This is a genomic window from Marinifilum fragile, assembly GCF_963677365.1.
Classification (GTDB): domain Bacteria; phylum Bacteroidota; class Bacteroidia; order Bacteroidales; family Marinifilaceae; genus Marinifilum; species Marinifilum fragile.
Genome location: NZ_OY781962.1, coordinates 865,073 through 980,415, shown reverse-complemented (window position 1 = coordinate 980,415; position 115,343 = coordinate 865,073). Strand labels below are relative to the sequence as shown.

Here is a 115,343-nt window from a genome sequence, read left to right as displayed (position 1 = left end):
AAACGATTGGGAATTGTTATTCCAATTGTATTGGTAATCATCTTCTTGATTTTGTATTTCCAGTTTAGAAGTATTGCTCCCACATTAATGGTATTTAGTGGTATTGCAGTTGCATTTGCAGGTGGTTTTATCATGATCTGGTTTTACGGACAAGATTGGTTTCTGAACTTTTCTGTACTTGGCATCAATTTACAGGAACTGTTCCAGATACATCCCGTCTATTTGTCGGTTGCAGTGTGGGTTGGATTTATAGCCCTTTTTGGTATAGCTACCGATGATGGTGTTATTATGGCTTCCTATCTTGAACAGGTATTTGAAAAGAACAAGCCAAAAACAAAGGAAGAAATCAGGCAATCGGTAATCGAAGCAGGTTCAAAACGTATACGTCCCTGCTTGATGACAACTGCCACTACCCTCTTGGCTTTACTTCCAATATTAACTTCTACCGGTAGAGGATCGGATGTAATGATACCTATGGCAATACCTGCTTTTGGAGGTATGACAATTGAATTGATAACACTATTTGTTGTTCCTACACTATATGCCATGTACAAAGAATTCCAACTGAAGAAAGGGGGTTTGGTATGAGATTTTTATTAATAACCGTAGTGGTACTGCTGACTGGTACCAAGTTATTTGCACAAGAAAGTAAGTCAGACTTGCAATACCATATTGAATATGCAATTGCAAACAACCCTGATTTAAAAGCCATGGATCTGAAATACCAACAAGCATTGGAACAGATTCCACAAGTAAAAGCTTTGCCTGATCCAACTTTCTCTGCGGGTGTTTTTATTCAACCTATAGAGACACGTGTAGGAGCTCAGAAGGCTAAGCTGTCAATTTCGCAAATGTTTCCATGGTTTGGAACACTTGGTGCAAAAGAGCAGCAAGCAAGTCTGCAGGCCCATGCTATCTATTTGCAATATTTGGATGCTCGATCAAAATTAGAATTGAGTGTTACCAACTCTTGGTTGGATTTAATCCTAACTGATCAGAAGATACACTTCACGCAAAAAAGAGTTGAGGTGTTGGATTTATTGGAAAAGCAAGGCTTAAAACGTTATGAAAGTGATCAAACTGACATGGTAAATGTATTGTATATCCAAATGCTAAAAGAAGAATTGATTTCAAAAGTGGAACTGTTCAAAGACAAGCGTTTTACACAACAGACTGCATTTAACAAACTTCTTAATCGGGATCTTGACATGCAAGTAGATACTCCAGGAGACAATTCTTTCTTGTTATCGACCACATTGCCTAATGAGGATTTGCAATTTGCCAATCACAATAGAATTAACAGTTGGGAGCAAATGATACAGGCTTCTCAATTTGGTGAGAAAGCATCGAAGCTCAATGCTATGCCCAAATTTGGTTTAGGATTGGATTATGCAATTCTATCCAAACGAAATGATATGGATGTAGCACACAATGGTCAGGATGCAATAATGCCTATGCTTACTGTAAGCATTCCAATCTTTCGAAAGAAATACAAAGCTGCCATCAAAGTCAACCAATTGAAACAACAGGAGTTTCAGGAAAAGAAAACTTCCGAACTCAATCAATTAAGATTTGAGAAACAGCAAGCATTGGAACAGTATAGAACTGGAAGCAGAGATGTTGCTTTATATGAAAATCTGCTTACCAAAGCAAAGCAATCTTTTGAGATCCTGTCAAGTAGCTACGAGAGTTCTGTGAAGCGCTATGAAGAAGTTCTGAATATGCAGCAAAAAATCTGGATTTATGAACAGAAGCAAATTGAAGCACAGATTCAAGTACAGAAAAGCTTGGCACAGTTTAAATATTTAGATGCAAACTAAAGTCTTGAGAATTCGAATAGTTCTGTCTTATGACTAAAAATAAAGCACAATGAAAAATATACTAGAATACATATCAACCAACTGGCAACAAAAATTAATTGTCCTGCTTGTCGGATTGCTATTGGGATGGTTGATTTTTGGAGGAAAAACCGAAAGTAATCATTCACATGAGAGACATCAACATGCAGAGGAAAGTAGTGATGCTGAAGCTACAGTTTGGACCTGCTCCATGCACCCACAAATTCAACAGCCCAATGAAGGTGATTGTCCAATTTGTGGAATGGATTTAATTCCATTAGACAAATCAGCTGGAAACTCCTCTCCTGCAGTAATCGAAATGAATCCTGATGCTATAAAACTTGCTAATGTACAAACCACAAGAGTGGAACGCGGTCAAAGCAGCAAAGAAATTCACTTGAATGGAAAAGTTAGCATTGATGAGAGAAGAATCAGCTCGCAGGCAATTCACTTTGATGGAAGAATAGAAAAACTATTCGTGAACTTCGAAGGCGAAAAGGTGAGAAAAGGTCAAACACTTGCAAAGGTATATGCACCTAAATTAATTAGTGCCCAGGAAGAACTGATTCAAGCTTTAAAAACAAAGGATACTTATCCTGAATTGGTGAAAGCTGCAGAGCAAAAGCTAAAATTCTGGAAGCTTACTACGAAAGAGGTTGAACAAATCAAAAGTAGTGGTAAAATTCAGGAGTACTTTGAGATCAAAGCGGATGTAACAGGCTATGTTATCAAGCGAAATGTAGCAGAAGGTTCATATGCAAAAGCTGGAAGTAAACTTTTTGAAATTGCTGATTTGCAAAAAGTATGGATCGTTTTTGATGCCTATGAAAAAGATTTGCCATTCATTCAAAAAGGCAATGAAATAGAATTCAACGTTTCAGCTTTTCCTTCAAAGACCTTCAATTCAACAATTACCTATATCGATCCGGTCATCGATGCAAAGAAGAGAATTCTAAAAGTTAGAACTGAAGTTAACAACCTAGATCTTCTTTTAAAACCAGAAATGTTTGCTAATGGAATTATTTATGCAGACATGAAACATAAAGGAAGCGAATTGATTGTTCCAAAATCGGCAGTAATGTGGACGGGTAAACGATCTGTTGTCTATGTTAAAGTTGACGGGGGTTTTGAAATGCGCGATGTTGAGCTTGGCGAATCATTGGGAGAATCCTATATCCTTAAGGAAGGACTTGAAGAAGGTGAAGAGGTAGTTAGCAAAGGTACCTTTACCATTGACGCTGCAGCACAACTGAACAACAAATATAGCATGATGAATCGCCCAGAAAGTGAGCCTGGAACTCCAAATCTTCAGCAATATGCAACAGAGACATTCAATTTGAAGTTGAAAGATTTACTACAATCATATCTGACAATGAAAAATGCCATGGTAGAAACTAAGGCTAAAGAAAGCAATAAGGCAGCTAAAGCTGTGATGAAAGCCTTAATGCAAATGAAGCCTTCCAATCTTGACCTAAAAGGAAAAGCCATGAAGTTTTGGACAGAAAAATATGAATTGCTTCATGTTCATTTAGCTGATATTCTCAAAAATGAAAACATGGAAGAGCAACGAAAAGCATTCAAACCATTTAATGTAGCATTAATTGCAAGCTTGAAATCACTGGGAACCGGAGCAGAGAAGTTATACATACAATATTGTCCGATGGCCGACAATGATACAGGAGCTTATTGGCTAAGTATTGAGGAGGAAATCATGAATCCATATTTTGGAGATATGATGCTCAATTGCGGTGAAGTAACCGATACTTTAATCAAAGAAGAACCAAAATCAATACACCAGGGACATCAACATTAAAAATAAATAAACAAGTCAAATTTAAATTAGAACAAAATGAAGAAGAAATTTTTATTATTAGTAGGCATCGTTGCAATGCTAAGTCTTTCCTACTCGGCACAGGCTGAAAACAAAAATGTTACATTTAAAGTTTTTGGAAACTGTGGAATGTGTGAAAAGACAATTGAAACTGCAGCAAAATCGGTTGAGGGAGTTACAATGGCTGATTGGGACAAGAAAACCAAAATGATAAAAGTAAGTTTTGATACTGAAAAAACCAGCTTGGATGCAATTCACAAAGCCATTGCTAAAGTGGGATATGACACCGAAAAGGTAAAGGCTAAAGATGAAGCGTACAATAAGCTTCATTCTTGCTGCAAATACGAAAGAAAATAAAGTAATATGGGGTATTCTTTATGATTTATTTACTACATACATTACTTACAACTGAATCATAGGTTAAAGAATACCCCAAAATTTGTAGAAAAAATGGACAATTTTGGGAAGTTTTCCCCAATTTCTACATTCCTTAAACAAAAGGATTAATTTTTAATCGTAACACAGTGAACTGATAATCCATCAATTGTATGTTTATGGCTTAAAACTGGCATATATATTGGCATTTCTGCTTATACAACGATGAAACAAATTCATGTTTTCATCGTTTGTATTTCCTATATTATTAACAAATAAATACACATACTTATGAAAGTTTTAAAACCGTTAAGTTTTCTATCACTGCTAATTGTTGCCATGATTTTCGTGCAATGCTCAGATGATGATACGAAATCAACAACCCCGGTTAAAATTAGACTAACAGATGCCCCTGCTCAATTCGATAAAGTAAATATTGATATTCAAGCAATACAAATCCATTCTTCTTCAGATGAAAGTGAAGAAAATGGATGGCAAGAAATGACCTTACTAAAGCCTGGGGTTTATGATTTACTTGAATTCAATAATGGTATTGATACACTTTTGGTTGATCAGGATATGCCTAGTGGTAAAGTTTCTCAAATGAGATTGATTCTTGGTGAAAATAACACAATTATTGTAGATGGTGTAGAACACGATTTAGATACTCCTTCTGCTCAAACTTCCGGATTGAAATTTCAGATTCACGATGATTTTATTGCTGGTATCGAATATAAACTTTGGATAGATTTTGATGCGGCTCGTTCAATTGTTAAAACCGGTAATGGCACTTATAAATTAAAACCAGTAATCAGAACTTTTAACGAAGCAACTACAGGAGCTATTAGTGGAACCATCTCTCCTGCTGTAGCACTTCCAACAATTCATGCAGTAATCGGGTTGGATACCATATCAACTATAGCTGAGGAAAATGGGGAATTCCTAATCAAAGGCCTGGAAGCTGGAACATATAAGTTAGCAGTTGAACCTATTGAAGGCTACAATAAAAAAGAAGTAGAAAATATTGCAGTAACTATAGGTAACATTACGGATGCTGGAAGCATTGAGATTGATGCTGTAGTACAAAATAATTAGTAATAACTTACTATAGAACGATTAATAAAAAGTTACTTCACATCGAAGTAGCTTTTTTTATGCAAAAAATTAAGGTTTTCATTACTTAAATGTTAATCATTATTCCCAATTTTAAGTAGTAAAATCACTAACAATCTATTCTATGGAATTGAAGAAAGAAATTGTTCCTACTTCTTGGTCCGAACTGCAAGAGGTTCTCTTTACCGATTCTTATAATCACAAGATAAACAGAATAAGATCCCCTTATATATACAGAGGGCTATCAAATTTTGACTATCAACTGAAAACTTCATTGATTCGTTTGAAAGGTCCCGTTAAAGAATTGGAGTTTCATCTTTTAAGGAATTTTAAAAAGTATTCTTTTCGCCCTGATATCAATAACAAATTAGATTGGGAATGGTTGGCCCTGGCTCAGCATCATGGTTTACCAACTCGATTATTAGATTGGACCTACTCTCCTTATGTAGCTTTGCATTTTGCAACCGCCGAAATAGAAAAATACAATCACGACGGTGTAATTTGGGCGCTGAACTATGAAAACCTTAAGAATTACTTGCCGGAACAATTACAAAACAAGCTCAATCAAATTGGTTCCAACAGTTTTACCATTGAAATGTTGCACGAACTTTATCAGGATTTAAGGGAATTATCGAATGAAAAAAGTGATTTTGTAGTAGCATTTGAACCTCCCTCATTGGATGATCGAATTGTAAATCAATATGGCATATTTACCTTCATGTCACATTCAAATTCAATACTAGATTCATGGTTATTGGATAAACCTGAATTGTATTTCAGAATAAGAATTCCAGCTGATATGAAATGGGAAATTCGTGACAAATTAGACCAGGTAAACATTAACGAACGAGTTCTTTTTCCTGGAATGGATGGATTGAGCAAATGGCTCACCAGACATTATTCTCCAACAGATCCGAAAAAACAGAAAAATATAAGTTTGGAAACCAACCATCAGTAAATCTTTTTTGCTCGGAAAGATTGATCTTTCTATCTTTAATTAAAAGCTAAGGTATGAAGTTCAAATACGAAATATTTCCTGATTTAAAGCTCATCAAAGAATACTACTATGGTTATTTCAAATGGAATGACTTAATTCAACATACCTTGAGCACGCGAAAGGATGAATTATTTAATGAATCCTACAATGTGATTTCTGATTTTACCCGGGCCAAAGTTCTTTTGAATATTAAAGATTTAGACGACTATATTGACGAGTATGAAAAGTACAGTCCAATCCTAAATAAATGTGCTATTCTGGTTAGCCACAGTTACGACACTCCTATGGCTATGCTTTTCGAAATTCAGGTACGAATTCAAAATGCCAAAGTATTTTATACTGAAGAAGAAGCATTGAACTGGCTGGATATAGACCAAGTTCATGTAAAAAAATAGTATTTAAGAACACTTGCCTTTAATTAAAACTTATTTAAAATTAAGTAATTACACCTACCTAACTATTGACATCCATATGTCAATGAACTAACTTTAATATACTTCAGCAGATCATTACCTTAATCTGTATTCCCTGATGTTTCGAATCATGAGACGCATTGTTTTCTCTTGGAGAAAAACATATTCAAAATCAACTCAAACCAATAAACATCAAAAGCTTACGATATGAATGAACACTCAGAACTTAAAACTGTTAACATGCCAAGAATTGGAGATAAAGCACCTGAATTTAGAGCTGTTACAACTCAAGGCGACATACACTTTCCTGATGATTACAGAGGTAGATGGGTAATTCTATTTAGTCATCCAGCAGATTTTACTCCGGTTTGCACTTCTGAATTCATGACCTTTGGAAAAATGGAAAACCAATTCAATCAAGCCAACTGTGATTTGGTCGGACTATCGGTAGATGGATTGTATAGCCACATTGCCTGGCTGAGAACCATTAAGGAAAAAATTGAATACAAAGGAATGAAGGACATAGAGGTACAGTTCCCGCTAATTGAAGATATCAAAATGGAGGTGGCCAATAAGTATGGAATGATCCAACCAGGTGAAGACAACACCAAGGCTGTTAGAGCTGTTTTTTTTATTGATCCTCATGGCATTATCCGAACCATAATTTATTACCCACTAAGCCTTGGCCGTAATTTTGATGAAATTTACAGAGTGCTCATAGCATTGCAAACTGCGGATAAGTTTTCTGTTGCCACTCCTGCTGATTGGAAACCAGGAGATGAAGTCATAGTGCCACCTGCAGGATCATGTGGTGTGGCTAAAGACAGAATGGAAAATACTGACGAAGATGTAAAATGCTACGATTGGTTTTTCTGTACCAAAAAACTGAAAGAAGAAGATATTTGGGATAAAATCCTAAAAAAAGAAACAATTGCTCACTAGTTTTAACGCTCGGTAATAAATTTAAGCCTGTCAGAGTTTTCTGGCAGGTTTTCCTTTTTAAAGTCTGGATCAGTCAAATGGTAATAAGGTCTAAACTACAATTAAATTAAACTTACCAACACAATCACCTAACATTTCTTTTAAGATCTCGTTAAACTTTTAAGTCAATAAAAACATCCATTCACTTGAAAAAGTTTTGTAATTTTCGCTGACTTTATAATTATCAATAGATATTTACAAATGAAAAACATATTCAATTCTCTTTGTGTACTGATTTTCTGCACATTTATAGCCACTAATTTAAATGCTCAGAAATACGATATCTCAGTACAATTACTAAACTGTAATGATTCCACAGCATACCTGGCCCATTATTTCGATGGTAGAATTTTTGCCGATGACACAACACAATTGGTTAATGGTAAGGGTAAATTCTCCAAAAACAAGGTTCTAGATCAAGGTATCTATGTAATTTATTTGCCAAGTCAAAAATACTTTGATTTGTTGATCGGTGAAGATCAGGAATTCTCAATTTCGGCCGATCCAAAAGATTTTATTGGAAGTATATCGGTTGAGGGATCCAAAGAAACTGATGGATTTCACAACTTTCAGAAGTTTATGAAGTCCCAGAATGAAAAGTCGAAAGCGATACAAGAAGCATACGCAAAAGCATCCAACGATGCTGAAAAGGAGAACTTCAGAAAGCAGTTTAAAAATACTGATATTGAAGTAAGAGCTTACATCGAAAAGTTAAAGTCTGAATTCCCAGAAAATTCATTTGTCCAGAAATTTGCTCAGTTTACTTTGTCTCCTAAAATTCCTGATTTCAAGAGTGAAGTTCCGGAAAATACACCTGATCGTGACAAAGTAATTCAACGCAAATCCTATTTATACAATAAAGATCATTACTTTGATCATGTAAACCTTACTGATAACAGGTACCTAAGAACGCCAATATTAAAAAAGAAACTGGATTTCTTTTACGAAAAAATACTCGTTCAAAGTCCTGATTCAATTGTAAAGGAATCGGTAAAACTGATTGAAAATGCACGTCCAGACACAACTTTTTTCCAGTATTTAACTCAATATGCCTTAAACTACGCAGTAAAGAGTAAGGTAATGGGTATGGATGCTGCTTTTGTAAACCTGGCAAAGAAATACTATTTAAGTGGACAAGCCACATGGGCTGATTCTACCCTAATGGCAAATATTAGAGAAAGGGTAATCAAAACTCAGTTCAATCTAATTGGAATGAAATCGCAGGATTTGCTAATGCAAACTCCTGAAGGCGAATTTGTACGACTACACGAGGTTGAGGCCCCACTAACAGTACTTTATTTTTGGGAACCTGATTGCGGACACTGCAAGAAGGTTACTCCTAAATTGAAAACAGAAATCTTAGACAAATACCAAGACAAAGGCCTAAAAGTATTTGCAGTTTGTACTCAAGATCAGAAGGAATTGTGGGAAAATGCCATTCACGATTACGACATTTATGATTTTATCAATTGTTATGATCCTGAATTTCAAACCAACTTCAGAATTTTCTATGATGTATATAGTACGCCAACCATGTACTTGCTCGATAAAGACAAAAAAATTATAGCAAAGAGACTCGATATTGATAATCTGAAATTATTTTTGGATAACGAATTGAAAAAGAATTAAGCGCCCAGGACACTGTAAAAAGTGTCCTTTTTTTTACATTCAAACCAATTTAAAAAACTACATTTTCCCACCCTCACACCCTCTCAATAAGGGCATGCTAGTAGGTTTTACCCATTCGCAAACGATAACGCATAAATTTTACAAGGTATTCTAATAATAAAGTTGTATTTTCAAATAGTATATCAAAATTAACCAGTCGCCAAATCCCCATTTGGCGACTTTTAAGTAACTATTAAACTAAATTTTTATGTGTGGATTCGTAGCAGTATTCGACTTGAAGGTGGATGCACAGGAATTGCGCCCCCAGGTACTGGAAATGTCCAAAAAAATTCGTCACAGAGGTCCCGATTGGTCAGGTATATTTTGTGATGAAAAAGCGATTTTATCGCACGAGAGACTATCGATTGTAGATCCTCAATCAGGAGGACAACCCCTTTACAGCAAAGATGGTAATTTGATCCTAGCTGTTAATGGTGAAATCTATAATCACATGGACATTCGAAATCAGATGAACGGATCCTATGAGTTCTTGACCAAGTCTGATTGCGAAGTGATTTTGGCATTGTACAAGCAAAAAGGGATTGATTTTATTGATGATTTGAATGGAATATTCGCATTTGCCTTGTACGATAAAGAGAAGGATTGTTATTTGATTGGTCGCGATCATATGGGAATTATTCCATTGTACCAGGGTTGGGATCAGCATGGCAATTACTATGTAGCTTCAGAATTGAAAGCTTTGGAAGGATATTGTAACAAGATTGAAGAATTCTTGCCAGGTAAATTCTTGTACAGCAAGGACGGTGAGGTCAAAGAGTGGTACCAGCGAGACTGGATGGACTATGAGAAAGTGAAAGACAATGAAACTGATATGGCAGCCCTTCGCAAAGGACTGGAAGATGCAGTTCACCGTCAGTTGATGTCTGATGTACCTTATGGTGTACTTCTTTCCGGTGGTTTGGATTCATCGGTCATCTCGGCCATTGCCAAGAAATATGCTTCCAAGCGTGTAGAATCAGGTGATCAGCAAGATGCATGGTATCCACAGTTGCACTCTTTTGCTATTGGATTAGAAGGATCGCCGGATTTGGCTGCCTCACGTAAGGTGGCAGACCATATCGGAACGGTTCATCACGAAATTACATTTACCGTTCAGGAAGGTTTGGATGCGGTTCGTGATGTAATCTATCATTTGGAGACCTATGACGTAACCACCGTTCGTGCCTCAACTCCTATGTATATGATGGCTCGTGTGATTAAATCGATGGGAATTAAAATGGTGCTTTCGGGCGAAGGTGCTGATGAGATGTTTGGTGGATACCTGTATTTCCACAAAGCACCTAATGCAAAGGAATTCCATACCGAAACACTTCGTAAACTAAGCAAACTTCACTTGTACGATTGTTTGCGTTCCAACAAGTCGATGGCTTCGTGGGGTGTAGAAAGTCGCGTTCCTTTCCTTGATAAAGAGTTCCTTGACATTGCCATGAGAATTAATCCTGAGGATAAAATGGCCAAGGATGGAAAAATGGAGAAATGGATAATCCGTAAAACATTTGAAGATTACTTGCCAGAAGAAGTGGCTTGGAGACAGAAGGAACAATTTTCTGATGGTGTTGGATACAACTGGATTGATACCTTACGTGATATTGCAGAGAATGAAATTAGCGATGAGCAATTGAAGAATGCAGCTTATCGATTCCCTATTAATCCACCAATGTCGAAGGAAGAGTATTACTACAGAGTGATTTTTGCAGAGCATTTCCCTTCGGATACAGCAGCAGCTTGTGTTCCTTCGGTACCATCGATAGCCTGCAGCACTGCCGAAGCATTGGCTTGGGACGAATCTTTCCAGAACAATGCCGACCCATCAGGACGTGCCGTAAATGCGGTTCACAATGATGCATACAAGGAAAAGAAATAAAGGAATTAATTTTCGTTTATACATTCAGCAGGGCTCTCCATTTTGGGGAGCCTTTTTTTTGTATTCCTATAAAACTCCCCAATTGGATGGTACAAGCTGAAAAATCATAAATATTAGAATAAGATTCATGTGTAAAAGCTTATACAACATAGCTTATGGCACAAAATCCAAAGTTCAAAGCATTAAAACCATAAATAGATGCTTGAAAACCATGAGTCGAAGTATGAATTTCATGGCTCGAGACACCTTTACCGTAGGTAAAAGCACGATGTAGCTTAAAAATTTTAATCTTCTGATTAAAAAAAGCACACCAAATCGTGGTTAAAAACACACCTGCTATTAAAACTTTTAAGAAATTACCTAAAAAATACACACTACATCGTGGTTCGAACCACGATTAATCCTAAACTTTTTAACTCTTGACCTAAAAAATTATTGTTAATATATAACAATACTTACACAGAACATCTTATAAAATAAAATCATACCAACCACTCTAAATTCAAATATTATAAGCACCAAACCTATTGACTTTATCTGTCTTTTGAGTCTATTTATATATTGCACTAATTAAGTGTTACAACTCTTCTTTTACAATAGAAATTTTAAATGTATATTGTAACAGAAATCAAACCTACTAACACTCTAAACCTATGTACGCAAGCTCAAAACAAACGGTATTCTTTAAATACTATTTTCCATTTCTATTCATTTTAGGATTTGGGACATCCTTCCTGGCTTCTGGATTTGTTGATACAGCACCAGATGGTTTTAAAATAGCCTTTGCAATTATGTCGGTGTGGCTCTCTATTTTCTTTATACAAGTACCATTCAGGTTAAAGAAAATTACCACCTTAGAAAAAGGAATACTGGTTAAGGGCAGAGAAAGAAAGCTAATTCCCTATTCTGATGTTGAAAGTGTTGCCAAATTTGATTTGGCTGGTCCCTGGTTCATGACTATTAAGTATTTTGACCAAAAGTCGGGAGATACAAAAAAGATTTGCTTTATGCCTTCCCACACTCAAAAAAGAACCATGGCTGACGATGCAATTACTGCTTTTATTAAAGAAAGAATGAAAGAGGAAAATCCACAATACAATGAAGAAGATCAACCTTCAACAATGAAAAACTTCATGATTCTGATGTTGCTTAGTATGCCTTTTACATTAACTGCAATTTACTTTTTTCTTTTGGGGTAAAGATTAACAATATTGAATAAAAAAGGATGAAACCAAATGGTATCATCCTTTTTTTTGCTAAATCTAATCTAACTATAATGAATTCTTCTTCAAGAAATCAATAATCTCATCAACATATCCAAAAGCCATACCTACAACCGTGTCAGCAGCTCCGTAATACACCGCAACTTTGTTATCTTCCATTAGGGCAGCGCATGGGAATACCACATTTGGTACATCACCAACCAATTCGTATGGTGCTGCAGGAGCCAATAAATAAGGCTTAGAACGATACAATACTTTATCAGGATTTTCCAAATCCAACAAAGCCGCCCCCATTGAATAACGGAAACCATTACAGGTATTGATTACCCCGTGATAGAACATCAACCAACCTTCTTCGGTACGGATGGGTACTGAACCTGCTCCAATTTTTGTACACTGCCATGCGCTATCGGTAAAATCAGCTACTTTCATTACGCAACGGTGCTCGCCCCAATACTTCATGTCTGGACTGTAGGAAACGTAAATATCACCAAAAGGAGTATGGCCATTATCGCTCGGACGGCTCAACATGGCATATTTGCCATCAATTTTTTCAGGAAACAACACACCATTTCTGTTGAATGGAAGAAATGCATTCTCGCATTGATGGAAAGTCTTAAAATCGAAGGTATATGCAATACCGATGGTTGGTCCGTGATATCCATTACACCAGGTAATCCAATATCGGTCTTCAATCCAACAAACACGCGGATCGTATTTGTAATCCGATTCAATCATTTCGGTATTTCCTGCTACCATTTCTATAGGCTCGTGATTGATCTCCCAATTGATACCATCTTTACTAAAGCCTGCAAAAATATTCATTTGTACCGCCTTGTTATCGCAACGGAATACACCTGCAAAACCATCCTCAAAGGGAACAACAGCACTATTAAAAATACTGTTAGAACTAGGTATATCGTACCTGCCAATTACAGGATTTTGAGAATATCTCCACATCACATCCGAACATCCTTCAGGACGTTCCTCCCACGGCATATTAATTTTATTAGTCATTTTGATTTTAGTATTAAACCAATTCTGTTTCTTTAACTTCTTCTTTTTTTACTTCACACTTGTAATCATCTGGATAGTCTTTCAATCTCTTGTACCAAGTAAAGTATAGCACAACACTCGAAACGACAAACAGCAAAATAACCCAAGTTAGTGACATGAATTCACCAATCACCAAATAGATTGGAATCAGAACCAACATCATTTGCCAACCTGTACCAATAGTGCAATTCATCATATCTCTCCAAAAATCATTATTTGGCTTGGCTTCCGGCTTTTGCTCTTTCAGTTTCAGGTAAACTGGCTTCCAAAATCCCCAAGGGCGAACACTATCGTAGAATTTAATCAGCACTTCATCCGGTTCTGGTTTGGTAACCAAACTACCAATAATCGAGGCTGCCAACGAAAACAAGAAAATAAAAGGGAATGCATAAATAGGCGAAACCTCAGGGAAAGCCAATGGTGCAATTAATGAAGCCAACAAACCAGCTAACATTCCTGTAAAGTAGCCATATCCATTGAATCTCCACCAAATCCATTTTAACAGGTTGGAAGCAGTATAACCTCCAAACAATGCTCCTACCAACCATTTCATTACTGTATCGATACTTTCGGCAAAGAAACCAAAGAAAATACCAACTGCCACTACTGCGAACGATGCCAAATACGACATTCTAATGTATTTCTTTTGCGAAGCATTCGGGTTGATAAATTTCTTGTAGATATCGTTTACAATGTAAGCTGGACCTGCATTTACATTTGCAGCAAAGGTAGACATGAATGCTGCCACCAAACCAGCCAACAACAAACCTTTCGCTCCCACTGGAATGAAATTATTCAAAGCATAAGGCAATACCATTTCAAAGTCGATATTGTCGCCCATTTTATTGAATTCAGGTGCGAGATACACCAAGGCCAGTACTGCAAGACCAGTAATCATCAAATATCTTGGAACAAAAAGTACCAAGGAAACAATACCACTCATTTTTGCAGCATCCTTAGGTGTTTCTGTCGACAAAATTCTTTGCATATCGTAACTCGGAACAGGACCAGCAATACTTACCAACATTCCTTTGAATATCATCATCATCATCAATACCGAAAACAATGAATAGCCATCAGTCTCAATTTTGTTGTTTACAGCAGGTATCAAATGGTCCCAATTCAAATCCAGATTCCAACCAAAGAATATATCCTTCCATCCTTCAGGAATCGAAGCCGCGATTTGCTCAGGACTTACCAGAGATATGGCAATTACACCTACCATGATACAGGCAATAGTCATAATTACAAACTGTAAAACTTCGGTAAATACCACCGAGTACATCCCCCCTTTTATCACGTATAGTGTGGTTACTCCCATTATGATAATGGCATACATATTTTCCGAGCTAATGGTAATTCCCATCACATAGGTTTGCAGATTCCAAGGAAAAAATGTTTGTGCAAACTTTCCTACTCCAACAAATCCGTAAGTGATAAAACCAACAACACTAACAATGGCGAATAGTACCACAATTAGGTGTGATAATTGTGAACCTTTGTCATCTCCAAACCTGGTTTTTAACCACTCGGCACCAGTCATTACATTGGATCGGCGCAACCAAATTGCCAAAAACATCATCAAAAAAATCTGGTTCCAAACCGGCCATAGCCAGGGAATCCAAACCGATTTTAAACCATATACAAACAGTATGGTTACCGTCCACATGGTTCCTGTAATATCAAACATTCCCGATGCATTGGAAACCCCAAGCATGTACCAAGGAATTTTATTTCCTCCCAAAAAGTAGTTCGATAAGTTTTTTGATGCCTTTGCCGACAACAAGTAACCAATTACAATGGTTAGAACAATGTATCCGATAATAATGGATATGTCGAGTACTGATAGATTCATTATATTCTATTTAGTTTTTTTACTTGCTTGATTTTAATTCAAATTCAATTGTTCCACCTTTTACCAAATCGGAATGATTGATAAAGTAGCGGAAATGATTCGAACCATTTCGTTTAATGCTTTTGATGTAGATATCATCAGGATTGCCCTTCTTCGAAAGGATTTCCAGTTTCTTTCCTGGATAAAACTCCTGATTCAGTTCAATGGTAATTTTATCAAAAACTGGTGAGCTTAGTGCGTAATCTGTATTACCCGGACAAACCGGATACATTCCCATCATGCTGTAAACGATCCAGGCCGAAAGCGTTCCGCAATCATCATTCCCTGGAATTCCATCAGGTGCATTTTTATAGTATTTATTAATCAAACGGCGAACTTCTTTCTGAGTTCTCCACTCTTCACCTTTAAAATAGTTGAATAGGAATGGGTAATGAATGTCTGGTTCGTTTGCCATATCGTAAAGATTCTCATCGAATACTTTTTGAAGCTTGTTTACGAACTTCTTTTTGCCTCCCATTAACTTCGTTAAACCTTTAATATCGTGCGGCACACAAAAAGTATATTGCCATGATGTTCCCTCATGAAATCCTGGACATGGCTCAAAGTTTTCTCCTTGTTTTGGATCAAAATTCTTCAGGAAAGTACCATCGGCAAGTTTTGGTCTCAATACTCCAAATTCTTTCGAATAGTAGTTTTTATATCCTAAGGATTGTTGTAAAAATTTCTGATAATCCGCTTTCTTTCCCAATGTCTTTGCAAATTGAGCCAGGTTCCAATCGGCAATGTAATATTCCAATGCATGCGATACTGAATTATCAAATTCCTCTTCAATTGGCACATATCCTTCTGCCAGGTAATGATCGATATCGGGACGCAACTTGTTTTTGGCACCTTCCATGGTAGCCGACTTATACATTGCTTCGTATGCTGCTTCCACATCGAAATCGGTTAACCCGCGCAAGTAAGAATCAACAATTACCGGAATTGATGGATCACCCTCCATTACGTGGGTCTCTTTTGAGTTTAACTCCCACTTAGGCAACCATCCACTTTCCTTGTACATGTCTACCATCGAGCGTACCATTTCCAACTGTTCCTGTGGATAAAGCAGTGCCATTAAAGGGTGAAGGTTTCGGTAAGTATCCCATAAGGAAAAAACCGTATATCGATTGCAATCCTTTGTTTCCTTAATCTCGAAAGATTCCATTGCTGGATATTGCCCATTTACATCATTAATGATATTCGGATGAATTTGAGTATGATACAAAGCCGTATAGAAAATGGTTTTCTGATCTTTTGTTCCACCTTCAACCTTAACTCTACCCAAAATATCGTTCCACTCTTTTTCAGCTTGTACTCTTGTTTTCTTAAAATCAAAATTATTCGATTCAGCTTTAAGGTTTAATCGAGCATTTTCAATGCTAACATAGGAAACTCCAACTTCTACAATAATTTGTTCGTTTTCTTCCGTATCAAATGTGAAATAAGCTCCAATTTCGTTACCAAACATTTCGCGGGTAAATCCATTATAGTATTTATATTCCCCTGAAGTTTTACTCCAGGCTGCTTCTGCCTGCAGTTCAGGCATATTTTTCCATACACCGAATTTCTTTGCAGGTTTGCTGAATCGGGCAACAAAATAAACCGGACGTTCCGACCCATCATTGTAGCAGAAAGTACCTGTCATTCTTGAACCTTCAATTTCTTTGTCATTGACGATTCTTATCTTGGCACCTACCTCATTGGTCAATCCTAAACCAAGATTTAAAAGAATATTGGCTTCTCCTTTCGGAAAAGTATAGCGGCTGATTCCTGTTCGTTTTGTAGAACTCAATTCTGCCTTTATATTATACTTTTCAAGTTCTGTAGCATAATAACCAGGTGTTGCTTCCTGATTTTTCATGACGGAACCATATTGCTTGTGATCTGCATTAACCTTTCCTGTTGTAGGCATCAATAAAATAACACCAAGTTCCGGACAACCTACTCCACTCAAATTTACATGAGAAAATCCGGTAAGGTAAGAGTTATCCCAAGAGTATGGTGTAGACCACCAGCGTGCATCCTTATCGTATTTATTGATAACCGATCCAGAAACATTAAATGGTGTTACTGATACCATTCCTCGTGGCACAATGGCACCTGGATTTGTAGTTCCGAAATTCGTGGTTCCAATAAAGGGATTTACATACTCGGTATATTGGCCAAAGCCATTAAAACAAAAAAACAGTAGAATTGAAATTCCTATAAAGCGCTTCATTATTTAGGTTTTATTGTAATCGTGAGTTTAAAAATAATACCGAACGGGATTATGGCTAGCCAAGCACTTCCCGATCGGTTCACTAATTTCTAATCTTTGGTTCAAATTAAGCTTTTCCAGATTAAATGATGATTAATATATAGATTAATCGTACAGATGAATCATTAATCAAATCAAAAGGTAAATTAATCCACAATTGGGACAATTGCAACAGCCTGACCTCCACTCTCTATCATTTTTACAGGCAGAACACTTTTCGAATCAACCTGTACTTTTCGAATCTTAATATCTGTGGGATTATTTTCGAGATTTGCATTGTCTCCATCCTCAAAGATGTTTGCCATATACTTCTTGCCATCCTCTAAAAAGGATAAATCAAGCTCAACATTTCGCCTGTTCTCATCGGTAATGGTCCCAATATACCAGCTTTTGTCTTTGCGGCGTGCAACTGAATATACGTCTCCAATTTCGGCCAATAGGACCTTTGATTCATCAAAATTGGCAGGAAGCATTTCAAAGAATTTAAATGCCGGATGACCTTCATAATTGCTCACCAAGTCTGATGCCATTTGCAAAGGACTGTACAAACAAACCCAAAGAGCCAATTGTTTGGAAATTGTTGTGTTTACCCTGCTGTTTCCTTTATCATTGCTGTTCCATTTGGTGTATTCTTTCCTGTTTTTGTAGAGTATATCAAATGTACCAGGCGTATAATCAATTGGCCCACCCAAACATCTTGTAAATGGCAGAATTACATGATGTTCAGGAGGATTTCCCTCGCTCCAGGCATTCCACTCCATTCCCCTTGCACCTTCACGTGTCATCATATTTGGATAGGTACGACTAATTCCTGTCGCTTTGATTGGTTCATGTGCATCAAGCATTAATTGATATTTTGCAGCCGTTTCAACCACTTTTCTGTAATGCTGAACCATTTTTTGTCCGTGATGAAAGTGACCATTAGGAATCGGACCAGCATAACCTGTTTTTAAAGTTCTAATGCCATTATCATTCAGTTTGGCAAAGGCATCCTCCATGCACTCTTCATAAAAAATGTAATCTCCACCTGTTTCGTGATGCCCTACAAGTTCAATATTCTTTGCTTTTGCATATCGTACAATTTCATCAAAATCGTAATCGGCATAAGGTGTTTGCTGGTCAAAAGCTCGTGGTTTCCCCCAATTTTCCCATCCAGTATTCCAACCTTCAGCCAAAACTGCATGTACACCGTTCTCTGCAGCAAAATCAATATACCTCTTCATGTTTTCGGTAGTAGCACCATGTTGGGGTCCCATAGTCCAAGTCTCAACTCCCAAATGCATTCCCCACCATACACCAATATATTTCATTGGCTCAATCCAAGATGTATCATCCAATGCACATGGATCATTTAAATTTTGAATCAAATTAGATTCAACCAAACCCGCTGCCGATTTGCTTATGGTAATGGTTCTCCAAGGCGATTTTACACTTCCTTTGGCTTTTACTTTCACACCATCAGGCCATGGCACCAGTTCTGCCTGGAAATTTGTACCTCCTGTATTTTTCAAGGTCATACCTGCATAATCCGTCAGGTTTGCCTCATGAATACTGAAATAATTGCCATTGTCTGTTTTAAAAGTGGCAGGTGTGTTGGCATCCTTCACCTGGTCTATTTTGGTGGTTCTGTACAGCATCTCATAACTTTCGTAATTGGCAGGTATGGTCCAAGCTGTTCCATTGTTCACAAAATTGAATTCAGTCAGCTCCTTCACGATGAAGATGCTATCAATTCCTGGCTGCTTTGGAATCTCATATCTAAAGCCCAAGCCATCGTCAAACAGACGTACATAAAGATTCAACTTCTTGTCTGCATGATTTCGCATTGAAACCATCAATTCATTGTAATGTTCATTGATGCTTTCGTTAGGTCCCCAAACAGGCTTCCAATCTTCATTTTTACTTTCTCTTTTAACATCTATGATTTGCAATCCATTACTAAAAGACGAATCATTTTTCAAGCTCATTCCTAAGCTTGATGATGATATCACCTTTTTATCTTCTAATTGCAATGAATAATACATTTGACCTACTTCGTTTACTTTCAGCTCAAAAGCAATATTTCCGGAAGGTGATTGTAAACCAACCTGATTGATACTGGTACATGCACAAATAAATAATGAAATTGCCAGTGCAAATAATACTCTTTTCATAACGTTCTATTTAACCTCAAATATTTTAAAATCAGGACCGACGCCTTTAATTGTTAATCTTTTCCATTGCTTCGGCAAGCATGGATTTTTTTGCTCTATTCCTTTGTCTGTTAGGTGTAATCCTCCAAATCCAAAGATCACGGCCTGTAGCATTCCCCCAGCTCCTGTTGCAAAGTAGGGATTGTTGCTATATGCCGATTCTGATAAAGCCCCAAATGGTTTTCTTTTATTGGGTACATAAGCTCTCTTGAACAATTCATAAGCCTTTTCTGCTTCTCCCATTCGTGAATAAAGTACAGATAGTATTGAATGAGACATTGCCGGTCCTTCAGGGGCCATTTTGTGCTCATAATATTCCAAATCTTTTCGAATGGCTTTAAGATCTGTTACAATTTCCAACGGATAAGCCAATAGATTAACATCAGCCTGTTTAATGATTTCGCCTTTGTATTCTCGGTTCTCCTTTGTCACCCCATCTTTGGTATAATAAAACATCAACCCATCAGCCACTTCACTCCACATGGAATTTGGTATTATTCCCAAACGGCCTGCAGCTTTTTCTGCAAAAGTCAAAACAGTTTTTACAGAGCCATTGGTAAAAGCGTTATCATTGGCATGATGATAGAATTCATTCGCACCAACCACATTATTGATTGAATAGGATCCATCATTATTTTTCACTGCTCGGCTCACCCAGAAATCCGCCACCTCTTTCAACAAAGGATATCCTTTGGAAGCCAGCCATTGTTTATCTCCAGTTATGCGATAGTAATTCCAAAAAGCAATCCCAATATCTGCAGTAATATGATGTTCGAAAGTTCCTGTTAAAGCCCAGGTTGGAGTAGCTTCCTCACCTGTATCATCGGATTCCCATGGAAACATTGCACCATCAAAACCATAATTTTGAGCCTTTATTTTTGCTGGTTCCAATCGATCAAATCGATAGTTCAACAATGATTTTGCTATGGCTTGATTGAAAACAAGAATGGGTGGATACATCCAAAGTTCAGTATCCCAAAAGACATGTCCATTATATCCTTGAGAAGATAACCCCATAGGTGCAATGCTTAAATTAGAATCATCCCTGGCAAAAGAATACAAATGATACAGTGCCAAACGAACATCCTGTTGAGATTCCAAATCTCCTTCTATTACAATATCGCCTTGCCATAAATCATTCCAAAGCTTCTTGTGACGATCAATCACTACTTGTTTATTACCCAATAGCTGATAAATCACCAATCGCTCCGATTCACTCTTTGGATCTGAAAAATCCTGGGAAGTACAAACTGCACCCGTCCATGCAAACTGGTAATTCTCACCTCTATTCAAGTTCTTGTCAAAAACCAATTCGTGATGGAGCGAATCACAAACTTGGTGCCTTAAATCTGGTGTTTTATCTTGAAAAATAAAGGAAGCAGTTGTAGCTAATTGGTGTTTTCCGAAAGGACTATCTGCAATAGTTTGTAATACAGGCATCCTGGCGTCCAAATCTTTCATAACCCTGTAGGCGGAATCAACATTTTTATACTCTGCAGGACAAATAATCTGTCCTGCTACCTGCATCTTTATATTGTCCTTTAAAGGGGTAACTTTCACATCTATCATTCCACTGTAAGGCATGCCTCGTAAGGCATAATATGTAAAAGTAAAGTCCACGTCTTCTCTATACCTGCAAGAAGTAATAAAAGCGGCCTCTTTCATATTCAAAACCTGCTTCCATCTGCTACAGTTTTTGGTGCTTAGCGTGTCTCCATGAATCACAATTTCCAAATTGGCAAAATTAATTCCCAATAATACTTTGCTCACACCATTTTCTGATTCCTTATCGAAAACATGATTTAGAATGATGGATTTTGTTTTACCCGGCTGCTCCGATGGCACAATTCCAATACGCCCATTAGCTACAGAGATCCCAGCATAACTAGAGTAATCCTTGGTTACAATATTCCATTCATCTCCTTCTTGTTTTTGAGCCATCGAACTGAATACAAAAAGTACACAGCCAAATAGCAGACTAATTTTGTTGAAATAGGAAATCATACTACACCTGCTTTAATAAATGTGGTCTCTCATTGTAGATTTTCAATATCAACTCACCAAACAAAGTATTGGCCCATGCAAACCACGATCGTGTAAAATTCATAGGATCATCTTTGTGAAAAGTTTCATGCATAAATCCTGTATCCGCATGCGTTCTCAATAAAGTTTTCACGCAATTTATTATCTCCATGTCCTTATCGGAAGTCATAGCTCGCATAATGATACTCATTGGCCAAATCATATTTACTCCAACATGAGGGCCTCCAATTCCTTCGCCATATTCTCCTTTGAAAAACCAAGGATTATTGTCACTTAAAATAAACTTTCTTGTATTCTGGTAAAGGGATGATTTGGCATCCAATGCACCCAAATATGGAAGAGATAGCAAACTAGGGATATTTGCATCATCCATATACATCTGGTTTCCGAATCCGTCCACTTCAAATGCTAATGTTTCCCCTTTATTTAAATGATTCGAACTTGCATAGTTTTCAAGTGCCAATTCCACTTCCTTCGCCATCTCCAATGCCGAATCTGCTAGCTCTTTTTCTATATTCAGGTGGTTCAAAATCTCATTCAACTGTTTTAATGATACCACTGCAAAATAGTTTGAAGGAATTAAAAATGGCAGAATGGTAGCGTCGTCCGATGGTCGGAACGAAGAAACAATCAATCCAACCGGTTTGATAGGATTTCCATAACCATTGCCTGGTAATGTATCGGTTGGTTTGCTCGTACTTCTTGCAAATCTGTATGGTCCTTGATTTTCTTTTCTCTGCTGCTCTTTAAAAGTTCTCACCACCAACTTCATGGCATTCACCCAATCTGAATCGAAGCATGATGTATCACCCGTTTTCTTCCAATAATGATAGGCCAGTCTGATAGCATAGCAGAGTGAATCGATTTCCCACTTTCGTTCATGCAGCTCGGGCTTCATATCCGTTAAATCACTCTCCCAATGTGAACCTTCTGCCCCTTTGTTAAACGCATTGGCATACGGATCGATATTGATACAATTGCTTTGTCGATTAATCAGTCCCTGGAATAATTTCTGGAGTTGATCATCATCATTTACTAAAGGCAAATATGGCCACACTTGAGCTGTAGAATCTCTTAACCACATTGCATGAATATCCCCAGTAATTACGAAAGAATCTGGTTTGCCATTCTCTTCAGAATAAGTTACGGTAGTATCCAAAGTATTTGGAAAGCAATTCTCAAACATCCAGGCCAATTCCTCATTGGCAATGGCTTTTTTCACTTCCCTTATCTTGTTATCTACAGCCTTACTCACAAAATTTCTTTTGTTCGCTTCAGGCCTATTCGATATGTATTTTAAATCCTTACTAATGGCAAATCCTTTGGTACCTACCAGGCTTAAACCTCCTGTAAATAGTAGTGAGTTTCTTAAAAAGGTTCTTCTTTTCATTTGGGTTGAGTTATGTTGGCTATAAAAGTTCAAAATGTTCAAAAAAAAGCTCAAAGAATAATCAATGAGCTTTTTAAACTAACTATATCAGAATACTATTCTAATACTACATTCTTATTTAGTACTCATTGAGTATGGATAACTTTCTTGAAGTACTCCTCGCTCTTTATTAGGTTGAGCAGACATATCAAATCTAAGCTCTCCTCCTTTTTGAATGTCTGAGTGCTTGATATAGTTCAAATTGTGCTGTTTTCCATTTAAACTAATATCATTAATAAATACATTTTCTTTTGAATTGTTTGAACTCGAAATAGTAAAGGTATTTCCATTCTCCAATGTCAAGGTCACTTTATCAAATAGTGGCGATCCAAAAACATATTCGTCAGTTCCCGGACATACCGGATAGAATCCCATGGAACTAAACACGTACCATGCAGAAGTTTGCCCATTATCTTCATCGCCGCAATAACCGTCAGCTTGAGGAGTATACAATTTGTCCATCACTTCTCGAACTCTTGCCTGGGATTTCCATGGTTGCCCCACAAAATTGTACAGGTAGATCATATGCTGAATTGGTTGATTCCCATGAGCATAATTTCCCATATTTACAATTTGCATTTCGCGAATTTCGTGGATGGTAAATCCATAATATGAATCATCAAATTTTGGAGGCATTTCAAATACTCCGTCCAGAGTAGAAATAAATGGTTCTTTTCCACCCATCAAATCAACCAAACCATTAATATCCTGAAAAACTGACCATGTATAATGTAAGCTGTTTCCTTCGGTAAATGCATCTCCCCATTTTAAAGGATTAAATGGTGTCTGGAAGGTTCCATCTTCATTTTTACCTCGCATCAGTCCAGATTCCTTGTCAAATACATTCTTAAAATTCTGAGCTCTTTTGGCAAAAAGATCGATTTCTTCCTGCGGACGACCTAGTTCCTGTGCCAGTTTCCAAACACAAAAATCAGCATAAGCATATTCTAATGTTCTTGCAGTATTTTCATGAATACCAACATTGTAAGGCACATACCCCAATTTATTGTAGTATTCTGCACCATATCTACCCACAGAGGTAATCTCTTTGTTATATCCATTTGTATTCTTGACAATTGCCTCATACAAAGTCTCAATATCATATCCACGAATCCCTTTTAAATAAGCATCCGAAATAAGGGATGCGGAATTGGAACCAATCATACAACCTCGGTGTCCAGGACTTGCCCATTCTGGTAACCATCCACTCTCTTTGTAAGTATTAACCAATCCTTCCATAATTTGAGCGTTCAGGTCTGGATACATTACTGTAAAAAATGGAAATACTGCCCGGAATGTATCCCAAAAGCCATTATCTGTAAACATATAGCCAGGCAGTATTTCACCATTATAAGGACTGTAATGAACTATTTCATTTTTTTCGTTGTATTCATAAAATTTTCTTGGGAACAATAACACTCTATACAGACAGGAATAGAATGTTTTCAGTTGATCATCTGTTCCTCCTTCTACTTTAATTCTGGCAAATTCCTTTTCCCAAGCATGTTTTGCTTCTTCTTTAACCTGATTAAAGTTTTTATTCCCAATTTCTCTTGATAAATTTAATTGAGCTTGTTCTTTACTAATGAACGAAGATGCCACTTTTACGTGGACCTCTTCACCCTTTTTAGTTTTAAAACCAATAACCGCACCAACATGATCGCCAGAAGCAGCTTTCGATCCTGATTTTAATTTGTCTCCATTCCAGGTATGAACAATTTCAAAATCCTTATCGAATTCAGCGACAAAATAGTTATGAAAATTATCTGGCACACCGCCACTATTGTTACGACAATATCCTACAATCTTTCTTTCTTCAGGAATAATTTTCACCTCCGAACCTTCATTGTATGCATCTAGCAAAATGTATGAGTTATCATTTTCTGGAAATGTAAATCGAAAGATAGCAGCGCGTTCCGTTGGGCTTACTTCAGCTTTTACATCATAGTCCGCCAAATAAACTTCGTAAGCATATGGTTTAGCATCCTCAGCTTTATGCGAAAACCAAGAAGCACGCTCATCTTCCTTAAACTTTAACTCTCCTGTAACAGCCATGAATGAAAAAGCTGCATAATCATTAATCCATGGACTAGGTTGATGTGTCTGTTTAATACCTCTAATTTTCTTTGCATCGTAAGCATAAGTCCAACCATCTCCCATTTTACCGGTCTGCGGCGTCCAAAAATTCATTCCCCAAGGTACTGCAATGGCAGGATAAGTATTTCCATTGGAAAGTGCATGCTCAGAATCTGTTCCCATTAAGGGATTCACCAAGTCTACACTAGAAATTTCATTGGATTTTATCGCCTCTTTTTCACCCACACACGATGCCAAAAATGCTATCAGAATTAATAGAATATTTGCTCTCTTCATTTTTATCTTTTAGTAGTTAAATCAACAAGTGATACAACTGTTTTCTTCAATTAAAATCAATTCAATAATTTTCTTGATTCCTTAGTATACAACTGATTTCGGTCTATCTTTCATTTTAGAACCAAATTCTTTATTTGGTTTTGGCCCCATTTCAAACACCAACTCACCACCATTCATGATGTCTTTATGAGTAATGAATGACTTGGTATAATCCTGGCCATTTAATTTCACCGACTGGATATACATATTCTCCTTACTATTGTTATTGACAAGAATGGTAAATGATTTGTCTGCACTTAGATTAATGCTTACTTTATCAAATAAAGGTCTACCGAATACATAAGCACCATTAGAAGGATTTACTGGATAAAAACCCATCGACGACATTACGTACCAAGCTGACATTTGACCACAGTCTTCATTACCACATAATCCATCAGGCTTATCAGTATACAATTCGTTAAGGATATAATCTACTTTATCAGCAGTTTTATACTGTTCTCCTGCAAATGCATACAAATAGGTTATGTGATGGCTTGGTTCATTCCCGTGAGCATATTGTCCAATTAATCCAGTAATATCAGCAGAAGCTCCTTCTTCCAAGTCTGAAGAAATAGAGAATAAGCTGTCTAGTTTTGTTAGAAATGGTTTATCCCCACCAAACAATTGAATTAGTCCTTCCGGATCTTGAGGAACTAACCAAAGGTATTGCCATGCATTTCCTTCACAGTAATCATTTACTCTGTGCTGAGCTGATACAGGATCGAATGGAGTTCTCCAGCTACCATCTTTCATTCTACCTTTCATGAATTTGTCATTTGGATCGAAATATTTTTGGTAAGCTTTAGCTCGTTCTGTAAAATACTTAGCATCTTCATGCTTACCTAATTTTTTCGCCAACTGAGCAATTCCCCAATCGCTAATCGCATATTCCATGGCTCTTGCAACAGATTCGTGCATCATATCGCAAGGAATGTATCCATACTTCTGTAATTCTTTAACTCCTGGCTCAAAATCACCCATTGCTGTAGTTTTTACAGCTTCATATGCCAAATTGATATCAAAACCAGTAAAACCTTTAAGGCAGGCATCCACAACCACAGGCACCGCACTATATCCAACCATTGTATTGGTTTCGTTTCCTCTCAAATGCCAAATTGGGAGCTTACCCTGATGCTTGTAAATTTCAAGCATAGAATTGATCATATCGGGTACCCTTTCCTGTTGTGTAATTGTATACAATGGATGAGCAGTTCTATAAGTATCCCATAATGAGAATAAAGTGTAATTGGTACTGTTGGTATTGTTGTAAACCTTTTTATCGGTTCCTCTGTAATCACCATTCACATCATCGAAAATGTTAGGAGCAATTAGTGTATGATACATAGCAGTATAGAATACTCTTTTATCCTTCTCACTTTGAGTCTCAATATGAATTTTTTCAAGTTCTTTGTTCCATTTGGCTTTGTTCGCGGCAAGAATCTCATTGAAATTCCAATTTGGCATTTCTGTTTTGATATTTAGCAAAGCATTTTCCATACTAACTGGAGACATTCCAAACTTCACCTGAAGTTTCTCAAAAGACTCTGTGGAAAAATTAAGAAAGGCTTTGATAGCTTTCCCTTTTCCTGCATCTCCCTTTAATTTTTCATCTGCATCATAAACCACGATATCTTTTATTGGCTTTGACAAAACCATTGCAAAATACTCACGTTGATCTGCAGCCCAACCTTTTGAAAAGCGATAGCCTGCCACAATTGTATCATTTACCTTATGAAAGAAAGTTTCTGTTGCCTGATCTCCATTACCTTCTTTTAAATCAATAATCAATCTGGATTGTTCTGATTTTGGATAGGTAATTTGATGCATGGCAACCCTTTCGGTAGTTGTCATTTCAACACCTACATTATAGGTATCCAAAAACACTTTATAATAACCAGCTTCGGCTTTTTCAGTATCATGACTGTAATAAGAAGCATAACCTTCTTCTGGATTTTCTTGAGAACCTGGATTTATTTTCAATTCACCAACAGCAGGCATAATTAAAAACTCACCCAAGTCGGTACAACCTGTTCCGCTCAAATGCAGATGTGAAAATCCCTTAATAATACTATCTGAATAGTGATAAGATGAACACCAATCCCATCCTTTATGAAAATTGCTAGGTCCAGCCTGAATTGCCCCAAAAGGTACACTGGCTCCAACAAACACATGACCATGTCCACCTGATCCAATATATGGGTCGACATATTGAGTTAAACTATCATCATTTGTCTTACCATCAGTTAGCTGGCAGGATGCAAATGCACCCAACAACAATGACAATCCTAGTGTTTTGATTGATTTAAATTTTTGCATTTGGTTTTACTATAAGGTTCTGTAATAAGGTTGATATATAATAAGCTTATCGCTCTAATATTTGTCTAATTTAATACACCTTTTGATAAAAGGCTACAAAACAATCCTTCTTTTTATATTAGGTAGAAGCAAACCTATCATTCTGATTTTTACCCCTAGGCTATATTGATAATGGGAGCTACCGGAAGGCAGCTCCCAAATAAATTGTAAGTAATTATTATTCAACAACATTCCATGAGATTCCTCTCATATGTGCTTTGTAATTTCCAGTTTCATCAGTAAACTTCACACCTTTAACTCTATTAAGTGGTAAGTAAACATTCAAACCTGTTTCAGTACCAGTAATTTCTGAATCAAGATCAGCTGCATCGCGAGCAACATCCCATAAACGGAAGTCTTTGATGTAGCCATCCATTTTACCCCAGCCATTACCTAGCCACATTTCACCCCATCCAGATACATTAGGAGCACCTATATCTTCAAATACAGCTTTTTCTATACCATCAACAAAGATTTTGGTAGTACGAGCAGCATCATCATGAACAAGAGCAACATGTTGCCACTCTCCTGTTTTCATAACCAAAGGATCTGTCTTAGGACCTTGCCATCCGTTTCCAGCATTTGTGAAGTTCCACAAACCACCTGATTTAAGGACATTCTCTTCAGTCAATTCGTCATATCCATATACCCAAACTCCATATTCTCCATTGTTGAAGAATTCGCCTGTTCCATAACCAAACAATGATTTTACTTTAACATTAAACTCAACAGTATAATCACCTTGTGGGGTATAATTTGGTGTAATTCTTAATCCAATAGCAGAAGGTACGTCTCTATCAACTAGAATACCATCAGTATCAGCTACCAACATAGAATTTATCAGCTTAATTGCACTTTGTAAACCTTCAGCCTTTTCATCCAATGCAGTTTGACGACCTTCTTTAGCAAGTGCTTCATTAGCATCTGCAATTAACTCATCAATGTAAGCAATAGTTCCAACAGGATAATCATCATCCTGATCACCTTCTACCACTTCAGCTTTAAATTCTGTAATTTCAACAATGGCAGCTTCAAGTTTTGTTTTGTCTAAAACAATCACTGGTGGTTCCGCAACCCATTCTATTTTTCCCTGAAATTTTGCAGTATAATTACCAGTAACATCTTTAAATTCAGAACCTAAATCAGCGCTTAATGGTAAAAACATTTCAAGATTAGCTTCGGTTCCAGTTAAAGTAGCTGTTTTATTATCAGCAATTTCTGAATCAGTACGAGCACCTTTCCAAACTCTAACATCTTTAACTACAGCATTTACAACACGGTCTGTCCAGGTTGGTCCATTACCAATAACAAAGCTCTTGTCAGCACCTGGCAAATAAGTTTGTGTTTGTGACAACACTTCAACCCCATTTACATATAGTTTTTGACTTGTAATTTCGTTAACAAATGCAATTTGCATCCATTCACCTGATTTCATTACACCAGGATCAGTCTTAACATCTCTCCAACCATCAGCTGTACCTACGTTAAGATGAATAACTCCGTCATTAAAGTATCTGATTACAAAACCACTATCAGGGCCATCTTGCTCAGTTGCGAAAATATTATTTGAATAACCTTTTTGGTTCAAGTCAACAACATAAATTTGAGTTTCAATGGTAAAACTTTCCTTAAATATCGGTTTGATATTATCCGAAATTTGTATCCATGTTTCATTTTCTTGCTGAATCCATGGCATTGCAACAGCAACAATATTTGCTTTAAATATATCGATATAGCGCTGTAATTTCACAGCTGCATCAGAAATATCATCCTGACTGTCTGCATTTTCCATCTTCCAGCGCACCCAGTCAATTACAGATTGTAACTCAGCCTTTGAACCTGGTTTTTGATCACCTGCATTAATTCCTTCCTCTGTAGTCTCGATTAGAGTTTCAGCTTCGGTAATTAATGTCTCTATAGAAGCAGTATTGAAGTTGCCTCCTTTATTATCGTCATCATCACAAGCTGCGAAGGTAAATACCATCAAAAAGGCAGCTAGGAAAGACCACGATTTTATATTTAATTTTATTGCTTTCATATTTTTAAACAGACTTAGATTTAAAAATTACTACTCATTACACCACTTGTTTTAGTTTTTGTATCAGCAGTATCCCACCAAACACGAATATCCATTCTGTCTTTTTCAACAGAATTCAATGATTCAGGCATACTGGCCTGGTCCATTTGGTGCGCATTGCTTGAGTAACGAATTCTTTTCACCCAGGTATCAGCAGCAACAGAAGCACTACTACTTACACCACCTTCAGGAAGTAAAATATCAGGATAATCTGTTCTACGGAAATCAGCCCATGCTTCAACACCATTCGGGAAATTTGCCACCCATTTCTGAACCATCAACTGCTTTAAAGATGCTTCGTTTGCACCTGATAGTGTAGGTAAGCCATCAATATATGTACTTGCAGCATCAGCATCAACACCCACATAATCCATAGATGCCTGAACACCTGCCATGTATAATGAATTAGCATCTCCCGGAATCCATCCTCTCATGGCTGCTTCGGCTTGCAGGAAAAGTACCTCTGAGTAGAACATTACAGGACAGTACATTGCATCCATACTGCCATCTCCTACGAAGTCGATGTATCCGCCTTCAAGATTGATGGTAGCAGCATTGTCCACTTCATCCGGATTGATTAGATTCTTTCCGTTTCTTAATCCATAGTAACGATCCGCTCCAAAGTCTTCCTTACTTGTTGCATTTCCTTCAACATTGTAAGTAAACCATATTGGCGTTCTTGGATCCTCGCCAGCTTTTGACTGAGTATATAAATAATCTGACATTGTTTGAGACATTCTGACATTGCCCCAGTTCCATGCCATTTGATGAAGGTAATCATACCATCCCTGGCTCCACATTGGTACTTTTGCCACATCGTTGTTGCTTGCCATTAATCCGTCAGGTCCATTAACAGCTGCTTTGGCCTCTGCTTCTGCTTTTGCTGGATCAGCATTGGAAATACGCATTGCCAGACGCAGTCTTAAAGAGTTCCCAAATTTTCTCCATTTAGAAAGTTCTCCTTCATAAATTAAATCGTAGCCTTCATTATATTCATACTGCTCTTCTCCATCTGTAATTGCATTTACAGCTGCATCTAATTTTGCAAACAAATCAGTATAAATTTCCTGCTGGGAAGTATAAGGAACAGCTTCTCCTGTACCTGCACCAAAATAAGGGATATCACCATAAGTATCCGTCATTCTGGACCAGCAATAAACCATCCAAATGTTCTTAATTGCTATGGCATTTGTATAATTTGAATCGTCACCAACCATATTGTCCATGGCCAGACTTCGTTGCAAATTTCTTGTATAAAATTCTTGCCACTGGTTCCCAATCCAACCATCAACATATTCGTAACGACCAGATTCAAATCCGGAAACGGTATTCGCCCAATATTGAGAATATAAGTCAGGATACAAATTCACATTACGTTGGTAATTTGCAAATACCTCCTGCTGCATTGCGTTCAGGAAATACCTTGGCTCGATATTGGTAACAGCATCAGATTTAGTGTTCATATCACCAAAGTCATCTGAGCAGCTACTGCTTAGAACAATTAGTCCCAGAGCAAATAGTATTATATTTATTTTCTTCATAATAATTTCCTTTTTCAATTAAAATCCAACATTTAGGGAAACTCCGTAAGTTCTTGTAGAAGGAACCGGAGAGAAGTCATAAGCCTGTGCTGCATAACTTGTACTGTATGCACTAGCATCAGGAGCTGTTCCCGGAGTATCCTTGTAGAAGTAGAAAAGGTTTCTACCTACAAATGAAATACGAGCTGATTTCACAGGATTGTTTGGAATCTTAGCAAGAATAGACTTTGGAAAGTTATAACCAATGGCCAATTCTTTTAATTTCATGTGAGAAGCATCATAAATAAATTCTTCGCCGATGCTTGCATATTGTCTCCAGTATTCTTCGGCTGTAACAATTACGTGGTTTGGAGTTCCATCAACAGTAACACCGTCAACAAAAAATGCCATACGATCGTTTGCTGCTGTTCTTGCTGCTGTACCTGCTGAAACAGCTCCCTGCTCAGAAGAAGAGAAAATATCACCTCCTTGTTGTATTGATACAAGAGCTGATAAATACAATCCTTTGTATTCAGCATTTAAGTTAATGGAACCAGTCCAGTCTGGCTGAAGGTTACCTAGAACTAAATCATCTTCTGAATTTCTTACCATCAAACCGTCATTACCAATAATAATCTGGCCATCTTCGCTTCTTACGTATTGTGATCCAATAATATCACCCATTTTTCTATTTTCGTAAGAATATACGCCCATTCCGTGTGGGTATCTATTAACTAGATCTGTCAATTCCTCAAGAACACCTTTATTTTTAGCAAAGTTAAAATCGATACCAATGCGTAAATCATTTGTTTTAACTGGTACAGTGGTCAACATTACCTCATAACCTTTGTTCACGATCAAACCAATGTTTGTCAGATTTTCTTTAGCACCAGTTGATTGAATCCCTTCAACAAAACCAATTTGGTTTTTAGATCTTTCATTATAGTACGTGAAATCTAATCCTAAACGGTTATTGAACAATCTGAAATCACCACCAAACTCGATAGAAGTTGATAATTCAGGCTCAAGTGTTGGATTTACCGTATGGTTTGGTACATTACCAATGGTCAAGTCATAATTCCAGTTGTCAAAAGAATAGGTTAAGCTGGATAAATAAGGATCGGTAGCCTTACCAACTTTTGCCCAAGCACCTCTTAGTTTCACGAATGAAATCCATTCTGGCAATTCAACAAATTCAGACACAATACCACTCAAACTTACAGATGGATAAGCATAATCATTTTTAAAATCAATGTCTCTTGATGTTAAAGTAGATGACCAGTCTTTTCTGTAGGTTAAATCAAGGAATATTCCGTTTTTATAAGCAATTTGTCCAAATGCATAAATAGAGCGAACTTCTGATTCTACCAACTCTTCCTTTGCATTGATATTTGAACCTGCTGTTAAGAAATTATCGCCTTCTGCAGTTAGTTTTCCAGAAGTTGCAGATAAAGTTTCGCGTTTGCTGTATCTGTTATTAGCTCCCACATTCATTCCAATCGAAAAATCGTCGTTCAGATCCTTGTTATAGGTTAACAAGAACTCATAATTCTCTTCCTTAAAATTCGATTGAGCAGGATTATAATCTGGTCTATTAGAATTTATATTATCAGCAAATAAGTATCCTTCTTTTGTACTTAACTGATAAAAATCCATACCATACTTTAACTTCGCTTTTAGATTGGAAGTTAATTTCACATTTGCCGCCACATAACCAAATGTTCTGTTTTTCTCATCTGAGTTTGTGGTTTGCGCCTGTAAGAAATATGGGTTTCTTAGGTTGGCACTTGGATCTTCATATAGTTTCTCAACATGCTTACCTCCAATAATATCATAACCTGGGGCTAAATCCTGATTGCGAATATTCATTGGCATTGTGTTGAAGTATGATACATAGCTATAATTCCCCACCTCTGGACGTTCTTTTCCTTTTGTATTAAAGAAAGACACTTTTGTATCAATATTTAACCAGTTGTTAATATCGTAGTCAGCACGTAAATCAAAAGTAATTTTTTCAACTTTATGATCTTCATAGATACCATTCAGGATGTCCTTACCTAAAGAAACACGATATGCTCCTTCATCATTTCCACCAGTAAATGCCAAATTGTGCTTTTGACTAGTTCCTGTTCTGGTAAAATCTTTTAACCGATCTCTTTGTGCTTCAAATGGGATGGTTTCTCCAGTCCAGGACTCCAACATTTGGCCTGTCATTTCTGGGCCCCATGAAGATGTTGCTTTCTTACTATACTCTCCTTCTGATCCCTGCCCATACTTATCCTGAAGATCTAACATATAAGCAGCTTCAGACATGGTAAAGCTTCCTGAGTAAGAAACACCTAATCCTTTACCTCTGGTACCTTTTTTAGTAGTAACCAATACAACACCATTACCACCACGTTCTCCATAAAGAGCCGCAGCATTTGGTCCTTTCAAAACAGAAATCGACTCAATGTCTTCAGGGTTTAAATCAAAAGCACCACCAGAACGTGATGTCCCCCCCCAAACTGAACCATCGCGTTCTCCTCCATTATCGAAAGGAACACCATCTACAACCCACAGAGGCTCATCGTTCCCGATTAATGAACTAGATCCACGAATATCAATTCTTGAAGTTCCACCTATACCAGCTCCTGATTGGTTAATTTGAACCCCAGCAATCTTACCCTGCAAAGAAGACAACAAATCAGAGTTCCCTGTTTGTGTTAACTCTTCTGCCTTTACATCCTGTACTGCATAACCAAGAGCTTTCTTTTCTCTTTTAATACCTAAAGCAGTTACTACAACTTCGTCAACCTGCAAAGCATCAGCTGCCATAACAACGTCAATTACAGATTGAGAACCTACTGTAATTTCCTGTGTTGTCATTCCAACAAAACTAAATACCAATACACTTGATTCATCGACAGCAATTTGAAATTTACCATCAACATCTGTTACAGTTCCAACTGTTGTACCTTTTACAACAACAGACACCCCAGGTAGTGACATTCCAGACTCTTCAATAACTGTACCTGTCACAGTTTTCTGCACAGCTACGGTTGAATTGTCTTCAAATAAACTGTTAACGTTTGCATTTGCGGCAAAAGGCGAACCTAAAACTGCAACTAGCAAAGCTAAACTGCTAATCTTCCTTCCAAAGCTTAATGGGTTAGTTAAGATGGAATGAAGATTACTTAAATAGCATTTCTTCATAGTTAGTAAATATTAATTATACAATGAAAACAAAATCATGTGATTTTTTCTGGAGCCAATATTAGCGCAAACGTATTAATTCACGATTAATATTGAATTAATCACTAAATCAAATACATTAACCACCGCACTACAAGTTAGTTTTCAGCAGATTAGATTCATTAACTCAGATTTATTTTTTGAAAATCTGAAGAATTGAAATGCTTTTATAATTATTTAAATTGGAGGATGAACATTGGATGTGAATTTAAGAGGCAGGATTTCCTTAAACAACCATATAAATTGCGCCTTCTACAAGTTTTTTATAGCATCTTTCTTTATTCTGTAATAAGATTTGAATATCTTTGATTTTCACAAAGGATATTTAATTATTAACCAACTCTCTCTTTTTTAATCATGCGATTAATTAATTTCTTAATTCTTCTGTTAGTATTTATTCCAGATTTGTTCGCAGATCATGGAGTTTATTTTAAATCTAATGAAGTAAGCAAAGAAAATAGAACTGGCATTGATATTACACACAATGGCAATATTTCCTATACCAATAACTTTACCATTCATTTTAATTTATCCTTTCGGGAATCTGAAACTCATTATGGTGAAATACTTTCTCTTAAGGAAACTCATAATAAAAATCTAATTCAGGTTACTTATCGAATGCCAGACTTATTTGTGATATACAATAAGCGAGAAACCAAATTTCATATAGACCTGAAGGAAGAAGAAATACAGAATAACAGATGGGTTGATTTTGAGCTAAATATAGATGCGATTAATAATAAAATTAATTTGCAATTTGCTGACAAAAAACTGCAATCAGATCTTAATTTTCCTCAGAATTCTGATTTTGCATTATCATTGGGTGTCATCAATAAATACGGATTCTTTATTGATGAAGTACCTTCTATTTCGATAAAAGATTTAAGCATTAGAATAGATGGAGCACCTAAACATCTATGGCCATTCAAGAAAACAGATAATTTCTTGGTTAAAGACATTCTTTCCAGTAAAACAGCTAAAGTTTACAATCCTGATTGGGTAATTGATTATCACAACAAGTGGAAAAAAATACAAAGTTTAAATTTTTCTTCATTGCCTTCGTTGTTGTACGACAAGAAAAATGAACAAATCAATTTCATTTTCATGAATGGTACAATACAGAGCTTTGATCCATTAAGCAAAAGCCTAACAAAAGTAAATGAAAAGGTAAATGGTTTTCCTTGTTTTGAAAAAGCTCAGCAAATTATTTATAACAATAGTGGAGATATAACAACATACAGTTTCAACCATAACTTGATTTCCACTTATGATTCAGTTAATAACTCGTGGAACAACAAGATTGAGTCTACAGAGCATGACACTCCAAAACTGTGGCATCATAACAAATTGCTGCACCCTCAAACTAAAAATATTACAACTATATGTGGATATGGGTATTATTCTTATTTCAATGATATCCTATCTTTTAATCCTGAAACTAACAATTGGGATAAATTACAGTTTGCTGGAGATACAATTAAACCAAGGTATCTTGCTTCGTTAGGACAGTCTGGAAAAAACCCAAACTGTTACTACCTTTTTGGCGGTCTGGGAAATTCTATGGGCAAGCAAATCTTAGGAAAGGAATTTTATTACGATTTGCATAAAATCGATTTTAAAAATCAAGAGATAACATATTTATGGGACTACAAATGTGACGAACAATTTCAGTATCTGCCAATTAACAGCCTGAAGGTTACTGAAACAGATAGTAGTTTCTACACTTTAATGTTTCCATCAACAAAACAAAATACCTATTTAAGGGCCATTAAAGGTTTTATCAACGAGCCAGGCATTGCATTTATTGGAGATAGTATCCCATATAATTTTCTTGATATTGAATCTTTTGCGGATCTTTACTACTGGAATAGTGAGAATAAACTTATTGCCGTTACCTCTCACCGAAAAAAAGATATGACCTATGAAGTTAATATCTATACCATAAGTTACGAACCTGGAAATAAAGACAATTTTGATATTAACGGAGTAGGCTTGCCTCTTTCGGTTAAGATTTTTTACTCAATTCTTGTTATTTGTATCATCCTTCTTGGATTATTTATTTTCAGGAAAGTTAGAATGGATCGTAAAAAGAATGAATTCAAAACAAATTATACTTCTACCGAAATATTTGAAGACCCAATATCTGATTATCAAGCACCCAAACACAATGCCATTATTTTATTCGGAGGCTTTCAGGTTTTTGATAATAGAGGGAAAGATATTACTTATAGATTTAGTCCAACTCTGAAAGAACTATTTCTATTGATACTTTTAAATACAATTAATGAAGGGAAAGGAATATCTTCCAAAAGAATTCAGGAATATTTATGGCCTGACAAATCAGAAAGCAATGCAAAAAATAACAGAGGTGTTAATATCAAAAAGCTGAGAAGTATTCTTGAAGATTTACCAGGTACAGAAGTTGTTTTTGATAATAATTATTGGAAAATAATTCTTCCTGAAAATATATTCTGCGATTTAGAATATGTGCGAAATACGATAAAATTAATACGGGAACAAGGTAATATTGAAAATTTAGCTGAAATCATTATCATTCTTCAGCGAGGTTCAATGCTACAAGATATCTTCCCCGAGTGGTTAGATTCATTCAAGGACTTTAATACAGGATTAATAGTTAGTACTTTGGAAGAAATTCTTAAAGATGAAAATCTTGACAAAGCGATTAGTCTTGCTATATCAAACGTAATATTTCAATTTGATCAAATGAATGAAACTGCCCTAAAAACAAAATGTCATTTGTTGGCATCGCAAGGAAAACACAGTTTGGCAATTGAAACATTTGAGCACTACAGGAAACTATATCTGAAATTCTACAACGAGGAATACCAATTTACATTTAAGGATATTGTATCGAAAGACAATTAATCAAATAAAAAGCCTGACACATAACGAGTCAGGCTACTTTTAACTAATCTTCAATACTAATGTATGAAAAATCCGGAAAGAGTTGACAATGCTCCTCAATCCGGATATCACACTACTACTACAAATTTTTCAATGCAAATGCATAAGCTCCAATTCCAATGGCTTTGCTTGCTCCTAGTTTACTAGAGCATACAGCCAAACGTGGATTTGGATCGTATTTTATCGTTTTATCAGTACCAGGAATTTTTATTTCTCTTGAATGATCTGCTGCAAACTCAGAAAATTCACTCTCATTATCAATATTATAAACTTTCTGAACCAGTCTTGGTAATGCATCTCCACTTGAAGTATAACATTTGCCATTCATTTCTTCCAATGCAGCTGGCATATATAAATCGTGAGCGCCTGTTAGACCTCCTCCAATAACAGCTATTCCATCTGTGATTGTCAATAAATTCGCTAAGCTATCGCCCAAACATTTTCCAAAAATTTTAAATGATTCCAATGCTGCATCACTATCTGGATTACTCTGATCCATTGCCACATCGTAAACATCTTTTGGCATTAAATCTTTAGGATATTCGCTTTTTGCACGAGAAAGAAACTCTCTTTGTATAGCTCTTGTGCTAATTCCCTCTTCAGCAAAACGCTCTGGATAAATACGACTACTTGTTAACCAAACCTCAGTAGCAATTGAGTTATCCCCAATTAGTAATTCATCGTTGTGGACCAAACCACCACCAAATCCAGTTCCTAAAGTAACTCCTATCAGATTTTTATATCGTTTTGGACTTCCAGCCTGTACCAACTTACTATTAATTTCAGGTAAGACACCACCTAATGCTTCACCATATGCAAATAAGTCACCATCATTATTAATAAATACAGGAATGTCAAATTTTTCCTGTAGCATTGCCCCTAATGCAACACCTCCCCTAAATGCAGGTAAATTAGGTAAATCTCCAATAATACCATTTTTATAATCCGCAGGTCCAGGAAAAGCAAAACTAATTGCAACCGGTTTCTCATTCAATTTATTGGACACTTCTTGAAACCCGTCAACAATATTTTGCAAACACAAATCTAAATTGTCTGCATTAGATGGTTTTCTTATGGGCTCAACTACTTCTTCCCCACTTTTCATCGCCGAGAAAACAAAATTCGTTCCTCCAGCATCAAGAGTCATTACAACTCTCTCATCTCTCCAAATGTTCATTCTATTCTTCTTTAAGAATTTATTTTTTATCTGATTTTGCAAAAAGATTACCCAAATACAAGAAGTAAAGTAAGCATACCAACAGTACAATTACACCACCTATTTGACTTCCAACTGCATCGGAAACAACACCTAAAAATAAAGCAATTGCTCCACCTGAAACACCCATGATCATTAAACCAGAAACCTCGTTTGCTCTTTCAGGTTGTCTCTTAAGAGCATAAGAGAAAATAATTGAGAACAGGTTAGCACAAGCAAATCCAACAATAAAAATAAATACCGAAAGCAATACAAGATTACTAACCACCAACATTCCAACAAATCCAAGAATACCAAGAATCACACTGTAAATGAAAATTTTACCCGGTGCATATTTCGCCAGAATAATAGCTCCTAAGAAAGTACCCACAGTACGTGCAACAAAATAAAGACTAATTCCTAAAGCAGCTTGATCCAAAGGAATACTACATCTTTCCATTAAATATTTTGGAATGGTTACATTTAAACCAACATCAATACCAACCACCAAAAGGATACCAATAAAAAAGGCAAGAATGTATTTGTCTTTTAACAGACTAAAACATCCAATCACGGACACATTCTTCTCTTCCTGTTCTTCCTTATCAATTGAAGTCATCCACAACCATAAAGTTGAAATCAAAGTGATCCCTGCATAAAGTGGAAAAATCAATTTCCAATTACCAAGACTTCCTGCCGCAAACCCAGCAATAATAGGTCCTAAAAAAGCAGCAATTGCTTTTACAAACTGACCTAAAGTTAAACTACTTGCCAATTTTTCTCCTGACACCACATTGGTTAACAAAGGATTCAACGCAACTTGGATAATGGTATTCCCAATACCTAAAAATGCAAAAGCAACCAGTATAACTGTAAAGTTGTACGAAATCAATGGTACAAGCATTGCAAGAAAAGTAATTGCCATACTTAATAAAACCGTATTTTTTCTACCAATTTTATTCATAAGTAGCCCCGTTGGTACAGAAAATACCAGGAACCATGCAAATACCATAACCGGCAAAATATTCGCCAATGTGTCGCTTAACTGAAAATCTGATTTTACGTAATTCGTTGCAATACCAACAACATCTACAAATCCCATAATAAAAAACCCAAACATCACAGGAAGGATTTTCGCAATTGAAGACTTTTCTTTCATAAATAGTTAATTATAAACGTTCTATTAATTTTGGTTCTAAAACAATTCTTTTGCTTATGCGTTCTTTTTCATTCATCACTTCTTCAAGAATACCCACGGTATAGTTGGCAATCTTTTCGATAGGTTGAGCAACAGAACAAACTATTGGTTTGGAATAATCGAACAAATCCAAATTATCAAAGCTCACAAACTTTACATTCTCAATTTTCTCTTTGTGAAATATATTCATTGCCCAAATTGCTTGAGCAGTGATCTGGTTATTGGTGAATACAACAGCATCCACTTGCTCTTCCATCAAATACTGTAATTGAGCTTTAGTACTTTCTTTTAGATTATTATTATCAACAATTCTAATCAAACGATCATCAATGTGTATATTATTATCGCTTAAAGCTTCACGATAACCATCAATCCTTAGTTTTAAGGAATAAACATTTGGTGTAATGGAAAGTAATCCTATTTTTTCTGCTCCTTGGTGAATCACTTTTTGGACTGCATTCTTCATCGCTTTTTTATTCTCAACAAGAATATAGTTTCCCAAAAAATCTGGATGTTCCCTATCGAAAAACACCATTGGGAAACGTTGAGAGGTTAATGTATTTAGCATTCCTAAATTTTCGAAAGATGAAGCCAGAATAAGTCCATCAACCTGTCGGTTCACAAACATATTTAACAGCAAATCTTCTTTTTCCTGAGTTTCATCAGTACTTCCAATGATCAAATGATATCCTTTATCTGCCAGTAAATCTTCAATCAGGCGTCCAATTTTGGCATAAAACGGGTTGGATATATCAGGTACTAAATAGCCAATTGTATTGGTTTTACCTTTTTTTAAACTTTTAGCTATCTGGTTGGGCTGATAATTTACTTCGCGAACATATGCAAGTATTTTTTCTTGTGTTTTCTTGCTGATATTCTTTTCGTCTCCTTTGTTATTTAAAACAAAAGAAACCGTTGTTTTTGAATAACCTAGCTCCTGAGCTATATCTTTTATAGATTTCTTTTTCAAGATATTTATTTTTACTAAACCGTTTTACTAAATCGATTTATCAAAAGTATAACATTTTTTGAAAGAATGAAAATTTTTGCCCAAAACTCATATCATTTAATTGATAATTAAGTAAGGCTTTTTTAAATAAATTGTATTTTTATCTAATTATCAAGCGTATTTTCACACCTTTTACCTGATTATATAAAATAAATTATAACAGATGAAAAACCAAAAAATTTGTATCATTGGATGTGGTAATCTTGGAAAATCAATAGCCAAAGGATTATTGGAACATCAGGATTTTAATTCTGAAAACGTTATTGCAACTAGAAGAAAACTCAAATTTATAGAAGATTTAAAACCTTCTGGTGCTGAAATTACAACTGATAATCTATATGCCGTTAAAAACTCTAATATCATTTTAATAGCCGTTAAACCTTATAATGTTGATAAAATCATTCGTGAAATTAAACCTGAAATAAAAGAAGGGAAACACATATTGATTTCGCTGGCTACAGGTTTAGGTACTCATGAAATTTCTGAAATGCTAGATCATAAAATTCCGGTTTTTAGGGCTATGCCAAACATTGCTGCCGATATTAGAGAATCAATTACCTGCATTTGTAGCAAGAACTCATCCGCCGAACATACTCAAAAAGTAAAATCTATATTTGATGCAATAGGTGAAAGTTTAATCATCAATGAAGAATTAATGGAAGCTGCAACAATACTGGGAGCTTGCGGGATTGCTTTTGTTTTTCGATTCATTCGGGCAATGATTCAGGGAGGCATACAGATTGGTTTTGACGCAAACACAGCAAATCAAATTGTTTCTCAAACAGTAAAAGGTGCAGCCAAAATGTTACAAGAAAACAATAATCATCCTGAATCTGAAATAGATAAAGTTACAACACCTAAAGGTTGTACCATTGTTGGTTTAAACGAAATGGAGCATCAAGGTTTCTCTTCATCATTGATCAGAGGAATTGTAACTTCTTTTGAAAAAATTGAAAAGTAGTATATTTTTTTTACGCACCATAAATGATGAGTTATTCCCAAACAGAATGACTCATCGTTTATTTCACAAGAAGTAATTTTCGCTTTAATATCTCACCATCCACATTCATCTTCAGAATATAGACTCCAGCCGAAAGACCTTTTAGGTTAAATACCAAAGTATTACTAAAACTAGGTATGATTCCATTTCTCACTTCCATACCAGTACTTGAATATACACTCCAACTTATTTCGCTATATAAAATTTTACTTAGATCAATTGTAAATTTATCGACAGATGGATTTGGATAAATGGTCAAAAGCCTGTCATAATTCATTTCAATCTGTTTTGAGATACTTGTACTTCCACAATCGTTTGTACCTGTCAAACTCACTGTATATTCTCCAACATTAAGATATTCATGACTTGGACTAACTTCATCTGAGGTATTTCCATCTCCTAGATTCCAAGTAAAAGAATCAAAATCTATTGATTGGTTAATTAAGCTAAGCTGTCTTTTTTGTATTGTATAATCAAAAACAAGTTTTGTCATATCAATAACTTTTACTTCTCTACTGATTTCAATATCCGTACCATTTGAGGTATAGCTAAACAGAATTGATTTATTCCCCACAGAACTGTAGGATACATTATGAGGTCCAGATCCAACAGCTTGTGTTGGTGTAGCATCATCACCAAAATCCCAAAGCATATTTTCCGCTCCTTCATTAACGATAGCTTCCACCGTAAAATCATTACCAACGCATCTACTAGTTACATCAATCTTAAAAGACGGATCATATCCGTCCAAAGTTTCCACTCCCAAATTCAATGGGTCCAACCAATGTTTTAATTGTTCATTGATATTAGAATAGTTTGCCCAACTTTCTGAAAATTTTGAATAGTAATCATTAACAGAATTACCACAGAAAGCATCACCTCCCGTTAAATCACCAATTATTCTATGTTGCTCATCAAAAAGAGGCGATCCCGATGAACCTCCCTCAGTTGTTCCAACTTCCCAATCTAATATTTGCCAACTTGTATTCTCATCAAAAGTGTAACGAGCATCCGAATAAGTAGCAGTAACAGGAGCATCATTATCAATGGAAATCTTTTTTGCATCACCACTCGGATGATGAATACATACTGTATTCGCCGGAACTCTTCCTGATCTATCCCATCCCGCATAATATGGAGTATAAGATACAGGCGGAGTATCTGAAAGTTCCAGTAGTGTAAAATCTATATTTTCAGTTGTTGCCTTTAACACTGCTCCCGAAATGGACTGACTCTTAATTCCATCATTAGTATTACAATCAGAATTCTCATAGTTAAAATAAAAGATTGCACCATCAGCAACCTCTTGTTCATGCATAACATGATAGGCAGTTAATAAATATGGTGTTCCATCTTGATTCGTATTATTTACTAATGCTCCCGAAGCAATATACCCACTGCCATTTACAACGTAAGAAATGTGACAAACCGATTTTTTCATTACTTGCCAGGCACCTCCTTCCTCACAATTAATATCAACATTACAACCACCAGAGTCTCCCAACATTTTTGTTGTTGATTCAGTCCCTTTTAGCAAATTAAAAATGTTTTTATAATCATGTAGGATTGATCCAATTTCAATTTCAGCATTAAAATCAACTATCGCTGGTTCTATATACTCCATGGTAAGCTGATCTCCTTTTAAGGCTTCAATTGCAAATCTTCCTGATAATTTATTATTCTTATGAGTGTATGCACCCAAAATGCGGTTGGATTGAGCGTTGTAAACAAACAATTTAGATCCTGGTGGTATCCTAAACTTTGAAAGCATAAGTCCTAACGAGAAAGCACCTTCCGACTTAATGGAAAATCTCCAGACTCTTCTTCCATCACTTAGTTCTTCCCAAACACCATCTTCATCTATGCTGTAATCTACATTATAAGAATATGCATATTGCGCATATTTGAGCCTAACTCCAATATTATTATCATTCTCAACTACCGATTTCGATAATAATTTAAATTTAGGAAGTTCGACAAGCTTAAGGTTGGAATTAGCACCGCCATTTTTAAACAAAGGGCTACCACCATGTGAAATTTGTGCTTTTACAGCAAATGAGAGAATGAAAAGACTCAATACAAGTCCTGTTCTGATTAGTTTATATATCATGAGATTTTTTCTAGAGATTCTCAAAAATAACAATAAAGCTGATAAAGTCAATCTGTAAAAGTATATAGTCAGCCTAATTAATGCCAATATTCAATAATTAAGCTTAAAGAATATTTTCATGCATGAAAGAAGACGTTCTTTTTCCAAAAAAAATAATTAAATTTGATAACCGAATATTGAAAACCTAATTACACCCAATGAGCACCGAGACTTTTAACTGGTCTGAAAAAACTATTCTAATAGCTGAAGATGTTGCATCAAATTATCTGTTTTTGGAGGAGGTAATTGGAAGAACTGGAGCTAAAATCCTGTGGGCTAAAAATGGTCAAAATGCCATTGAAATGTTTACGCAAAACAATATTGATTTAATTCTTATGGACATACAAATGCCATTACTAAATGGATTTGATGCCACTCGAGCGATCAAAAAAATCAATCCTAAAGTTCCGGTTATTTCACAAACGGCTTATGCTATGGCTGAAGACAGAGGAAAAAGTATCGCTGCTGGCTGCGACGATTATATTTCTAAACCAATTTCAAGTCAGAAACTATTACATCTTATAAATAAGTACTTCTAAATAAAAGTTAAGCTTACATCCTTTAAAAACTTTTCTTCCAGTAAACCTACAATCTTCTTTACCACGGTTCTTCTAATTTCAAGTTCTACAGGCAAGCTTGGATCCTGATGAGCAAAATTTATACGAGTACCGGATATGATTGAAATCTTATCACTCTGTAACAAATAATGCACAATTTGATCAGCAGGTCCATCTCCCAAATCATAATCAATAGTATATTCGTCCAAGATTCGAGCTACTTTTCCTATGGTAAGAATTCCCTCTGTAACCAAGTTGATACCTTCCATATATGATGCTGGTGGTAATTCAGGATCAGTAATTTTCATACCTGCCGCAAATTTTAAATTCAACTCTCGAGCAAGTATTTCAGCAGTGGTACCTCCACAGATAATTTTCTTTCCCTTAAAGTGATAAACACGCATTGCGTATTCAGAATCTTTGTCCTTTTCAAAAGGTGGTCCGGTACAAATTAAAAGCTTTCTTGGCTCTCTATAGTATATTACCCCTGCACTGGTATCATCTTTAGGTTCATCATTGTCATTTCTGGATGCCTTCTTCACCAATTGCAAACCTAAATTTCTTGCAGATATAAATGGTGTTGTTCGTACAATATTCTTTACGTAATTCAATGCATTCTCGTGCCCCCAACCAAATGGCAACTCTCTACTTCCCATTCCCGATTGCATAATGCCATCGGACCAAAACAAAATTCTATCCTCTTTTCTTGCCGTAAACGAACAAGTTCTTAACTGTTTTCCTTGATTCTCTTCACTATCAAGAGTTATTGTTCTCCATCCTGGATCATAAACTTCAGCTCCACGCATAACTACACAACAAGGATTATCAAACTCTATAATTCTGGTTGTTCCATCATATTCAATATCTATAATGGTGAATGTAGAGTAGCTAACCTTTCGAACACTACAAACAGGTAGCGTGTTCATGATAATTTCGGCAATTGATATTACATCCTTATGCTCCGCCGTAAAATTCATTGCCATAGAAGCCGTAAGTGTTGCCAAAACATTTGCTTTTACACCACTCCCCATTCCATCACTTAAAACTGCAATTGTTCTGTTTTCCTCTTTTATTCTTCTAGAAAGAAAAACATCACCACAAATCATATCCCCATGATGGTATAACTGCTGACAATCAATATCAATGTGAAATTTATCTTCCATTTTTATGAATTTTCTTTATCACCCGGAGTGTGAGATTTGATAATTGAATTCAATAATTTCTCTGTCTTGGAGGCACTTTCTCCTAGTAAAAATGCAATTTGTTGAACGGTTTGAAGGTTTTCCTTAATTACAGCTCTTGCTCTTCCTATCACCTCTTCTTTTCTCACTTCAGGAGCATATAAATCACGGATAATTCCACCTACAATTTTGTTTTTCTTAATTGTAAATACCGATACATTAAATAAAGAATTACCATAGTGAACATCTTTATTCAAAATATCTTCACCATTAAGAATAACTGTTGAAAACAGCTTGTGAAATGGAATCAATTTCTTTAAGTCCGCGTCCACTAAACCAGGTATAATTTCACTTAACATTTTTGCTTCATCTCCCAATAAATCAATAAAGCTAGTGTTAGATTCGATAACTTTTAAGTTTTCATCTACAATTACAACTCCAGAAGGCAATTTTTGCAACATGGCAGATACCGTTTCCGAAGCTTCTTGAGCTATGGCTCTTTCTTCATTGGCTATCCTCTCCGATTCTTTTAAAGCTGTTTTGGTTTGAGAAAGTTTAGAATTTGTCGTATTGAGTTCTTTGATCACAGAATTCATATTCTTAATTGTGTAGGAAGAACACATCTCGAAATTTGCCAAGCCTTGACATTTCGCAATGGCAAACTCACGGCATGACTCATAACCGCAAGAACCACAACCTAACTGATCTTCAATCTTCTCTTTTCCCATTTCAACAAGAACCTGATTCACTTCCTCTTCCGATGGAGTTGGAAGGCTTTGTCCTCTCGATTTGAAACCTCGGTTAAGATCTAAATTCTTGTATTCATCTATTTCCCTTTGCCATTGTTCCTCATCAAAGGTCTTCAACCTCTTTCGAACATATCTTATAACCTGTGACCTTCTTGAAAACTTACGCCCCCCAACAGAAGTTCCAGGCCCCATGATACATCCTTCACAATAAAATAAATCCAAATGTTGATTTAAATTATGCTGAGTTTTAAATTCATTAATGGAACGCAAAAAGTTATTTCTTCCTTCAGTACTGATTATGTCACCGTTTAACATGCTAACATCAATGTCTGCAGCCTGAAACAAACCATGACTTATTGGAAACAAACCACCTAAACGAGCAAAGGGAGGATCAAATTCTGAAAACTCTACTGAATTCTCTGTAATTTCATATTCTTTAAATAATTTTCGGAGTTCAACGAAACTAAGTACCGCATGAATATCTCCATCCGTACTATTAAAAATCTTTAAATCATTTTTACTTGCAACACATGGTGATAAAGAAACCACCTTTACATTTTTCCCATATTTTTTACGTACAACCTTTGCCATGGCAACATTTGGAGGTACAATTGGAGCAAGATTTTCAACCAAATCAGGATGAAAATTCTCTACCTGATTTACCACTGCAGGACACTTGGTTGATATGTAGTATTTACCATGGAAATTATCGAAAAGATTCTTGTACTTATAGGCAACCAAGTCGGCACCAAATGCAGCTTCAACCACATAGTCGAATCCTAAAGCACGAATCATTCCCACAAAATTTCTATAATCCAAAATATCATCAAACTCACCAGAAATACTTGGATCGCAAATCGCAACAACTGGATCGTTACCACTCAATAAGATTTTAACCCGATCTTCGGAATTCCTATACTCGATTGCATTTTGAGCACAAACGGTTACACAATTTCCACATCCAATACATCTATTTCCAATGATATGGGCATAGTCATTCTCTATTTTTATCGCTTTGGCCGGACAAACACGAATGCAAGTATAACTAAGATTACACTTGTCCTTATTGGTTAGGATTAAAGGCATAATACGGGGATTTTAGGATTGGAAACTAAAGCATAAATTAAACAAGGCCAAAAACCCCATTCAATATTTCAATTACACCTTCAGGATCAATTTCCTCGTATAATTCATCATCAATTTTAAGAATTGGTCCTTTGGCGCAATTGCCCGTACAAAGTTCTCCGTGAAAGAAAACCTTATCTTTTAATTTATTTTCTTCTAAGTAAGTATTAATTGCTTTAAGAGCTTTACCATTACCTCTTGAAAAACATGAGCTTCCCAAGCAAATGGTGATTTCAATTTTCTCAGCCATCTAGTTTATTGTTTTGTTATCTAGTACAGTTTAAATATAGCTAAGATCTACTTCTTTTAAAAACTTTTCCTCTAACAAGGCAACGATATTCTTTACAACGGTTCGTCTAATTTCCAATTCAACAGGAAGTTTGGGATCCTGATGTGCAACATTGATCTTGGTTCCATTAATGATAAATATCTTGTCGCTTTCGAGTAGAAGTTTAACAATTCTATCAGCAGGACCATTTCTTAAAACCGTATTTTGATTGTAATTGCTTAAGATTCTATTCACCTTACCCAATGTCAATATTCCCTCAGTCACCAAATCAACACCATCAATAAAGGAAACTGGAGGCAATTCGCTATCGCAAATATTTAAATCAACTTTTATAGGTTTTTGCAACTCTCTCGAAACAATTCCAGCGGTTGTTCCACCACACACAATTTTTGTTCCCTCAAACTCACTCATTTGCTTTACCAGCTGTACATCTTTCGATTTTTCGTAAGGAGGCCCTGTACAAATCATCAAATTACGAGGTTCGCGGTAATATAAAACTGCGCACGAAGTATCATCCTTAGGCTGATTACTATTGTTTGCACAAGCTCTTTCTACAATATAATTTCCCAAACGGCGAGCAGAAACATAAGGTTGCTTTCTAATCAAAGCTTTTGCAAACTGATCCACATTTTCCATCCCCCAACCAAATGGCAAACGTCTGGTTCCCATTCCTGAATTGGTTACACCATCAGAACAGAATATAATTCGATCTTCCTTTTGTGCTTTAAATCGATATGAATAAAGTATTTTACCCTTATTGGCCTCTCCTTCTGGATGCAATTCTTCACATTCAGGCTTATAAGATTCCAATCCCCTTAATATCAAACAATCAGGATTATCATAACTAATAATCCGGGTATCACCATCACACTCAATTTCTACAATGGTAAAGGTAGAGTATCCAGCTTTTCGCTTGCTACAAACAGGCAGAGTTTTCATGATAATTTCAGCAGCTTTTCGGATATCCTTGTTCACCTTCATGTAATTCAAAATCATCGAAGCGGTTAGTGTTGCCAACACATTGGCTTTTACACCACTGCCTAAACCATCGGAAAGTACCAGTATCGTTCGGCCTTCATCTTTCAGCTTTCGCGACATAAAAACATCACCGCAAATCGATTGGCCTACCTGATTTCTTTGCTGACATTCAACCTCTATGTAAAAATCATCTTGCATATCCGTTCAACTTTAGCTTTGGTTTTTATTCTGCTGGCTTATAAAATTCTACAATCGAATTCAGCATTTCTTCTGTTTCCGATGCATTTTCTCCAAGTAGGTATGCAATCTTCTGAACTGTTTCCAAATTTTTCCTGTTCACAGTTTTTGCCCTGTTCACAACCTCTTCCCTTTGTATGTAAGGTTGCGACATGTCCCGAACAATTGCCCCAACAATTTTATGTTTGTGGATACTAAAAATACTTACATGTAGTATTTTATTTTCATGTTTTATATCTCGCTCTAAATTATCAACTCCTGTTGTTAAAGCTGATGCAAACAGCTTATGGAATGGGATTATCTTTTTCAAATCCGCATCTACCAAACCAGGTATGGTTTGATACACCTCTTCAATCTCTTCCCCTAATATTCCGGCAAAACTTTGATTGGCCTCTATAATTTTCAACTCATCGTTTACAATTACAACCCCGGAAGGAATTTTACGCAGCAAAGCAGAAGATTTATCCTGTGCGATTTTCCTCATATATGACACGCACATATTCGGTTCTGAACGATCCTCCAGGTAAGCCTTTGCAAATTCTCTACATGAATTGTATCCACATCCTCCACAATTGATTTCATCTTTGTCAGAATACTTCCCAATCATGGTTAAGGCCTCTTTGATACTATTTTCGGAATGTTCATATTTTGGAATTGGCAAAATAGATTCGAAGTTGCGCTGAATAGAAAAATCGGCATTTAAAACAGCTACCTCATCAGAGTCTAACTTATTAATTACCTCTAAACGTTTAATGGCCGTAGAGTACTCCTTTTCAGTACCAGGACCATTCACACATCCGCCTTCGCAGGCCAACAACTCTAAAAACAGTTTGTTGGTTTTACCATATTTATTTAAATCGCTTAAAACATTTTTAATGTTTCCAATGCCAGAAAAGGTCATGTAAACTGCATCGGTAGCGCTAACATTTTCTTTTATCCCCATGATCATACCTCCATCAATTGGATATAAAATACCACGTCCGGCTTTGCCTGGAATAAATTTATTATTGACTTTATCCTCAGGAAACAGATAGGGATCCAAATTTTCCTCGTCGAACCAATTTTTCAAATCAGTAAATGTTAAGGATGCATCCAATAATTCAGGAAATTCATCACTTTCCACTTTCTTAGCTATACAGGGTCCGATAAAAACAACTTTTGAATCAAGCGATTTTTCTTTTAAGTACTTCGCATGAGTTAACAAGGGAGATAAAAACGGGGTAATATTCTGCTTATATTCCGGATAGTGCTTACAAATCATTTCTACTACCGAAGGACAAGCCGATGAAATGTAAACGCCATTCTCTCCACTATCTACATAGCTAGCTACATGTTTTGAAACCTCTTGAGCCCCAAGCGCTGTTTCTGAAACTTCAGCAAAACCCAATTCTTTCAATGCTGAAATAAACTGATCATCCTTTAGGTTAGGAAACTCGGTTACGAATGAGGGCGCTATGGAAACAATGATACGATCACCTCGATTAATCATCATCTTTACTCGTTTCACATCGTCACGTACTTTTTTTGCATTTACAGGGCATATTTGCGTACAAGTACCACAATAAATACAATCGTTGTGAAGAATTTGAGCTGAATTGTTCACTACCTTAATTGCCTTTAAAGTACATTCACGTATGCACTTGTAGCAATCCTGACAATCATTCTGTTCTGTATAAACTGGCTTTAAAACATCCATAAGATATAATTGTAATCACGTATCTCATTTAGCTTCTGCAAAGTTGAATATTTATGTTACTGATAAACCTAAATATTATCTGTTTGGGAACACATCTAATCTATTCATATCAGTTTTAAATAAGGGAACTACCAAACTTTCGACCTTCATAGAAAGGACACCGAAATCTTATTCTAAATAGAGCTAAAATTTAAGTTGAAAATTGATTCATTTACGGACATGAATTGTTCATTACCGAACAACTTTATGTCACTTCTAAAAGCTGCCATTTTATTAATTGGCTTATAACTTGTCACTTCTATTCTTAGGCTTGGTATTTGATATATCAATGTGTTGATAAATATGATTTTCAATTCTTTATTGTATTTTAATCTAAACCTAAAAGACTAATATCAAACAATAATAATCAAATGAAAAAGACCAATCTATTTTTTACCATTTGCGCAATACTGTTTTCTGCGCTATTAAATCATGCACATTCTCAAGAAGTTCCAAGCCAGGAATGGAATCAATTTAGAGGCGCAAACCGAAGTGGTTCTGCCGACAATGTTGATCTTACGAGTTTCACTAACAATGAACCAAAACTGGTTTGGAAAAAAAAGCTTGGCGATGCCTTCTCTGAACTTACAATTGCCGGAGGTAATATTTACACCATGACCAGCGAAAGAAAAGATAGCATTACCGGTGATGAGTTTATTGCGGCCTTCGACGAAAAAACCGGGGATGAAATATGGAGAACTAGAGTTGATAACATGTTCTTCGATACCTTTGGCGATGGACCTAGATCTACTCCCGCAATTGGAGAAAAGAATGTTTACAGCCTTAGCAGCTACGGAAAACTAAGTGCCAATTCGAAAGAAGATGGAAAAACACTTTGGCAAGTAGATTTTATGAAACAATATGGAAGTAAAATTCCGCGTTGGGGTTTTAGCTCTTCGCCAGTAATTGTAGGAAATAATATAATTGTTGAAGTAGGTGGTACCGATTCAAGAGCATTTATGGCCTTCGACAAAAGTACAGGTAAGGAAGTATGGCAAAAAGGAGAAGGCATAGCCACCTACAACTCACCTGTGCATGGTAAAATTAACGATAAGGAATGCATCATTTTTGCCAACGGCAGAAAAGTATACTCATTAACTACTGCAGGCGATACACTCTGGACATACAACTCTCCCATTAGTAACCCTACAGGAATGCCAATTGTTTTTGATGGCAACAAGATATTTATTTCGGCCGTTAGAAATCCTGGGTTTATTGTTCTTGAGGTAAACAACAATAAAGCAAAAGAAATATCACGTGGTACCAGTATGAAAAACGACTACAGTTCATCAATTTATTACAATGGCTATGTATATGGTTTCCATGTAGCAGCCCTACAATGTATTTCGGTTAAAACCGGTGAGAAAAAATGGACCAAAAGAGGTTATGGCAAAGGAAGTTTAATTCGCATTGGCGATCAGCTTTTGGTACTTTCAGATAAAGGAAAATTAATTCAGGTAAAAGCTACTCCTGATGCATATACCGAGCTGGGCAACATTCAGGCTATTGATGGTAAATCATGGACTGCACCTTCGTTTGCAAATGGAAAAATCTACTTAAGAAATCTAACTGAAATGGCTTGCTACGAATTAAAATAATTCGGAAATTGAGTCTGTAAAATCAAAAAATAATCAATAAAATATACCCAAATGAAACTGAAAAAACTACAAGTATTCTTTCTGTTTTTCTTGTTTTTAACGCCTGGTATTCTTGTAGCTCAAACCGCTGAAGAAATTATTGCCAAGCACATTGAAGCACACGGAGGAGCAGAAAAATGGGATAAGGTAGAAGCCCTGAAAATAACTGGTCGTTTTACCGCTTTTAGCCTTGAAAAGAACTTTACAAGCTACAAAACAAAATGCGGAGCCTATTACTCAGATTTGTTTTTAGGCGAGAAACATGTTTTCGAAGGATTTAATGGAAAGTGTGGTTGGACCATCGATCCTTGGCAAGAGATTGAATATGCAAGAAACATCAATTCAAGCGAAACCAATGTTTTCAAACAAAAAGCTGAATTCTTCACTCCTTTTTTAAACTACAAAAAGAAAGGTCATCAGGTTGAGTATATCGGAAAAGAAAATGTAGATGGCGACGAAATGTACGTGCTAAAACTTACACGTGAGGATGGTAAATCGGAAAAATGGTACCTGAACACCAAAACCTATTTAGAGTACAAATGTGAAGCGCCTTGGGTGGATTTTGCTCAACCGGTGCCAGCCGAAATGTATTTTGATGACTTTAGAGAAGTTGACGGAATTATTGTTCCTTTCTTTATTGAACGCACTTTTTGGCAACGCGATCGCATCACCCAAATCGAAAGTGTAGAACTTAACCCTAAAATCGATAAATCTTTGTTTGTGATGCCTAAACGCAAAGAGATCTCGAAATTGGCTTTTATGAAAGGTGACTGGGATGTAAAACTTGAGTTTATGGGACGTCGTGGTACCTATCAGGAACGAGGAAGTACGGAATCTTGTATCAAATTTGCTTCTACCAACTTGCTACAAGAACAGATTAGCTACGAAAATGGTTTCCCAAACAAGCTAAGCATTAACTTTACTTACGATGCTGAAACCCAAAAATACCGAATTGCTGCATTCAACGATTTTACATCAACATTCGACATGTTTCAGGGTGAATTAAAAGACAATGTATTGGTAATGGAAGATACACAGGTAAGCTACTCCGACAAAGCAAATCCTACGAGAATGTGTCGCCAATTTACCTATACAAAAATTGACAGCAACCAATTTACCGTAGAAAACAAAGTATCAACCGACGAAGGTAAAATCTGGAAACCACAAGCCAGATTAACCTATACCAGAAAAACTGAAAATACTTTGAGTAAAAAATAACTACGGCTGAACCTTTATGTAATCCTCATTCTCTTCGGAGTTTGAGGATTTTTTTTTACAAAAGAAAAACCCCGAGTTACCAAGTCGGGGTTTGGATTCAACACTCAATCAACCATGTCAAAAATGCTGAACCTCAGAGCTTCATTCTTAAGCTATTCATTATTTTGTTCGTCTGTAACCACTTCTTCGGTAGTTTCTTCCTTTTTACCATTAGCTGTAACCGGAAATTTAAACCACTTTAGCATCTCATCATTACCTTCGTAAATATATTTTGCCGCTTTTACATACTTCGCCAAACTTTCATACAAAACATTTAAAGTCGTTACACGTTGTTCCGTTGCTCTACCACGTTCAACCATGCTTTTGGTCTGAGCATTCATTAAGGCCTTTAAATTATTCTTTCGCTCATCAATTTTGGCAAACATATCTTCAGTCCAGGCAATTTTCATTAACTCCTCTTTATGTAAGTTTACCATGAATTGGAAGTCTGAATAAAACATATACATGTTTTTCGCAGATTTACGCGCATCCAAGTAATCATTAAAGCCAAACTGATTCCATATGTTCTTATCATTCGGAAATACCAATTCAATATCAAATTTGCAGCGCTGATACAACTTTGCACATTCATCAACCTCTTTATTAATATTATCGGTAGATTTTGCCTGAATATCGATGTGCACCTTATCGGAAGGGATACTGCTTGCAGCATTATACTGATCTTTTATTAGCTGTAAGGATTCCGGCTTAAAGTAAGTCGAGAAAGATTCAAATTTTGAATGTTCTTGTTCAAGTATACTTATGATTTGACTTGAAAAACTAACAAAAACTGCATCGGAACAGTTGTAAAGTCTTGTAGTACTAGTCATGTTATAATATTATTTAAGTAAGTTTTATTTGCAGTATGAATTTAAACACTGAAATTATTATGTCCAAATAATTTTTTAATTATTTTTTAACATCAGTACTTTTTTCAAAATCTATTAAAATCTACTTATAGCTTATTTACTAATATTTTACAATCATCAACTTGTAAATACAGGCATTTTACCATTGCACAACAAAAACAAAATAAACCTATATTATAATTACTATTCACATGATATCTCTATTGTTTTTTACACCCACAGTTAAACTTTAAAGAAAATTCAAAATGATTTACATTATATATCTCATGATTTTCAAGCTGCTTAAATATTTTCTATACCATAACTAAACTATTACCTCGAACCTTTTATACTTCACTGCCATGATATTGCTTCGCGTGGTTCTCTTATAAATACCACTTAACCAATGATTGAAACATTCTCCTGATAGTTTAATACGATCCACCTTCTAGTAGATCTTTTGTAATATCGTGTTATGATATCCCACTACTCGGTTGTTCTCAAGCTTCTACATATTATCATCTTCCACCAATCGGTTGCGATTCTTTAGTTACATGTTGCCTTATTCCACCAGCGTGTTGCAGTGTTCCAGTATCAGGTTACAGTTTTTCACCACTCCGTTATAATCTTCCGCTGCTCGGTTATAATGTTCCACTACTCGGTTGAGGCTTTCCAGTGCTCGGTTATAATCTTCCACTGCTCGGTTGAAGTTTTCCATCGGGGCTACTTAGTTTTTATTTTGATTAACTTCACAAGATACTGACATTGATTTACAACACATTAGTCGCAATCAACAAAAGCATTTCCATATATTAAATTATAAAGTGCAAATATGTCAACACAACAATGCTAATAAATAAGCTACGATACAAACATCTTATTATCACAAAGAGAAAAAATTTTACTAAATAATATTTCTTTAACCATGAGGTATCTATCTTAATTTAGTAGATTTGAATATTGTTTAACCCAATTCTCAAATATTAACCATAACCCCTCTAACCAACAATGAAATTAAAAGGCTTTGGAATTAGTAATTACAGAAGTTTCGATGAAGAAGGAATTATATTAGAAGATCTTAAAAAGATTAACATTATCATTGGAAAAAACAACTGTGGAAAGTCTAATATTCTTCGATTTCTGCACACGTTAAACTCTAACATTAAAGACCTAAGAAATTTTCCAAACGACATTCAAAATCAGCATAGAAGAAACGGTAATCTAGCTCAGTTTAAAATTAAATTCAGTGGAAACGATCTTGTTTTTAGAAATCAAGATTTACATAGAGACCGAAATTGGGACCCCTCTATTATTCTAAAAAAAAATTGGATTCTATCATTTGGTTTCCAATCTCAAAAGATAAGCTTACCTAAAGATTTTGAAAACTTAAAAAGTTACCACCTTCTAGCATTTCAAAATAAATATTCTAATGCCTCTGAGGGTCAATTAAAAGATGCCATAATAGATACCTGGTCCAATAAAATTAAATCCATTATCAAGGTTGAATTTAGCGACCTAATATACATACCTCACTTAAGAGTTATACAAGAAGGACATTCATTTGGGGATTCCAATTCGTCCATTAATGGATCAAATATCATTAGCAAAATGTTTGCAATGCAGAATCCTGAGATTGGTCAAGAGAAATCTAGAGAAAAGTTTAACCTTATACAAAATTTCGTAAGAGAACTAATTAACAACCCCGAATTAAAAATAGAAATTCCACATACACAAAAAGAAATTGTTCTCACCATAGATGGTGTAAGACAGCCATTAGATGCATTTGGAACAGGAATACATCAATTAGTTATCTTATGTAGTGCTTTAGTTATTCACGAAAACTCTATTGTATGCATAGAAGAACCAGAAATACATCTACATCCTGAGTTACAACGGAAATTTTTAAATTTCCTTCATAAAACAAAGAACACCTATTTTATAACAACCCATTCAAATACATTTTTAAATTCAAATAATAACACATCCATTTACCATGTTAAAAATGATGGGCTAAAATCTACAATACAATTAGCTACTAGAAACGACACCACATTTTCAATATTAAATGACTTAGGCTACAAATCAAGCGACATTCTGCAAACTAATGGTGTTATTTGGGTTGAAGGTCCTAGCGATAGAACATATCTCCTTCAATGGATAAAAATCCTTAAACCTGAACTAATAGAAGGAATCCATTTTTCAATAATGTTTTATGGAGGCAGGCTTCTATCCCACCTTTCTTTCGAGAAAGAAAAAGTTATTTCAGATTTAATCCCTCTGCTAAAATTAAATCAAAATGCATTCGTATTAATGGATAGGGATGGATTCACAAGTAATGCAAAATTAACCCTTACCAAACAAAGAGTTAAGGCAGAAATAGGAGAAAGAAATTATTGGGTAACTAAAGGTAGAGAAATTGAAAATTACCTAACAGAAAAATCACTACAATGTTGGTTAAAGCTAGACAGTGTAACGATTGATGAAAATATAAAACTTGAAGATCTTATACCTAAAAGTGCAAAAATCAAATACAACACATCTAAAAGCACCTATGCCAAACAAATTGTACAACACATTACTAAAGATGATCTAGAAATTCTTGATCCAAAAATCAAACTTAATCAATTAATCAAAACTATCAAATCTTGGAATTAAACGACATAAAAAAAAGCTTCAAAAAACCTAAAGGAAAATCTCATCTTGACAAAGATTTCCTCGAAGAACTAAAGCATAAAATATGGTCGACTAGAGGAAGTCGTTTTCAAGCGGCAGATCGGCTAAATGCAAAAAACAAGTATTCACTGCTTAGTACTAGTTTCCTATCAGCTTATTTAATCATATTTGGTTTGCTTTCTGTATATGATCTCTATAATATCTCCAAGGTTTCAGATAACATTATTCCATTTACTATCACCTCGCTTTCAATCTTTTTATTAATATTCACACTATTTGAAAATTCTAAGAACTACACCAAAAGGGCTATAGATTATCACAATTGTGCTCTTGAGTTAGCCAGATTATATAACGAACTTCAATGTTTTAAGTCGTATAATGCAGAATGCGAAAAAGAAGATAAAAAGTCATTCTCAATGAACATTCAAAATCGGTATCAAAGTATACTTGAACAATATGACAATCACCTTCAAATAGACAATAAGATTTTCAAATTACAACACCTAGATTATTACGATCACATAAAATGGCACAATGTTGTCTACATTAAAATATCATATTTTATTCAAACATATTTTTGGTATATAGTTTCAATATTTACTCCTGCAATCTTTCTTGTTTATATTCTGCTAAAATTAAACTAAGCATCCTAAAGCTATGAGCGTTATATACACAATTCTAATTGGCATTCTTCACATTTTTGCCCTGATAGATGCCATTAAAAATGTAAGTGAGAGAAATGGTGCCTTCAGGTTATTATTGGCTTTCTTTCCGCCTCTTTTGGGGCCTGTAATTTATTATCTGACCAAAAAAAAGAGCAAAAGAGAATTCATGAAAGGCAAAAGAAGATATTCCTAATAGCATTACCAAAAGATGAAAGAAAAACACACCATCGCATTCTATAACCTTGAGAATTTTTTCGACACTAAAAATGATCCGAAAAAGAATGATAATGATTATTTGCCCAATGGCAGCAATCATTGGACAGAGAATCGATATATAAGCAAGTTGGAACACATTACGGCGGCCATTGCATCCATTCAAGCCAACAAATTGCCAATTGCCGTTGGTGTTGCCGAAATTGAGAATGCTACAGTTTTAAAAGATCTGATTTATCAACCTGCATTCAAAGGAGAGTATGGCTTTGTACATTTCGATAGTCCTGACAGAAGAGGGATTGATGTAGCCCTACTCTACCACAAAAAAGATGTAAAAATTTTAGCTTCCGAAAAAATACCGGTAAGATTGAATGGCAATTCTCATTTTGCCACAAGAGACATTTTGTATGTTAAAACGAAAATAGAAAATGACATCATTCATTTTTTTGTGAATCATTGGCCATCCAGAGGTGAAGGCATTTTAGCTTCGAACCCCAAACGCATTGCTGCTGCCGAATGTTTGCATCAAAAGGCAAAAGCCATACTTAGCGAGGATGCAGATGCTAAAATCGTTATCATGGGTGATTTTAACGATTTACCAGTAAGCAAATCCATAAGCAAACACCTACATGCCAAACCGCATAAAAACATTAGCACATACGAGTTTTACAATCTTGCGACAATTCCTTACGAAAAGAAATTAGGCAGTTTGTTTGCCAAAAAACATTGGCTAATGTTCGATCAAATTATCATTAGCAAAGGAATGCTAAACGGAGAAGGAATAAAAATAACCAGTCCTCGCCTAACCATTCATGGCGATAAAAGCTTGTTGTATTTCGATCAGGAAGCTGGAATATACAAACCCAACCGAACCTATTCGTATCACACCTATCATGGCGGTACATCGGATCATTTGCCAGTATATGTGGCATTGGACAAAACCTAATACCGATTATTAATTAATATTTAACAGTTTCGCTCTGGGTATAAAAAAAGCTGCCAATCGTCAATTGGCAGCCCTTCATATATCTTTGTAGATGGAATTACTTCACAGCAATGGTTTCAATTTCAACCAAAGCACCTAGAGGAAGATCCTTAACAGCAAATGCTGCACGTGCAGGACAATCTTCTTTGTAATATTCGCCATAAACTTCGTTCATTACAGCAAAGTTTGAAATATCGCTCAACAAACAAGTTGATTTAACTACATCCTTAAAGCTATAACCAGCTTCTTCCAAGATGTAACCAATGTTTTTCATTACTTGCTCAGTTTGTTCTTTAACACCACCTTCAACAAATTTACCAGTAGCAACATCAACAGGAAGCTGTCCTGAGATGTATAAAGTTCCGTTTGCTTCTACTGCCTGGCTGTATGGTCCGATTGCCTTTGGCGCTTTTTCTGAATTAATACACTTTTTCATTTCAGTTAATAATTAGTATTTGTTAAAAATTCATTTATTTTGCGGTCGCTAAGTTAAAAGAAAAAAGTATTAATGAGAATAGCTATTATAGATAATTACGATTCATTCACTTATAATTTATCTCATATTGTTGAGCAATACTGCGACAATTGCATTGTTATGAGAAACAATCAGGTTGATTGGGAAGAATTAGATAAATGCGATCGTATTATTTTTTCTCCTGGCCCTGGATTACCATCGGAGGTAAAGGTAATGGGAGAAATTCTGGATAAATATGCCGGGCAAAAAGCTATTCTGGGAGTTTGCTTAGGAATGCAGTATATGGCCGAATATTTCGGTGCCAGCATTTACAATTTACCTGAAATTGTTCATGGAATCCCTAAAGCAACTATTATTACAGAACCTTCCGAAATTCTTTTTAAAAACATTCCGAACCCATTTAACTCGGGCAGATATCATTCCTGGGCTGTATCTCGAGAAAAATTTCCAAGTTGCCTTAGCATCACCTCTACCGATGAAAATGAAGTCATCATGTCCATACGTCATAAAGAGTTGGATTTATGTGGTGTGCAGTTCCATCCGGAATCTATAATGACAGAAAGAGGAAATTTGATGCTGAAGAATTGGATTCTTGGATAAAAAAAAGAGCCGCAATATTGCGACTCCTTTTTGTGCTTTATATTTTACTTTTCTAGAACTGAATATCCTGCCAAGCTTGCTTCTTCTCGTATTTCAGATCCTGAAGTATAGATGAATCTACGTTAATCATGAAATTATAGGACTGATAGGTTCCGAACGGAATGGTATTGAATGACATCTTCCAACAGTGCAAATCTCTTGTAATTGTGAATTGAGTTGCCGTTACTTCTTTATCCGTAAAGTCATAACCCGATGAAAAGCTAACCTTCCACTTTGGAGTTAAACTAAACTGTCCGTTGATACCTAAATTTTGATTGATGGTTTTTCTGCTGGTTGGTTTCGAATAGGTCCATCCATAATCAATCGAAAACGACCATGGAATATCAAAGTCTACATATCGAGGGTCACGCCATTTCTCAGGTTGATCATCATCAGAACCTCCACTATTATTCTTGGTATTTGGATTTAAATCCTTCGAAGAAAGACTAAATCCAACATCAATAGAGGCTTGTGTTAAACGTGGGCCAAATTCATCAATCTTGCTTGTTCCATTAGTATTCAACTTATAAGGATCAACTGTACCATTGAAATTCAAATCCAATCTTTTATTAAAAATCTTGGTTCTACCGGTCATTCTAATAGGAGACCAATTCAAAGAATCAGCAAACATATTATATGAAGTAGAAAACTTCAAACTCTCCAGAATCTTCACCTTCTTCATATCCTCAAGACCTGTAGTATCATTGGCTGTTCTAATTTTAGCTTCAATATTATTATCCAAACTTAAATTAACAGATCCTGCCTCTCGAGCTCCTGTAGGAGTGCTATACAAACCTCCCTCGAATATCGAATACTCCACATCTCTCTTTTGAATTGGGTCATAATAAGTCTTGTAGTATTTACTTCTCGGTACGCCAATCTCAGGAGTATAACTAACACTAACAGATGGAGTCATTACGTGACGAATAGCTGCCACTTTGGATGTTTCTTTAAACATATACATACCATAAATCTTCGGGCTTAAGGAAAGAGAAGCCCCTGTCGAATAATTATGGGCGTACCTAAATCCCTGTATGGTATCAACACGAACATCGCCATCTCCTCCATCCGCTTCTGGATCCCATGATTTTCGAATAGATCTGGTATACAACACTCCTCGGTAATTTAAGGTAGGAGAAAGTGTTAAATCTTTAGCCAACTTAAAATTGGTAGTAATTGGAATGCTATGTTCATACCCATTCTCCCAATCCTTTTGTAAAGATGAACTCATTAATTCACTTTCCTTCATTCCACTCTTAGTGCGGTTTTCCAATTTAGATGAATAACTAACACCTATTTTATCGTACCAACGCAAATTAGAACTCTTTCCCTTCTTTCTAAAAGGGTAAATCTGAGTCATATTCAATGACATATTTGGCAAGGTAAGCGAAATGGTTGTATCACGACTATTTTGCGAGTGACGCAAACTGGCATTCAAACTAAATGGACTATCTGCCCATTTCTTACTATATGAAATACTCGATTGTTTTTGATTATTGGTAATCTCCTTAATCGACATTGAGTTATTTCTATCATTATTTGATGTAGAAACATTAACCGAAGCAGAAAATGTTCTGTATGGATTTGCTTTCGCATCTTGTGTGTGATTCCAACGAATTGCAAAGTCTGTAGTTTCGTAATAATCCGGAAGACCTTTGTCTCCATACTTGTTAAAGTGATACTCGGTTTGCAAAGTACCGCTATATCGATATCTTTTTTTGTATTTTGATTGAACGTATGTTCCCCAAGAACCATTGGAGAAAATATCACCCGTAACCGATAAATCCAGATAATCATTTATTGCCCAATAATATCCTCCTCCACGCAGATTAAAACCTCTTCGTTGTTCCTCACCATAACTAGGTATTATGATACCTGAGGTATAGGTTGAACTAAAAGGAAACATTGCAAAAGGCAATCCTAGAGGTAAAGGCACATCTTCTAAAACCAAATGCAAAGGCCCAGATACAATTTTATCATCCTTTATCATCTTTGCCTTGGTCATCTTCACATAAAAATGAGGATGCTCATGATCACAAGTAGTATATTTACCATTTCTCAAATAAAATACCTTATCATCTATCTTCTTGGTAATTTGACTGTGCACAAATCCACCTTCTTGCTCTGTTATTACTTCATTTACCAAACCCTTTCCTGTATCAAAATTATATTTCAATTCTTTACAGGAAAACTCTTCTGATCCATCTTTAAACTCAGGCGTAAACACATAATTCCCTGTTGAATCTTGAATACCATAGGCATAAGCTTGTTTCTTTTCAAGATCCAGCTCAATATAATAGGCCTTTAACTCAGTCTGCCCATATTTTACAAAAGCATTTTTGGTAAGAAAAACCTGCTGACCTGTTAATGAAAAAACTATAGTATCATCGCAATTGTATTGAACAACCGTTTCGAAAAGTGGCTTTTTCACTTTAGTTGAATCAGCCGCCAAACTATCTTGAGCAAGATCAAGTGTATCTTTTTGTAATCTAACCTCCTCTTTTAAAATCTTTTCAAGTGCATAAGAGCTAAAGTTGGCATGTAACTTGTCATTAGAATTTTTGTAATTAAAATTCTCAATAGCAAATATGTTCAGTGGCATTATCGTTCCAATGAAAAGAATAAAAACCTTTTGTAGTAATTTCAATTGCAATTTATATCTGTTATTTTTGTGAAAAGTTCTGATTTAATTTTGTGCTGCTAGTTAAACCGCAGTTCGTGCTTAAGTCGCCAAAAATACAAATAAAAGTACTATAATCCCTAATCGAAACGAACTTGAAAACATTTTTTAAGTTCTTTTATGAAATTTGCCTGATGAACATTAACTCCCATAAAATTATAAAACGATTATTTACAAGAACATCCTTTGGGTTGATTCTTTTATTAGCTATATGCAGTTTTGAAAATGGATTATATGCCCAAGAGCAATCTTACCATATTAAAACGGTAGTTATTGATGCTGGACATGGAGGAAGAGATCCAGGAGCATTGGGAAAGTCATCTCGTGAAAAAGATATTGTTTTAAATATAGCGTTGGAACTTGGTGGATACATAGAGAAATATTTTCCGGAAGTGAATGTTGTCTATACCAGAAAGACAGATGTGTTTATTCCGCTAAATAAAAGATCGGAAATTGCAAACAAAAATAAAGCAGACTTGTTTATATCCATCCACGCCAATGCAAATAACAATTACAGGATTAGTGGTACAGAAACTTATACCTTAGGATTACACAAGACAAAAGAAAACCTTGCTGTAGCGATGAAAGAGAATGCCGTTATGCAATACGAAGACGATTGGTCCACCAAATATGAAGGCTTTGATCCTAACAATCCGGCCTCTTACATTATTTTTAATTTGATGCAAGGCATAAATCGAGACAAAAGCATTAGTATGGCAGAACTTACCGAATATCAATTTAAGCACAGAGTGGGACGTCATTCCAGAGGTGTTCGAGAAGCAGGATTTTGGGTACTTAAGCAAGTAAGTATGCCTTCTATTTTGGTTGAAGTAGGCTTTGTTTCGAATCCAACCGAAGAGAAGTTTCTAAAAACTAAAAAAGGACAAGATTATTTAGCTAGTGCAATTTTCAGAGCATTTAGAGCATACAAAGACAAGATTGAACAAACCAGTGTTGTTCTTCATAAACAAAAGGAAAATGAGGAAAAAATTGAAAATGAAATTGAGAATCATGAAAATACTGCTGAACAAGTTGAGTATTGCATTCAATTAAAATCATCCATTAAGCAGATTCCTTTAAACTCTAAAGTCTTTAGAAACTTAAAAAACATTGCAGAACGAAAAATAAATGGAACTTATAAGTATACCACAGGTTCAACATCAAATTATTCTGAAATAGTAAATCTTCAAAAGACAGTACGTAAAAAAATAAAAGACTGTTTTGTAGTGGCTTTCTACAAAGGGAAACGAATTTCTCTTTCAAAAGCAAAGGAACTTCAAAAAACATGATTAGTTTTACATTAAACAAACCAGTTTTTCCTGCGTACAATATCTATTATATAATACAGTTTGTATGAAAATTTCAAAAGATTCAATAATTGGCTTAGTTGTTATAGGTGCAATTGTAATTTTAATTTGGGGCATAAATTTCCTTAAAGGATTTAACATGCTGTCATCAGAGCAAAGTTTTTGTGCCAAATACGAAAGAGTTGACGGATTAAAAAAATCAAGCCCAGTTACGCTAAGAGGATACAAGATTGGACAGATTAAATCCATACAATTTAGTTCAAGTGCAGATAATCTGATCGTTGAATTTTCCATTTCAGATGAATTCCAATTACCTAAGGATAGCGAAGCAAGAATTGTGAGCTCAGATATCATGGGAACAAAAGAGATACAATTAATCCCTGGAAAATCAAAATTAACATTAAGCACTGGCGACACATTACTTGGTAGTATCGAAGGCGATTTAAAAGAACAGGTAAGTATGCAAATGCTTCCTTTAAAAAGAAAAGCGGAGAACCTAATGTCTAGTGTCGACTCTGTTCTATCGGTTATACAATACATTTTTAACAAGGATACTCGTGAAAATCTCACAAAAAGCTTTGGTAGTATTGAACAAACTTTTAAGAAACTTGAAAGCACATCCGGAACTTTGGATACCATAGTTACAGGCCAGAAAACTCATATGGAAAATATCATTTCCAATGTTGATTCTATTACAACAAATTTGAAGGAGAACAATAAAAACATTTCAAATATCCTTACCAATTTCTCATCTATTAGTGATTCATTAAAAGCTGTAGAAATTGCTCAAACCATTAACAATGCAAAGCTAACTCTAAAACAATCCAACGAAATATTAGAAAAAATTAATTCCGGACAAGGATCAATGGGAATGTTGATAAACAATGATACATTATATACGAATCTAGAAGCTGCTTCGAATAGCTTGACAAATTTGTTAATCGATTTAAAAAACAATCCTAAAAAATACATGCACTTCTCTTTATTCGATACCGGGAAAACGGTATATATGAATTCTAACAAAACCAAGAAAAAATTAGATAAGGAGAAACAAACTCATTACAGAGTTCAAATTCTTTCTTCCAAAGCGCAAGTCGATCTGAATGACCCTATTTTTAAAGGATACAAGAAAATTGATGAAATATATTATAATGGTCTATTTAAATATACCTTGGAAGATACTCAGAACTATAAAGAAATTATAAGAAAACTTAAAAGAATTAAAGCCGATTTCCCGGATGCCTTTATTATTAAAATAACACCCGAGGATTAGCCTTTCACTTAACCATTTCAATTATAGTTAAACTAAAACCTATTAACTAGCTGATTTTATTGATGTAATAAAAGATCATTGAATTCTTTTTAACAGCCATCAATTTATGTTATATTTTTGTTTAATTCTAAACAATATTTTAAGATAAAAAAGTATGATATAGAAACCTGCTAAATGTCAGGCTTTTAAAAAAATAATCTATTCAATACGCTGATAATGTGACACTTAAAAAATTTAGATTTTTTTTCATTTCTGTATCATCGATTTACAGTAGGTTAGACATTCTTTTTAAAAAATCAATAGAAAAATAATTTTTTTTTCTTTTTTTTTTTCACAATCTTGCATAAGCAAAAATCGACACACCCTAATTTTTTAAAACACTGAAATAGAAATGAATGATAATCACTTCCAGGTTTGGAATAATTGTTTGGCTGTAATAAAAGACAATGTTCCTCCAATTAGCTTCAAAACATGGTTCGAACCAATCGTACCTTTGAACTTGGAGAATCAAGTCTTGACTTTACAGGTACCAAGTCATTTCTTTTATGAGTATCTGGAAGAGCAATACATTGATATTCTGAGAAAAACATTACGAAAAGAAATTGGTAATGGGGCAAAATTGGAGTATAATGTAGTAATGGAGAATAATCACATTGCTAATGCTAAACCTGTTTCAGTGGTTGTTCCTGGAAATAATCCTACAAATACAAAAAATCGTCCGGTTAATATGCCAACCGATAAGGAAGAGCAAACCATTCGAAATCCATTTGTAATTCCTGGAATTAAAAAATTACATATCGATTCTCAGTTAAATCCTGATTATTCATTTACCAACTTTATTGAAGGTGATTGTAACAGATTGGCTAGATCAGCGGGTGTGGCTGTTGCTGAAAATCCAGGAGGAACTGCTTTTAACCCATTGGTGTTATATGGAGATTCTGGTTTAGGAAAAACTCACTTAGCCCAGGCAATTGGTCTCAAAACCAAAGAGTTGTATCAAGACAAAACCGTTCTTTATGTAAGTGCCAACAAATTTCAAACGCAGTTTACTGAGGCAATCCGTAATAATAACAAGAATGATTTTCTTCACTTCTACCAAATGATTGATGTCCTAATTATTGATGACATTCAAGAATTGGCAGGTAAAGAAAAAACACAAAATACATTCTTCCATATTTTCAATCACTTGCACCAATCAGGTAAGCAGTTAATTCTTACTTCTGATAAGGCTCCGATTGAACTGAAAGGTATGGAGAATCGTTTATTATCTCGATTTAAATGGGGTTTATCAGCTGACCTTCAGAATCCTGACTATGACACAAGAGTTAGAATTCTTCAGCAAAAAGCCTACAAAGATGGTATCGTACTTGACATGGATGTTATTGAATACATCGCAAGTAATGTTACCAATAATGTAAGAGAGTTGGAAGGAGCATTAATTTCCTTATTGGCTCAATCTACATTAAATAAAAAAGAATTGAATCTAGAGTTGGCAACAAGTATTATTGACAAATTGGTTAAAAATACGAAACGTGAGCTTTCTATCGATTACATTCAAAAAGTGGTTTGTGACCATTTTTCATTGCCTATTGATGTTCTTCAGGCAAAAACAAGAAAAAGAGAAATTGTACAGGCCAGACAAATTGCCATGTATTTTTCTAAAACTTTAACCAAAGCATCCTTGGCATCAATTGGATCGCAAATTGGGAACAAAGATCACGCAACTGTATTGCATGCTTGTAAAACAGTTAACAACTTAATGGATACGGATCGAGGATTCAAAACACAAATTGATGAAATTGACAAAAAATTAAAAATGTAGTTCAATTACTAACTATACTATATTGCTACCCTGAGAAGCAGATTCAATTTGGATCTGCTTTTCTTTTTGGGTTTCATTCCTTATTTTTCGCCAAAATTATAACCAATGCTACACTTACTATTTGCAATACTATCCTCTGCCGGAATTTTTGTCTGTTTTAAATATCTGGAACGATTTAAAGTAGATATTCTGCTTGCCATTATTATCAATTACATCACAGCATCAGTTTGTGGTTGTCTTTTAAGCGATTCAAATATTGCATTCACACAATTGGTTCACCAGTCATGGTTTAACATTTCAATTATAATTGGAATTGCTTTTATTACTGCCTTTTTTATTATTGGTAAATCCACTCAAAAAGCAGGAATATCCATTACCACACTGGCTAGTAAGATGTCTTTTGTATTGCCAATGATTTTTTCCATTGTATTTTACCAGGAGGCAATTTCTACTCAAAAAATTATCGGATTTGTATTGGCCATTAGTGCTGTTCTTTTAAGTATCTATAAAGATCAAGCGGATAGCACTCAGCGGAAATATTTGTGGCTGCCAATACTATTATTCTTTGTTGCAGGAACTGTTGATTCTCTCGTAAAATATGCACAGGAAAAATACCTTACATCTGGCGGGCAAGAAATGTTCTCTACCCTACTCTTCGCTATAGCAGCCATTTCAGGTTTTGTAGTTTTGACTATCAAAAAGCAAAATTTTAAAGCTCTGGTACAACCAAAAGTATTAATAGGAGGTATTCTTCTTGGATTGGTTAACTTTGGTTCTCTACACTTTTTAATCGTATCATTAAACAAATCAGGCTTCGACAGTTCTATTGTTTTTAGCATTATCAATATTGGAATTGTAGCAGTGTCCGTTTTAATTGGAATCGGTATTTTCAGAGAAAAACTAAACAAAATAAACCTTTTGGGGATAGTACTGGCAATTATTGCTATTTTTATCCTTACAAATTAGAATCCAAGTTTTATTAATTGATGAGTAACGATACTTATAAAACCATTAGCCAACAATCTGAAGGCTTATACAAAGAAAAAGGCAGTAAATTTATAACGTACGCATATCCGGTTAGTACCGAAGAAGAAATCAAAGAACACATTGCCCAACTAAAAAAAGAGTATTACGATGCTCGTCATCATTGCTATGCATATATGCTTGGCGCAGATAAAAAAAACTTTCGTGCCAACGACGATGGTGAACCTTCTTCAACTGCAGGAAAACCCATTTTAGGACAAATTCTATCAAATGATCTTACCAATATTCTTATTGTTGTGGTGCGTTATTTTGGAGGAACCAAACTTGGAGCTAGTGGCCTAATTCATGCCTACAAAACAGCCGCCGCCGATGCCATTTCCAATGCTGAAATATTAGACAAAACAGTAAATGATATTTATGACATACATTTCGATTACCTGGTAATGAATGACATCATGAAAATCATTAAGGATGAGCAGCCAGAACAAATTGGACAAGATTTTAACTTAACTTGCAAAATTACTTTAAGCATCCGCCAAAGCGAAGTTGAAAGATTAATTGAAAAATTTGAAAAAATCACCAGCGTAAAAGCTGAATACATTCGAACAACATAGATCACTATTGATCAACTCAATAGATAAAACTTAATAATCAATATAATGCCAGAATTAAAAAATTGTTAATAATTAATCAAGTTTTCATTTGATTTCTCGAATAAATTATACCTATATTTGTAATCTAGAATGGAGTACATAATTATTCAATCTAGAGCCGCATTTATATCAGAAAGAAGTAAGTTTCTTTACTTCTTCGCTCACATTTTCCATTATTTATTTCGATGTAAACGCAATAACAAGGCGTATTTTCCTGATTGTTATTTGGATAATTCCCATCAAAAATATTTTTTTAAAAAACCAACATTACCATTTATTTCGGTAATTGTTGGTTTTTTTTTGTGCAGAATAATAAACAAGCATTTTATATACACTTTTAATTTTTAATCAATGGATAACAAAAGTTTAGTATCGATCGACGACTACACAAAAGAAGAAATCCTGGAAGTATTGGCCAGAGCAGCCGAATTCGAAAAAAATCCAAACTGCAACCTTTTGGAAGGTAAAGTAGTTGCGTCGCTTTTTTTCGAGCCATCTACTCGTACTCGCCTAAGTTTTGAAACTGCAATTAGCAGAATGGGTGGTAAAATTGTAGGTTTTACCGATTCCTCTTCGTCAAGTGTTACCAAAGGTGAAACTTTGAAAGATACCACCAAAATGGTAAGTAATTATTGCGACTTGGTGGTTATGCGCCATCCAATTGAAGGGTCAGCTCGCTACGCTTCTGAAGTATCCGATGTTCCGGTAATCAATGCAGGTGATGGAGCAAATCAGCATCCTACCCAAACCATGCTTGACCTTTACTCAATTTATAAAACACAAGGAACACTGGAAAACCTTAACATCTTCATGGTAGGAGATTTAAAATACGGTCGTACCGTTCACTCCTTGCTAATGGCGATGTCGCACTTTAACCCAACCTTCCACTTTATTGCTCCAAAAGAACTGGAAATTCCTTTGGCGTACAAAATTTTCATGGACAAGAACAACATTAACTATCATGAACACACCGAATTCAATGATATTATTAATGATGCAGATATCTTGTACATGACTCGTGTTCAACGCGAACGCTTTGCCGATCCGTTGGAGTATGAGAAAGTGAAAAATGTGTACATTCTAAAGAATGATATGCTTGAGAATACCAGAGATAATCTGAAAATTCTTCATCCACTGCCAAGAGTAAACGAAATTGCTGTTGATGTAGATGAAAATCCTAAAGCATACTATTTCCAACAAGCTCTTAATGGTGTTTATGCACGCCAGGCTATTATTGCCAAAGCTCTTGACTTATAATCACATTATTCACGCTTAAAAGAACATCAAAATATGAACGCAAAAAAAGAATTACAAGTAAGTGCGATCGAAAATGGAACTGTAATTGACCACATTCCTGCAGAATATCTTTTTCAGGTAATCAATATACTTGGACTAGACAATTGTAATAATTCTGTAACCTTCGGGAACAATCTTGAAAGTAAATTATTAGGTAAAAAAGCCATCATTAAAATTGCTGATAAATTCTTCGAAGATGACGAAATCAATAAAATTTCATTGATTGCTCCTCATGCTAAACTAAACATCATCAAGAACTACCAAGTAGTTGAAAAGAAAATTGTTGAGTCTCCTGACAAAGTGATTGGCATTGCAAAATGCATGAATCCAAAATGTATTACAAATGTAGAGGCTGTTACAACCAGATTTAAGGTAATTGAAAAAACTCCAATTACTTTAAAGTGCCACTATTGTGAAAAAATTACTGATCACAAACATATTGAAATCATTTAATTGCATTGTGATTTTCTTGTTAGTTAAAAAAGCCCCTAGTGGGCTTTTTTTATTTTTCTACCTTTGCTGCAAATTATAAATTGATCATGACACAAAATACAGAAGAGTTAAGAGAGTTGGTTTCTGCCGCAATAGAGAATGGACAAAGTGGAAAAATTAAAGCTTGCAAATCAGCTTTGCGCAATATTTATTCCACCATTAAGAGTAATCCATTTCTGCTTTGGGAAGACTCTTATGTGTCTCAATTGGGTAAGGCTATTATCATGATGATTCATTGGGATATGCTTGATGATGAAGACGAAAATATTGGATTGGCTCATCTTGCATATCTCTATATTAGTAAAGCAATTGAAAAGGAAGAAAGCCTGCAGCCTGAAAGTGATAAATGTGAACTTTTTCGCTTAAGAAAAGACAGAATTATAATAATGAAAAGCTTTGATGATTTCTTTGTAGAAAGTTTACAAAACTTCTACTTCGCAGATAATAAAGCTACTGATTTAGATACTTACAACGAGCAAAGAAAAGCAGTTCTGAGTAGATTGCCATTTATGCAATTTTCGGATATCTACCTAATTGAACAAGATTATCCAAACCTACGTGATGATGAGTTTCTTTTGGAGTTGGCAAATATGATTGAACATGATCAAGAATTTACCAACGAAAATTTAAATGAAGCCTTCCTGCTTCATAAAATACTGTATAAATTCACATACGAACAATTGAAAAATGGAGAATTGACTTACTAATCAAGTTCATATATTAGATTGTAGAGACGTACATTCATGCGTCTCTTTTTTTATCCAACAAGTTCATTTCATAAAAAAAGACTTTTTTATCTGCAAAACATATCATTGTTTACAGAAGTTGAATTTTTCTTTCTATCTTAATGCTTTAAAAGCATAGGAGCATACAAAATCGCTGAATTTTTCCTATGTAAGGTTTGATTTCAAACAAAATATTATCAGCAAAAAACAATAAACAACAGCATTTTATGAGTACAGAAAAATACGACCTTGTTGTATTGGGAAGTGGTCCTGCAGGCTTCTCGGCAGCAATGCGTGCAATTGATTTTGGCAAATCGGTTTGTCTAATTGAAGCACAACACCTTGGAGGAGCTGGTATCATGAACGGAGCTCTAACCTCAAAAGCAATGTGGGAACTTTCCAGAGACTATTCAATTGCCTCATCTGTTATGAGAGGTTACAGGGCTTCAGGCTTGAATGTAGATTACAAACAAGTACAAAAAACCATTATGCAAGCTGCTAAACAAAAGCAATTGCAAATGCTATCGCAAATCGAAACCTATGCCGAACCAAATGAAAAATTTGGAAATATCACTTTAAAGCATGGTTGGGGAAGATTTATCGATTCACATACCATTGAAATTAAATCCGAAAAAAACACAGAGATCGTTCATGGCGATAACTTTATTATTGCCACCGGATCAAGGCCTCGTCCAATGCCTGACGTTGAAATCGATCAGGAAAGAATTATCGATTCGGAAGGAATCATGAAACTAAAAGAGTTTCCTGAGCGGATGATCATATTAGGTTCGGGGATTATTGGTTGTGAATTCGCTACCATTTTCTCCAATTACAATCAAACCGAAGTGCACCTACTCGACAGGCAGCACAAGGTAATTCCTTACGAAGATGATGATTTAAGTAGTTTTGTATCTAAAAACTTGGAAAATAATGGTGTAATTATCCACCATACAGCCAATTTAAGATGCATTAGAAAACGACCAGATTTTCTGGAAGTTGTACTTGATTATCAGGATGGACATTCTAAAGTAATTGAAGTGGATGTTGCACTGGTAGCAATTGGTAGAATCCCAAATTTAGACAATATTGGTCTTGAAAATGTTGGAATTGAAAGAACAGATCGAGGCTATTTGAATATCAACGAGGTTTGTGCAACCGATGACTTTAAGGCATGTAATATTTTTGCGGCTGGTGATGTTTCAGGTCACGCTCAACTCTATTCAGTTGGAGAACTTCAGGGAAGATATATTGTAGAAGCTCTATATGGAAACCTGGAATATCCTTTAGACTATTCGAACATGTCTACTTTAATGTTCTTTAAACCAGAGGTAGCTGCAGTTGGATTAAACGAGAAAGCTTGCCAGAACAGAGGTATTCCATACAAAGTTGCCACCTACTCAAACTCCTTGGTAAACCGTGCAGTTGCAATGAGAGCTATTGATGGTTTCATTAAAATTATTGTAAGTGATGATGGCAATGATCGAATTTTAGGAATGAGAGCCGCTGGTCCTCAAGCATCTACATTAATTACTTCGATTGCATACCAAATTACCCAAAAAGGTACCTTAAAGGATATCCGACACAATGTTCACCCTCATCCAAGTATTAGCGAAGGAGTACAGGAATGTTTAAGGGTTTTCGAAGAAAAATCAATATACAAACCCAAAGCATTTCCTGATTTGATAAAGCTGAAAAGCTGGAAACCAGAGAAGGTAAAAGAAGTTAAATAATAAAACAACACCCCAAATACAATTTGATATTTGGGGTGTTTGCATTTATGAATTGATTATTATTCAATTTTATCCGTAAAGTCATATATACGTAATTAGCCAATATGTTTTGAAACAAAATATTCTATTATGGAAAAAAGATAGATTAGGGAATAGAGAATTGACCTTATGCACTGATTTTTGTAACTTATAATTGGTCAACAATCAATGAATTAATCAGATGAATTACGTAGAACTAATAAAATTAATTACCCATGGAGAATGGAGAAATGTAGAATCGCAAGAAGTCTGCTCTTTCTTTTGGACCGAACCTGATCAATCCATAAACATCAAATTCATTTCAGGTAAAAAAGCCGGCAAAACCGACTCACATAAATTCGTTAAATTGTACTTGAGTAAAGAACAGCAAGATGACTGTCACTATTTGCAATTTCAAAGCAATTTATTCACTAGCAAATTCAGTTTAAAATCGGAAGATAGCCACCTGTTTGTCTCCTCAAAAGTATTTGGTGAAATGGAGTTGGAAAAGTTATAAAACAAAGATGCCCAACCAAAAGGCTGGGCATATATCATTTTAAGTTTGATCTACTTATTATTAGAATGCTTTTTACTCAATTCAATCATTTTTTCTTGCATCATCTTATTTTCAGGATTGCTTCTTAAAAGAATTTCCAATTGATCTTTGGCAGTAAGGTATTCTTCCATACTCTCCAAAGACAATACATTCCTGTACTTTAGTCTATCATCCTTGGCCAATTCCCCAATTTTTGTGGCATAATTGGCTGCTTTCTCATGCAAGTTATCTTTTGTAAGCAATTCCCAAACCCTGTTTAATTGCTCGCTATCGGTATGATACAGATTGGCCTCCTCACCTTCAACAATTCTTTGATAAGTTGCAATGGCGTCTTCCAGAGATTTCTCTTTCATATCGGCATACAACAAATCAGACAAAAACTTTTTAGGGGCTTCTACCTTAATAACTTTAAACTGATTGTAAATCAAAGTTGCATTTGGAGGAATCACATCTCCCGCTCCCTTTGAACCATAAGCCAAAGAATCTGGAAGAATTGCAACAACTTCATCTCCTTCACGAAGCAACATGCTCACTTCCGTAAAACCTTTTATCAAACGTGAATAATCAGCTACATAAGTAAATAACGAATCAGGTAACTCATTGGTATTCCAAACCACCTTGCCATCCACCTGAAGGCTTAAATAAGCGCCTACTTTGCAGCCGGTTTCAACCTTTCGGCCCTCACCCTTTTTAAGATAGAAATACTTTAAACCACTGGCAGTTTGAATGGTATCACCCAAAGCAATTTCTTTATTGGTTGATTTTTGATTGTTACAGGCACTTAGCATTACCAGTGCCGTAAATAAAATGGAATAAATCGTTTTCATAGTGTTGTTATTATGTGGTATCTGTACATTCAGAACATCAAATGTACGAAATATTGAAATGGTGGAATTAAAATAACTTATGGAATTTTATCCTGAAATTTTCTACGAACTAAAGTCATACATTACCATTTGGCATCATGTATTTGGTTTTGCTCATCCTGATTTATCAAACTACACAAACGCAGTGAAGCATCTCATTCCAAAAAGCTTAACACCTATTTTGAATAACTATAATCATAAAACTTTAAGCATATTTGAATATTATTTTTGGAGAATAAAAAAAATTACATATTTTTACTTTGAATTTCAAAGTACTTTTTATGAATCAACAAAAATACATTGATGATTTAAATGAAATTAAAGAGATGATGAACAAGTCATCTAAATTTATTTCATTGAGCGGTTTATCAGGAATTTCGGCAGGAATTATCGCCTTGGCAGGTGCCTATTTTGCGTGGATCAACATCTACTCTGAAACTGGCTACCAAAATTTTGATCGCGCTAAATTAAGTTGGGAACAAATTATCCAACTGTTAGGGATTGGTATAATCACCTTACTGCTTGCTGTTGCCTTTGGAATTTTCTTTACTCGCCTAAAAACCAAAAAGACCAAGCAAAACATATGGGATTCTCAAACCAAAAGATTGCTAATCAATTTGCTTATCCCCCTTTTAAGTGGTGGAGTATTTTGTCTGTTGATATTACTTAAAGGTTACATTGGCTTAATTGCACCCTTAACTTTGCTTTTTTATGGTTTGGCATTGGTAAATGCAAGTAAATACACCCTAACAGAAGTTCGAAGCCTTGGAATCCTAGAAATTATATTAGGATTAATTGCTACATACTTTATTGGTTATGGCTTGATATTTTGGTGCATTGGATTTGGAATCCTACACATTGTTTATGGCATTATAATGGAAGTAAAATACAAGTCGTGAAAGATATTTTAAAAGATTTAAATAAAGCTTTTGAGAACCGAATTCGACTTGGAATCATGTCGGCTTTGGTGGTAAACGATTACTTGGATTTTAATGCCTTAAAAAACCTTTTAGGCGTAACTGATGGTAATTTGGCCAGCCACCTAAAGTCTCTGGAAAAGACTGAGTACATTCGCGTTCAAAAAGAATTCTTAGATCGCAAGCCAAACACCAAGTATAGTGCTACAAACGAAGGAAAAGCAGCATTCTTAAAACACATAAAAGCCATTGAGCAACTATTGAAATAATTTTTTTTACCATTTTACTTTGTATTTCAAAGTACTTTTAAAAACACAAAGCATGAACACAGAACAATCACCATTCGAAAAATTTGGCCGCTGGCTAAAACAATCCGTTGGATTAAAACTTTCTACAATTACCATTCTTATGCTTCTGCTTCTTATTCCAGCAAGCATGATTAAATCTATAATCCACGAAAGAGAAAGTTTAAACAAATCGGTACTTCATGAAGTAAGCTCCAAATGGGCCAATGAGCAACAAATTAATGGTCCCATATTAACCATTCCTCTGCTATACGAATACCTCAACAATAAAAATGAGACAATCAAGCAAACCAAACTCCTACACATTCTACCAGATCAATTAAATGTTAATGGAAATATCGAACCAAAAACTTTAAAACGTGGTATCTACGAGGTGGTTGTTTACCGCAGTAAGCTAAATATTGCCGGGAAATTTGATTTGAATGCAAAAATTGATCAAAGTGGATTGAAAGAGATTCAATTCGACAAAGCTTTTATAAGCATAGGTATTTCTGACCTAAGGGGAATAGAAGATCAAATTCAACTCCAATGGGGAAAAGAAAAAATATCCGTTCAACCAGGATCACGATTACCCAATATGATGCCCTCTGGTGTAAGTCTTGATGTGCCGAATTTGGCAGAAGATTTTACCAAAATGGTCAGCTTTTCTTTCGATCTAAATCTTCAGGGTAGTCAAAATCTTTCCTTCATACCAGTTGGAGGAAGTACACAAGTCCAGCTTCAATCTCCATGGTCCTCTCCTAGTTTCAATGGAAACTTTATTCCTAAAACTCGTGAAGTTAGCGATCAAGGCTTTACAGCCAAGTGGAAAGCTTTATTGCTTAACCGAAACTACCCTCAATCATGGGTAGATAGAAACATGGCCGACAGAATGCAAGAATCAAGTTTTGGTGTAGATTTAATTATGCCTTTGGATGATTACCAAAAAGCCACTCGATCGGCTAAATATGCAGCCATGACCATCTCCTTAATTTTTCTGGTATTCTTCCTGGTTGAGATTCTAAATGGAAAAAAAATCCATCCATTTCAATATACTTTGGTAGGTTTAGCGCTTTGTCTTTTCTATGTTCTGTTGATATCCATTTCGGAACATACCAATTTTAATATTGCATACCTGATTTCGGCTGGAGTTAGTTCCTTGCTCATCTCTCTTTACTCAACAAGTGTTTTTAAGTCATTAAAATTTACGGCTATACTGTCCTCAACGATTCTAGGAATTTACACTTTTCTTTTTGTAACGCTTCAACTTGCTGATTATGCCTTACTAATGGGTAGCATAGGATTGACAGTTATTCTTGCCATAACCATGTTCTTTACCCGAAATATCAATTGGTACAAATTACATGTGAGTGCTGAATAATTCCATTTAAAATCCGATTGAGAAATGAATAAAAAAAGCAAATTCTCCATAAAGGCCAGACTTAACAGTTTTAAACATGCTCTGCGAGGTTTAAAAATCGCAGTTAAAGAAGAAGATAATGCCAAAATTCATTTGGGTATTGGAATTATCATGTACATACTGTCTGCCGTTTTAAAGCTAAAAAAGATGGAAATCGTTGCGGTACTTTTCTCAATTGGATTTGTTGTAGTAGCAGAACTCTTCAATACAGCTATCGAAAATCTATGCGATTTTGTTCAACCAAATGATCACAAACAAATCAAGAAAATAAAGGATATTTCAGCTGCAGCCGTGTTACTAAGTGCTATAACAGCTTTCCTGGTAGGATTAATTCTTTATTTACCCAGGCTGATTTGCACACTCTCTTAAATTGCAAAGTTTTCGTAACTTTTACTTTAGCTTATAAAATATTCCAGTTGTTATGAGTAAAATCTATCAATACGATTACATCATCATAGGTGCAGGTATAATTGGATTAACATTGGCCAAGGAATTGATGTCAAAATATCCGCAAAGCACTATCGCAATTCTGGAAAAGGAAGAGGATGTTGCCAAACACGCAAGTGGTTTGAACAGCGGTGTTTTACATGCTGGATTCTATTATACTTCGGATTCTTTAAAAGCTCGATTTTGTGTACAAGGAAATCAATTGATGAAATCATTTTGTAAGGAAAATAATATTCCTGTAAACCAATGCGGTAAAGTTGTTGTTGCTGCCAATGCTGAAGAATTACAAGGATTATATGAATTGGAAAAGCGAGGCAAAAAAAATGGCGTTGATGTTGAGTTGATTGAATTAGATAGACTAAAAGAGATTGATCAGAATGCAAAAACCTACCAAAAGGCTCTCTACTCTCCTACGACAGCAAGTGTTGATCCCAAATTGGTTTGCTCGAAACTTAAGAATATTTTAATAGAACAAGGTGTTCAAATCAATTTCTCAACCAAGTGGAAGAGAATAAAAAACAATATCATATACACCAACAAAGGACAATACGCTTGTAAGTTTTTAATTAATGCAGCCGGTTTGTATGCTGATAAAATTGCCAAACAATTCGGATTCGCAAAGAACCGAATAATAATTCCTTTTCGGGGAAATTATCTGGTGTATGGCAGTAAAAAGCATTCAATAAAAACACATATCTATCCGGTTCCAAATCTTTTAAATCCATTTTTAGGGGTACATTACACTCTAACGGTAAACAACAAATTAAAATTGGGACCAACATCAACACCTGCATTTTGGAGAGAAAATTACAAGGGATTATCCAGATTCAATCTTCAGGAATTCTTGCAAATTATATACTATGAGTCAAAGTTATTTCTTTTCAATTCATTTAATTTTAGACGTTTGGCCATTTCCGAAATTAAAAAGTACAATCGAAAATCTTTTGTTCGACTAGCCAAACATTTATCACACAATTGTGATCCTACATCTTTTGATACCTGGTCTAAACCCGGAATCAGGGCTCAATTGCTCAATACAAAAACATTAAAGCTGGAAATGGATTTTATTGTAGAAGGAGATTCAAATTCTCTACATATTCTAAATGCAGTGTCGCCGGCTTTTACATGTAGTTTTGCGTTTGCAAAATACCTTGTATCGGAAAAATTGCAAAAAACGATCGATTAACGAAAAACGGGACAATAGAATTCATAAATATTTCTAATTTTCACATTTAAATTGAATATCACATCATGGACTTCTACCAAAGTATCTCAAAATATTACCAATACATATTTCCTTTGAATAAAATGCAGCTTGATTTTATTGGCAAAAGCCATCCACAAGCAAAAGATCAACTTTCCATTTTGGATATTGGCTGTGCCATTGGTGATTTATCATTAGAATTAGCCGAATCTTATCAGAAGGTCATTGGCATCGACTTGGATAAAGGAATGATTGACAAAGCAATCACAAAAGGAAAGAATTACAAAAACCTTGAATTCCATTTGCAGAATATGCTGGAACTTGATACTGCTTTTGAATCAAATTCATTCGATATTATTGCCTGCTTTGGGAATACCTTGGTGCATTTGAATTCAAATGAAGAAGTCTTGCAATTCTTTCGAAATGCAAAAGCCGTTTTAAAGAAAGATGGGAAACTTCTTTTTCAAATCATCAATTACGACAGAATCATCGATCAGAAAATTGATCACCTGCCTACCATTGAAAATGATGTCATAAAGTTTGAACGCAACTATAAATATCATTCTTCACTGGGAAAAGTTGATTTTGAAACCATACTAAGTATAAAAGAGAATGACAATAGTATTCAAAACTGCATTGCTTTATTGGCGCTTAGAAAATCAAAAATTGAAGAGCTTCTGCATAAAGCAGGCTTTTCAAACATTTCTTTTTTCGGAAATTTTAAACGGGAAAATCTCACAGAAAACAGCATGCCTTTAATTGTTGAAGCTTACAATTAATACTTAGTATAAAGCAAACCGAAAAATACCTGCAAATGTTTAAAGAGTTTGCAGAAGAGCAATAAGATATTTAGAAATAAAGTTTCACGCAAAGAAACGCTAAGTCATAAACAAAGAACGCAAAGATGAGATTCTTATAGCTCATAACTTTGCGTTCTTTCCGTTAATGCATTTTGCGACCTTTGCGAGAAATATCCCAGCAGTCTTGTACTTTTTTTAGAATCCTAAACCAAATCTTCCCCAATATTCATTCTCCAATTCTTTCCAGCGTAGCATTGTAGCTCCTGTAAAATCTTTGGTGAATTTATTTAGAAGTGTGCTTGCTTCTTCTTTCTTGCCTTCTTCTAAAAGCTTCTTGATTTTAGCTTCAAAATACTCAGCATCGCTAAAACCTTTATCTTCAAAGTAAGCAACTTCTTCCATCATGCCTTTTCTGGTTTTTTGCCATTGCAAAGTAGCCAATTTGTTAGCCTTTCTGTATTGCCAGATTGCAGCATCTTCTCTGTAACGTTTTTGTCCACAGAAATTAAAGCTCTCAGGAAGTTTTGTGGTTCCAGAGTAAATTGGAATACGTGGACTTTGTCCTGGATTATCAAAAGAGAACCAAGCTCTACCACCAATTTCATCAGGCAACCAATCTCTCAACTGAATGATGTGTGAATAAGAACACCATGCAACAGCAACCGTTCTTTGATACTCGATGGTTCCCTCTTTAAGGAAGTTACGCAAGTTTCTGTGATCTCCTGTTGGCCATGGGTGAGCATTCGGAGCGATAATGGTATCCGCACCAATCACCTCTTTCTTATCGTTGTATTTTTTCTTCACCACTTTTAGGTTTTGAGTCATATCATACTCAGTACCCTCATAAGTTTCGCGATACAATGCAATTACGTCGCGTACAGAAACTTTCTGATCTGGTTTTACAGAGAATGGCAATTCATCTGCTTCAAAATCCAATTTCAACGATGGAGCCAAAGCATTTAAGATGAAAAACTCACGAATCTTAAATGGCTTATCTACCTTACCATAAGCTTTCCAGAATTTGAAATCTTCTTTGCCATCCCATCTTTTAAGGTTCTTTGCAACAGAGAATACATTATCTGAATACATGAAGTAATCCTTGTTCTTTTTCTCTATTTTACCGATTCTTGAAATATTAGCCGATACACCAACATGATCATCAGGAATACGCTGAGCAGCCCAAACCCCTCCGATATTATCAGGGCCTTCGCCAAAAATTTCCATTTGCCAAACCTCATGCTTGTCTGCAATCGTGATACACTCACCCCAATCGCCATAACCATACTCTTTGATTAATTTGCCGATTAATTGAATCGCATCGCGAGCAGTAGTACAACGCTGTAAAGCAATACGCTCCAACTCTTCAATCAGGAACATTCCTTTTTCGTTCACCAATTCTTTAGGACCAACAATGGTAGTTTCACCAATTGCCAATTGCTTTTCGTTCAAACATGGATAAGCAGTATTTAAATATGCGTAAGTTTCTTTCGCTTGTGGAATGGTACCTACAACATTCATTTTTCTTCGATCCCAAGCAGTTTCAGTTTTCAGGCTACCCTTGTACACTTCCATGGTAGTATCATTCTCGAACTTCTGTCCTTTTTCAACCTCTAACCAGGTTCTGTATCGTCCATCACAAGTATGACTTGTAATTACAGATCCATCGGTTGATGCCTTTTTACCCACCATAATACTAGTACAACTCTCTCCAAAAAACGGATCGTTTACCTGATCTAAAACTCCTTGTGCAACAACACTTGCCGGCAATATGCAAAGCATGGCAAATGCTGCGAATAGTAACTTTTTCATGTGTTTGTTGTTTAAATGTATGCCTCAGTTTTAAAATTGAGCTCTAAAAATAATTTTTTCTCATTATTCTACCAATTGTACAACAAAATGATTGATAATGCTTTTAAACAAGTATGATATTTATGGGTTCAACACCCTACTTGTTGTTGGAAACTTACCATTTGAATAAATACCGATTATATATTTCCTCCACCCTTTAGTCTGTCAGCAGTTTGTTCACATACAATTTTCGCATTAATGTTTGCACGAGCTCCTCTTCGTTCCGGTTCCCTAGAAGGCAAACCCTAAGATTAATGGCATTTTAAAATCAAGCACTGTCCTATAAACTTTAAGCCTTCCCCTGCTAGGGGAAGTGCCGATAGGCGAAGGGGTGCAAAACAAACTCAAAAACCTCACTTTTAAGATTCATTAACTTTTGTTTAATGCATTTAGCACTCTTCTTCCCTACATTTGTAACATACAAAACAGAGAAGTTTTTTCATAGATTAGATTTAGGTTAGTAAATAGTGGTTAGAGAAAATCCCGAACTTTTAAAGTTTCGGGATTTTTCTTTGGTAACAATTAGATTCTAATTTTATTGAATTTGATATGGGTTTCCTCCACCCTTTTGCCTGTCGGCATTTTCCCTAAGAGGGAAAAACTTAACTTGAAAATTAGACAGTTGATTATTTTTTATTGAATTTCCTGATGCAATTTTTTTCTAAATTTATTGGAAATACCTTTATCATGAAATATTCAGATATCAAACAATTTAAACAAACACTTCGAAAAAAAGCAACACCTGCTGAACAAGTACTATGGAGGCACATTAGGAGAAGACAATTAAAAGGTAGAAAATTTTTAAGACAACATGCTATAGTTTATGATTCGAATAATAAGGATCATTTTTTATTTATACCTGATTTTTATTGCAAAGATGAACAACTTGCCATTGAACTAGATGGGAAAATTCATAATTTTCAGAAAGCAAAGGATCAAAATCGAGATGAAATATTAAGAGATCTGGACATTACAGTCCTACGAATTAAAAATGAAGAATTAAGCGATATTCAAAAAGTACTTGATAAAATTATAAGTCACTTTAAACAAAATGATGATGATCCTGTTTTTAAAAGGAAAACACAATAACTGCTTAAAACTTACTTGCACCAAATTTGATTCCTTTCTTATTCTCTCAAAATTAAGTTTTTCCCTTCCAGGGAAAATCCCGACAGGGAAAAGGGTGCAAAACAAACTCAAAAACTTCACTTTTAAGTTTCATTAACTTTTATTCAATCCATTTAGCACTCTTCTACCCTACATTTGTAGCATACAAAACAGAGAAGTTTTTTCATAGATTAGATTTAGGTTAGTAAATAGTGGTTAGAGAAAATCCCGAACTTTGAACAGGTTCGGGATTTTTCTTTGGGATAAGTAATTAAAAACTTTCGCAACCGTAGTTTTATCACATCAATGTCTTTGCTTTCTCTATAAGAGATAACAATTTAGGAAAATCATCCTTTTTTAAAAAGACATACGATTTTCCATCATATTTTTCCAATTTCAAATAGGTGGCCCAATCACCATTACTCCAATAGCAACCTGCCTCAAAACCACCTCGACTTTGAAAAGTAACTTCCGTGTAATTTGTTGGAGTAGAAGCAAACACCTTTTCCTGAATCATTTTAATTGACTTTATTAATCCGTCAATCTCATCAGCATCTAATGATGCAATTTTTGTATCAGAAGAGTAATTACCCGCTACTTCATATTCAAACCTTAAAGCACTCACCGATTCATTTGAAATCAAATCAGAATAATGTATAATCTTAATTTCAGCTTTCTTCAGTGTACCAACATCAATAAATTCTTTTTCTATTAGAGTTCCTGATTTTGAAGAAAATTTTTCTGCGTTACTCAACTCTTTTTCTTTAGTGCTAGTTTGTCCGTAGCTTAGATTAAATACTAAAATTGCTGTTAGTACAAATAATAATTTTTTCATTTGAATTAAATTAATGGTTTTACTATTATGGATTTAGTTACCTCTGCTAGTTCAAGCTTGTAGTACATACTCTTCCTAATCAGAAATAATAATGAATCAACACCCCAATGAGTCTTAAAACTGTACTCAAGAATTTCTTTACTTCCCACCTAGAATTAATTTATTTCTTCTTGTTCTACTAATTAGAAATAACTTCTGCAATTTCTTCCGCAATTTCTTCTATTGTATAAACAGCAGTATTTCTCGCAACTTTATCTGCCATGGATGGACTATATTCAATTACTTCTTTTTTAGTAATATTGTGCCAAATTGGTAGTACTATTTGCTCACCACTTATCTCCTTTGTTATTATCCCATCAAGTTCATAATTAGTCCAACCTTTTTTTATAAAATCCTTAGATAAAACTACTATCCCAAATCGACTATTTGCTAGTCCTTTATCTATTTTTCTTCTTAAACTATCTCCGATTTTCAATTCAAATTCATCATACCAGACATTTAGACCTTCAGCTTGCAGTGCATGAGCTAAAGGTCTAACAACTTCATCTTTATCTTCTGATGCATGTGATATAAATACATCATATTTCCGAGTAATAGGTTCTTCACCAAATCCAGTAGGAATTTCCCTGTCTTGCACCAAAGAAGGTGTAGTTGATAAAGGTGCTTGTCTTGCATCAGGAAGCCTCCCTGGTAGAACCTTAACAGAAGAACTTACTTTTCCTGAATATCCCCCTAAATCTACAGTTAAATACCATGTACCAGAATTAGGCACTTTGACTCTATAAGGAGATTTTCTCACATAACCACCATAATAAGTATGTCTACGACCAGCCCTGTAACTCTGAAAGTTTGAACTATTCATAAGTTTAATATTTGCTGCATTTCCTTTTAATGTCACTTCAACAACTTCACCACCTTTCAAATGTCCTAAATTATATTTTTGAAACTGCATAATTTATCATTTATAGTAAATAATGGTTATTTATTAAAAGTCTAGTTCAAAACAAAAGCCTCCACCACTGTGAAAGCCTTTGCTTCACCATTCTAATTTTAAATCACTTCGGCATCTGCCTCGGCCTCACTTTCGGTGCGGCGGCGTTTTACCTTTTCGTTGTTACTATCGATTAATTCTGAAATGGTTTGGGCGGTAGCCTTGTAAGTATCAGGCTTAACCTTTGTCATGGTATTCATGTAGCCCACCATATTGTCGTTCAATTCTTTTAAGGCAGCTTTCTTTAGCTTACTGGCTGTTGCCAAATCTTGCTTGGCTCCTTCGCCTTCGGCTTGTTGCAATGCCACCGTTTCAAAATCCTTTTGAGCGGCAGTTAAGGCTGCAACCAAATCGGCAACACCTTGCAATTTGGCATTGGCTGCTGCAATATCAGGTTTAGCCAAATCGTTGAGTAAGGAATTGATTTCAGCCGATTCTTTTGCCTGGTCATCAAACTGAATACCTAAACCATACTGATCCAAAACATCATAAACCACAACAGCAGCTTCTTGTACTTCTGCTATTGGAATATGAGTGTATCCCTCAACCAATTTAAATAAAGAGCGGATAACCATATCGCGAGCATGGTCTTTATCGGCCATCTGCGAAAAAACTTGCAATCGCTTCAAAGCCTCTGTCAGCGAAGTATCATATTCGCCAATTGTTTTAATTACCGAGCTTAAATAGGTATCGGCAGTCCAGTCGTTCTTTGCAAATGCAGCTACAATAAGGGTTAACAATGCACTAACATCGCCATTGCGACTACTTGTTGAAACTTTCTTAATCAATGTCATAGTGTGTGATTTTTAGTTAGTAATTATTGATTATTTCAAAACTTGTTTTCTGCATTTCCTAAACTGGCATTCCAAAATGTCATTTTTTGCTTTGCCTAAACTGGCATGGGTCAAAAAGTCAATTTTTCAAGCTTTACCTAAACTGGAATCGTTCAAAAAATCCATTTTTTGGGCTTTACCTAAACTGGCATTGAGCAAAAAATCAATTTTTCGAGCTTTGCCTAAATCGGCATTGGGTAAAAAGTCTATTTTTTGAGCTTTGCCTAAACAGGTACGAGTCAAAAAGACAATTTTTGGCCTTTGCCTAAATGAGCATGGTATAAAATTCCTTATTCTCGTGCCTACCTCTCACAATTTTCACTCTCCAAGCCTATCAAATTTATATTATTATTTTTATTTAACAAAGTAATTTAATCATTTATTTGATTTCATCATTCACTAGCAAACGAAGCACTTCACAAATCACACACTCTTATTTTATCTTCCTTATTTCCAATTCTATTTTTATTATCACTCTAGGGATACACCTCTTTTTACCCCATCCTTAAACACTTTGCAATCCCAAGACTTTACTAACTTAATAGTATATACGCAAGCATTACAATTAAAATCTATGATAGATAAAAAATCACTCTTTCACTCTGAAAGTTTTCACTTTCCAAATCCTAAACAAACCTGTAAATCTGCGTGATATTTTTGTTAGGCTTAGGTATAAAAATTACCCTCCTACTCGTTCAATAGAATTATTTCTACCTTTGGGCACAAACAAGAATTCATGTCGAAATACAGGTATTTTTTTCATATCGCCTACAAAGGCAGCAATTACAGAGGCTGGCAAAAGCAGATTAACGCCACCAGTGTACAGGAAAGCATCGAGGATGTATTGAGTAAGTTTCTGAAGGAAAAAATACACTGCATGGGTTGCGGCAGAACTGATGCGGGTGTTCATGCATCGCAATATTACTTTCATATTGATGTGAGTCACCAGATTGATGAAAAGCTATTGTTTGCCATTAACCGAATGCTTCCGCCTGACATTTCCGTTTTCGATTTTCAGCAGGTTGAGCCACAAAATCATTCACAACACAGCGCCAGTCAGCGCACTTACAATTATTTTATTCACACCAGCAAGAATCCCTATTTGAGCGATATCTCTTCGCTTTATTCTCTTGATCTGGACAGTGAAAAAATGCAATTGGCTGCCCAACTCTTGATTGGCGAAAAGGATTTTCGTGCCTTCTGCAAAACGCCCGATCGACACAACCACACCATCTGTAAGGTAAGCAATGCACAAATTTACAAGAGTGCTGATGCAGACTCTTTGCGATTCGAGATTACTGCCAATCGCTTTTTAAAAGGAATGATTCGAATCATTGTTCATCAATTGCTCGAAGTTGGACAAGGAAAACTGAGCCTGAAGGAATTTGAGCAACAATTGCATAAGAAAATCACCCCTTCCCCATTAAATCTGGCATATCCCCAGGGCTTGTACCTATCAGAAATTAAATATCCCTTTTTAGAACAAGAAAATCTATCCAATCAGTGTATCATGATGGATTTGAAGGAATGGATTCTTGTTTAGCTACAAGTTTCTAGAGTAAATTACCAAAAGAATAAGGCTTTCGACAAATTGGATTTAGCTTTTGGATTTATAATTAGCTTAATTTAGGAATTCTTCCCTCTTAGGGAAGATGGCTACAGCCAGAAGGGTGTATTTTTGGTTATATTTTTCTTTCTTCACCCTTTTACCTAAAAGGTAAAAGCCTAGAGCCTGTAACTTCGATCAGCATACTTCTCCAACTTCACGCACAACTCTTCAGGATTTATGGGCTTGGTTACGAAATCGGTCATGCCTGCACCAATAACTTTGGCTCGTATTTCGTTAAAGGCAGATGCCGTAACCGCAATAATTGGCAACATCTGATACTTATCTCCCTTCAGTTTTCGGATGTTTTCGGAAGCATTATACCCATCCATTACCGGCATTTGCAAATCCATAAGCACCATATTATAATCGGTTTCCTGCACTTTTTCCAAAGCAATTTTACCATTCTTCGCAACATCGTAGGTAACATCCCATTTCTTAAGGAATTGCTTTATAATTAGCACATTCATTGGATTATCTTCCACCACCAATATGTGCATTCCTTTCAGTTTCTCACAATCTGCAAAATGTTCATCTGAAAAATTTACCTTAGGTTTGGATTTCAGGCTGGTCTTTAAATCGACATTTACAAAGAAAGAGGTTCCTTTTCCTGTTTCACTTTCCACATCAATGCTACCATTCATCAGCTCTACTAATTTTCCTGTAATGGCCAGACCTAAGCCAGTTCCTCCATACAATCGGGTGGTATTGGAATCTGCTTGCGAAAATGATTCGAAAATCTGATCTTTTTTGTCTGCTGGAATACCAATTCCCGTATCGCTAATTTCAAACTGTATGCTCACTCTATCGTCCGAGTTTCCTTTAAAATCAGCCTTTAAAACTACTCTACCTTCATCGGTAAATTTTATGGCATTACAGCACAGGTTGGTAATAATTTGAGATAACCTGGTAGGATCACCCGTAAGATATGTCGGAATCTTAGGATCAATATCAACAATAAACTCGAGGTCTTTTTCTTTTGCCTTCATAAAAAATCCGGCAGTCACATTATTGATAAAATTTCTAAAATTAAAGTCGATTTTCTCCAATTCAATCTTACCTGCTTCAATTTTACTGAAATCCAAAATGTCATTTATTAATGTCATTAGATTATCTGCTGACAATTTTAAAATATTCAGGTTGTTTAGCTGATCTTCTCTTGGCTCATTTTCAGATAACAAATGTGTAACCCCAATTACAGCATTCATTGGAGTCCGTATTTCGTGAGACATGGTAGATAGAAACTGCGCCTTGGCTTTTGTAGCCTCTTCAGCTTTTTCTTTGGCAGCAATCAATTCAGATTCTACCCTTTTTCGTTCCGACAGGTCGTTGAGTGCTACAAAATGGATATTTCCCTCGGCCAAATGTATAGGATTCAGAATTACTTCAACAGGAAATTCCATTCCATCCTTCTTCATATGAATCCAATCAAACTTATTAAAGCCTTTTTCTCTGGCTTGGTAAATTAAATCTCTTGCCTTATTGGATGATTTAATGCCATCAGGCTGGAATTCCGGTGAAAAATCTTTTACAAACTTACCGATAAAGTCTCCTCGCTCTTTCACTCCAAAAAGATCTAAACAAGCCTGGTTGCAATCTAAAAATTTCGATTCTTTAATAATCAGGTATGCCACCGATGATTTTTCAAATATCATTCTGAATTTTTCGGCAGTTAGGTTCTTCTCCTCTTCTAAAGTTTTACGATCCGAAATGTCCTTTATAAAACCTGATACCCCAGTTGCCTTACCATCTTCTCCAATAATTAAACGCTCCTCTATTTCACACCACTTGTAACTACCCGATTTGGTCAAAAATCGCAACTCGAAGTGGTTGGTCTTCTCCTTATTGTCCAGCAAATATTTAAATTTTAATTTGCACAATTCGATATCATCGGGGTGTATAAATTCAAAAACATTTGTACCAACACTCGACCACAAATCAAAGCCCGTTATTTTCGTCCAGGCCGGATTTAAATACATCCATTCTCCGTCGAAACTGGTTTGGAAAATCACTTCTTTAATGTTTTCAACAATTGACTCTAATCTTGAGCTTGTTGTTTTAATTTCTGCAGATTTGGTTTCCAAATTTTTCTTTAGCTCACGATTGACATTAAACAATTCTTGCGAACTTTCTTCCAGAATATTTTCAATTTGCTTGATATCAGAATCAAAGTCAACATATGCATCATTGATGACATCAAGAAAGTCTTTGAATTTTTCTTGCTCCTCAATTGATAAAAATTTCCTGATTTGTCTTTTTAGTAGTCGATGCATTGCTTTATTTTTCAGAAATTGTAGTGATTGTCATGGTTTGATTATGCAACTTACACGGGGTGTTTTTGCGAAATGGAGAGATCTCTCCATAAGAGTAAAATCCGGTAATACAAACATCATTACCAATTACATCAGCAACAGCTTCCACCTCTTCTTCAATCAACTGCTTTAAAACCAATTTGCGCCCCACACAACTAATAAGTATGGCTAGTTCGGCTCTGTCCTTTGGTAATATTTCGGTAGTGGTAATCGCAGAATTTTCGGCTCCGTTTATTAATCTGTCCACATTGGCTTTCATCAACCTAACATTGGCGCCCTCGGGAATAGAACCTGCAAAAGTCATTGATTGATCCTCTTCGTTAACACCAAGAATGGTACGAACCACTGGTTCCTGTATACCATTCTCTCGCAAGCTTAAAGGAAAAAGTAAACCAGATGCCGGCAAGCTATTCGCCTTTTCACCCAAAAACTGCTTGTAAAGTTGCAGAGCTGGTTTTCCATCCAATTCATAAAGTACATTTCCTTTCGATTTGGTTACCAATCTTTCCAGGCCAAAGCTATCCCATCCTCCATTTGAACCATAGCCTACAGAAACCTTTTCGCCATAAAAACCTAAAGCTGCTATACAATTAGAAACAGGTTTACCCGATTTATCATACACAACGGTTTCGTTAAAATCACTGCCATCACCCGCTAAACCTCCGGTAACCGTTACATTTCCTGGCAGTGCATTTTCTATGCCATTTACAAGTTCTGCACCATTTATATTCAATCCATCAGAAAGAATCATCACATGCTTTAATCCTTCCTTATCTAGTTTTTCCAATAATTTTGCACCTAGCAACTTATTATCAGTGTTCTGTTCAATTTTAATGGATTCTAATTTTACCTGAGAATTTTCAAATTCAATTGCTGTAATCACTACAGAACCATCTGCAACTTCAATTCCTGAGATTTCACCTGCAGATGAACACCCAAATAAAACTGCTTCAGGATAATTCTTCTTCAGTACTAATGTGAATTCTTCATTCAATATTAATTTTCTATATCCAAAAACAATTATCAAGTCTGTTTTAAGACATGGGTTCTTAATATTTAACAATTCATCAATTGAATTAATTCTCAGCTTATCAATTTTCATTCTATAGGTATAAAATTAGTAGTAGAATTCCACTTTATGGTGAATTTTAAATTATTCATCAACATTTTAATACGATTCATAATAAAGTCTGTTTCATAAATTAATCAAAAAATTAGTTTTTATAACTATTTTTGAACTTTCAGCGAGTAATGTTTTTACAAAAAGATATAATCTTTATCGTGATTATTCGTTGAATAATAGTAGCATCAAGAATTTTAAATATGGCGAAAACAAAAAAAACTACAAGCAGAAAACCGAATTCCAAAAGAAGAACTTCTACTAAAAGAAAAACTAAAAAAAGAAGTTTTAAATCGTACATCATTCGATTGGGATTACTAGCAATAGCGTGTGCCATTGTTGGGCTTGGCTTGTTGTTTTCATCGGTATACCTTGGGTTATGGGGTAAATTGCCAGATTATTACACTTTGCGAAACATTAAAAATGCAGATGCCTCCGAAATCTACTCCGAAGATGGTGCTATTTTGGGTAGAGTTTATGCTGAAAACAGAACCAATGTCAGTTTTAAGGATATTTCGCCCAATGTGATTAACTCGTTAATTGCTACTGAAGATGCACGTTTTTACGAACATCAAGGTGTTGATCAAAGAAGTATGCTTCGCGTTTTGGTAAAATCTTTGATCATGGGAGATCGTAGCTCAGGTGGAGGAAGTACCTTGAGTCAACAGCTTGCAAAAAATCTTTATAACAGAAAACATTATGGTGCCCTAACAATGCCTGTTAATAAAATCAGGGAAGCCATAACTGCATCGAGATTGGAGAAAATTTATTCCAAAAAAGAAATCTTACAGCTGTATTTAAATACCGTCTCCTTTGGTGAAAATGTATTTGGAATTGAGAGTGCATCCAGACAATTTTTCAGCAAACCGGCTTCTGCTTTAAAAACACATGAATGCGCTGTATTAATCGGAATGCTTAAAGCTCCAACCTATTACAATCCACGATTACATCCTGAAAGATCAAAACAAAGACGAAATGTTGTTTTGAATCAAATGGCAAAATATGAATACATTTCAGAATCGCAAGCAAAGCAACTGAAAGCATTGCCTTTGGAATTAAAGTATAACAATCAGGCTTCGAAAAATGGTTTAGCACCCTATTTAAGAGAAAAAATCAGAATTGAAGCAAATAAGATTTTGGCAGATTATCCAAAGGAAGATGGGAGCTATTATGATATTTATAGAGATGGGTTAAAAATTACTACAACCCTGGATTCTAAGCTACAGACATATGCTGAACAATCTGTGAGTGAACATTTAAAACAGCTTCAAAACTTATTTTACAAGCATTGGGGAAGCTCAAAACCTTGGGACAATAAAAAAGACATTCTTACCGATGCCAAACACCGATCTGATCGATACAAGGAGCTGAAAAAATCAGGTAAATCGGAACAAGAAATCAACAAGATTTTCAATGAAAAAGTGGACATGAAAATATTCACCTGGTCTGGAGAAAAGAATGTAAGCATGTCCCCTAACGATTCGATAAAACACTACGTTCAACTTTTAAACACAGGCTTTTTAGCTATGGAGCCTCATTCAGGAAAAATAAAAGCCTGGGTTGGAGGAATCGATTTTAATCACTTTAAATACGACCATGTTACTGCAAAAAGACAAGTTGGGTCTGTATTTAAACCTGTAGTTTTTTCAGCGGCCTTGGAAGAAGGAATTTCTCCATTTGAATATTTTCCAAACGAGAGAAAAGTTTACGAAGAATACGATAATTGGTCACCTCGAAATGCCGATAATAAATATGAAGGAAGCTACAGTATGGAAGGTGCTTTGGCCGAATCGGTAAATACCATTGCCGTAGATGTACTTTTGCAAACCGGCATTAGAGATGCGATTGTTCTGGCTGAGGAAATGGGAGTAGATAGCAACCTACCTAAAGTTCCATCTTTGGCTTTGGGCACGGCAAACATTTCCTTGTTCGAAATGATTCAAGTATATGCCACCTTAGCCAACCGAGGTGTACATGTTGAGCCCTATTACCTGGTAAAAATTGAAGACAAAAATGGAAATTTAATTGCTGATTTATCGAAGGAAAGAGGTGAAAACAGATTTGTTTTGTCTCCTCAGAACGCAGATATCATCAATCATATGCTGCAGGCTGTTGTAAATAATGGAACCGGTAAATCACTGCGAAATGTTTTTAAATTAGAAGGAGATTTGGCTGGGAAAACAGGTACTACAAATTCTCATGCTGATGGATGGTATATTGGCTACAATTCTAATTTGGTTGCTGGTGCTTGGGTTGGAGCCGATGACATGCGTGTGCATTTCCGTTCCTTAACTTTAGGACAAGGTGCAAGTATGGCTTTGCCTATTTATGGCAAATTCATGAGTAAAATGAGCAGCAATCGAAATTTCTCGAACTACAGTTACGCATCCATTAGAAAGCCAGAAAATGATATTCTTGCACAATTAAACATTCCACACTACATGCCAAAAGATTCAGGATTTTTCAAGAATATTTTTGGTGTTAAAGCCAAGGATCGCGATAAGCTTATGGAACGCAAACAGAGAAAAGAAAAAAGAAAGGAAAATAGAAAATCGATATATCAACGAATTAAGAACATTTTCAAAAAGAAGAACAAGGACTAACCCAGTTACTACTTTAATATACAAGAGTTCTAAAGACAAAGAGAAATAGATAAATCAAGCTTGTAACAACAAAGTAGCTGCGCAAAGAATGGCAAGCATTACCAAAGTTTAGCTATAGAACTGAAGCTAAACTCCATATATGGTAATTTAATGTAGAATAACAAGATAATTTTGCGGTGAATAATTCAGATTAATACTTTAAAAAGTTAGTCAGCATTTGTTGTTTGAATTCTTTAACTAGAATATTCTTTTCACTTCTGTTTTTATTCTTTATTTCACGTACCAATGATTTGAATTCTGAATTTGGAGCAAAGCTTTGAATTTTAGCTAACTTCTCATCCAGAACATTTCGGTCGTGCCAATTACCAAGCGTACACTCAGTTTCATTCACAATATTATATTCTCTTTCCAGATCTTCCGAACTTTCCACAGCAATTAATAACTGAAGTAAAGATTTAATAATTTTGAAAAACTTACGAATATCATGGTAATTCTCTTCTCCTCGCGAAGATGCCCATAATTTGTATATCAAGTCAAGCTCATCAAGAATGATTTTATCAGCCTTTTCTCTCAATTCAGTTGCAGCGATGCCTTCCATAACCTGATAGAGCTTTTCCATTCGTTTTTTAAACTTATCTAGCTTGAATTTTTCCAATACCAAAGTGAAGTCATTCGATATTATCAACTGGTCCTCTTCTAAAATCTGAATTACTTTTTCCTGATTCTCCACATTGCACTGAAGAACCAAACTTCTACAAACCTGAATTGTTCGTAAACGGCCAGAATATTTAAAAACAGGTCTTAACTGCTTTAACAACTTTCCTATAATGTCTGTATCCAAGCCTAGCGCATCCACAAGTAAAAGCAGGCTTCTCATATATTTAATGTCAACGCGCAACTTGTGTACACTATCCTCATTCAGACTTTTAGCCTCTGTCAGATGCAATAAAAATGCATCAAATCTTTTCTTGTAAAACGTGCTCAATTTATTCATATCTATAGTATAAGTCCCCTATCTTTTATATACAAGATACACAAAATCAAAAAATTAGTAAAATGAAATTTGAGCAAGTGCTTTTTGTTTAATTTAAAATAATATTTTCACATGGATATAAATCAAAAAGACCACCTAAAATATTAGATGGTCTTCGCATAAGTGAATTAGCTATTTATTCAGAGTGATCATCACTCTTTTTTTCTTCTTTCAACCTGCCTGCTTCTTTAAGAGCTTTATTTAAAATCCATTCAATTTGACCGTTAGTACTACGAAATTCATCCACAGCCCATTTTTCCAACTTCTTAAACATCTCAGGACTCAAACGCAAAACAAATGATTTTTTTTTAGTCATATTTTATTAATTATTGATACAAGCTACCAGTATTTAATACAGGCGTTGCATCTTTATCTGAACAAAGTACAACCATTAAATTACTAACCATGGTAGCTTTTTTATCTTCGTCCAAATCTACAATATCTTTATCGGCAAGTTCTTCCAATGCCATTTCTACCATACTTACAGCACCTTCAACAATTTTAAATCTTGCTGCTACAACAGCTGTAGCCTGTTGGCGTCTTAACATTGCTCCTGCAATTTCCGAAGCATAAGCCAAATAATTGATTCTTGCTTCCATCACCTCAATTCCAGCTATTGCTAATCTTTCAGTTAATTCCTTTTCTAGCAACTCACAAACTTCATTACCACCCGATCTTAACGTAATTTCAGCTTGCTCATCTTCGAAATTGTCGTAAGGATATGCGCCAGCCATATTTCGAATTGCCGCTTCTGATTGAATGGTAACAAAATTTTCGTAATTATTTACATCAAAAGCTGCCTTGTAAGTATCCTTAACTCTCCAAACCAAAACAACCCCAATCATTATTGGATTACCAATTTTGTCATTCACCTTAATTGGATCACTGTCGAGGTTTCTAGCGCGTAAAGATATCTTCTTTTTTACAAATAGAGGATTTACCCAAAAAAATCCGTTGTTTAAAATGGTGCCTTTATAAGCTCCAAAAAGAATCAATACTGCAGATTGATTTGGATTAACCACTGTAAATCCAGGCATACAAAGTATAAACAGTAGGATTAGAAGTGCAAATACGGGATTTCTTAGAAAGATAATACCTAGAATTCCTCCCAAAAGAAGAAGAAAACACACAAATACCATTGCAAAACCAGAGATTGCCGAAAAAGTTTGTTCTTGTTTCATATTTAAATCTTTTTGATATTATTTTGATATCAATTTACAAGGATTTTTTTGAATTGGCAAAACAAGGCACAAAAAAATGGAACGATGGTCGTTCCATTTTTTTTAATTCAACATCAATTCCCTAATATCCGGCATTTTAATATCAACATTAACTGTTGACCGATTAAATGTTTTTATCCGTTCTACAATCTCTCCTGACGCTTTCACTTTAAAGTCATCCAATAAATTGTATAAATCTGATGAATCAAATAGGTTTAAATCCGAAATTCTATCAAGCAACTTAAGCATTTCTTCAGGTGAAAATAAAACATCATGTTGTAATAAAGAGTAAATTTCATTCATAGGCATCATTAGCTAATTTGTTTTATTTTAAAACGCCTACGATTTTGATTTAGTATTCCAAAAACAAAAAAAGCCGGAAAATATTTCCGGCCTACTAAAATCAAATAAAAAACTAATGAAAAGTTAAACTCATATTTCTTTCTTCCATAATCTTTCTCATATTAATTAATGCATATCGCATTCTACCCAAAGCAGTATTAATACTCACATCGGTTTCTTCGGCAATATCCTTAAAGCTTAAACCCTTGTAGTGCCTAAGGATTACTACCTCTCTCTGATCTGCCGGCAGTTCCTTAACCAACTCTCTTATATCATCATGAATTTGATCACGAATCAAATCATCTTCACAATTGCCTTCACAGAATTTATTGGAATTGAATATATCCAATTCGTAATCATCCTTCGAGAAAGTGTTACTTTGTTTCTCTCTTCTGAAATGATCAATTATCAGATTGTGTGCGATTCTCAAAACCCAGGCTAAAAATTTACCATTGTCTTGATATTTGCCTAAACGCAACGATCGGATCACTTTTATAAAAGTGTCCTGAAAAATGTCCTCGGTAAGCTGATGATTTTTTACGATCAGATAGATGTAGGTATAAACTCTATCCTTATGACGATTGATTAATTTATCAATACATTCTTGGTTACCATCAATATACTGCTTCACGAGATCATAATCGGTAGGATTATTTTGTCTCAAATTCACAACTATTTATTTTTTTAAACAGCGTAAAAATTTTTCTATAAGCAGTATCTCCTTTATTTGGGTTTCATAAACTGGTAACAGTTTGCAATAAACTAATTTTTCCTGAGATTTGAAAATCTTTAGAAGTTAAATAACTTTGGAAATTCGTTTTCAAGATATAAATTCAACTCCTTATAGAAGTATATAAAAGACAGATGGCAGAGAAATTTTCAGAAGATTTTATTCATATAAAAGGTGCAAGAGTTCACAACTTAAAGAACATCGACTTAAAGATTCCTAGGAATCAATTGATTGTGATCACAGGACTTTCAGGATCGGGAAAGTCATCACTTGCATTTGATACTTTGTACGCCGAAGGCCAAAGAAGATATGTGGAAAGTTTATCAGCTTACGCACGTCAGTTTCTTGGGAGAATAGATAAACCTGAAGTAGATTTTATAAAAGGTATTCCACCGGCAATTGCTATTGAGCAAAAAGTGAACACAAGGAATCCTAGATCCACGGTTGGAACATCCACTGAAATATATGACTATTTAAAGTTACTCTTTGCAAGGATTGGTAAAACTTATTCACCAATTTCAAATACATTGGTAAAACGCCATACGATTAGCGATGTTGTTAATTTTATTCTAAAGCAAAAAGAAGATTTGCCTGTAATGATTTTAGCAGAAATGCTAAATGGTGACAGAAGCAAAAAAGAACAGCTTGAAGTGCTTTCAAAGCAAGGATTTTCGCGTATTGAAATTGATGGAAAAATTTATAAAATTTTCGATGTACTTGAAGCTCCTGAAATCATTCCAGTAGACAAGTCAATTCATATTGTTATTGATAGAATTCGTGTCTCGTCCGATGAAGATACTCAAAACAGAATAGCCGATTCTTTACAAACTGCATTTTACGAAGGAAAGGGTGAATGCTTGGTAATGTTTGAAGGAGAAACCTACTCTTTTTCGAATCGATTTGAAGCTGATGGAATCGAATTTGAAGATCCTAATGTTCATACTTTTAGTTTTAACAACCCAGTGGGTGCCTGTCCGAAATGTGAAGGCTTTGGAAAAGTAATTGGAATTGATGAAGACTTGGTTATTCCAAACAAAACAGTAAGCATTTACGATGATGCGGTGGTTTGCTGGAAAGGCGAAAAGATGCAGGAGTGGAAAAATCAATTAATCTATGCTGCCGATAAATTTGATTTCCCGATTCATCGACCATATTTTGAATTGAGTGATGAACAAAAGCTTTTATTGTGGACCGGAAACAAACACTTTAAAGGATTAAATGCATTTTTCAAATATCTAGAATCTAAACAATACAAAATTCAATATCGTGTAATGCTATCAAGATATCGAGGCAAAACCACTTGCCCTGATTGTAGAGGCACTCGACTAAAAAAAGAAGCTGGTTACATAAAAATTGAAGGGAAAAACATTCAAGATTTGGTGCTAATGCCAATCGCCGATCTGAACGATTTCTTCAAAAATTTAGAGTTAAGCAAAACCGAAGAACAAATTGCCAAAAGGCTTTTGGTAGACATCAGAAACAGACTACAATTTCTTTCCGATGTAGGTTTGGGATATCTTACCTTGAATCGACTTTCCAGTAGTTTATCTGGGGGGGAATCTCAGAGAATTAATTTGGCAACATCATTGGGAAGCAGTCTGGTTGGATCTCTTTACATTCTTGATGAACCAAGCATTGGTCTTCATTCACGTGATACGGATTTGTTGATTAAGGTTTTAAAACAACTCCGCGATTTAGGCAATACGGTAATTGTAGTTGAGCACGATGAAGATATTATTCTAGCTGCAGACCATGTGATTGATATTGGCCCATATGCTGGCAGACTTGGCGGTGAAGTTGTTTTTGAAGGTGACTTGAACGCTTTAAAAAAATCAAACAAAAGTTTAACCTCACAATATATTTCGCAAGAAAGAACTATTCCTGTTCCTGAAAATAGAAAAAAATGGAACAATTATATAGAAATTATTGGCGCTCGAGAAAATAACTTAAAAGGTCTTAATATCAAGTTCCCTCTTAATATTATGTCTGTGATTACAGGGGTAAGTGGTTCTGGTAAATCATCCTTGGTGAAAACAATTTTGTATCCTGCTCTTAAAAAACACTATGGTGGTTACTCCGATAAAAGTGGTCATTTTGATCTACTTCAAGGTGATTTGCAATTGGTGAAAAACATTGAGTTTGTTGATCAAAATCCGATTGGTAAATCCTCACGATCGAACCCTGTTACCTATTTGAAAGCATATGATGAAATCAGAAAGCTATTCGCAGATCAGAAAGCATCTCAATATGCTGGTTTTAAAGCTTCACACTTCTCTTTTAATATTGATGGCGGAAGATGTGATGAATGTCAGGGAGAAGGAATTATAAAGGTTGAGATGCAGTTTATGGCTGATATTTACCTTCAATGTGAAAGCTGCAAAGGCAGACGGTTTAAAGATGATATTTTAGATATTCGATACAATGGCAAAAACATTCATGATGTATTGGAAATGACCGTAAATGAAGCCACCGAATTCTTTGGTGTATCAAAAGGCAGCATTGAAAAGAAAATTGCTCAACGTTTAAAACCATTGGTTGATGTTGGCTTAGGATACGTTAAATTAGGACAATCATCGAGCACCTTAAGTGGTGGAGAAAGTCAAAGGGTAAAATTGGCGTCATTCCTTGCAAAAGAAAAAGCAGAACCTTGCCTTTTCATTTTTGATGAACCAACAACAGGACTGCATTTTCATGATATTCACAAATTGATGGATGCGTTTACTGCTCTAATAGAAAGAGGACATACTCTGATCATTATTGAGCACAATATGGAAATTATTAAGAGTGCTGATTGGTTAATCGATCTTGGTCCGGAAGGTGGAAATAACGGAGGAAAAATTGTTTTTGAAGGAACTCCTGAGGAAGCTACCAAATGCAAACAATCTTATACAGGACAATATTTAAAAGAAAAATTATAGAAGAAAGACTCCTACTAAGGAGTCTTCTTTATGATTTTAGGTGTTACATTTCTAATCCAAAAAGCATAACAACGCAACCATTCATACTTTTATCGTATTCTTTATTTTCAGTCACAAATTTCATGGAGATAATTAAAGTTTGTGATTCTTCCAGTTCAAAGTCGTATTTGTTATTGTATCCATCATCTTTATTATCAAAAATAACTTCGAAATCGGAATTTAGAACCTTAAAATGAATTGGTGGCAGAAAATCTTCTTTGCAAACTACCATTCTATACTTTTGTCCACTAAAAAATGCTTTATGAAGTTCAACTTCTTCATCAACATTTAAAACAACTCCATTATAGTTTCCGTCGTGTATATATTTCTCCAATAAAGGCTTACAATCCTTTTTGGCCAATTCTCTGCACTGCGAATAAGCTAAATTGGTGTTGACAATAAAAAACAAAACGGCTATAGTAAATAAAGTCCTCATGTAATTTAATCAGTTATTAATCGACCAAATAATTTCTAGTATCCTTAACTTTTAAAATAAGTTGCTCAAAACTTACTAAATCAACCTTATCATAGAAATCATGCTCTTTATTTTTTGAGATGATCGACATTTTGAATAAGCGCTCCAAATCTAATAAATCTTTATAAATTGGCCGTATTACCGGGTTTGTTTGATTTTTATTTAATACAGATTTTACACTTTCCAAGGACAGATGTTGATCCAAAATACGCTCAATTAAAATTTGATGTTTTGGCTCGTTGGTTTTCACACTTTGAGTAGCCAAATATAAACTCTCCACCCATCCTCCAATTATCATTAGAGATGCAAGCAGATATCTGTCCTGTTCTTTTAATTGTTCGTGCGATTCCATATAAATCTCTGAAATTACCTCAGTAATTAACTCCTTGTTTGTCAGATTTTCTTCTAACAATTTGATTGTATTTGGATCTACTGCTCTTATTATCCCTAAAGACTCAGCTAAATTCCTGGTAACATTTAGATATTCCAAAGATGTTTGAAATTGGTCATTTATGCCAGAATAACTTAAATCTGCACAATAAACTCCCAACGCAATGGCTTTGGATGTACTTGTGGAGTAACCTGCTAATTTCTCACTGGAGTTTAATAAATCCTCTCGAAAAACCAATCCTGATTTTTTAATTAGCAGAGAAGTTTCGATTGGACTTGGTAAAACAAAGAATACCTTCTTCATTATATCTGTATTTTCAGCCGTTAACTGATATTCTAAGGTTTCTGATTTAATTTCCTTTTCCTTCTTCCTTGAAGAATTCCAACTACAAGAAGCAAATAAAAATATCAATAATCCAGCTACAGAAATCTTTCTCATATATTACAATGGCGAGTTAAAATTTATAGTCTAAATGAAAATACGATTTTTTTCTTCACTAAAACTGGTTAAGAATGGCCTTTATAACCACAAAACCCCATATTGACACAGGATATAAGTTTAATTATTATTAAAAAGGCAATTTTCATCAAAAACTACTAGTATCGCTTATTTTATTAATTTTGCAGGATACAAACGAAAACAAAATGACGGATAAAGCGAAAAAAGCAATACACGATAAATTAGTATCGGAACTTCAGTCTTCAGATTATAAAACTGTTACAAAATCGATTAATCAATTAAGAGAAGAAGGACAATTGGAAGACATTGTACTTCTGTTTGATTTATTGGTAAGAAACGATGATGAAGAAGTAAAAAATACCATCCTGAAATTTTTAGCTGACATTAAGGACAAAAAAGCTGATTTGATTTTTATTGACGCAATTCTTAATGACAAGTACAAAACAATTCAGAAAGAATTAACAGGAATTTGCTGGCAGTCTAGTATTGATTTTACAAAGCACGTGAGCGTGTTTACCGATTTATTAATCAAATCTGATTTTGAAACAGCTTTTGAAGCCTTTACTGTAATAGAAAATTTTACAGAAAAAATTGAACCTGAGAAAAGAATTGAAGAGCAAGATAAGTTAAAGGATGCAATTCCAAATGCTCCTGAAGAAATGAAAGGAATGATTCATGAATGTATTCACATTCTTGACCAATTTTAAAAAGAAAGGCTGAATCAGTTGATTCAGCCTTTTTTATTTTAGATCATTACATCTTTTTCATTATTCGAAAAATACTTCATGAACTGTGCTCTTTCGTAAAGTGCTGAATCAGGAATATTTCCATAACTCAACTTTCCTCTGAATTCATCAATTGATTTGAATTCTTTTTTAGCCATCCAGGCTGATATTTCTTCCAAAATTTTGGTTATCTGATCAAATCCATGTTCATAAACTGTAGAACAAATTTGAACTGTTTTTGCACCTGCCAACAATTGCTTAATTGCAGCCTCACCGCTATGAATTCCAGTTGAAGCAGAAATATCAAGGCCTTTAATTTTATCGGATAACATTCCAACCCAACGCAAAGATCTGCGAATATCACTCGCGTTACTTAAAACTTCAGCACTAGTGATTTTCAAATTTTCAATATCAATGTCTGGCTCGTAGAACCTATTGAACAAAACAATAGAGTCAGCTCCATCAGCATTTAATCTATTCGCTACAGAAAACAAATTTGTAAAATAAATACCCAATTTCATTGAAATCGGAATATTCACTTCTTTCTTAACAGCATTGAAAATTTTGAAATACAGCTCTTCATACTTTGTAGAACTCATATTTCTATCGTTTGGAACGATAAATGCATTCAACTCAATAGCATCAGCACCAGCTTTTTCTATTTCTTTGGCAAATTGAGTCCAATCTGATGATGACACACAATTGATACTCGCAATAATAGGAATAGAAACCGCTTCTTTTGCTTCCTTAATTAATGTCAAATAATTTGAAACCGAGTTACCCTTGATATAATTTTGGATATAATCCTCAGCTTCAGGATATCCAACATTCGTAGGGTCTTTGCTAATAAGATGACGGGCTTCGTTAGTAATTTGCTCTTCAAATAAAGATTTTAATACAACAGCACCAGCTCCCTTTTCTTCGATAATCTTAATCTTTCTTACCGAATTGGTTAAACCAGAACTACTAACAATAACAGGATTCTTTAAAGACAATCCCATATAAGTGGTTTCAAGTTTTATCATAATATTTTGATTTTATTGAATTTCAATCGTTGACGAACAAATATAATCATTTAAATAAATAATCACGATTCATCAACTAAGGACTTTATCGCAAATGTTATTTATTCGAATAATCTCTGGCTCCAAAAATGGTACTTCCCACACGAATCATTGTGCTTCCTTCTTCAATTGCCAATTTATAATCTCCTGACATTCCCATCGAAATTTCTTTGAAACTCTCCTCATCTGGAAAAAATTTCGATTTAAGTTCGCTATAAATAGATTTTAGATTACCAAACTCCGAACGAATCTGTTTTTCATCATCAGTGTAAGTAGCCATTCCCATAACACCTACAATGCGTACATTTTGCATATTCTGATATTCCTCTGAATTTATAATACGCTCTGCATCGTTCAAATCTAACCCAAACTTTGTATCCTCATCGGCAATATGAAACTGCATCAAACAATCTATCACACGATCATTTTTTTGGGCTTGTTTATTAATCTCTTTTAGCAATTTCAAACTATCCACCGCATGAATTAAGCTAACAAATGGAGCAATATATTTGACCTTATTGGTTTGCAAATGACCAATCATGTGCCAAACTATATCTTTTGGCAACTCTTCAAATTTTCTGGTTAACTCCTGAGGTTTGTTTTCACCGAAAATTCTATAACCACCATCATAAGCTTCCATAATTGCTTCGTTGGGCTTGGTTTTTGAAACTGCAACTAAGGTTACATTATCCGGAATTGAATTTTTAATTTCTTCTATTTTTTGAGGTATGCTCATACCAGTACTAGTTTTGAATTTTAAAACTCAAAATTACAATTTTTCAGTTTTAAGTCTTACCCAGAAATCAAATTAATTATCATCTGATAGGATAAAGCCCACTCCATGAACATTTTCGATTTTCACTTGTGGATCTGGTTTTAGGTGCTTTCTCAATTTTGTAATAAACACATCCAGACTTCTTCCCATAAAATAATCATTTTCACCCCAAACCTTTACAAGTATATCCTCTCGACGAACTACATTGTTTTTCGATTGAAGCAGCATGTATAGAACCTCTCCTTCTTTTTGCGTAATTCGAGATTCATTCCCATCAATTCTTAGAGTAAGATTTACATGATTGTATTCAAATTTACCAAGTTTGATAGTTAACTCTGAAATATTCTGAACCGAATTTGTTCTTTTTAATATTGCATTTATTCTTCTTACCAATTCATCCTCATCAAATGGTTTGGTTATGTAATCATCTCCTCCCAAATCAAACCCTTTAAGCTTATCTTCCTTTAAGGATTTTGCCGTGAGAAAAATAATAGGAATATCCTTATCCTTTTTTCTGATCTTTTTGCCCAAAGAAAACCCATCCATTTTAGGCAGCATCACATCCAAAAGACAAATATTATACTTTGATTGGGTAAATTTCTCATAGCCTTCTTCCCCATCTCGAGCTAAGCTAACTGCGAAACCTTCCATCTCGAGAAAAGCATTTAAAACCTCTCCCAAGTTAGGATCATCTTCAACCAGTAATATATTTTTTGTTGTAAGTGTAGACATAAATTTTTAAGATTGTGGTATTATTACAGTAAAGGTACTACCATAATTTTTCTTGCTCCAAACATTTATCGAGCCTTTATGAGCATCAATTATCATTCGGGAATATGACAAGCCTATTCCAAACCCTTTAACATCATGACGATCACCTGTTGGAGCTCGGTAATATCTATCAAAAACATGTTTTTGTTCTTCTTTACTCATTCCAATTCCTTTATCGGATACCAAAACAAGTAAACTTCCATTATTATTTTTGGTTTCCAACTTTAATTCAGGTTTACCCGAAGAGTATTTTATAGCATTATCCAAAAGATTTAAAAACACATTTTGAATTAACTCCCGATCTCCTGTAATTAAATCATTTGAGGCTGATTTATTTACAATTAACTCACCCTTTCGCTCTGATAATCTAACCGATAAGGAATCGACACATTCTTTTAGTAGCTCATGTACATTAAATTGATTTGAATTCAATTGTAACTCACCTCTATCAATACATGATAATTTTAAAAGTTGATCAACTTGCTTTTTAAGTCTATCATTTTCAGAAGTAATCATATTGGCATAATGAATCACCTGATTTGGTTGAGAATGCACCTTTTCACGTCCAAGCATCTTTCCTGCCAAAGCAATGGTTGCCATTGGGGTTTTGAATTCGTGAGCAATATTATTTATAAGATCGGTGGTCCTTCCTAAAATTTTCTTGTCTTTAAGAAAAGAGAAAACAGTTAATCCAAAAAACACAAAAAGTATTAATATCAGAATTACGGATAATATAAACATGCTGCCCATACTATCCATTAAACTCTGCTCTCTTTTATTAAAATAGACATTCAGAACGGCTTTATCATGACTTAATGCCTTACGCAAGCTATAATAAAAACATTTACTTCTTGGCTGCTCATCAGCCGAAGATAATACTTCAATGGTGTATGGTGATTGAATTTGATAATTTTGAAACTGCTGCTTAACTATTGAATCCAATCGTTCCACTTCACTTTCCAATTTTGCACTATCATTGGCATCAAATCTCTTTTTATTCATGCAAGCACTCATAGCTTCACATCTCTCTCGGTCCTTCATAAACTCGTCCACCGATTCATGCAAAGCCATTCCTACCCTATGGTTAAATTGTTCTTCGTTCAAATCGCGAGCTCTACCTATCCACCTTATTTGTATCAAGAGAAGAGTAATAAGAACCAGTACAGATATGCCAAGAAATATCTGAATTCTATAATTACCTAACCTATTTATTAATTTTTGAACTTTTTTTATCATTTAATACCTTCTGTATTCCTTTAATAATGGGTCTATTAATCAATTCAAAGGTAGTTTAATTTTTAAAAAATTAAATTCCTTTAACAATTCATTAACAGCAGACAAAAAGATCTTTTACGTTCTTTATGTTACAATTCAATAAAATCAAAACGGATTAATTAACATTTAAATTTAAAAACAATGAAAAAGTTATTATTGAGCCTATTATTTGTTTTCGCCATTAGCGCAGTAAGTTTCGCAGTTCAACCGGTAAATATTTCTGCTGATAACAATACCGTACTTACTCAAGATGTAGATCAAAATCAGCAGCAAGATAAAAAGAAAGTAAAAAAAGAAGCAAAAGCTGATAAAAAAGCTTGTTGTTCAAAGAAGAAAGACTGTTCTAAAAAAGAATGCACTAAGAAAAAAGAATGCTGCAAGGACAAAAAAGAATGTTCTAAGAAAAAGGAATGCTGCAAAGACAAGAAAGAATGCTCTAAAAAAGAAGCTAACGCAAACAAAAAATGCGATTCAAATTGTAAAAAAGAGTGTTGTAAAAAGTCATAAATTATTATTAAGCAACAGGTAAACCCTTCGAAAATTCGAAGGGTTTTTTTATGCATTTTGGTACAATTTATGTTACAAGTTCAGGGTTAGAGTTTAAAAACCAATAAAATAATGAAATCCCAATGAAAACATTAATAATTTTCACCTTAAGCATTGTATTCTCAGTTTGTGCACAATCTCAAAATGTGGAACGCTACATGCAATACCATGACAAAGGTAGAATGTTAATTCTGGAAGGGAAGTATGATAAAGCGATCCCCTATCTTGATACGGCAATTAACATTATGCCCTATTATCCTACTATTTTTCAAGACCGTGGGTATGCATACATGCAATTAAAAAACTATAAGAAAGCGGTATTGGATTTTAATCATGTACTAGCTAAAAAACCATATATGAATGAAATTAAATTGCAAAGAGGAATGGCTTATTATCACCTGAATCGTTTAAATGAATCAGAACAGGATTTAATGGCTGTTGTCAATTCCAATCCGTCTAAAAACCGAGAGGCAATTATTTACCTTAAAAACATTCAAAAAGAAAAGGAATTAGCTTACATCGAAAACCAACAACAATTAGAATATTTGCGATTACAGGTTGAAAATGAAAGACTACAAAGAGCACGACACCGAGAAGAAGTAATCTGGAATACAGTAGTTCCCCTAGCCTTTTGGACAACCGTATTTTTAACTTGGTAAATCTGTATCTAGATCAATTGGTTTCCGTTTAAAAGAAATTGTTTTTCCAGCAAATCTTATTTTTTTAAAATCAGGAATTTCTGAATTCTCCAACTTAAGTCTCAATTTATCAATACTATCAATTGAGCCAACTACAGTTAAAACATCTCCTAAGCGTAACCTTGTGAATCCTGTAGAAATTAGAGTATTCTGATTTCGTTTGGTTGCCAATATTATCAAATCGGTAGGAATTTGCAGATCTCGAATTGCAATTCCATGCAATTCTGGATTTTGCATTTCGATATCAATGGTATCCTGATTTTCTTCCATTCCAAGCAATAATGAAGTTGCGATTGGGGAGCGAACCAAATGATCCATAAGGCTTACCATGACTGTAGACGGTTCAACAATTAATGCACCTAATTCGTGAAATTTCTTTATGAAACTTCTTTCATGAACTCTAACCACAACATCTCTAGTTCCAAAGTGTTCATATGCCAATTCACAAACTTTTAAATTGTCATCATCTTTATTTAATAGAACCAAAGCATCAGCCTTATGAGCTTTAATTTTCTTCAATTCATTCAAATTATACTCAGGAACACACACAACATTTACTCCTTGATATTCTAATTTTGCCTTAGCTTCATTTCGGGTTACCACTTTTACATTCCAATCATTATCAGCTAACTGTCTTGCCAATGCCAGTGATTGACCTTCTAATCCAAAAATAAGTGCTTTTTGTACTTTATTTTCATGCTGTAGCTCTCTTTGTTTATGACTTTCGCCTACCAAAATAATGGACCATTTGAATAAAGGAGGTCCAAATATCTCATTTAATACAATTACAGCTAACAATATAGTAGCAAACTCGGGCCCCCAAGTCGGATATTTTTCTGACACTACAGCTACTAAACCGATGGCAACACCAGCCTGGGTTACAAATGGCATCCAGGAAATTCTATTGTAACGCATAGGATCACCACCTAACGTGCCACCAATAAATGCTCCAATCGCCATACTAGATAATCGTACAACAAAAAATATCAATGCAATAGACCAAACTTCTTGTAAAATATCAATTTTTACCGATGCTCCGGTTAGTGTATAAAACAATACATAAATGGATGGAACCACCAATTCGATGATACGATTAAACTCTCTTCGGCTTTTACCAAAATTAACTACTACAAAACTTCCAAGAATACAGATTAGTAATGGCTCAATGTACAAATCGAATCCAAACCATTCCATACTTTGATGATGAACCAAACCAGCCAAGAGGTACACACTGTATCCTGTAAGTACAATAACAAAAGCCTTAATCTGCGTGTATATACGAATGGCTAAGATTAGATTTAACAAATTTCCTAATACAAATCCTAAGAGTACAGATAAACACAACTCTCCAAATAAAATGATAACCAACCAAAAATCGAATGGTATTTTTGAGATCAAAGCATCTGCAACAGCAAAACAAATGGTGAAAAGAACAATTACCAGTACATCTTTTATTACTGTAACCCCTATCGCCATTTGTGTAAAAGGTCCTTTTGCTCTCATTTCATTAATTACAGCTATAGCCGAAACCGGCGATCTGGTAACGAAAACTGTCCCTATTAACAATGCAACGGCCAACTTATACTCAAATGACATTTCTGATAAGAACTGAATTCTTTCCGATATCAACAATACAAAAGAGACACTAATCCCAAAAGTAAAGACGAGTTGTCCAAAAGTCATCCATTTTATGCTTTTCATCCTACCCTTTAACTCCTTCAGAAACAATTCTGCACCAGCTGCAAAAGCAATAAATGCCAATGATATTTCATTTATAAATCCAAGTTTTTCAATTGAAGTTTTAGGTAACAAGTTTAATACGTATGGACCTGACAGTATTCCAATGAATAAAAGACCTGTAATTATAGGCAATTTGATTTTTGGAAAATACAGTGATATTCTATTTGCACCTACAGCAATAATCAAAAAACCAATAAGGATCATTAATATTTCAAAATACTCATTCATTCAATTCAATTTTATTGGTTTCTGATAATGATTGATATAAACATATCATAACAACATGTTTAGATATTAATATTTAAGATACTGAATTCTCTTTTTAGTTCCAACTCTGTCCAACAATGTTAAGTGATTGTAAAGTCTGCACAGATACGAACACCAACTGTACGAAATGTAACAACACTCCCCTTTCCTATCAACACTCTCCTCTCCGCTAAGTATTGATATTTTGCAACTTACCAACAATGGCACAAATACTGATATTATTTTTATGAACCTATTAACCAAACAAAAATGAAGATCAAACGAATTTTTACCATTGGAGTCATTTTTTTGATGATTTGCATTGTAAATACAAAAGCAAGTAATCAAATTTATTCTCCTGAAATTATCAAAGCAATTCTTGATGAAACTCAAGAACTTTGCTCGAAAGATAATGGATTGCTATGGGGACATAGCTTGGATGTTCCGATTCTCTTTATTGATGAAGTAAATAAAATAGTATACTCAAATAAGAATAGCTCAAAATTAAATCTAGAAGAAAGAAATAACATTTTCATAGGGAAACTTCCTGATTTCATTAAAGTGAAAAAAGGTCCGCAAAAAATAGACAAGCGCAATTGGGCTATTATACCTCTTCCTTTGCCTGAGAACAAAGTTGAACAACAATGTGTTATTTTACATGAAGCCTTTCATTGTTTGCAACCACAAATAGACTTAAAACCATTGCCATACAATAACAGTCATATGGAAGAAATGGAAGCAAGAGTGTGGTTAAAACTTGAATGGAAAGCTTTAGATTTTGCCTTGCACAGCGAAGGTGAAGATCGAAAACAAGCAATCGTTGATGCAATTTGCTTTAGAAAATATCGCAGAGCTTTATATTCAGATTGCGATGGATGTGAAAACAGATTTGAAATTCATGAAGGTATGGCTGAATATACCGCTCAAAAAATCTGTAGATCCAAAACTGAACTTAAATCATTCCTGCAATCGAAGCTTGAATATTTGTGGGATAATAAATCGTATGTTGATTGTTTTGCTTTTTTTACTGGACCTGTTTATGCCTATTTACTGGATGAAACAGACATTAATTGGAGAAACCAATTAGGTTCTAAAGATGATATTTCAATACTTGTACAAACAGCTTATAACATTTCTCTACCTTTTGATGTTTACATGGAAGCTGAAGAAAGATCTGTTTTGTATAGTGGGGCAAAAATTATGGGAGAAGAACTAGATAGAGAAATTGCACTATAAGCCTTTTACCCATCTGATATAAACTTACGATTAAAAAGGATTGCTTATGGCAATCCTTTTTATTTACATTACAATTTTCTTTCCTTAACTTTATACATCTAAAAGCAGAAAATCATGAATATTTTATTGGAACAAGGTTGGAGTGAGATAGATAGCAAATTGATTAAAAACTACGTATTATCCGATTTTACCCATGCCATTAAATTTATCAACCTAATTGCTGAAGATGCTGAAAAAGCAGATCATCACCCTGACATTAAATTGTATAAGTACAAAAATGTCAGAGTATCATTGACTACTCATTCTAAACGAAGAATTACAGTAAAAGATATTTCGCTTGCTAAGCAGATTGATAAAATATTTGAATCAATAAATTGATTTTACCAAACTTCAATTCCCTTATTGTAAGTTCCTAAAATTTGCATTCCTCTTACCTTTTGAGAAATCCTATTCATTGCATTTTTAAATTGAATAGGGACTTTAAACTCCAAATCAACATGAAAAAAGTACTGCCAATTCTCTCCAGGAATTGGGTGAGATTGAATTTTAGAAAGATTAATATCCTCTTGAGCAAAACAGTCTAAAATATAAGATAAACTACCAGGTTCATGGCTCGTACTAAAGTAAAGCGAAGCCTTGGTAAATCCGCCATTCACACCAACATCTTTTTGTCGTTTTAGCAGAAAAAAGCGTGTTTGGTTATTCTTAATACTTTCAATTTCTTCTGCCAAAATCTCTAAATCGTAAAGTCTTGCAGGTAAATCACCAGCAATAGCACCAACACCAATTAATTCATTCTCTCTAATATTTCTTGCACTAAGTGCCGTATCCTCCATTTCAACCATTCTAATATGTGGATATTTTCGAAAATAAGCTCGACACTGATTAATTGCCATTGGATGCGAATGTACCTCTTTTAAATCCTCAATTTTCTGGCCTGGTAATGCCATTAAATTCTGCTTAACTCTTAAAAAAATCTCTCCTTCCACAACTAAGCCTGAATCTTGCAATAGACCATAATTTTGCAAAATACTCCCAGCTATTGAATTCTCAATTGCCATTATTCCAGCATCACATACTTTTTCATCATTAACCAGATCAATCAATTTGGCAAAATTCTCAGCAGGAATAATATCTACGTCTTCTCCATAATAAGCATTTGCTGCCAAGTGATGAAAACATCCCTCTACTCCTTGAATAACAACTCTTCGTTTGTTCATTTTCTATTTTGATTATTTGTTAGATTATACTCAAAAAAAAAGTCCTGAATAATCAGGACTCTCTTTTAATGCATTTAAAATTTAAACCATAAGAATCCTGTCCTTCTCGTCTCCAAAAAAGAAAAAGCTAAAAAAGAAGCTAAAGAAAAATATGGTTCTCATTGTATACTAAAAAAAAAAGAGCCTTTCGAAAAAGGCTCAGTTAATATTTTATATCACACAAAACCTCTCAGCACTACATGCTAAAAAAGAAAAAAAATCGGTTTGTGTGAATTCTATTCATAGTTTGTAAATCATTTGTATAGCTCAAAGGTAAAAAAATAATTTAAAAAATAATGGTTTGGCTTTAAATCAATTTAATTTCAACAACATAATTTCTTACAGCAAGAAAAGAAACAACTAAGTTTTCTCAATGTTTTTTAATATCTTTTAGTTTGATTTTTATTATTTAAGAGAAAACCACATGAAACAACTTATCCTGCTATCCTTTATTTTATTGAATGCAACGTGGATAAATGCTCAAAATACCAAGGAATACTCGGTTGCCATTTTGGGTGATGAATATATTCACGAAAATGATTCCATCTTAAATTTGTTGAAAGCTGAAATTAAATCTGTTGTATCCCAAGAAGCTACGGTTGTATTTAAGAAGGAATATTATTTAATGAACCAACTAAGCCAGGAAAAGGCAAAGGAAAACTATCAAACTGTAGTAAATTCAGAAGATGTTGACTTGATATTATCCTTCGGTTCCTTCAATAATTTTGTGATTGCCCAAAACAAAGCATTTCCCAAACCTGTAATTTTGTTTGGTGTTATTAATGATGACTTTATTGAATTTCCCGAAGGACAAAATACTTCGCAGGTTAAGAATTTGACCTATATTTTAACTCCAAAATCATACAAAGAAGATTTATCCGAATTTAAGGAGATGTATCCCTATAAAAAAGTTGGGATTATTTTAGATGAGTATCTAACCGAAATCTATCCTGTAAAAGAAACTTTGGACAAAATTCTGGGTGAGATCAAATCTGAATATAAAATTATATCCATATCATCTGTAAATGAATTAGATGCCCAGCTTGAAGGTGTCGATGCTGTTTATATTTCGGGAGGCTTATATTTCTCAATGGAGGAAAAGCAAAGAATGATTGATATGATCAACAATCGAAACTTACCTTCTTATACTTCTCTGGTTGAAGAATTCTCATCTTTAGGCGTACTTTTTAACACTCAACCTGTAAATGAATTAAATCAGTTTCTTAGGCGAATTGCACTAAACATAGAAGCTGCCGTATTGGGAAGCGATTTATCGGATTTACCTATTTACCTGGATGTTGAAACCAAGCTTCTTCTAAATATTGAAACCTCATTCCGCATTAATTTTCCTTTGAAATACAGTTTCTTAATAAAAACAAACATTGTCGGTAATGCCAATAACCTAGCTTATAAAAAGAGTTATTACCTTGATAATTTTGTATATCAACTGCTGGAAAACAATTTAAGTCTGAAGGCAAGCAAGTACGATATCAATTTGGCCAAACAAGAGATAAAGTTGGCGAACAGTCAATATCTACCGAATCTTACCTCATCGGTAACTGGTTCGCATATTGATCCTGATTTAGCTGAAGTTTCCAACGGATCGAATCCTGAGTATACCACAAGTGGTAATGTAAGTGTAGAGCAGCTTTTATTTTCGGAACAAGCTAGTGGGAACATCAAAATTCAGAAAAAGTTGGCATCTGCCAGTGAAGAGAATTACAATGCCACAGAAAAGGATGCAATATTAGATGCAGGTGTTACTTTTTACAATGCTTTAATTGCAAAAGCCAATTACCTTATAAATGATGAAAACCTAAGGGTTACCAGAAAGAATTTTGAAATTGCACAGCAAAATTACTCGGCAGGACAAACAGGAAAGGGTGATGTTTTGCGTTGGAGAAGTGAATTGGCCCTGGCAACCCAAAATATAGTTAATGCTTACACCAATTTTATTCAAGCAATGCATGCCATCAATCAACTTCTAAATAATCCTATTGATTACAAGATTGACATCAAACACTCTTTGGTAGATGAGAAGACAGAAGATCAATTTGATTACAAAGGTCTAATCAAGCTTATTGATGATCCTATTTTAAGAGATAAACTTTTAAAATATTTGGAGACAGTTGCTATTGAAAATGCTCACGAGCTAAAATCTTTACAATTTAATATTGAAGCATCAGAGAGAAGTGCAAAACTATATCAAAGAAGCAAATTCCTTCCGACCATTGCCTTGCAAGGAGGATACAATCATACTTTTTCAAAAGATGGAAAAGGAAGTACATATCCAACAGGCATTGTTGGAGCTCCCGATGGATATTATAATGTTGGCGTACAATTAAGTCTGCCTATTTTTAATCAAAATCAAAGAAGTTTAAATAGACAAAAGTCATTAATTCAGCAGAAGCAATTAAATATTCAAAAGGAAAATACTGAAACACTCATCAAGAAAAATGTAAACGATATTGTATATGCCTTATTGAGTCTATACACTAATATCGAATTATCTAAACTTACCACCAAAACTGCCAAAGAAAGCTTGGAGCTTATGCAAATTTCCTACTCCAATGGGGCTATTGGAATTACAAGTTTAATTGATGCTCAACAGGCATATTTTCAAGCTCAACAACAACAAGCAAGTGCGGGATACAACTTTTATTTAACCCTATTACAAATGGAAAGGGTACTCTCGTATTATTTTTTCCTAAATCCAGATGAAGAAAATCAAATTTTCATTCAAAATCTTCAAAACTATCTTTTAACCAATAATTAAACCAGCATAATTATGAAACCATTATATATTCTAGCATTAGGCTTATTCTTATTTATTTTTGGATCTTGTAGTGATAGTAACGAAAAGCAAACACAAGAAAGATATCGTCCAGTTAAATATCAGGAGGTTAGTTACTCAGGAATTGGACAAGTGCGATCATTCAACGGAACTGCAAGATCTGATAAAGAAATCAACTTAAGTTTTAGAACTTCTGGCATTTTAACGGTTTTAAACATTGCCAATGGTCAATCGGTAAATAAAGGTGATTTATTGGCAAGAATAGATAATTCCGAAGCTCAATTATCTCTGGAACAAGCAATTTCAGCCCTAAGCAGTTCTAAAGCTAATTTAAACACAGCAACATCAACATTGGATAGAACAAGAACTCTGTTCGAAAAAGGAAGTGCTTCACTAAGTGATTATGAAAATGCGAAATCGTCATATGCTTCGGCCAAAGCAAACTACGAATCCTCAAAAAGAAGTGTTGAAATTCAACAAAAACAGGTTGGCTATGGAATTATCTACTCTCCTTCCAATGGAGTTATTGCAGCTAAAAATGTAGAAAACAATGAGAATGTAAGTGCCGGACAAATTATTGCAGTTTTAAACGCTGGTAGTTTTATGGAAGTTAGCCTTGGATTGCCTGAAAACGTAATCAACAGAGTACAAAAAGGCATGGAAATATCGGCTACATTTCCTGCTCTTCAAGGCAAAGAATATCAAGGAGTAGTAAATGAAGTATCTCCATCTATAAGCGAGGGATCGGCTACCTATCCGGTAAGAATTAAATTATTAGGCGAAACTTCTGAAGTAAAGTCGGGAATGGCAGCACATATCAAATTTAAATTTGCCGAAACGAATAATAGTGAAGTCCTAATTGTTCCTATTTCTGCAGTGGGTGAAGACAGCAAAGGCAATTTTGTTTTCGTTATAGAAAAAGAAAGCGAGAATGTTGGTGTAATAAAAAAACAACACTTTAAAGTAGGTGTACTATCCCCCATTGGATTTGAAGTAGAGAGTGGATTAAAAGCAGGTCAGATTGTGGCTACCGCAGGTTTACAAACTCTACTTGACGGACAGAAAGTTAGCTTAAAATAGTATTCACCTCCAAACAAAGCAATTATGAATCTTACAAAGTTTGCTATTGAGAAAAGCCGAATAACCTTTACTCTGCTTGCCGTGGTGGTGATTTTGGGCTTGGCATTATACGAAACCTTACCAAGAGATAGTATGCCTCCATACACAGTTAGAGTGGCTACAGTTGTGTCTTCATTCCCTGGTGCTGGACCAGAAAGGGTTGAACTTCTGGTTACCGACAAAATAGAAAAGAAAGTTCAGGAAATTCCTGAAGTCAAAGAAATTAACAGTACATCTAGAA

At 35.0% G+C, this 115,343-nt stretch carries 92 protein-coding genes (2 of these 92 running past the window's edge); 49 read left to right on the top strand and 43 right to left on the bottom strand.

Translation table 11 applies throughout. The annotated features are described in order from the left end of the window. The 11 genes from ACKPCA_RS03680 to ACKPCA_RS03630 form a co-directional block, all read left to right on the top strand. Nucleotides 1-588, top strand: the 3' end of a protein-coding gene (locus tag ACKPCA_RS03680) for an efflux RND transporter permease subunit (protein WP_321281470.1). The gene continues 3,171 nt to the left of window position 1, outside the view; only the last 588 of its 3,759 coding nucleotides appear in the window; its start codon lies off the left edge, out of view; it ends in the stop codon at nt 586-588. Further along, complete coding sequence (locus tag ACKPCA_RS03675; protein WP_321281469.1) at nt 585-1,820, top strand: TolC family protein; 1,236 nt, start codon at nt 585-587, stop codon at nt 1,818-1,820. The genes ACKPCA_RS03680 and ACKPCA_RS03675 overlap by 4 nt, the downstream gene beginning before the upstream one ends. A gap of 49 nt (nt 1,821-1,869) precedes the next feature. Then, on the top strand, nt 1,870-3,651 hold the full coding sequence (locus tag ACKPCA_RS03670; RefSeq protein ID WP_321281468.1) for an efflux RND transporter periplasmic adaptor subunit: 1,782 nt from the start codon (nt 1,870-1,872) through the stop codon (nt 3,649-3,651). Nucleotides 3,652-3,687: 36 nt separating this feature from the next. Then, nucleotides 3,688-4,026, top strand: coding sequence for a heavy-metal-associated domain-containing protein (locus ACKPCA_RS03665; protein ID WP_321281467.1), 339 nt, complete (start codon nt 3,688-3,690; stop codon nt 4,024-4,026). Nucleotides 4,027-4,335: 309 nt separating this feature from the next. Next, the gene (locus ACKPCA_RS03660) at nt 4,336-5,139 is read left to right on the top strand and encodes a DUF4382 domain-containing protein (protein ID WP_321281466.1); all 804 of its coding nucleotides are present in this window, start codon (nt 4,336-4,338) and stop codon (nt 5,137-5,139) included. Between the two features lie 142 nt (nt 5,140-5,281). Continuing rightward, nucleotides 5,282-6,115, top strand: a complete 834-nt coding sequence (locus ACKPCA_RS03655) for an FRG domain-containing protein (RefSeq protein WP_321281465.1) — start codon at nt 5,282-5,284, stop codon at nt 6,113-6,115. A 53-nt stretch (nt 6,116-6,168) separates the two neighbouring features. After that, a complete protein-coding gene (locus ACKPCA_RS03650; RefSeq protein ID WP_054720067.1) occupies nt 6,169-6,549 on the top strand; it encodes a hypothetical protein in 381 nt (126 codons plus the stop codon). A 225-nt stretch (nt 6,550-6,774) separates the two neighbouring features. Beyond that, a complete protein-coding gene (locus ACKPCA_RS03645; RefSeq protein WP_321281464.1) occupies nt 6,775-7,509 on the top strand; it encodes a peroxiredoxin in 735 nt (244 codons plus the stop codon). Nucleotides 7,510-7,749: 240 nt separating this feature from the next. Further along, nucleotides 7,750-9,177: a thioredoxin-like domain-containing protein gene (locus ACKPCA_RS03640; RefSeq protein WP_321281463.1), complete on the top strand. Its 1,428-nt coding sequence runs from the start codon at nt 7,750-7,752 to the stop codon at nt 9,175-9,177. Nucleotides 9,178-9,424: 247 nt separating this feature from the next. Beyond that, a complete protein-coding gene (asnB, locus tag ACKPCA_RS03635) occupies nt 9,425-11,101 on the top strand; it encodes an asparagine synthase B (protein WP_321281462.1) in 1,677 nt (558 codons plus the stop codon). 653 nt (nt 11,102-11,754) lie between these two features. Beyond that, entirely contained in the window at nt 11,755-12,300 is a 546-nt protein-coding gene (locus ACKPCA_RS03630; protein ID WP_321281460.1) for a hypothetical protein, read from the top strand. A 72-nt stretch (nt 12,301-12,372) separates the two neighbouring features. Here ACKPCA_RS03630 and ACKPCA_RS03625 read toward each other — a convergent pair whose 3' ends face one another. From ACKPCA_RS03625 to ACKPCA_RS03575, 11 genes are all read right to left on the bottom strand, one after another. After that, nucleotides 12,373-13,341 (bottom strand): glycoside hydrolase family 130 protein, encoded by a 969-nt coding sequence (locus ACKPCA_RS03625; protein ID WP_321281459.1) that lies wholly within the window; start codon nt 13,339-13,341, stop codon nt 12,373-12,375. A 13-nt stretch (nt 13,342-13,354) separates the two neighbouring features. Further along, nucleotides 13,355-15,235: a sodium:solute symporter family protein gene (locus tag ACKPCA_RS03620; protein ID WP_321281457.1), complete on the bottom strand. Its 1,881-nt coding sequence runs from the start codon at nt 15,233-15,235 to the stop codon at nt 13,355-13,357. Nucleotides 15,236-15,254: 19 nt separating this feature from the next. Then, nucleotides 15,255-17,495 (bottom strand): GH92 family glycosyl hydrolase, encoded by a 2,241-nt coding sequence (locus tag ACKPCA_RS03615; RefSeq protein ID WP_321281456.1) that lies wholly within the window; start codon nt 17,493-17,495, stop codon nt 15,255-15,257. Between the two features lie 185 nt (nt 17,496-17,680). Continuing rightward, nucleotides 17,681-19,687 (bottom strand): glycoside hydrolase family 97 protein, encoded by a 2,007-nt coding sequence (locus ACKPCA_RS03610; protein ID WP_321281454.1) that lies wholly within the window; start codon nt 19,685-19,687, stop codon nt 17,681-17,683. 6 nt (nt 19,688-19,693) lie between these two features. Further along, nucleotides 19,694-21,730, bottom strand: a complete 2,037-nt coding sequence (locus ACKPCA_RS03605; RefSeq protein ID WP_321281453.1) for a glycosyl hydrolase family 95 catalytic domain-containing protein — start codon at nt 21,728-21,730, stop codon at nt 19,694-19,696. Between the two features lies 1 nt (nt 21,731). Beyond that, nucleotides 21,732-23,159, bottom strand: a complete 1,428-nt coding sequence (locus ACKPCA_RS03600) for a glycoside hydrolase family 125 protein (RefSeq protein WP_321281451.1) — start codon at nt 23,157-23,159, stop codon at nt 21,732-21,734. A 114-nt stretch (nt 23,160-23,273) separates the two neighbouring features. Next, nucleotides 23,274-25,571: a GH92 family glycosyl hydrolase gene (locus ACKPCA_RS03595; RefSeq protein ID WP_321281449.1), complete on the bottom strand. Its 2,298-nt coding sequence runs from the start codon at nt 25,569-25,571 to the stop codon at nt 23,274-23,276. Nucleotides 25,572-25,652: 81 nt separating this feature from the next. Beyond that, the gene (locus ACKPCA_RS03590; protein ID WP_321281447.1) at nt 25,653-27,929 is read right to left on the bottom strand and encodes a GH92 family glycosyl hydrolase; all 2,277 of its coding nucleotides are present in this window, start codon (nt 27,927-27,929) and stop codon (nt 25,653-25,655) included. 217 nt (nt 27,930-28,146) lie between these two features. Next, the gene (locus tag ACKPCA_RS03585; RefSeq protein WP_321281446.1) at nt 28,147-30,006 is read right to left on the bottom strand and encodes a LamG domain-containing protein; all 1,860 of its coding nucleotides are present in this window, start codon (nt 30,004-30,006) and stop codon (nt 28,147-28,149) included. Nucleotides 30,007-30,026: 20 nt separating this feature from the next. Next, nucleotides 30,027-31,586 (bottom strand): SusD/RagB family nutrient-binding outer membrane lipoprotein, encoded by a 1,560-nt coding sequence (locus ACKPCA_RS03580; RefSeq protein WP_321281445.1) that lies wholly within the window; start codon nt 31,584-31,586, stop codon nt 30,027-30,029. Nucleotides 31,587-31,604: 18 nt separating this feature from the next. After that, complete coding sequence (locus ACKPCA_RS03575) at nt 31,605-34,760, bottom strand: SusC/RagA family TonB-linked outer membrane protein (RefSeq protein WP_321281443.1); 3,156 nt, start codon at nt 34,758-34,760, stop codon at nt 31,605-31,607. Nucleotides 34,761-35,156: 396 nt separating this feature from the next. On the opposite strand from ACKPCA_RS03575, the gene ACKPCA_RS03570 reads away from it, so the two are divergent. Next, nucleotides 35,157-37,685: a hypothetical protein gene (locus tag ACKPCA_RS03570; RefSeq protein WP_321281442.1), complete on the top strand. Its 2,529-nt coding sequence runs from the start codon at nt 35,157-35,159 to the stop codon at nt 37,683-37,685. A 118-nt stretch (nt 37,686-37,803) separates the two neighbouring features. Here the strand turns inward: ACKPCA_RS03570 and ACKPCA_RS03565 are convergent, their stop codons facing one another. From ACKPCA_RS03565 to ACKPCA_RS03555, 3 genes are read right to left on the bottom strand one after another with little or no spacing between them, the layout of a single operon-like run. After that, nucleotides 37,804-38,901 carry an ROK family protein gene (locus ACKPCA_RS03565; protein ID WP_321281441.1) on the bottom strand — a complete coding sequence of 366 codons (1,098 nt, stop codon included), beginning with the start codon at nt 38,899-38,901 and terminating at the stop codon, nt 37,804-37,806. 19 nt (nt 38,902-38,920) lie between these two features. Further along, entirely contained in the window at nt 38,921-40,078 is a 1,158-nt protein-coding gene (locus tag ACKPCA_RS03560) for an MFS transporter (RefSeq protein WP_054720030.1), read from the bottom strand. Between the two features lie 10 nt (nt 40,079-40,088). Next, nucleotides 40,089-41,087, bottom strand: a complete 999-nt coding sequence (locus tag ACKPCA_RS03555) for a LacI family DNA-binding transcriptional regulator (RefSeq protein WP_321281440.1) — start codon at nt 41,085-41,087, stop codon at nt 40,089-40,091. A 202-nt stretch (nt 41,088-41,289) separates the two neighbouring features. Between ACKPCA_RS03555 and proC the strand changes: the two genes are divergently transcribed. Next, nucleotides 41,290-42,087 carry a pyrroline-5-carboxylate reductase gene (gene proC / locus ACKPCA_RS03550; RefSeq protein WP_054720024.1) on the top strand — a complete coding sequence of 266 codons (798 nt, stop codon included), beginning with the start codon at nt 41,290-41,292 and terminating at the stop codon, nt 42,085-42,087. A gap of 58 nt (nt 42,088-42,145) precedes the next feature. On the opposite strand, the gene ACKPCA_RS03545 is transcribed toward proC, so the two are convergent. Beyond that, complete coding sequence (locus ACKPCA_RS03545; protein ID WP_321281438.1) at nt 42,146-44,236, bottom strand: T9SS type A sorting domain-containing protein; 2,091 nt, start codon at nt 44,234-44,236, stop codon at nt 42,146-42,148. 197 nt (nt 44,237-44,433) lie between these two features. Between ACKPCA_RS03545 and ACKPCA_RS03540 the strand changes: the two genes are divergently transcribed. Next, entirely contained in the window at nt 44,434-44,814 is a 381-nt protein-coding gene (locus tag ACKPCA_RS03540) for a response regulator (protein ID WP_054720018.1), read from the top strand. Here ACKPCA_RS03540 and ACKPCA_RS03535 read toward each other — a convergent pair. The 5 genes from ACKPCA_RS03535 to ACKPCA_RS03515 are packed head-to-tail and all read right to left on the bottom strand — an operon-like array spanning nt 44,811 to nt 51,087. After that, nucleotides 44,811-45,995, bottom strand: a complete 1,185-nt coding sequence (locus ACKPCA_RS03535; protein WP_054720015.1) for a SpoIIE family protein phosphatase — start codon at nt 45,993-45,995, stop codon at nt 44,811-44,813. The two genes, ACKPCA_RS03540 and ACKPCA_RS03535, sit on opposite strands and share 4 nt — an antisense overlap. Before the next feature lie 2 nt (nt 45,996-45,997). Next, complete coding sequence (locus tag ACKPCA_RS03530; protein WP_321281435.1) at nt 45,998-47,848, bottom strand: [Fe-Fe] hydrogenase large subunit C-terminal domain-containing protein; 1,851 nt, start codon at nt 47,846-47,848, stop codon at nt 45,998-46,000. A 37-nt stretch (nt 47,849-47,885) separates the two neighbouring features. Then, nucleotides 47,886-48,137 carry an NAD(P)H-dependent oxidoreductase subunit E gene (locus tag ACKPCA_RS03525; protein ID WP_054720008.1) on the bottom strand — a complete coding sequence of 84 codons (252 nt, stop codon included), beginning with the start codon at nt 48,135-48,137 and terminating at the stop codon, nt 47,886-47,888. A gap of 30 nt (nt 48,138-48,167) precedes the next feature. Beyond that, nucleotides 48,168-49,352, bottom strand: a complete 1,185-nt coding sequence (locus tag ACKPCA_RS03520; protein ID WP_321281433.1) for a SpoIIE family protein phosphatase — start codon at nt 49,350-49,352, stop codon at nt 48,168-48,170. Between the two features lie 25 nt (nt 49,353-49,377). Beyond that, the gene (locus ACKPCA_RS03515; RefSeq protein ID WP_321281432.1) at nt 49,378-51,087 is read right to left on the bottom strand and encodes a [Fe-Fe] hydrogenase large subunit C-terminal domain-containing protein; all 1,710 of its coding nucleotides are present in this window, start codon (nt 51,085-51,087) and stop codon (nt 49,378-49,380) included. A gap of 410 nt (nt 51,088-51,497) precedes the next feature. Between ACKPCA_RS03515 and ACKPCA_RS03510 the strand changes: the two genes are divergently transcribed. Both ACKPCA_RS03510 and ACKPCA_RS03505 read left to right on the top strand, forming a co-directional pair. Further along, entirely contained in the window at nt 51,498-52,724 is a 1,227-nt protein-coding gene (locus tag ACKPCA_RS03510) for an outer membrane protein assembly factor BamB family protein (protein ID WP_321281431.1), read from the top strand. A gap of 51 nt (nt 52,725-52,775) precedes the next feature. After that, nucleotides 52,776-53,981, top strand: coding sequence for a hypothetical protein (locus tag ACKPCA_RS03505; RefSeq protein WP_321281430.1), 1,206 nt, complete (start codon nt 52,776-52,778; stop codon nt 53,979-53,981). A gap of 152 nt (nt 53,982-54,133) precedes the next feature. On the opposite strand, the gene ACKPCA_RS03500 is transcribed toward ACKPCA_RS03505, so the two are convergent. Next, a complete protein-coding gene (locus tag ACKPCA_RS03500) occupies nt 54,134-54,850 on the bottom strand; it encodes a hypothetical protein (protein ID WP_321281429.1) in 717 nt (238 codons plus the stop codon). Nucleotides 54,851-55,876: 1,026 nt separating this feature from the next. On the opposite strand from ACKPCA_RS03500, the gene ACKPCA_RS03495 reads away from it, so the two are divergent. From ACKPCA_RS03495 to ACKPCA_RS03480, 4 genes are read left to right on the top strand one after another with little or no spacing between them, the layout of a single operon-like run. Next, on the top strand, nt 55,877-57,523 hold the full coding sequence (locus ACKPCA_RS03495; protein WP_321281428.1) for an ATP-dependent nuclease: 1,647 nt from the start codon (nt 55,877-55,879) through the stop codon (nt 57,521-57,523). Further along, entirely contained in the window at nt 57,514-58,185 is a 672-nt protein-coding gene (locus tag ACKPCA_RS03490) for an SLATT domain-containing protein (RefSeq protein WP_407660170.1), read from the top strand. The genes ACKPCA_RS03495 and ACKPCA_RS03490 overlap by 10 nt, the downstream gene beginning before the upstream one ends. 13 nt (nt 58,186-58,198) lie before the next feature. Beyond that, entirely contained in the window at nt 58,199-58,399 is a 201-nt protein-coding gene (locus ACKPCA_RS03485) for a hypothetical protein (protein WP_321281427.1), read from the top strand. A gap of 15 nt (nt 58,400-58,414) precedes the next feature. Then, the gene (locus ACKPCA_RS03480; protein WP_321281425.1) at nt 58,415-59,365 is read left to right on the top strand and encodes an endonuclease/exonuclease/phosphatase family protein; all 951 of its coding nucleotides are present in this window, start codon (nt 58,415-58,417) and stop codon (nt 59,363-59,365) included. 97 nt (nt 59,366-59,462) lie between these two features. Here the strand turns inward: ACKPCA_RS03480 and ACKPCA_RS03475 are convergent, their stop codons facing one another. Further along, complete coding sequence (locus tag ACKPCA_RS03475; protein ID WP_054719985.1) at nt 59,463-59,840, bottom strand: RidA family protein; 378 nt, start codon at nt 59,838-59,840, stop codon at nt 59,463-59,465. A gap of 72 nt (nt 59,841-59,912) precedes the next feature. On the opposite strand from ACKPCA_RS03475, the gene ACKPCA_RS03470 reads away from it, so the two are divergent. Then, nucleotides 59,913-60,479 (top strand): anthranilate synthase component II, encoded by a 567-nt coding sequence (locus ACKPCA_RS03470; RefSeq protein WP_321281422.1) that lies wholly within the window; start codon nt 59,913-59,915, stop codon nt 60,477-60,479. Nucleotides 60,480-60,531: 52 nt separating this feature from the next. On the opposite strand, the gene ACKPCA_RS03465 is transcribed toward ACKPCA_RS03470, so the two are convergent. Further along, complete coding sequence (locus tag ACKPCA_RS03465) at nt 60,532-63,120, bottom strand: putative LPS assembly protein LptD (protein ID WP_321281420.1); 2,589 nt, start codon at nt 63,118-63,120, stop codon at nt 60,532-60,534. A gap of 212 nt (nt 63,121-63,332) precedes the next feature. Here ACKPCA_RS03465 and ACKPCA_RS03460 point away from each other — a divergent pair, with 212 nt between their 5' ends. From ACKPCA_RS03460 to ACKPCA_RS03415, 10 genes are all read left to right on the top strand, one after another. After that, complete coding sequence (locus ACKPCA_RS03460; protein ID WP_321281418.1) at nt 63,333-64,487, top strand: N-acetylmuramoyl-L-alanine amidase family protein; 1,155 nt, start codon at nt 63,333-63,335, stop codon at nt 64,485-64,487. Nucleotides 64,488-64,551: 64 nt separating this feature from the next. Beyond that, on the top strand, nt 64,552-65,778 hold the full coding sequence (locus ACKPCA_RS03455) for an MlaD family protein (protein WP_321281416.1): 1,227 nt from the start codon (nt 64,552-64,554) through the stop codon (nt 65,776-65,778). Nucleotides 65,779-66,169: 391 nt separating this feature from the next. After that, nucleotides 66,170-67,600, top strand: coding sequence for a chromosomal replication initiator protein DnaA (gene dnaA, locus ACKPCA_RS03450; RefSeq protein ID WP_321281414.1), 1,431 nt, complete (start codon nt 66,170-66,172; stop codon nt 67,598-67,600). A gap of 105 nt (nt 67,601-67,705) precedes the next feature. Then, nucleotides 67,706-68,566, top strand: coding sequence for a hypothetical protein (locus ACKPCA_RS03445; protein WP_321281413.1), 861 nt, complete (start codon nt 67,706-67,708; stop codon nt 68,564-68,566). 20 nt (nt 68,567-68,586) lie between these two features. After that, nucleotides 68,587-69,198: a YigZ family protein gene (locus ACKPCA_RS03440; RefSeq protein WP_321281412.1), complete on the top strand. Its 612-nt coding sequence runs from the start codon at nt 68,587-68,589 to the stop codon at nt 69,196-69,198. A gap of 390 nt (nt 69,199-69,588) precedes the next feature. After that, entirely contained in the window at nt 69,589-70,494 is a 906-nt protein-coding gene (gene pyrB, locus ACKPCA_RS03435; RefSeq protein ID WP_321281410.1) for an aspartate carbamoyltransferase, read from the top strand. 33 nt (nt 70,495-70,527) lie between these two features. Then, entirely contained in the window at nt 70,528-70,986 is a 459-nt protein-coding gene (gene pyrI / locus ACKPCA_RS03430; protein WP_321281409.1) for an aspartate carbamoyltransferase regulatory subunit, read from the top strand. A gap of 86 nt (nt 70,987-71,072) precedes the next feature. Further along, nucleotides 71,073-71,732: a hypothetical protein gene (locus ACKPCA_RS03425; RefSeq protein WP_321281408.1), complete on the top strand. Its 660-nt coding sequence runs from the start codon at nt 71,073-71,075 to the stop codon at nt 71,730-71,732. Between the two features lie 245 nt (nt 71,733-71,977). Continuing rightward, entirely contained in the window at nt 71,978-73,480 is a 1,503-nt protein-coding gene (locus ACKPCA_RS03420; protein WP_321281407.1) for a dihydrolipoyl dehydrogenase family protein, read from the top strand. A 220-nt stretch (nt 73,481-73,700) separates the two neighbouring features. Then, on the top strand, nt 73,701-74,015 hold the full coding sequence (locus ACKPCA_RS03415; protein ID WP_321281406.1) for a hypothetical protein: 315 nt from the start codon (nt 73,701-73,703) through the stop codon (nt 74,013-74,015). Between the two features lie 50 nt (nt 74,016-74,065). Here ACKPCA_RS03415 and ACKPCA_RS03410 read toward each other — a convergent pair whose 3' ends face one another. Beyond that, nucleotides 74,066-74,881 (bottom strand): FKBP-type peptidyl-prolyl cis-trans isomerase, encoded by an 816-nt coding sequence (locus ACKPCA_RS03410; protein ID WP_321281405.1) that lies wholly within the window; start codon nt 74,879-74,881, stop codon nt 74,066-74,068. Between the two features lie 320 nt (nt 74,882-75,201). Between ACKPCA_RS03410 and ACKPCA_RS03405 the strand changes: the two genes are divergently transcribed. The 6 genes from ACKPCA_RS03405 to ACKPCA_RS03380 all read left to right on the top strand — a co-directional run bounded on the left by ACKPCA_RS03405 (nt 75,202) and on the right by ACKPCA_RS03380 (nt 79,971). Then, nucleotides 75,202-75,819, top strand: a complete 618-nt coding sequence (locus ACKPCA_RS03405) for a hypothetical protein (protein ID WP_054719942.1) — start codon at nt 75,202-75,204, stop codon at nt 75,817-75,819. Beyond that, nucleotides 75,816-76,106, top strand: a complete 291-nt coding sequence (locus ACKPCA_RS03400) for a winged helix-turn-helix domain-containing protein (RefSeq protein ID WP_054719939.1) — start codon at nt 75,816-75,818, stop codon at nt 76,104-76,106. The genes ACKPCA_RS03405 and ACKPCA_RS03400 overlap by 4 nt, the downstream gene beginning before the upstream one ends. 52 nt (nt 76,107-76,158) lie before the next feature. Continuing rightward, a complete protein-coding gene (gene creD, locus ACKPCA_RS03395) occupies nt 76,159-77,502 on the top strand; it encodes a cell envelope integrity protein CreD (protein ID WP_321281402.1) in 1,344 nt (447 codons plus the stop codon). A 24-nt stretch (nt 77,503-77,526) separates the two neighbouring features. Further along, nucleotides 77,527-77,910, top strand: coding sequence for a diacylglycerol kinase family protein (locus tag ACKPCA_RS03390; protein ID WP_321281401.1), 384 nt, complete (start codon nt 77,527-77,529; stop codon nt 77,908-77,910). Between the two features lie 52 nt (nt 77,911-77,962). Beyond that, a complete protein-coding gene (gene lhgO, locus ACKPCA_RS03385; protein WP_321281400.1) occupies nt 77,963-79,174 on the top strand; it encodes an L-2-hydroxyglutarate oxidase in 1,212 nt (403 codons plus the stop codon). Nucleotides 79,175-79,239: 65 nt separating this feature from the next. Then, nucleotides 79,240-79,971, top strand: a complete 732-nt coding sequence (locus tag ACKPCA_RS03380; RefSeq protein ID WP_321281399.1) for a class I SAM-dependent methyltransferase — start codon at nt 79,240-79,242, stop codon at nt 79,969-79,971. A 216-nt stretch (nt 79,972-80,187) separates the two neighbouring features. On the opposite strand, the gene ACKPCA_RS03375 is transcribed toward ACKPCA_RS03380, so the two are convergent. Continuing rightward, a complete protein-coding gene (locus ACKPCA_RS03375) occupies nt 80,188-81,801 on the bottom strand; it encodes a dipeptidase (protein ID WP_321281397.1) in 1,614 nt (537 codons plus the stop codon). Between the two features lie 726 nt (nt 81,802-82,527). Here ACKPCA_RS03375 and ACKPCA_RS03370 point away from each other — a divergent pair. Next, a complete protein-coding gene (locus ACKPCA_RS03370) occupies nt 82,528-82,929 on the top strand; it encodes an endonuclease domain-containing protein (RefSeq protein WP_321281395.1) in 402 nt (133 codons plus the stop codon). 316 nt (nt 82,930-83,245) lie between these two features. Here ACKPCA_RS03370 and ACKPCA_RS03365 read toward each other — a convergent pair whose 3' ends face one another. The 3 genes from ACKPCA_RS03365 to ACKPCA_RS03355 all read right to left on the bottom strand — a co-directional run bounded on the left by ACKPCA_RS03365 (nt 83,246) and on the right by ACKPCA_RS03355 (nt 85,567). After that, a complete protein-coding gene (locus tag ACKPCA_RS03365) occupies nt 83,246-83,782 on the bottom strand; it encodes a hypothetical protein (RefSeq protein ID WP_321281392.1) in 537 nt (178 codons plus the stop codon). A 178-nt stretch (nt 83,783-83,960) separates the two neighbouring features. After that, nucleotides 83,961-84,734: a DUF1883 domain-containing protein gene (locus tag ACKPCA_RS03360; protein ID WP_321281390.1), complete on the bottom strand. Its 774-nt coding sequence runs from the start codon at nt 84,732-84,734 to the stop codon at nt 83,961-83,963. A 98-nt stretch (nt 84,735-84,832) separates the two neighbouring features. Further along, the gene (locus tag ACKPCA_RS03355) at nt 84,833-85,567 is read right to left on the bottom strand and encodes a DUF6261 family protein (protein ID WP_321281389.1); all 735 of its coding nucleotides are present in this window, start codon (nt 85,565-85,567) and stop codon (nt 84,833-84,835) included. 775 nt (nt 85,568-86,342) lie between these two features. Here ACKPCA_RS03355 and truA point away from each other — a divergent pair. After that, nucleotides 86,343-87,149 carry a tRNA pseudouridine(38-40) synthase TruA gene (gene truA, locus ACKPCA_RS03350; RefSeq protein WP_321281388.1) on the top strand — a complete coding sequence of 269 codons (807 nt, stop codon included), beginning with the start codon at nt 86,343-86,345 and terminating at the stop codon, nt 87,147-87,149. A gap of 182 nt (nt 87,150-87,331) precedes the next feature. On the opposite strand, the gene ACKPCA_RS03345 is transcribed toward truA, so the two are convergent. Both ACKPCA_RS03345 and ACKPCA_RS03340 read right to left on the bottom strand, forming a co-directional pair. Then, nucleotides 87,332-89,485: a PAS domain S-box protein gene (locus ACKPCA_RS03345; protein ID WP_321281387.1), complete on the bottom strand. Its 2,154-nt coding sequence runs from the start codon at nt 89,483-89,485 to the stop codon at nt 87,332-87,334. Between the two features lie 4 nt (nt 89,486-89,489). Next, entirely contained in the window at nt 89,490-90,626 is a 1,137-nt protein-coding gene (locus ACKPCA_RS03340) for an FIST signal transduction protein (protein ID WP_321281385.1), read from the bottom strand. 221 nt (nt 90,627-90,847) lie between these two features. Here ACKPCA_RS03340 and ACKPCA_RS03335 point away from each other — a divergent pair, with 221 nt between their 5' ends. Next, nucleotides 90,848-93,247 carry a penicillin-binding protein 1A gene (locus tag ACKPCA_RS03335; protein WP_321281384.1) on the top strand — a complete coding sequence of 800 codons (2,400 nt, stop codon included), beginning with the start codon at nt 90,848-90,850 and terminating at the stop codon, nt 93,245-93,247. Nucleotides 93,248-93,437: 190 nt separating this feature from the next. Here ACKPCA_RS03335 and ACKPCA_RS03330 read toward each other — a convergent pair whose 3' ends face one another. From ACKPCA_RS03330 to ACKPCA_RS03310, 5 genes are all read right to left on the bottom strand, one after another. After that, on the bottom strand, nt 93,438-94,241 hold the full coding sequence (locus tag ACKPCA_RS03330) for a CHAD domain-containing protein (RefSeq protein ID WP_321281383.1): 804 nt from the start codon (nt 94,239-94,241) through the stop codon (nt 93,438-93,440). Nucleotides 94,242-94,416: 175 nt separating this feature from the next. After that, nucleotides 94,417-94,596, bottom strand: a complete 180-nt coding sequence (locus ACKPCA_RS03325) for a type II toxin-antitoxin system antitoxin (RefSeq protein ID WP_054719900.1) — start codon at nt 94,594-94,596, stop codon at nt 94,417-94,419. Between the two features lie 10 nt (nt 94,597-94,606). Next, nucleotides 94,607-95,461, bottom strand: a complete 855-nt coding sequence (locus ACKPCA_RS03320) for an SPFH domain-containing protein (protein WP_321281382.1) — start codon at nt 95,459-95,461, stop codon at nt 94,607-94,609. Nucleotides 95,462-95,563: 102 nt separating this feature from the next. Continuing rightward, nucleotides 95,564-95,803: a hypothetical protein gene (locus ACKPCA_RS03315; protein ID WP_321281380.1), complete on the bottom strand. Its 240-nt coding sequence runs from the start codon at nt 95,801-95,803 to the stop codon at nt 95,564-95,566. Between the two features lie 112 nt (nt 95,804-95,915). Then, the gene (locus ACKPCA_RS03310; RefSeq protein ID WP_321281379.1) at nt 95,916-96,512 is read right to left on the bottom strand and encodes an RNA polymerase sigma factor; all 597 of its coding nucleotides are present in this window, start codon (nt 96,510-96,512) and stop codon (nt 95,916-95,918) included. Nucleotides 96,513-96,706: 194 nt separating this feature from the next. Between ACKPCA_RS03310 and uvrA the strand changes: the two genes are divergently transcribed. Continuing rightward, nucleotides 96,707-99,490, top strand: coding sequence for an excinuclease ABC subunit UvrA (uvrA, locus tag ACKPCA_RS03305; RefSeq protein ID WP_321281378.1), 2,784 nt, complete (start codon nt 96,707-96,709; stop codon nt 99,488-99,490). A gap of 43 nt (nt 99,491-99,533) precedes the next feature. Here the strand turns inward: uvrA and ACKPCA_RS03300 are convergent, their stop codons facing one another. Together ACKPCA_RS03300 and ACKPCA_RS03295 are read right to left on the bottom strand one after the other, a co-directional pair. Beyond that, nucleotides 99,534-99,965: a hypothetical protein gene (locus ACKPCA_RS03300; protein ID WP_321281377.1), complete on the bottom strand. Its 432-nt coding sequence runs from the start codon at nt 99,963-99,965 to the stop codon at nt 99,534-99,536. Between the two features lie 16 nt (nt 99,966-99,981). Beyond that, nucleotides 99,982-100,833, bottom strand: a complete 852-nt coding sequence (locus tag ACKPCA_RS03295; protein ID WP_321281376.1) for a hypothetical protein — start codon at nt 100,831-100,833, stop codon at nt 99,982-99,984. Between the two features lie 206 nt (nt 100,834-101,039). On the opposite strand from ACKPCA_RS03295, the gene ACKPCA_RS03290 reads away from it, so the two are divergent. Next, a complete protein-coding gene (locus ACKPCA_RS03290) occupies nt 101,040-101,561 on the top strand; it encodes a hypothetical protein (protein ID WP_321281374.1) in 522 nt (173 codons plus the stop codon). A gap of 38 nt (nt 101,562-101,599) precedes the next feature. On the opposite strand, the gene ACKPCA_RS03285 is transcribed toward ACKPCA_RS03290, so the two are convergent. From ACKPCA_RS03285 to ACKPCA_RS03270, 4 genes are all read right to left on the bottom strand, one after another. After that, entirely contained in the window at nt 101,600-102,604 is a 1,005-nt protein-coding gene (locus ACKPCA_RS03285; protein ID WP_054719331.1) for a dihydroorotate dehydrogenase-like protein, read from the bottom strand. Between the two features lie 97 nt (nt 102,605-102,701). Beyond that, the gene (locus ACKPCA_RS03280; protein WP_321281372.1) at nt 102,702-103,379 is read right to left on the bottom strand and encodes a YggS family pyridoxal phosphate-dependent enzyme; all 678 of its coding nucleotides are present in this window, start codon (nt 103,377-103,379) and stop codon (nt 102,702-102,704) included. Between the two features lie 72 nt (nt 103,380-103,451). Next, complete coding sequence (locus tag ACKPCA_RS03275) at nt 103,452-104,150, bottom strand: response regulator transcription factor (protein ID WP_054719325.1); 699 nt, start codon at nt 104,148-104,150, stop codon at nt 103,452-103,454. Nucleotides 104,151-104,156: 6 nt separating this feature from the next. After that, entirely contained in the window at nt 104,157-105,425 is a 1,269-nt protein-coding gene (locus ACKPCA_RS03270) for a sensor histidine kinase (protein ID WP_321281371.1), read from the bottom strand. A gap of 180 nt (nt 105,426-105,605) precedes the next feature. On the opposite strand from ACKPCA_RS03270, the gene ACKPCA_RS03265 reads away from it, so the two are divergent. Together ACKPCA_RS03265 and ACKPCA_RS03260 are read left to right on the top strand one after the other, a co-directional pair. After that, nucleotides 105,606-105,971, top strand: coding sequence for a hypothetical protein (locus ACKPCA_RS03265; protein WP_321281369.1), 366 nt, complete (start codon nt 105,606-105,608; stop codon nt 105,969-105,971). Between the two features lie 122 nt (nt 105,972-106,093). Then, nucleotides 106,094-106,669, top strand: coding sequence for a tetratricopeptide repeat protein (locus ACKPCA_RS03260; protein ID WP_321281367.1), 576 nt, complete (start codon nt 106,094-106,096; stop codon nt 106,667-106,669). Here ACKPCA_RS03260 and ACKPCA_RS03255 read toward each other — a convergent pair. Next, entirely contained in the window at nt 106,658-108,676 is a 2,019-nt protein-coding gene (locus ACKPCA_RS03255) for a monovalent cation:proton antiporter family protein (RefSeq protein WP_321281366.1), read from the bottom strand. The genes ACKPCA_RS03260 and ACKPCA_RS03255 overlap by 12 nt on opposite strands. Nucleotides 108,677-108,964: 288 nt before the next feature. Between ACKPCA_RS03255 and ACKPCA_RS03250 the strand changes: the two genes are divergently transcribed. After that, a complete protein-coding gene (locus ACKPCA_RS03250) occupies nt 108,965-109,930 on the top strand; it encodes a hypothetical protein (RefSeq protein WP_321281365.1) in 966 nt (321 codons plus the stop codon). 114 nt (nt 109,931-110,044) lie between these two features. Beyond that, on the top strand, nt 110,045-110,308 hold the full coding sequence (locus ACKPCA_RS03245; protein ID WP_321281364.1) for a 4a-hydroxytetrahydrobiopterin dehydratase: 264 nt from the start codon (nt 110,045-110,047) through the stop codon (nt 110,306-110,308). Nucleotides 110,309-110,310: 2 nt separating this feature from the next. Here ACKPCA_RS03245 and ACKPCA_RS03240 read toward each other — a convergent pair whose 3' ends face one another. Next, nucleotides 110,311-111,150 carry a prephenate dehydratase gene (locus ACKPCA_RS03240; RefSeq protein ID WP_321281363.1) on the bottom strand — a complete coding sequence of 280 codons (840 nt, stop codon included), beginning with the start codon at nt 111,148-111,150 and terminating at the stop codon, nt 110,311-110,313. A gap of 463 nt (nt 111,151-111,613) precedes the next feature. On the opposite strand from ACKPCA_RS03240, the gene ACKPCA_RS03235 reads away from it, so the two are divergent. The 3 genes in view from ACKPCA_RS03235 to ACKPCA_RS03225 are tightly spaced (at most 24 nt apart) and all read left to right on the top strand, a layout consistent with a single transcriptional unit that may run on beyond the window. Further along, nucleotides 111,614-113,965: a TolC family protein gene (locus tag ACKPCA_RS03235; RefSeq protein WP_321281362.1), complete on the top strand. Its 2,352-nt coding sequence runs from the start codon at nt 111,614-111,616 to the stop codon at nt 113,963-113,965. A 12-nt stretch (nt 113,966-113,977) separates the two neighbouring features. Continuing rightward, nucleotides 113,978-115,063 carry an efflux RND transporter periplasmic adaptor subunit gene (locus ACKPCA_RS03230; protein ID WP_321281361.1) on the top strand — a complete coding sequence of 362 codons (1,086 nt, stop codon included), beginning with the start codon at nt 113,978-113,980 and terminating at the stop codon, nt 115,061-115,063. A 24-nt stretch (nt 115,064-115,087) separates the two neighbouring features. Further along, nucleotides 115,088-115,343, top strand: the 5' portion of a protein-coding gene (locus ACKPCA_RS03225; protein WP_321281360.1) for an efflux RND transporter permease subunit. 2,858 nt of this gene lie beyond the right edge of the window; 256 of the gene's 3,114 nt are visible here — the first part of the coding sequence; the start codon lies at nt 115,088-115,090; its stop codon lies off the right edge, out of view.

Bases quoted from the DNA above. Each gene is read 5' to 3' on its own strand.
- ACKPCA_RS03675 (WP_321281469.1), top strand. From the start codon at position 585: ATGAGATTTTTATTAATAACCGTAGTGGTACTGCTGACTGGTACCAAG.
- ACKPCA_RS03670 (WP_321281468.1), top strand. From the start codon at position 1,870: ATGAAAAATATACTAGAATACATATCAACCAACTGGCAACAAAAATTA.
- ACKPCA_RS03665 (WP_321281467.1), top strand. From the start codon at position 3,688: ATGAAGAAGAAATTTTTATTATTAGTAGGCATCGTTGCAATGCTAAGT.
- ACKPCA_RS03660 (WP_321281466.1), top strand. From the start codon at position 4,336: ATGAAAGTTTTAAAACCGTTAAGTTTTCTATCACTGCTAATTGTTGCC.
- ACKPCA_RS03655 (WP_321281465.1), top strand. From the start codon at position 5,282: ATGGAATTGAAGAAAGAAATTGTTCCTACTTCTTGGTCCGAACTGCAA.
- ACKPCA_RS03650 (WP_054720067.1), top strand. From the start codon at position 6,169: ATGAAGTTCAAATACGAAATATTTCCTGATTTAAAGCTCATCAAAGAA.
- ACKPCA_RS03645 (WP_321281464.1), top strand. From the start codon at position 6,775: ATGAATGAACACTCAGAACTTAAAACTGTTAACATGCCAAGAATTGGA.
- ACKPCA_RS03640 (WP_321281463.1), top strand. From the start codon at position 7,750: ATGAAAAACATATTCAATTCTCTTTGTGTACTGATTTTCTGCACATTT.
- asnB (WP_321281462.1), top strand. From the start codon at position 9,425: ATGTGTGGATTCGTAGCAGTATTCGACTTGAAGGTGGATGCACAGGAA.
- ACKPCA_RS03630 (WP_321281460.1), top strand. From the start codon at position 11,755: ATGTACGCAAGCTCAAAACAAACGGTATTCTTTAAATACTATTTTCCA.
- ACKPCA_RS03625 (WP_321281459.1), bottom strand. From the start codon at position 13,341: ATGACTAATAAAATTAATATGCCGTGGGAGGAACGTCCTGAAGGATGT.
- ACKPCA_RS03620 (WP_321281457.1), bottom strand. From the start codon at position 15,235: ATGAATCTATCAGTACTCGACATATCCATTATTATCGGATACATTGTT.
- ACKPCA_RS03615 (WP_321281456.1), bottom strand. From the start codon at position 17,495: ATGAAGCGCTTTATAGGAATTTCAATTCTACTGTTTTTTTGTTTTAAT.
- ACKPCA_RS03610 (WP_321281454.1), bottom strand. From the start codon at position 19,687: ATGAAAAGAGTATTATTTGCACTGGCAATTTCATTATTTATTTGTGCA.
- ACKPCA_RS03605 (WP_321281453.1), bottom strand. From the start codon at position 21,730: ATGATTTCCTATTTCAACAAAATTAGTCTGCTATTTGGCTGTGTACTT.
- ACKPCA_RS03600 (WP_321281451.1), bottom strand. From the start codon at position 23,159: ATGAAAAGAAGAACCTTTTTAAGAAACTCACTACTATTTACAGGAGGT.
- ACKPCA_RS03595 (WP_321281449.1), bottom strand. From the start codon at position 25,571: ATGAAGAGAGCAAATATTCTATTAATTCTGATAGCATTTTTGGCATCG.
- ACKPCA_RS03590 (WP_321281447.1), bottom strand. From the start codon at position 27,929: ATGCAAAAATTTAAATCAATCAAAACACTAGGATTGTCATTGTTGTTG.
- ACKPCA_RS03585 (WP_321281446.1), bottom strand. From the start codon at position 30,006: ATGAAAGCAATAAAATTAAATATAAAATCGTGGTCTTTCCTAGCTGCC.
- ACKPCA_RS03580 (WP_321281445.1), bottom strand. From the start codon at position 31,586: ATGAAGAAAATAAATATAATACTATTTGCTCTGGGACTAATTGTTCTA.
- ACKPCA_RS03575 (WP_321281443.1), bottom strand. From the start codon at position 34,760: ATGAAGAAATGCTATTTAAGTAATCTTCATTCCATCTTAACTAACCCA.
- ACKPCA_RS03570 (WP_321281442.1), top strand. From the start codon at position 35,157: ATGCGATTAATTAATTTCTTAATTCTTCTGTTAGTATTTATTCCAGAT.
- ACKPCA_RS03565 (WP_321281441.1), bottom strand. From the start codon at position 38,901: ATGAACATTTGGAGAGATGAGAGAGTTGTAATGACTCTTGATGCTGGA.
- ACKPCA_RS03560 (WP_054720030.1), bottom strand. From the start codon at position 40,078: ATGAAAGAAAAGTCTTCAATTGCGAAAATCCTTCCTGTGATGTTTGGG.
- proC (WP_054720024.1), top strand. From the start codon at position 41,290: ATGAAAAACCAAAAAATTTGTATCATTGGATGTGGTAATCTTGGAAAA.
- ACKPCA_RS03545 (WP_321281438.1), bottom strand. From the start codon at position 44,236: ATGATATATAAACTAATCAGAACAGGACTTGTATTGAGTCTTTTCATT.
- ACKPCA_RS03540 (WP_054720018.1), top strand. From the start codon at position 44,434: ATGAGCACCGAGACTTTTAACTGGTCTGAAAAAACTATTCTAATAGCT.
- ACKPCA_RS03535 (WP_054720015.1), bottom strand. From the start codon at position 45,995: ATGGAAGATAAATTTCACATTGATATTGATTGTCAGCAGTTATACCAT.
- ACKPCA_RS03530 (WP_321281435.1), bottom strand. From the start codon at position 47,848: ATGCCTTTAATCCTAACCAATAAGGACAAGTGTAATCTTAGTTATACT.
- ACKPCA_RS03525 (WP_054720008.1), bottom strand. From the start codon at position 48,137: ATGGCTGAGAAAATTGAAATCACCATTTGCTTGGGAAGCTCATGTTTT.
- ACKPCA_RS03520 (WP_321281433.1), bottom strand. From the start codon at position 49,352: ATGCAAGATGATTTTTACATAGAGGTTGAATGTCAGCAAAGAAATCAG.
- ACKPCA_RS03515 (WP_321281432.1), bottom strand. From the start codon at position 51,087: ATGGATGTTTTAAAGCCAGTTTATACAGAACAGAATGATTGTCAGGAT.
- ACKPCA_RS03510 (WP_321281431.1), top strand. From the start codon at position 51,498: ATGAAAAAGACCAATCTATTTTTTACCATTTGCGCAATACTGTTTTCT.
- ACKPCA_RS03505 (WP_321281430.1), top strand. From the start codon at position 52,776: ATGAAACTGAAAAAACTACAAGTATTCTTTCTGTTTTTCTTGTTTTTA.
- ACKPCA_RS03500 (WP_321281429.1), bottom strand. From the start codon at position 54,850: ATGACTAGTACTACAAGACTTTACAACTGTTCCGATGCAGTTTTTGTT.
- ACKPCA_RS03495 (WP_321281428.1), top strand. From the start codon at position 55,877: ATGAAATTAAAAGGCTTTGGAATTAGTAATTACAGAAGTTTCGATGAA.
- ACKPCA_RS03485 (WP_321281427.1), top strand. From the start codon at position 58,199: ATGAGCGTTATATACACAATTCTAATTGGCATTCTTCACATTTTTGCC.
- ACKPCA_RS03480 (WP_321281425.1), top strand. From the start codon at position 58,415: ATGAAAGAAAAACACACCATCGCATTCTATAACCTTGAGAATTTTTTC.
- ACKPCA_RS03475 (WP_054719985.1), bottom strand. From the start codon at position 59,840: ATGAAAAAGTGTATTAATTCAGAAAAAGCGCCAAAGGCAATCGGACCA.
- ACKPCA_RS03470 (WP_321281422.1), top strand. From the start codon at position 59,913: ATGAGAATAGCTATTATAGATAATTACGATTCATTCACTTATAATTTA.
- ACKPCA_RS03465 (WP_321281420.1), bottom strand. From the start codon at position 63,120: ATGCCACTGAACATATTTGCTATTGAGAATTTTAATTACAAAAATTCT.
- ACKPCA_RS03460 (WP_321281418.1), top strand. From the start codon at position 63,333: ATGAACATTAACTCCCATAAAATTATAAAACGATTATTTACAAGAACA.
- ACKPCA_RS03455 (WP_321281416.1), top strand. From the start codon at position 64,552: ATGAAAATTTCAAAAGATTCAATAATTGGCTTAGTTGTTATAGGTGCA.
- dnaA (WP_321281414.1), top strand. From the start codon at position 66,170: ATGAATGATAATCACTTCCAGGTTTGGAATAATTGTTTGGCTGTAATA.
- ACKPCA_RS03445 (WP_321281413.1), top strand. From the start codon at position 67,706: ATGCTACACTTACTATTTGCAATACTATCCTCTGCCGGAATTTTTGTC.
- ACKPCA_RS03440 (WP_321281412.1), top strand. From the start codon at position 68,587: ATGAGTAACGATACTTATAAAACCATTAGCCAACAATCTGAAGGCTTA.
- pyrB (WP_321281410.1), top strand. From the start codon at position 69,589: ATGGATAACAAAAGTTTAGTATCGATCGACGACTACACAAAAGAAGAA.
- pyrI (WP_321281409.1), top strand. From the start codon at position 70,528: ATGAACGCAAAAAAAGAATTACAAGTAAGTGCGATCGAAAATGGAACT.
- ACKPCA_RS03425 (WP_321281408.1), top strand. From the start codon at position 71,073: ATGACACAAAATACAGAAGAGTTAAGAGAGTTGGTTTCTGCCGCAATA.
- ACKPCA_RS03420 (WP_321281407.1), top strand. From the start codon at position 71,978: ATGAGTACAGAAAAATACGACCTTGTTGTATTGGGAAGTGGTCCTGCA.
- ACKPCA_RS03415 (WP_321281406.1), top strand. From the start codon at position 73,701: ATGAATTACGTAGAACTAATAAAATTAATTACCCATGGAGAATGGAGA.
- ACKPCA_RS03410 (WP_321281405.1), bottom strand. From the start codon at position 74,881: ATGAAAACGATTTATTCCATTTTATTTACGGCACTGGTAATGCTAAGT.
- ACKPCA_RS03405 (WP_054719942.1), top strand. From the start codon at position 75,202: ATGAATCAACAAAAATACATTGATGATTTAAATGAAATTAAAGAGATG.
- creD (WP_321281402.1), top strand. From the start codon at position 76,159: ATGAACACAGAACAATCACCATTCGAAAAATTTGGCCGCTGGCTAAAA.
- ACKPCA_RS03390 (WP_321281401.1), top strand. From the start codon at position 77,527: ATGAATAAAAAAAGCAAATTCTCCATAAAGGCCAGACTTAACAGTTTT.
- lhgO (WP_321281400.1), top strand. From the start codon at position 77,963: ATGAGTAAAATCTATCAATACGATTACATCATCATAGGTGCAGGTATA.
- ACKPCA_RS03380 (WP_321281399.1), top strand. From the start codon at position 79,240: ATGGACTTCTACCAAAGTATCTCAAAATATTACCAATACATATTTCCT.
- ACKPCA_RS03375 (WP_321281397.1), bottom strand. From the start codon at position 81,801: ATGAAAAAGTTACTATTCGCAGCATTTGCCATGCTTTGCATATTGCCG.
- ACKPCA_RS03370 (WP_321281395.1), top strand. From the start codon at position 82,528: ATGAAATATTCAGATATCAAACAATTTAAACAAACACTTCGAAAAAAA.
- ACKPCA_RS03365 (WP_321281392.1), bottom strand. From the start codon at position 83,782: ATGAAAAAATTATTATTTGTACTAACAGCAATTTTAGTATTTAATCTA.
- ACKPCA_RS03360 (WP_321281390.1), bottom strand. From the start codon at position 84,734: ATGCAGTTTCAAAAATATAATTTAGGACATTTGAAAGGTGGTGAAGTT.
- ACKPCA_RS03355 (WP_321281389.1), bottom strand. From the start codon at position 85,567: ATGACATTGATTAAGAAAGTTTCAACAAGTAGTCGCAATGGCGATGTT.
- truA (WP_321281388.1), top strand. From the start codon at position 86,343: ATGTCGAAATACAGGTATTTTTTTCATATCGCCTACAAAGGCAGCAAT.
- ACKPCA_RS03345 (WP_321281387.1), bottom strand. From the start codon at position 89,485: ATGCATCGACTACTAAAAAGACAAATCAGGAAATTTTTATCAATTGAG.
- ACKPCA_RS03340 (WP_321281385.1), bottom strand. From the start codon at position 90,626: ATGAAAATTGATAAGCTGAGAATTAATTCAATTGATGAATTGTTAAAT.
- ACKPCA_RS03335 (WP_321281384.1), top strand. From the start codon at position 90,848: ATGGCGAAAACAAAAAAAACTACAAGCAGAAAACCGAATTCCAAAAGA.
- ACKPCA_RS03330 (WP_321281383.1), bottom strand. From the start codon at position 94,241: ATGAATAAATTGAGCACGTTTTACAAGAAAAGATTTGATGCATTTTTA.
- ACKPCA_RS03325 (WP_054719900.1), bottom strand. From the start codon at position 94,596: ATGACTAAAAAAAAATCATTTGTTTTGCGTTTGAGTCCTGAGATGTTT.
- ACKPCA_RS03320 (WP_321281382.1), bottom strand. From the start codon at position 95,461: ATGAAACAAGAACAAACTTTTTCGGCAATCTCTGGTTTTGCAATGGTA.
- ACKPCA_RS03315 (WP_321281380.1), bottom strand. From the start codon at position 95,803: ATGAATGAAATTTACTCTTTATTACAACATGATGTTTTATTTTCACCT.
- uvrA (WP_321281378.1), top strand. From the start codon at position 96,707: ATGGCAGAGAAATTTTCAGAAGATTTTATTCATATAAAAGGTGCAAGA.
- ACKPCA_RS03300 (WP_321281377.1), bottom strand. From the start codon at position 99,965: ATGAGGACTTTATTTACTATAGCCGTTTTGTTTTTTATTGTCAACACC.
- ACKPCA_RS03295 (WP_321281376.1), bottom strand. From the start codon at position 100,833: ATGAGAAAGATTTCTGTAGCTGGATTATTGATATTTTTATTTGCTTCT.
- ACKPCA_RS03290 (WP_321281374.1), top strand. From the start codon at position 101,040: ATGACGGATAAAGCGAAAAAAGCAATACACGATAAATTAGTATCGGAA.
- ACKPCA_RS03285 (WP_054719331.1), bottom strand. From the start codon at position 102,604: ATGATAAAACTTGAAACCACTTATATGGGATTGTCTTTAAAGAATCCT.
- ACKPCA_RS03280 (WP_321281372.1), bottom strand. From the start codon at position 103,379: ATGAGCATACCTCAAAAAATAGAAGAAATTAAAAATTCAATTCCGGAT.
- ACKPCA_RS03275 (WP_054719325.1), bottom strand. From the start codon at position 104,150: ATGTCTACACTTACAACAAAAAATATATTACTGGTTGAAGATGATCCT.
- ACKPCA_RS03270 (WP_321281371.1), bottom strand. From the start codon at position 105,425: ATGATAAAAAAAGTTCAAAAATTAATAAATAGGTTAGGTAATTATAGA.
- ACKPCA_RS03265 (WP_321281369.1), top strand. From the start codon at position 105,606: ATGAAAAAGTTATTATTGAGCCTATTATTTGTTTTCGCCATTAGCGCA.
- ACKPCA_RS03260 (WP_321281367.1), top strand. From the start codon at position 106,094: ATGAAAACATTAATAATTTTCACCTTAAGCATTGTATTCTCAGTTTGT.
- ACKPCA_RS03255 (WP_321281366.1), bottom strand. From the start codon at position 108,676: ATGAATGAGTATTTTGAAATATTAATGATCCTTATTGGTTTTTTGATT.
- ACKPCA_RS03250 (WP_321281365.1), top strand. From the start codon at position 108,965: ATGAAGATCAAACGAATTTTTACCATTGGAGTCATTTTTTTGATGATT.
- ACKPCA_RS03245 (WP_321281364.1), top strand. From the start codon at position 110,045: ATGAATATTTTATTGGAACAAGGTTGGAGTGAGATAGATAGCAAATTG.
- ACKPCA_RS03240 (WP_321281363.1), bottom strand. From the start codon at position 111,150: ATGAACAAACGAAGAGTTGTTATTCAAGGAGTAGAGGGATGTTTTCAT.
- ACKPCA_RS03235 (WP_321281362.1), top strand. From the start codon at position 111,614: ATGAAACAACTTATCCTGCTATCCTTTATTTTATTGAATGCAACGTGG.
- ACKPCA_RS03230 (WP_321281361.1), top strand. From the start codon at position 113,978: ATGAAACCATTATATATTCTAGCATTAGGCTTATTCTTATTTATTTTT.